This is a genomic window from Providencia sp. UF-224 (genome assembly GCF_058245955.1).
In genome coordinates this window covers 57,672-173,014 of the sequence record NZ_JBSICC010000009.1, presented here as the reverse complement: position 1 = coordinate 173,014, position 115,343 = coordinate 57,672, and the positions used below count along the sequence as shown (strand labels likewise).

The 115,343-nt window shown below is 42.5% G+C and carries 98 protein-coding genes (2 of these 98 cut by a window edge); 45 read left to right on the top strand and 53 right to left on the bottom strand.

What is annotated here, in order from left to right; genetic code table 11:
• Positions 1 to 374: the 3' portion of a fumarate hydratase gene (locus AC4IFO_RS11200; protein WP_490734356.1), read on the top strand. It extends 1,273 nt beyond the left edge of the window; the window shows 374 of its 1,647 coding nt (coding positions 1,274-1,647); its start codon lies beyond the left edge, outside the window; the stop codon is at positions 372 to 374.
• 114 nt (positions 375 to 488) lie between these two features.
• Here AC4IFO_RS11200 and AC4IFO_RS11195 read toward each other — a convergent pair whose 3' ends face one another.
• From AC4IFO_RS11195 to AC4IFO_RS11170, 6 genes are all read right to left on the bottom strand, one after another.
• Positions 489 to 1,454, bottom strand: coding sequence for a fimbrial protein (locus AC4IFO_RS11195; protein WP_490734354.1), 966 nt, complete (start codon positions 1,452 to 1,454; stop codon positions 489 to 491).
• Between the two features lie 13 nt (positions 1,455 to 1,467).
• Positions 1,468 to 2,019, bottom strand: a complete 552-nt coding sequence (locus tag AC4IFO_RS11190; RefSeq protein ID WP_490734352.1) for a fimbrial protein — start codon at positions 2,017 to 2,019, stop codon at positions 1,468 to 1,470.
• Between the two features lie 10 nt (positions 2,020 to 2,029).
• The gene (locus AC4IFO_RS11185) at positions 2,030 to 2,758 is read right to left on the bottom strand and encodes a fimbrial biogenesis chaperone (RefSeq protein WP_490734350.1); all 729 of its coding nucleotides are present in this window, start codon (positions 2,756 to 2,758) and stop codon (positions 2,030 to 2,032) included.
• Between the two features lie 10 nt (positions 2,759 to 2,768).
• On the bottom strand, positions 2,769 to 5,264 hold the full coding sequence (locus AC4IFO_RS11180) for a fimbria/pilus outer membrane usher protein (RefSeq protein WP_490734348.1): 2,496 nt from the start codon (positions 5,262 to 5,264) through the stop codon (positions 2,769 to 2,771).
• An 82-nt stretch (positions 5,265 to 5,346) separates the two neighbouring features.
• On the bottom strand, positions 5,347 to 5,904 hold the full coding sequence (locus AC4IFO_RS11175; RefSeq protein ID WP_490734345.1) for a fimbrial protein: 558 nt from the start codon (positions 5,902 to 5,904) through the stop codon (positions 5,347 to 5,349).
• A gap of 204 nt (positions 5,905 to 6,108) precedes the next feature.
• Positions 6,109 to 6,345 (bottom strand): helix-turn-helix domain-containing protein, encoded by a 237-nt coding sequence (locus AC4IFO_RS11170; protein ID WP_490734343.1) that lies wholly within the window; start codon positions 6,343 to 6,345, stop codon positions 6,109 to 6,111.
• Positions 6,346 to 7,633: 1,288 nt separating this feature from the next.
• Between AC4IFO_RS11170 and AC4IFO_RS11165 the strand changes: the two genes are divergently transcribed.
• The 9 genes from AC4IFO_RS11165 (at position 7,634) to AC4IFO_RS11125 (ending at position 16,583) form a co-directional block, all read left to right on the top strand.
• Positions 7,634 to 8,626 carry a nitrilase family protein gene (locus AC4IFO_RS11165; RefSeq protein WP_490734341.1) on the top strand — a complete coding sequence of 331 codons (993 nt, stop codon included), beginning with the start codon at positions 7,634 to 7,636 and terminating at the stop codon, positions 8,624 to 8,626.
• Between the two features lie 88 nt (positions 8,627 to 8,714).
• On the top strand, positions 8,715 to 9,590 hold the full coding sequence (locus AC4IFO_RS11160; protein ID WP_490734339.1) for a LysR family transcriptional regulator: 876 nt from the start codon (positions 8,715 to 8,717) through the stop codon (positions 9,588 to 9,590).
• Positions 9,591 to 9,687: 97 nt separating this feature from the next.
• Entirely contained in the window at positions 9,688 to 10,686 is a 999-nt protein-coding gene (locus tag AC4IFO_RS11155) for a 3-oxoacyl-[acyl-carrier-protein] synthase III C-terminal domain-containing protein (protein ID WP_490734337.1), read from the top strand.
• Entirely contained in the window at positions 10,683 to 11,684 is a 1,002-nt protein-coding gene (locus AC4IFO_RS11150; protein ID WP_490734335.1) for an NAD-dependent epimerase/dehydratase family protein, read from the top strand. Before AC4IFO_RS11155 ends, AC4IFO_RS11150 begins: the two co-directional genes overlap by 4 nt.
• Positions 11,684 to 12,487: an MBL fold metallo-hydrolase gene (locus AC4IFO_RS11145; RefSeq protein WP_490734333.1), complete on the top strand. Its 804-nt coding sequence runs from the start codon at positions 11,684 to 11,686 to the stop codon at positions 12,485 to 12,487. The genes AC4IFO_RS11150 and AC4IFO_RS11145 overlap by 1 nt, the downstream gene beginning before the upstream one ends.
• An 8-nt stretch (positions 12,488 to 12,495) precedes the next feature.
• Positions 12,496 to 13,761, top strand: coding sequence for a F390 synthetase-related protein (locus tag AC4IFO_RS11140; RefSeq protein ID WP_490734395.1), 1,266 nt, complete (start codon positions 12,496 to 12,498; stop codon positions 13,759 to 13,761).
• Entirely contained in the window at positions 13,758 to 14,369 is a 612-nt protein-coding gene (locus AC4IFO_RS11135; RefSeq protein ID WP_490734331.1) for a phosphatase PAP2 family protein, read from the top strand. Before AC4IFO_RS11140 ends, AC4IFO_RS11135 begins: the two co-directional genes overlap by 4 nt.
• The gene (locus AC4IFO_RS11130; RefSeq protein ID WP_490734329.1) at positions 14,366 to 15,490 is read left to right on the top strand and encodes a sterol desaturase family protein; all 1,125 of its coding nucleotides are present in this window, start codon (positions 14,366 to 14,368) and stop codon (positions 15,488 to 15,490) included. The genes AC4IFO_RS11135 and AC4IFO_RS11130 overlap by 4 nt, the downstream gene beginning before the upstream one ends.
• Positions 15,480 to 16,583 (top strand): fatty acid desaturase family protein, encoded by a 1,104-nt coding sequence (locus tag AC4IFO_RS11125; protein WP_490734327.1) that lies wholly within the window; start codon positions 15,480 to 15,482, stop codon positions 16,581 to 16,583. The genes AC4IFO_RS11130 and AC4IFO_RS11125 overlap by 11 nt, the downstream gene beginning before the upstream one ends.
• A 39-nt stretch (positions 16,584 to 16,622) precedes the next feature.
• On the opposite strand, the gene AC4IFO_RS11120 is transcribed toward AC4IFO_RS11125, so the two are convergent.
• Positions 16,623 to 17,939 carry a polysaccharide deacetylase family protein gene (locus tag AC4IFO_RS11120; protein WP_490734325.1) on the bottom strand — a complete coding sequence of 439 codons (1,317 nt, stop codon included), beginning with the start codon at positions 17,937 to 17,939 and terminating at the stop codon, positions 16,623 to 16,625.
• A 342-nt stretch (positions 17,940 to 18,281) separates the two neighbouring features.
• Between AC4IFO_RS11120 and AC4IFO_RS11115 the strand changes: the two genes are divergently transcribed.
• The 3 genes from AC4IFO_RS11115 to AC4IFO_RS11105 all read left to right on the top strand — a co-directional run bounded on the left by AC4IFO_RS11115 (position 18,282) and on the right by AC4IFO_RS11105 (position 21,791).
• The gene (locus AC4IFO_RS11115) at positions 18,282 to 19,394 is read left to right on the top strand and encodes a mandelate racemase/muconate lactonizing enzyme family protein (RefSeq protein ID WP_206083414.1); all 1,113 of its coding nucleotides are present in this window, start codon (positions 18,282 to 18,284) and stop codon (positions 19,392 to 19,394) included.
• Positions 19,395 to 19,586: 192 nt separating this feature from the next.
• Positions 19,587 to 20,897, top strand: coding sequence for an MFS transporter (locus AC4IFO_RS11110; protein WP_490734323.1), 1,311 nt, complete (start codon positions 19,587 to 19,589; stop codon positions 20,895 to 20,897).
• A gap of 159 nt (positions 20,898 to 21,056) precedes the next feature.
• Complete coding sequence (locus tag AC4IFO_RS11105; RefSeq protein ID WP_490734321.1) at positions 21,057 to 21,791, top strand: Crp/Fnr family transcriptional regulator; 735 nt, start codon at positions 21,057 to 21,059, stop codon at positions 21,789 to 21,791.
• Here AC4IFO_RS11105 and exuR read toward each other — a convergent pair whose 3' ends face one another.
• Positions 21,792 to 22,553 (bottom strand): transcriptional regulator ExuR, encoded by a 762-nt coding sequence (exuR, locus tag AC4IFO_RS11100; RefSeq protein ID WP_490734319.1) that lies wholly within the window; start codon positions 22,551 to 22,553, stop codon positions 21,792 to 21,794.
• 239 nt (positions 22,554 to 22,792) lie between these two features.
• On the opposite strand from exuR, the gene AC4IFO_RS11095 reads away from it, so the two are divergent.
• On the top strand, positions 22,793 to 24,286 hold the full coding sequence (locus AC4IFO_RS11095) for a UxaA family hydrolase (protein WP_490734317.1): 1,494 nt from the start codon (positions 22,793 to 22,795) through the stop codon (positions 24,284 to 24,286).
• 202 nt (positions 24,287 to 24,488) lie between these two features.
• On the opposite strand, the gene araD is transcribed toward AC4IFO_RS11095, so the two are convergent.
• A complete protein-coding gene (araD, locus tag AC4IFO_RS11090) occupies positions 24,489 to 25,187 on the bottom strand; it encodes an L-ribulose-5-phosphate 4-epimerase (protein WP_490734315.1) in 699 nt (232 codons plus the stop codon).
• A 454-nt stretch (positions 25,188 to 25,641) separates the two neighbouring features.
• Here araD and AC4IFO_RS11085 point away from each other — a divergent pair, with 454 nt between their 5' ends.
• From AC4IFO_RS11085 to AC4IFO_RS11055, 7 genes are all read left to right on the top strand, one after another.
• Positions 25,642 to 26,454 (top strand): DeoR/GlpR family DNA-binding transcription regulator, encoded by an 813-nt coding sequence (locus tag AC4IFO_RS11085; RefSeq protein WP_219244720.1) that lies wholly within the window; start codon positions 25,642 to 25,644, stop codon positions 26,452 to 26,454.
• A gap of 213 nt (positions 26,455 to 26,667) precedes the next feature.
• Positions 26,668 to 27,660: a substrate-binding domain-containing protein gene (locus tag AC4IFO_RS11080; RefSeq protein ID WP_219249519.1), complete on the top strand. Its 993-nt coding sequence runs from the start codon at positions 26,668 to 26,670 to the stop codon at positions 27,658 to 27,660.
• A gap of 157 nt (positions 27,661 to 27,817) precedes the next feature.
• Entirely contained in the window at positions 27,818 to 29,335 is a 1,518-nt protein-coding gene (locus AC4IFO_RS11075) for a sugar ABC transporter ATP-binding protein (RefSeq protein ID WP_273826821.1), read from the top strand.
• The gene (locus AC4IFO_RS11070) at positions 29,328 to 30,317 is read left to right on the top strand and encodes an ABC transporter permease (RefSeq protein ID WP_490734312.1); all 990 of its coding nucleotides are present in this window, start codon (positions 29,328 to 29,330) and stop codon (positions 30,315 to 30,317) included. Before AC4IFO_RS11075 ends, AC4IFO_RS11070 begins: the two co-directional genes overlap by 8 nt.
• Before the next feature lie 13 nt (positions 30,318 to 30,330).
• Positions 30,331 to 31,365 carry an ABC transporter permease gene (locus AC4IFO_RS11065; protein WP_219244722.1) on the top strand — a complete coding sequence of 345 codons (1,035 nt, stop codon included), beginning with the start codon at positions 30,331 to 30,333 and terminating at the stop codon, positions 31,363 to 31,365.
• A gap of 19 nt (positions 31,366 to 31,384) precedes the next feature.
• Complete coding sequence (locus AC4IFO_RS11060) at positions 31,385 to 32,248, top strand: L-ribulose-5-phosphate 3-epimerase (protein ID WP_047756407.1); 864 nt, start codon at positions 31,385 to 31,387, stop codon at positions 32,246 to 32,248.
• A gap of 11 nt (positions 32,249 to 32,259) precedes the next feature.
• Positions 32,260 to 33,732, top strand: a complete 1,473-nt coding sequence (locus AC4IFO_RS11055) for an FGGY-family carbohydrate kinase (RefSeq protein ID WP_490734309.1) — start codon at positions 32,260 to 32,262, stop codon at positions 33,730 to 33,732.
• Positions 33,733 to 33,780: 48 nt separating this feature from the next.
• On the opposite strand, the gene AC4IFO_RS11050 is transcribed toward AC4IFO_RS11055, so the two are convergent.
• Positions 33,781 to 35,124, bottom strand: coding sequence for a phosphoethanolamine transferase (locus AC4IFO_RS11050; RefSeq protein ID WP_490734307.1), 1,344 nt, complete (start codon positions 35,122 to 35,124; stop codon positions 33,781 to 33,783).
• 514 nt (positions 35,125 to 35,638) lie between these two features.
• Here AC4IFO_RS11050 and AC4IFO_RS11045 point away from each other — a divergent pair.
• From AC4IFO_RS11045 to AC4IFO_RS11030, 4 genes are read left to right on the top strand one after another with little or no spacing between them, the layout of a single operon-like run.
• A complete protein-coding gene (locus tag AC4IFO_RS11045; RefSeq protein WP_490734305.1) occupies positions 35,639 to 36,391 on the top strand; it encodes a sugar phosphate isomerase/epimerase family protein in 753 nt (250 codons plus the stop codon).
• Between the two features lie 3 nt (positions 36,392 to 36,394).
• Complete coding sequence (locus AC4IFO_RS11040; protein ID WP_490734303.1) at positions 36,395 to 37,378, top strand: sugar kinase; 984 nt, start codon at positions 36,395 to 36,397, stop codon at positions 37,376 to 37,378.
• A 13-nt stretch (positions 37,379 to 37,391) separates the two neighbouring features.
• Positions 37,392 to 38,672, top strand: coding sequence for an MFS transporter (locus AC4IFO_RS11035; protein ID WP_490734301.1), 1,281 nt, complete (start codon positions 37,392 to 37,394; stop codon positions 38,670 to 38,672).
• Positions 38,673 to 38,684: 12 nt separating this feature from the next.
• Positions 38,685 to 39,665: an NAD(P)-dependent oxidoreductase gene (locus AC4IFO_RS11030; protein WP_490734299.1), complete on the top strand. Its 981-nt coding sequence runs from the start codon at positions 38,685 to 38,687 to the stop codon at positions 39,663 to 39,665.
• 58 nt (positions 39,666 to 39,723) lie between these two features.
• Here the strand turns inward: AC4IFO_RS11030 and AC4IFO_RS11025 are convergent, their stop codons facing one another.
• Both AC4IFO_RS11025 and dsdC read right to left on the bottom strand, forming a co-directional pair.
• On the bottom strand, positions 39,724 to 40,746 hold the full coding sequence (locus tag AC4IFO_RS11025; protein ID WP_490734297.1) for a LacI family DNA-binding transcriptional regulator: 1,023 nt from the start codon (positions 40,744 to 40,746) through the stop codon (positions 39,724 to 39,726).
• 80 nt (positions 40,747 to 40,826) lie between these two features.
• On the bottom strand, positions 40,827 to 41,780 hold the full coding sequence (gene dsdC / locus AC4IFO_RS11020; protein WP_490734295.1) for a DNA-binding transcriptional regulator DsdC: 954 nt from the start codon (positions 41,778 to 41,780) through the stop codon (positions 40,827 to 40,829).
• A gap of 209 nt (positions 41,781 to 41,989) precedes the next feature.
• Between dsdC and dsdX the strand changes: the two genes are divergently transcribed.
• The 5 genes from dsdX to AC4IFO_RS10995 all read left to right on the top strand — a co-directional run bounded on the left by dsdX (position 41,990) and on the right by AC4IFO_RS10995 (position 49,470).
• Positions 41,990 to 43,327, top strand: coding sequence for a D-serine transporter DsdX (dsdX, locus tag AC4IFO_RS11015; RefSeq protein WP_490734293.1), 1,338 nt, complete (start codon positions 41,990 to 41,992; stop codon positions 43,325 to 43,327).
• A gap of 12 nt (positions 43,328 to 43,339) precedes the next feature.
• Complete coding sequence (gene dsdA, locus AC4IFO_RS11010; protein ID WP_490734291.1) at positions 43,340 to 44,674, top strand: D-serine ammonia-lyase; 1,335 nt, start codon at positions 43,340 to 43,342, stop codon at positions 44,672 to 44,674.
• A gap of 1,080 nt (positions 44,675 to 45,754) precedes the next feature.
• Positions 45,755 to 47,173 carry an NAD(P)/FAD-dependent oxidoreductase gene (locus AC4IFO_RS11005; RefSeq protein ID WP_490734289.1) on the top strand — a complete coding sequence of 473 codons (1,419 nt, stop codon included), beginning with the start codon at positions 45,755 to 45,757 and terminating at the stop codon, positions 47,171 to 47,173.
• A 124-nt stretch (positions 47,174 to 47,297) separates the two neighbouring features.
• The gene (locus tag AC4IFO_RS11000; RefSeq protein WP_206083380.1) at positions 47,298 to 47,798 is read left to right on the top strand and encodes a RidA family protein; all 501 of its coding nucleotides are present in this window, start codon (positions 47,298 to 47,300) and stop codon (positions 47,796 to 47,798) included.
• Positions 47,799 to 48,009: 211 nt separating this feature from the next.
• The gene (locus AC4IFO_RS10995; protein WP_490734286.1) at positions 48,010 to 49,470 is read left to right on the top strand and encodes a hypothetical protein; all 1,461 of its coding nucleotides are present in this window, start codon (positions 48,010 to 48,012) and stop codon (positions 49,468 to 49,470) included.
• Positions 49,471 to 49,536: 66 nt separating this feature from the next.
• Here the strand turns inward: AC4IFO_RS10995 and AC4IFO_RS10990 are convergent, their stop codons facing one another.
• The 14 genes from AC4IFO_RS10990 to AC4IFO_RS10925 form a co-directional block, all read right to left on the bottom strand.
• On the bottom strand, positions 49,537 to 50,295 hold the full coding sequence (locus AC4IFO_RS10990) for an iron ABC transporter ATP-binding protein (RefSeq protein ID WP_490734284.1): 759 nt from the start codon (positions 50,293 to 50,295) through the stop codon (positions 49,537 to 49,539).
• 1 nt (position 50,296) lies between these two features.
• Complete coding sequence (locus tag AC4IFO_RS10985; RefSeq protein ID WP_219244741.1) at positions 50,297 to 51,286, bottom strand: iron chelate uptake ABC transporter family permease subunit; 990 nt, start codon at positions 51,284 to 51,286, stop codon at positions 50,297 to 50,299.
• Positions 51,273 to 52,235 carry an ABC transporter permease gene (locus AC4IFO_RS10980; RefSeq protein ID WP_219244742.1) on the bottom strand — a complete coding sequence of 321 codons (963 nt, stop codon included), beginning with the start codon at positions 52,233 to 52,235 and terminating at the stop codon, positions 51,273 to 51,275. The genes AC4IFO_RS10985 and AC4IFO_RS10980 overlap by 14 nt, the downstream gene beginning before the upstream one ends.
• 3 nt (positions 52,236 to 52,238) lie before the next feature.
• Positions 52,239 to 53,207, bottom strand: a complete 969-nt coding sequence (locus AC4IFO_RS10975; RefSeq protein WP_490734281.1) for a siderophore ABC transporter substrate-binding protein — start codon at positions 53,205 to 53,207, stop codon at positions 52,239 to 52,241.
• 356 nt (positions 53,208 to 53,563) lie between these two features.
• On the bottom strand, positions 53,564 to 53,836 hold the full coding sequence (locus tag AC4IFO_RS10970) for a helix-turn-helix domain-containing protein (RefSeq protein WP_219244744.1): 273 nt from the start codon (positions 53,834 to 53,836) through the stop codon (positions 53,564 to 53,566).
• A gap of 14 nt (positions 53,837 to 53,850) precedes the next feature.
• A complete protein-coding gene (locus AC4IFO_RS10965; RefSeq protein ID WP_490734278.1) occupies positions 53,851 to 54,678 on the bottom strand; it encodes an MrpH family fimbial adhesin in 828 nt (275 codons plus the stop codon).
• Between the two features lie 17 nt (positions 54,679 to 54,695).
• Entirely contained in the window at positions 54,696 to 55,226 is a 531-nt protein-coding gene (locus tag AC4IFO_RS10960; protein WP_490734276.1) for a fimbrial protein, read from the bottom strand.
• Positions 55,226 to 55,714 (bottom strand): fimbrial protein, encoded by a 489-nt coding sequence (locus AC4IFO_RS10955; protein WP_490734274.1) that lies wholly within the window; start codon positions 55,712 to 55,714, stop codon positions 55,226 to 55,228. Before AC4IFO_RS10955 ends, AC4IFO_RS10960 begins: the two co-directional genes overlap by 1 nt.
• Before the next feature lie 11 nt (positions 55,715 to 55,725).
• Complete coding sequence (locus AC4IFO_RS10950; protein WP_490734272.1) at positions 55,726 to 56,277, bottom strand: fimbrial protein; 552 nt, start codon at positions 56,275 to 56,277, stop codon at positions 55,726 to 55,728.
• Positions 56,270 to 56,851, bottom strand: coding sequence for a fimbrial protein (locus AC4IFO_RS10945; protein ID WP_490734270.1), 582 nt, complete (start codon positions 56,849 to 56,851; stop codon positions 56,270 to 56,272). The genes AC4IFO_RS10950 and AC4IFO_RS10945 overlap by 8 nt, the downstream gene beginning before the upstream one ends.
• 16 nt (positions 56,852 to 56,867) lie before the next feature.
• Positions 56,868 to 57,617: a fimbria/pilus periplasmic chaperone gene (locus AC4IFO_RS10940; protein WP_490734268.1), complete on the bottom strand. Its 750-nt coding sequence runs from the start codon at positions 57,615 to 57,617 to the stop codon at positions 56,868 to 56,870.
• A 33-nt stretch (positions 57,618 to 57,650) separates the two neighbouring features.
• Positions 57,651 to 60,341: an outer membrane usher protein gene (locus tag AC4IFO_RS10935; RefSeq protein WP_490734266.1), complete on the bottom strand. Its 2,691-nt coding sequence runs from the start codon at positions 60,339 to 60,341 to the stop codon at positions 57,651 to 57,653.
• A gap of 20 nt (positions 60,342 to 60,361) precedes the next feature.
• Positions 60,362 to 60,913, bottom strand: a complete 552-nt coding sequence (locus AC4IFO_RS10930) for a fimbrial protein (RefSeq protein ID WP_490734264.1) — start codon at positions 60,911 to 60,913, stop codon at positions 60,362 to 60,364.
• A 97-nt stretch (positions 60,914 to 61,010) separates the two neighbouring features.
• Positions 61,011 to 61,538, bottom strand: a complete 528-nt coding sequence (locus AC4IFO_RS10925) for a fimbrial protein (protein WP_490734262.1) — start codon at positions 61,536 to 61,538, stop codon at positions 61,011 to 61,013.
• Between the two features lie 1,314 nt (positions 61,539 to 62,852).
• Here AC4IFO_RS10925 and AC4IFO_RS10920 point away from each other — a divergent pair.
• Both AC4IFO_RS10920 and AC4IFO_RS10915 read left to right on the top strand, forming a co-directional pair.
• On the top strand, positions 62,853 to 63,509 hold the full coding sequence (locus tag AC4IFO_RS10920) for a 3-oxoacid CoA-transferase subunit A (protein ID WP_490734260.1): 657 nt from the start codon (positions 62,853 to 62,855) through the stop codon (positions 63,507 to 63,509).
• Positions 63,509 to 64,156, top strand: a complete 648-nt coding sequence (locus AC4IFO_RS10915; protein WP_490734258.1) for a 3-oxoacid CoA-transferase subunit B — start codon at positions 63,509 to 63,511, stop codon at positions 64,154 to 64,156. The genes AC4IFO_RS10920 and AC4IFO_RS10915 overlap by 1 nt, the downstream gene beginning before the upstream one ends.
• Before the next feature lie 64 nt (positions 64,157 to 64,220).
• Here AC4IFO_RS10915 and AC4IFO_RS10910 read toward each other — a convergent pair whose 3' ends face one another.
• The 6 genes from AC4IFO_RS10910 to AC4IFO_RS10885 are packed head-to-tail and all read right to left on the bottom strand — an operon-like array spanning position 64,221 to position 70,493.
• Entirely contained in the window at positions 64,221 to 65,477 is a 1,257-nt protein-coding gene (locus AC4IFO_RS10910; RefSeq protein ID WP_490734256.1) for an amino acid deaminase, read from the bottom strand.
• A gap of 22 nt (positions 65,478 to 65,499) precedes the next feature.
• On the bottom strand, positions 65,500 to 66,951 hold the full coding sequence (locus AC4IFO_RS10905; RefSeq protein ID WP_490734254.1) for a sodium:solute symporter family protein: 1,452 nt from the start codon (positions 66,949 to 66,951) through the stop codon (positions 65,500 to 65,502).
• Positions 66,952 to 66,975: 24 nt separating this feature from the next.
• Positions 66,976 to 67,371: a RidA family protein gene (locus AC4IFO_RS10900; protein ID WP_206083793.1), complete on the bottom strand. Its 396-nt coding sequence runs from the start codon at positions 67,369 to 67,371 to the stop codon at positions 66,976 to 66,978.
• 12 nt (positions 67,372 to 67,383) lie between these two features.
• Positions 67,384 to 68,820, bottom strand: coding sequence for an N-acyl-D-amino-acid deacylase family protein (locus AC4IFO_RS10895; protein ID WP_490734252.1), 1,437 nt, complete (start codon positions 68,818 to 68,820; stop codon positions 67,384 to 67,386).
• A gap of 18 nt (positions 68,821 to 68,838) precedes the next feature.
• The gene (locus AC4IFO_RS10890; RefSeq protein WP_490734250.1) at positions 68,839 to 69,465 is read right to left on the bottom strand and encodes a 2-dehydro-3-deoxy-6-phosphogalactonate aldolase; all 627 of its coding nucleotides are present in this window, start codon (positions 69,463 to 69,465) and stop codon (positions 68,839 to 68,841) included.
• 32 nt (positions 69,466 to 69,497) lie between these two features.
• Entirely contained in the window at positions 69,498 to 70,493 is a 996-nt protein-coding gene (locus AC4IFO_RS10885) for a 2-dehydro-3-deoxygalactonokinase (RefSeq protein WP_490734248.1), read from the bottom strand.
• A gap of 252 nt (positions 70,494 to 70,745) precedes the next feature.
• Here AC4IFO_RS10885 and AC4IFO_RS10880 point away from each other — a divergent pair, with 252 nt between their 5' ends.
• Entirely contained in the window at positions 70,746 to 71,528 is a 783-nt protein-coding gene (locus tag AC4IFO_RS10880) for an IclR family transcriptional regulator (protein ID WP_225820483.1), read from the top strand.
• 120 nt (positions 71,529 to 71,648) lie between these two features.
• Here AC4IFO_RS10880 and narI read toward each other — a convergent pair whose 3' ends face one another.
• The 5 genes from narI to AC4IFO_RS10855 all read right to left on the bottom strand — a co-directional run bounded on the left by narI (position 71,649) and on the right by AC4IFO_RS10855 (position 79,811).
• On the bottom strand, positions 71,649 to 72,326 hold the full coding sequence (gene narI / locus AC4IFO_RS10875; RefSeq protein ID WP_206083360.1) for a respiratory nitrate reductase subunit gamma: 678 nt from the start codon (positions 72,324 to 72,326) through the stop codon (positions 71,649 to 71,651).
• The gene (narJ, locus tag AC4IFO_RS10870; protein WP_490734245.1) at positions 72,323 to 73,045 is read right to left on the bottom strand and encodes a nitrate reductase molybdenum cofactor assembly chaperone; all 723 of its coding nucleotides are present in this window, start codon (positions 73,043 to 73,045) and stop codon (positions 72,323 to 72,325) included. Before narJ ends, narI begins: the two co-directional genes overlap by 4 nt.
• A complete protein-coding gene (gene narH / locus AC4IFO_RS10865) occupies positions 73,042 to 74,583 on the bottom strand; it encodes a nitrate reductase subunit beta (RefSeq protein ID WP_490734243.1) in 1,542 nt (513 codons plus the stop codon). The genes narJ and narH overlap by 4 nt, the downstream gene beginning before the upstream one ends.
• On the bottom strand, positions 74,583 to 78,344 hold the full coding sequence (locus AC4IFO_RS10860; protein WP_490734241.1) for a nitrate reductase subunit alpha: 3,762 nt from the start codon (positions 78,342 to 78,344) through the stop codon (positions 74,583 to 74,585). The genes narH and AC4IFO_RS10860 overlap by 1 nt, the downstream gene beginning before the upstream one ends.
• A 69-nt stretch (positions 78,345 to 78,413) precedes the next feature.
• Positions 78,414 to 79,811: a NarK family nitrate/nitrite MFS transporter gene (locus tag AC4IFO_RS10855; RefSeq protein ID WP_490734239.1), complete on the bottom strand. Its 1,398-nt coding sequence runs from the start codon at positions 79,809 to 79,811 to the stop codon at positions 78,414 to 78,416.
• 334 nt (positions 79,812 to 80,145) lie between these two features.
• Between AC4IFO_RS10855 and narX the strand changes: the two genes are divergently transcribed.
• On the top strand, positions 80,146 to 81,873 hold the full coding sequence (narX, locus tag AC4IFO_RS10850; RefSeq protein ID WP_490734237.1) for a nitrate/nitrite two-component system sensor histidine kinase NarX: 1,728 nt from the start codon (positions 80,146 to 80,148) through the stop codon (positions 81,871 to 81,873).
• Positions 81,874 to 81,894: 21 nt separating this feature from the next.
• Entirely contained in the window at positions 81,895 to 82,551 is a 657-nt protein-coding gene (narL, locus tag AC4IFO_RS10845) for a two-component system response regulator NarL (RefSeq protein ID WP_273838406.1), read from the top strand.
• 12 nt (positions 82,552 to 82,563) lie between these two features.
• Here the strand turns inward: narL and AC4IFO_RS10840 are convergent, their stop codons facing one another.
• The 7 genes from AC4IFO_RS10840 to AC4IFO_RS10810 all read right to left on the bottom strand — a co-directional run bounded on the left by AC4IFO_RS10840 (position 82,564) and on the right by AC4IFO_RS10810 (position 91,503).
• On the bottom strand, positions 82,564 to 83,718 hold the full coding sequence (locus tag AC4IFO_RS10840) for a CdaR family transcriptional regulator (protein WP_490734235.1): 1,155 nt from the start codon (positions 83,716 to 83,718) through the stop codon (positions 82,564 to 82,566).
• Between the two features lie 14 nt (positions 83,719 to 83,732).
• Complete coding sequence (locus AC4IFO_RS10835) at positions 83,733 to 84,896, bottom strand: glycerate kinase (protein WP_490734233.1); 1,164 nt, start codon at positions 84,894 to 84,896, stop codon at positions 83,733 to 83,735.
• Positions 84,897 to 84,929: 33 nt separating this feature from the next.
• On the bottom strand, positions 84,930 to 86,270 hold the full coding sequence (locus AC4IFO_RS10830) for an MFS transporter (RefSeq protein ID WP_490734231.1): 1,341 nt from the start codon (positions 86,268 to 86,270) through the stop codon (positions 84,930 to 84,932).
• Between the two features lie 121 nt (positions 86,271 to 86,391).
• On the bottom strand, positions 86,392 to 87,576 hold the full coding sequence (locus tag AC4IFO_RS10825; protein WP_490734229.1) for a thiolase family protein: 1,185 nt from the start codon (positions 87,574 to 87,576) through the stop codon (positions 86,392 to 86,394).
• Positions 87,577 to 87,585: 9 nt separating this feature from the next.
• Entirely contained in the window at positions 87,586 to 88,323 is a 738-nt protein-coding gene (fabG, locus tag AC4IFO_RS10820) for a 3-oxoacyl-ACP reductase FabG (protein ID WP_206083349.1), read from the bottom strand.
• 26 nt (positions 88,324 to 88,349) lie between these two features.
• Positions 88,350 to 89,918, bottom strand: coding sequence for an acyl CoA:acetate/3-ketoacid CoA transferase (locus AC4IFO_RS10815; RefSeq protein ID WP_490734227.1), 1,569 nt, complete (start codon positions 89,916 to 89,918; stop codon positions 88,350 to 88,352).
• A 67-nt stretch (positions 89,919 to 89,985) separates the two neighbouring features.
• Positions 89,986 to 91,503: a class I adenylate-forming enzyme family protein gene (locus AC4IFO_RS10810; RefSeq protein WP_490734225.1), complete on the bottom strand. Its 1,518-nt coding sequence runs from the start codon at positions 91,501 to 91,503 to the stop codon at positions 89,986 to 89,988.
• Positions 91,504 to 91,985: 482 nt separating this feature from the next.
• Here AC4IFO_RS10810 and yghU point away from each other — a divergent pair, with 482 nt between their 5' ends.
• A complete protein-coding gene (yghU, locus tag AC4IFO_RS10805; protein ID WP_490734223.1) occupies positions 91,986 to 92,825 on the top strand; it encodes a glutathione-dependent disulfide-bond oxidoreductase in 840 nt (279 codons plus the stop codon).
• Between the two features lie 45 nt (positions 92,826 to 92,870).
• Here the strand turns inward: yghU and AC4IFO_RS10800 are convergent, their stop codons facing one another.
• The 3 genes from AC4IFO_RS10800 to AC4IFO_RS10790 form a co-directional block, all read right to left on the bottom strand.
• A complete protein-coding gene (locus AC4IFO_RS10800) occupies positions 92,871 to 94,529 on the bottom strand; it encodes an ABC transporter permease (protein WP_490734221.1) in 1,659 nt (552 codons plus the stop codon).
• A 64-nt stretch (positions 94,530 to 94,593) separates the two neighbouring features.
• Positions 94,594 to 95,526 (bottom strand): ABC transporter substrate-binding protein, encoded by a 933-nt coding sequence (locus AC4IFO_RS10795; protein ID WP_490734392.1) that lies wholly within the window; start codon positions 95,524 to 95,526, stop codon positions 94,594 to 94,596.
• 62 nt (positions 95,527 to 95,588) lie between these two features.
• Positions 95,589 to 96,326 (bottom strand): ABC transporter ATP-binding protein, encoded by a 738-nt coding sequence (locus AC4IFO_RS10790; RefSeq protein WP_490734390.1) that lies wholly within the window; start codon positions 96,324 to 96,326, stop codon positions 95,589 to 95,591.
• Between the two features lie 240 nt (positions 96,327 to 96,566).
• Between AC4IFO_RS10790 and AC4IFO_RS10785 the strand changes: the two genes are divergently transcribed.
• The 4 genes from AC4IFO_RS10785 to AC4IFO_RS10770 all read left to right on the top strand — a co-directional run bounded on the left by AC4IFO_RS10785 (position 96,567) and on the right by AC4IFO_RS10770 (position 100,148).
• Positions 96,567 to 97,295, top strand: coding sequence for a hypothetical protein (locus AC4IFO_RS10785; RefSeq protein ID WP_490734219.1), 729 nt, complete (start codon positions 96,567 to 96,569; stop codon positions 97,293 to 97,295).
• A 276-nt stretch (positions 97,296 to 97,571) separates the two neighbouring features.
• Positions 97,572 to 98,570, top strand: a complete 999-nt coding sequence (locus tag AC4IFO_RS10780) for a methionine ABC transporter ATP-binding protein (protein WP_490734217.1) — start codon at positions 97,572 to 97,574, stop codon at positions 98,568 to 98,570.
• Positions 98,571 to 98,572: 2 nt separating this feature from the next.
• Entirely contained in the window at positions 98,573 to 99,259 is a 687-nt protein-coding gene (locus AC4IFO_RS10775) for a methionine ABC transporter permease (RefSeq protein ID WP_219244780.1), read from the top strand.
• A gap of 64 nt (positions 99,260 to 99,323) precedes the next feature.
• Positions 99,324 to 100,148 carry a MetQ/NlpA family ABC transporter substrate-binding protein gene (locus AC4IFO_RS10770; protein ID WP_490734215.1) on the top strand — a complete coding sequence of 275 codons (825 nt, stop codon included), beginning with the start codon at positions 99,324 to 99,326 and terminating at the stop codon, positions 100,146 to 100,148.
• A 72-nt stretch (positions 100,149 to 100,220) separates the two neighbouring features.
• Here the strand turns inward: AC4IFO_RS10770 and pgtA are convergent, their stop codons facing one another.
• From pgtA to AC4IFO_RS10755, 3 genes are read right to left on the bottom strand one after another with little or no spacing between them, the layout of a single operon-like run.
• Positions 100,221 to 101,468, bottom strand: a complete 1,248-nt coding sequence (pgtA, locus tag AC4IFO_RS10765) for a two-component system response regulator PgtA (protein WP_490734213.1) — start codon at positions 101,466 to 101,468, stop codon at positions 100,221 to 100,223.
• Positions 101,461 to 103,467, bottom strand: a complete 2,007-nt coding sequence (pgtB, locus tag AC4IFO_RS10760) for a two-component system sensor histidine kinase PgtB (protein ID WP_490734211.1) — start codon at positions 103,465 to 103,467, stop codon at positions 101,461 to 101,463. Before pgtB ends, pgtA begins: the two co-directional genes overlap by 8 nt.
• Positions 103,464 to 104,702, bottom strand: a complete 1,239-nt coding sequence (locus tag AC4IFO_RS10755) for an ABC transporter substrate-binding protein (RefSeq protein WP_490734388.1) — start codon at positions 104,700 to 104,702, stop codon at positions 103,464 to 103,466. Before AC4IFO_RS10755 ends, pgtB begins: the two co-directional genes overlap by 4 nt.
• 525 nt (positions 104,703 to 105,227) lie before the next feature.
• Between AC4IFO_RS10755 and pgtP the strand changes: the two genes are divergently transcribed.
• Complete coding sequence (gene pgtP / locus AC4IFO_RS10750) at positions 105,228 to 106,607, top strand: phosphoglycerate transporter PgtP (protein WP_490734209.1); 1,380 nt, start codon at positions 105,228 to 105,230, stop codon at positions 106,605 to 106,607.
• A gap of 56 nt (positions 106,608 to 106,663) precedes the next feature.
• Here the strand turns inward: pgtP and olsF are convergent, their stop codons facing one another.
• Together olsF and AC4IFO_RS10740 are read right to left on the bottom strand one after the other, a co-directional pair.
• The gene (gene olsF, locus AC4IFO_RS10745) at positions 106,664 to 108,364 is read right to left on the bottom strand and encodes a bifunctional ornithine lipid synthase OlsF (protein ID WP_490734386.1); all 1,701 of its coding nucleotides are present in this window, start codon (positions 108,362 to 108,364) and stop codon (positions 106,664 to 106,666) included.
• 97 nt (positions 108,365 to 108,461) lie between these two features.
• Positions 108,462 to 109,193 (bottom strand): SDR family oxidoreductase, encoded by a 732-nt coding sequence (locus AC4IFO_RS10740; RefSeq protein ID WP_490734207.1) that lies wholly within the window; start codon positions 109,191 to 109,193, stop codon positions 108,462 to 108,464.
• Between the two features lie 109 nt (positions 109,194 to 109,302).
• Between AC4IFO_RS10740 and AC4IFO_RS10735 the strand changes: the two genes are divergently transcribed.
• Together AC4IFO_RS10735 and fdhF are read left to right on the top strand one after the other, a co-directional pair.
• Complete coding sequence (locus AC4IFO_RS10735) at positions 109,303 to 110,124, top strand: LysR family transcriptional regulator (RefSeq protein ID WP_273803486.1); 822 nt, start codon at positions 109,303 to 109,305, stop codon at positions 110,122 to 110,124.
• Positions 110,125 to 110,309: 185 nt separating this feature from the next.
• Positions 110,310 to 112,457, top strand: a complete 2,148-nt coding sequence (gene fdhF / locus AC4IFO_RS10730; protein ID WP_273803485.1) for a formate dehydrogenase subunit alpha — start codon at positions 110,310 to 110,312, stop codon at positions 112,455 to 112,457.
• A gap of 282 nt (positions 112,458 to 112,739) precedes the next feature.
• On the opposite strand, the gene AC4IFO_RS10725 is transcribed toward fdhF, so the two are convergent.
• Positions 112,740 to 114,356: a sigma 54-interacting transcriptional regulator gene (locus tag AC4IFO_RS10725; RefSeq protein ID WP_490734204.1), complete on the bottom strand. Its 1,617-nt coding sequence runs from the start codon at positions 114,354 to 114,356 to the stop codon at positions 112,740 to 112,742.
• Positions 114,357 to 114,757: 401 nt separating this feature from the next.
• On the opposite strand from AC4IFO_RS10725, the gene hydN reads away from it, so the two are divergent.
• Together hydN and hypA are read left to right on the top strand one after the other, a co-directional pair.
• A complete protein-coding gene (gene hydN / locus AC4IFO_RS10720; RefSeq protein ID WP_490734202.1) occupies positions 114,758 to 115,306 on the top strand; it encodes an electron transport protein HydN in 549 nt (182 codons plus the stop codon).
• A gap of 10 nt (positions 115,307 to 115,316) precedes the next feature.
• Positions 115,317 to 115,343: the beginning of a hydrogenase maturation nickel metallochaperone HypA gene (gene hypA / locus AC4IFO_RS10715; protein ID WP_219244791.1), read on the top strand. Its footprint extends 315 nt past the window's final position; 27 of the gene's 342 nt are visible here — the first part of the coding sequence; its start codon is at positions 115,317 to 115,319; its stop codon lies off the right edge, out of view.

The following is a 115,343-nucleotide window of genomic DNA, read 5'->3' as shown; positions in this document are numbered from 1 at the left end:
CCAAGAAGCCTGAAGATATGGTATCTGGCTCGTTAGGCCCAACAACGGGTAACCGTATGGACCCTTACGTTGATCTATTCCAATCCCACGGCGGTAGCATGATAATGCTCGCTAAAGGGAACCGTACTCAAGCAGTGACCGACGCGTGTAAAAAACACGGTGGTTTCTATTTAGGGAGCATCGGGGGCTCGGCGGCAATTTTAGCACAAGAGTATGTTAAGAGTTTGAATTGTTTAGAATATCCAGAATTGGGTATGGAAGCGATTTGGAAAATGGAAGTTGAAGGCCTACCTGCCTTTATCCTTGTTGATGACAAAGGAAATAATTTCTTTGAACAAGTTCAGAATACAAACTGCCAAAAGTGTGTAAAATAGACTCGTCGCACTATGCCAACGGAATGCGCTAACCTCGGTTAGCTTGTGTCGTCAATAAGTAGTGTAAGTAAAAGAGCAGGCAATATGCCTGCTCTTTTTTATTCACCAGTTTTATCAATAATAGTTAATTCGAACAATTGTTGAGGCATTAAAGCCACCCGTTTTTACTGAGCCTGTTTTCTTCACTGTTGCACTGTAATCACGCGTTACTGATGTACTTCCTTGCGGTAAACTACCGAAAAACTGGAAGTAATTAAACTTCATATTATTACTTTTATCGTCTTTGATCGTCAGGTTCATACCATTTTTTAAATCAATCGCATACTCACCATTTAATGGATCCGTTGTTTCAAAATTGATATTCATTGAGAAATTATCCAAGCAGCCTCTTTTTACAGCTTGAATTTGAAAGTCTTTTTTAAATTCTTTGCCTTGGTTAAGATCTGTGATCATCAATTGACCAAAGTCTATTTGTTGAGATTCAGGGAAAACCTTGATGTCCGCACCGCATTTTAAAAAGCGGATCCCTTGAAGCCCTGAAATAGAGTAACGTAGGTTTTTAGCTCCTGGCGTGGTATTAATCCCCCCGCTCCCATCAAATTGGAAAACGGTAAATTGATTATCGCCCAAATAGTTACCCGAAGGTGGAACCACCCCTGTCACTTTAATGTATAAATTAAACGTCACAGTCACGGTCACATTTTGCTTACCGCTAATCGGGGGCGTGCCTAAATTTACTTTTTGCTGGTTGCGTTCAAGTTGTTCACCTTGATAATTCGCACCAAGTAGCAAGCCAGTCCCTAATTTTTGTGACGTCGGGTTAAAATACATATGAACAACGTCCACCATATTTCCCAATACGTTATCGCAATATACTGTTACGGTCATCGGGTCTGATTGCCAAATAATGGTTCCTGCTGGGGTATCCGCGGGTATAGCAAGTTGCCCAACTGGAACAGGAGGTTTAATCACAACTCCCGTCCCCTTTTCAACGCAATCTAATGCAAAAGTCTTTGGGCTGATAAAAATAAATAAGAATAAAAAGTAGAACCCATACTGCTTAATAAATTTGTGTATCATGGTTTATACACCTTTATATATAGGTAATATTTAAGGTAATTTGCGTTTTAATATTACCCACGGTTAATTCACTTCTTGCACGATAACTTTCCAACATGGAGTAGATCACAATCTGTTGATTATCATCGAAATAAACGGGGTAGTTACGGTACTCACCATTCGGTATCGTATTGCCTTGTTTATCCAATAAGCGAATGCCATAACCATTTAAAATCGTTTTTCCACCAAATAAATTACGATCTGTGCTCGCCGTTGGTTCTGAAATAAACATGATCCTAACGACAGGATCGCGGTCATCACGATCGCGTTTTGGGAAAATACAGTCATCAAATTTCAGTTTGATCTCATGTTTAGGGCTTCTATCCCCGATCTCATTGAAATAATTAAGAGAAATTGGCCCCAATTCAATATTTTGATCAATCGAGGAAAGCGTGATTTTACAAGGCAAAGCTACTACGTTGCCGGTAAAATTGAGATCGCCTCGCATCATGCTACTGTCTGCATATGCATGACTCCCAAGCAGGGATAGCATGAAAAAACCGATTGAAAAGCAACAATTTCTCATTTCTAAAATCCTATTGGTTTTCTTTTGATAGCTGGCATATCGATGCAGCGCACTGATAAGTCAACATTTTCATTCCGCCGTAGTCATCCATATATCCGGCGTAAAGCTGGCTAAAACTGGCACTTGGTACAGAAACGCTTTCTTTTGATAATGGCGCTACCATGACACTCTCAAAACCTGGAAAGTTATTCTTATTGTTGTTACTTAAATAACCCAATGTAACGTAGTATTTCGTTGGGTTTTCAATCAATAACTGACCGCCAGAATGCGTAAACTTCAACTCTTTCGCCCACACTTTATCGCTGTTATTTTCAATTTGAGCTGGGCGATAAAACATTTTTAAACGGCTCTGAATCGCAATTTGCACCACATTTTCTTTATCTGAAACAGGGGGTATTTCACGTACATTTAGGTAAAACAACGATTCTCTGTCTTGGGGCAGTGCATCAATCCCTTCAGTTTTAATGATTTTAATTTGATTTTTTGCATTCGGCTCAACACGTTGCATTGGGGGCAGAACGGTAAAAGGTTCTGAAACCTTGTTCCCCTTAGCATCTTCCATCCATGATTGCGCTAAATACGGCATGGTTTTACTTTGGTTATTAATCACTAAGCTAATGGATTTATCTTTGCCCGGAAAAATAATACGGGTGCGGTCAATATTGATTGCTGCAGTGGCAACTTGTATGCCGCCAAAGATTAATGAAAGCCCGAGGGCAACTACATACTTTTTACTCATACATCATTCCTTATTGGCAAGGGATCAAGACTTTACCTTGATTTTTTTCAGTCATATTCGGTAAGTTCAAGCGACATTGATTTGCACCACTTGCCCACTTAACAATGTAGTTTTCATCTGGATCCACCCCAGTCAAATAAACAACACCACTGTCCGCGATAATGCCGACCTCCCTACCGGTATTCACTTCGATGACACTCGTTCCCAGAGGGGGATAATTACCATTACTCAAACGAATTACAGCTAAAATACGTTTTCCTTGGTTCGCTTTTATTTTTTGGTAACCAATTGAACCTTCCGTTAACGTTTTCCCTATAATGTTGTCATTCACATCAACATCATCAGGCAGCGTATTCATATCAATGTACACATCTGAATTTGAAAAACTGTTCAGGCTTGTTGCCACACCAATACCGAAGCGGTTAGTGACAGATTCACCATTATCAATCGAAATACCCGCAACGTTATCGCTATCAATCATGACGCGCGGTTCATTATTTGTGCCGTTGCGGTGAATCGCAGCGCCATATTTAGTGGCTGTCATAGAGCCATACCAGCTACCACCAAATGCACGATAATTATTCACATTTTCCGTTGCATTAACGTTTAATACGCCATACGCAGATGAACGTTGATAGCTACCACTAATATTGGGTTCTGCACGGCCAAGCTCATGCTGATCCCCCCCTACACGCATACTCCAGTAATTATTTTGCTCATTCGGGCTGTAATAGGCGACGGATTGCCCGAAGTTATGGTCGTTATCTGCATATTGGGCGTCATAGCTTACTGACCCGCCATTTTCTAATGGAATTGAGAATGACAGATAAATTTGGTTGTCATCTGTTTCTTCGTATTTAATTTTATTGAGAGACAATGTCCCTGAGATATTTTTAAGCCGCCCAACACTAAACAATTTACTCAGGCTCATGCCAAAGTTGGTTGTCGACTCGCTATTCCAAAACTGGTGGTGAGAAGCATTAAAGTAAACCGTTAAATCCAATGGGCTGATGTACTGGTTAAAAGAGGCGGTATACACGTTCTTATCACGTCTAAAATCAAGAATCCCATTGGCAGCATCAATATATTGCGGCATGGTTAAGAATTCTTTTTCAGAGAATTTATAGCCCGCAAAAGTAACTTGTGAATTCGTGGATTCGAAACGTTTCGAATAATTCAGACGATAACTGTTCCCTGAATAAGAACCAAAATGATCTAAATCTGCATGGGTACGTGTAATATCCAGCGATATTGCCCCAAACACATTCATATTTTGCCCAATTCCCAGGTTGACGGCTTGATAATTATTATTGTCGACAGTGGCAATTAACCCGCCAAAAATGGAGGTATTGCCAAATAACCCATAAGATAATTCACCCGCAATAAACCGTGGTTCGACTTTCTGAGAACGCCCAAACGGGTCCGACTGCCCCATCGTTAATTTATAAAGGAGCTGACCTTGGCGTGTTAAAAATGGCAACGAGGCCGCCGTTACTTGGTAAGTCGTTTTTGAGCCATCTTCTTCCTCGATGGTAACGTCTAACGTACCTTGCACCGCCTCTGTAATATCTTGAATATTAAAGGGACCCGGTGCCACTTTAGCTTGTTTAATCACACGCCCATTTTGGGAAATAATCACCATCGCATTAGTTTTGGCAATCCCTGTCACCTGTGGTGCATAACCACGTAATGAGGGAGGAAGCATGCGATTATCACTAAATAATGATGCCCCAATAAAACGGAAACTATCAAACAAATCTGTTTTTAAATAAGATTCACCAAATAAAACTTTAGCGCCCATTTCAGGTAATGCGCGAAATGCATAAAGCTGAGTCCAATCAAACCGCTCATTTGTTTTTCCTTGAGAACGATTGTATTGATACTGATAATCCGCACGGAAACGCCAAGCCCCTAAGTTCACGCCTGCCGTACCATTACTGCTACCACTGAACGTTTCACTGGTATTTTTAGGAGAGGTGTAATTTAAAAACAGGTTGTAGTCGAGAAATGCGCCTGCAATTCCATTTTCCCATTGGGATGGTGGAACCCAGTACGGATCGTCATATTCTAACCAAGCTTGAGGAATAGAAAATAAGATATTCTGATTCTCTTTATCGAATCGATAGTGAATATCTAATTTTTTAGATAGTTCAACACACTGGTTATTATTATTTTGCAGAAATTCTTCCTGAACTTTCTTTTTTAATGCAAAAAGCGTGACCATCTCTGGCGTAACACAGAGTGTTGAATTATCTTTACTCTCTTCAATAAATTTAATTAAATGTTGACCCGCTAATTTTCTACCATTCAGTGTAATATCGGTAAGATATTCGCCTGCAGGGATAAAATCAGGATTTGAAAACTGACTTAAATCAATATTATCTCTGTCCTTTGCATCAATAATATTCATATTAAATTCGACTGCATTGGTCATTCCTGAAAAAGAGAATGCCAAAACAATAGAAAATAATATTTTATTCATTTTAAACTGAGGCAATAAAGACATGGTATTCCCTGTCAAAAAGATAAAAAATCAAAATAAAAGGGGAAATAACAGGCAATAATATGCCTGTTATTTAAGGTGTAGATTAGAGGTAATTTAAAGCGTAAGTCGCTTGAGAAATAATGCTACCAGTTTCTACTTTGTTACCATTTGCTTCTACACGTGCACTGAATGCTAATTTATTAGGGCCGTCAGCTAATGGCATTTCAACGCTTGTATCACCAACTTTCATTGTTGCGCCATCAGCATTAATCAAACGAACACCAACACCTTTAGAAGTACCTGTGTTTGCTAACAGTTCTTTTGCAGTTGTATCTGGCGTACCTGTGAAAGTCACTTTAACTTTGCTAACTGCTGGGAAAATAACTGTGTCTGAAGCATCTTTAACTTCACCTAAATCACAGTTTTCTAATTGGATATTATATTGAACGCTTTGGCTAAATTTATTACCCGTTTCTAATACTTTATTAGCAACTTGGCCGAGGTCAACGTTAATTGTACCATCACCTGGAAGTGTGCAAGGTGCATTGATAACTTTACCAGTAAAGTTGATAACACCACTACCTTGGTCTACAGGTGCTGCATGTGCAATACCAAATGAAGACGCGATAATTGTAGCTAATGCAATTTTAGTTAATTTCATTTATATTTTCCTATAAAAAGACGACAGATGTACCAATCACTTAATAATTAATATAATTATTAAGTTGATATTTTTTGCTGATAATGTAATAAAAACAGCCATTCTATTATTTAAAATAAATAGCTATTTAATTTTTTATTTCATTTATTATATTAATGAATTGATTTTTACATTGGTAATTAGATTATTCTTAATAGTTTTATTTTAAATATTTTCTTTACTTAAGAATACATCATCAATAAAAAAGCAAACCATTTCTGTTTCTAGTGCATTAGCTAGAACATGTAAATTTTCGATATTAATATTGCACTCGCCTCTTTCATAACGAGAGATCTGTTGCTGACTCACTCCAACAAGATTCGCGAGTTCAATACCTGAAAGCCCTAAATGCTTTCTTCTTTTCCTTATTTCTCTACCTACGATACGATTTACATTTATCATCAACTATAGCCCAAAAAAAACGTAAAATGTTAAACGGCTAAACTATATAACAGATCAAAAACCTTTAGCATATCAAAATTTATCTTTCCGAATGAAAATTAAAATATAGCTAATCAATGAAAACACGAAATTTGAGTTAATTATAATTTTCAAGATATAAAAGTAAAACTGTTTCTAACGATCAATAAAATAGATTAAAGTCAACCAAACCTATCAAAATTAAAGCAATTCAGTTTTAATTAGTTAATAACTCAAAACCATCAAATTAAATTGTAATTTAAATTATTATCGACAGCATGGAATAATAACTAACTGTTTGATTCATTTTAAATAAACCTATATTACCACTATTGATGGTAATATAGATAAATGGCAATCTATTTATATTTAACGCAATTAGCTTCCAATTATTTATTATCTATTATTGAGGTATTGATTAATAAGCATTTTTACAAAAAATATGCGTAAATTAATTTTTTATTTACATTATTTTATTATATACCAAAAAAACCACTTAGAATGGTTTTTTCGTTTTTAAGAGTTACTCATAAGGTAGGTATAAGAATTTTTATTAACACATTAAACGAGTGCGATATATATGAAATTGATATCAGAACCAGCAAACTAACTTAAAATGTGTAAAAATAGCATATTATCGTCTTTTTAGATGGCAATGTTAACGATATCATTAAATAGGCAACTTATATCAAAATTAGTCACGCAGAGAAATTAATATATCCCTTAAATAACATACAGTTATATTTGTTACTAAATGTAACGATTGCATAAATATTATTAATGAAATTAAGAAAAAAATAATTCTTAACAAAAATAAAACACAATAATTATGTAAAGATAATACAAATCACGTGTAAAATAGTTACTTATACTTACGTTTAGACCAATTTGCAGGTAAAAACACTCCCCTCAATAGAACATAAGACTCACCTGTCCCTTTCAGTTTAGCGGAGATTTAAGTATTCAATCGCGCAAATACAACGTTCTTTTTCGGCCTATTATGCTATTTTGAGGTTTTTTAGTTAAAAAATTAAGTATTAATCAATAGGTTACTTTTTTCACCCTTCGATTATATAAGAAGATTTCACCTATTAAGAGGTTTTTTTTCGAAGAATATAATGCATCTCAACTTTTTTTTTATCTGAAATCATCAATTGCAGTCCATTTTTTCTCTGAAACACACTTTGATAACCAATGGTTATTGAAAAGAAAAATAACTCATTATTTTTTATCTAAGCAACATGTTCTTATTTCTCCTAACTAAGGAGATATGATGAAAACACAACCATTACTTCGTGTTGCCACAGTACAATTCCAACATAAGGCGGGAGATAAAAATAGTAACCTAGCCTGCATCCACCACTTCATTACCAAAGCTGCGCAGCAGAATGTAAAAATACTCGTCTTACCCGAAATGTGTATTACGGGATATTGGCATGTCCCTAAACTTCCTGCAGAAGAAGTCTATCAGCTCAGCGAAACCTTACACGATAGCCCCTCATTAACACCTATTCGCCAACGTGCCACTGAATTAGACATGATTATCGGGGTTGGGTTAATCGAAAAAGGGTTAGATGGTAAATGCTATAATACTTGGGTGGCTTGCATGCCTGATGGGCAGTTACATGCTCATAGAAAGCTGCACGCTTTTGAACACCCAGTCATTCACAGTGGCGATAGTTACACTGTATTTGATACTTCTTGGGGTGTAAAAGTCGGCATATTGATTTGTTGGGATAATAATTTAATTGAGAATCCACGAGCTACCGCATTGCTTGGTGCAGATATCATTCTGGCTCCCCATCAAACTGGCGGAACAAACTCCAGTAGCCCACATGGTATGAAACGAATACCTCTAAATTTATGGGAAAACAGGCAACGAGATCCTCAAGCGTTAATTGATGCTTTTCAAGGGGAAAATGGTCGTAACTGGTTATTACGTTGGCTACCATCTCGAGCTCATGATAACGGTGTTTTTTATGTGTTTAGTAATGGTGTTGGTCGAGATGATGATGAGATTCGAACCGGAAATGCCATGATAATTGACCCTTATGGTCGAGTTATACAAGAAACAGCTGCAATTGAAGATGATATCATCGTCGCTGATTTAGACCTTAGCTTGCTCCCTGATTCCAATGGGCGACGCTGGCTAAGGGGGCGGCGCCCTGAACTCTACCAGATACTAAACACCGCTCTGGGTTACGAAACAGATATTCATCAGGTTCGTTTCGCATCTCAATCAACCCCTTTTATCAAAAAATAGATTAGACGCCAGTGAAATAGTGAATGCTATAGTGATTTATTCATTGTATAGATACTATAGCGTTTATCATTTTATGTAAGAGGTAAACATGGATACTCGACTTTTACGTGCCTTTATCGCCCTTGCAAAAACGAAAAACTACCGAGAAGCCTCAATCCATTTATGCATTAGTCAGCCTGCCTTGACTAAGCAAATTAAGCTGTTAGAAAATCAATTAGATTTAAGGTTATTTGAACGAGGACGCCATGGTGCAGAGCTCACGGAGCAAGGCCTAGCCTTATTACCGAGTGCAAAACACGTTTTAAATGATGTGGAGGAGTTACTAAACCAAGCCTCATCGCTCAATGAAAAGCCCCCTCAGGTTCTAAATGTCGGCTTTGGTATTTCGACTTTTCAAGAAGCCTCTCTATTTGTTGCCCACTTACGCGAGAAACTCCCAAATGTTTCCATTGTGTTGGACGACATGCCCTCACACTCGATGCGAGAAAAGCTAAAAGAACATCAACTTGATATCGCTTTTGCCCGTCATGACAGCCAATCTACAACCGAAAATCTGTTTAGCCTGCCTTTAAAAAATGAGGTACTCGCTCTCGCGATTTCGAATGACTATCCAAAAAATCATTCCATTCAGGATTATTTAACGCAATATCCACTACTCATGTTACGTGCAGAACGTGGCCTTGGTCTTTATCAACAAATTCAACATTACCTACAATCAGAAGACTTACATATCACGCCCTTACAAGAAGCAAGGGATATTCAGACACTCATTGCGCTGGTTGCCGCAAAAGTCGGTGTAAGTCTGGTCCCTTACAGCGCAAAATATATTTCGCAAGAGGGTGTCCACTTTATACCTCTCCACCACAGCGAGGCCGCAAAGTGGCAAATAGATGTCGTTTGGCATACTTCATTACCGAAGGCATGGCAAAGCACTTTTCGCAATTTGATTCATAAAAAACCATGAATCACTAGTTATAAGAATAACTCCGTAATTCCTATATATTAAATAAATGAACTCTGATATTTATTGTTGTTATCTTGGTTAGATAGGCACTTTATATATGTCCGGCAACAGGTCAATTGCTCCACTTAAAATCATCGCTTCTGGCGTTGCTTTGCCTGAAAATAAAATTTACTCCTCAATGCTCGATGAAAAACTCAATAAAACAAAAGGCTTTGTGGAGAAACATTCAGGTATCGAATATCGCTATCATGCAAACCATACTGACTCACAGGCGCAACTTGCGGCGCAAGCCATTGAAAATGCATTACAGCAAAATGGGTTGTTACCACAAAGTATTGATATGCTAATTAACGCCTCTGCGATCCCTGTTCAAGCATTGCCTTGTTCTGCGGCTCATGTCCTTGAACAATCAAATTTAAATGATGGCATTGCTTGTTTTGATATCAATTCAAGTTGCATTAGCTTTATTACAGCGCTGCAAGTGGCTGCGGGTATGCTAGCGACCAGTCAATACCAGCGCATTGCCATCGTCTCTGCGGATATCGCTTCTCGCGGGATTGACTGGCAGGATAAAGAATCATCCCTCATTTTTGGTGATGGCGCAGCATGTGTGATCGTTGAAAAAGGCGATGGTACCAGTGGTATTCTCTCCTACACTCACACTACGCATGTCGAGGGGATTGATTTTTGCGAAATTCGTGCAGGCGGAACACGGAGAAACCCGCGCTCGGGAATGACAGAAGATGATTTTCTGTTCCACATGCAAGGTAAAAAACTTTTCCGCATGGCGTCTGCCTTAATTGAAGAATTTATGCAGCGCGTCTTCACCGAGTCAAACTTACAACTCGAACAAATTGATACAGTCGTACCTCACCAAGCCAGTCATTTATCGCTAGAGCATATGCGCCAACGTGTTGGGGTCACGCCAGATCAACTCATTGATATTTATCGCCATCGCGGTAACCAAGTTGCTGCCTCGATTCCATCGGCACTGCACGAGGCGATTATCACAGGCCGTTTTTATGAAAAACAAAATGTGATGCTGATTGGCACTGCCGCAGGGTTAGCCCTGTGCGCTATGGTGTTAGTACCATGAGGGTTCTCGTCACAGGCGCCACGAGTGGCCTTGGCAGAAACGCGAGTGAGTACTTACTGGGGAGAGGTTGTGACGTCGTCGCTTGTGGCCGAAATCCGCAAGCGGGAGAGCAACTAATCAACTTGGGTGCTGAATTTATCCCTTGTGAACTGGCGGAACTTTCTTTGCAACAGGCCAAAGAGATGATGGCTGGCTGTGATGCTATTTGGCACTGTGCCGCACTCTCTTCGCCATGGGGAAAACGCCAAGACTTTGAAAATATTAACCTTCATGCGACGCGGATATTGGCCACCGCGGCTGGGGAGCTAGGAATAACGCGCTTTATCCATATTTCGACCCCTGCCATTTATTTTAATTTCAGTCATCAACGTGATATTGCAGAAACCACCCAAAACACTCGTTTCGCCAACCAATATGCGAAAACAAAATATTTGGCAGAAACTGCGATTCAACAATGTGTTAAGCAATACCCTAACACACGCTATACCCTGTTACGACCGCGCGGATTATTTGGTCCCCATGACCGAGTGTTACTCCCAAGGTTACTGGCTCAAATTAAATCTCGTCATGGTAAGTTAGTACTTCCTAACGGGGGAAATAACCATTTTGACTTAACCTATGTGGGGAATGTGGTTCACAGTATGCAGCTTGCTACCCATAAAGAAGGGCTACTAAGTGGTGCCGTATATAATATTACCAACCAGCAACCACAAGCACTGAAAAACACGTTGCAACAGCTCTTCCATGAGCTTCAACTCGAGTGTGAAATTCGTTCCGCGCCTTACCCGCTATTATATGGCATTGCTATGTTGCTAGAGGGCATTGGGCATCTCACTGGTAAAGAGCCTCTTCTCACCCGTTATAGCCTTGGTGCCGCTTATTTCACTATGACCCTTGATAACCAAAAAGCCCAACAAGAATTAGGTTATTACCCGTTATATTCCATGGAACAAGGAATTCATTTAACCGCTAACTGGCTAAAACAGCAGGAGAATTGATGCTAACCATTCACCAATATGAAGTCGGGTATTGCACGCATCCTGGCTGTGTCGCCCTTAAAGGTGCCAGTTTTAAATCCTGCAAATTCCCTGCTCGAGCATGGTTAATCGAAGATGAACAGCAACGCTGGTTATTTGATACGGGGTATGCCACCCATTTTTATGACCATACACGCAAAGGCATCATGCGGTTATACCGCACGGTAACCCCCGTTTATTTCGACAGCAAAGATGCGCTCATCAACCAACTCGCAAACGACGGCCTTAAACCCAAAGACATTCATGGTGTGATTTTATCCCATTTCCACGGTGACCATATCGCAGGGCTGCGGGACTTCCCTGAGATGCCAATTATTTGTTCCGGTGATGGTTGGGCCAAAACACGCCCGTTAACAGGTTTTGCTGCCCTCAAAAATGCCTTTGTTAGCGGCTTATTACCCGATGATTTTGAACAACGCACCGTATTTTATGAAGGTTTTGAACGTGTTGCCCTACCCAGCGAATTACAAATACTGGGTGAAGGTTATGCTGTGAATAAGTCAAAAAGCTTATTGATCGTACCGCTACCCGGCCATGCGGCAGGCCATATTGGCCTGTGCGTATTAACGGATGCGGGATGGGTACTACTTGCAGGGGATGCAGCATGGTCACCCACCAATTACCGTGAATTACGTGGCCCGATGGCTATTGCTAATATCATCATGGATGACAAACAAGCCTATTATGAAACGCTGAACAAATTGCATGAAATTGATAAGCAAAACATTGTTATTCAGCTTTGCCATGAGGGTGATTTACAGTGATTTTGTCGATGCTCTGGCACTATTGGCGAGCACGCCGTTTGTCATTCAAAAATCGTGCAGATTTAGAGGATTACCAACAAAATCGCTTGGCTCAATTCAAACGCAAAACGCTGGCAAAAAGCCCTTATTTTCGTGCCTATATCGACCGCCCCCTACATGAATTCCCCATCATGAATAAACCCATCATGATGGAAAATTTTGACCAAATGAACACCGCTGGCTTATCAAGCCAAACACTTCTCGAATGTGCACAAAAAAGTGAGCAATCCCGAGATTTTGCGCCGAAAGTGGGCCGTTATAGCGTTGGGTTGTCCTCTGGCACATCGGGGCGGCGCGGCGTATTTGTGGTGAGTCCACAGGAGCAAAATATTTGGTCTGGCAGTATGTTAGCGAAAATGCTCCCCAATGGCTTATTCCACGGTGAGCGGGTAGCCCTCTTTCTTCGCGCCAACAATAATTTATATGAAAGCGTGAATAACCGCTGGATATCCTTACGGTTTTACGACCTTTTTGCCGATTTTCAACAGCAATTAGCCGCCCTTGAAGCCTATCAGCCCTCGATTATTGTCGCGCCTGCGCAAGTGTTGTGTGCCATTGCCGATGCCATTATCCACCAGCAAATCCAACTAACCACCCATAAAGTGATTTCAGTGGCGGAAGTCCTTGAGCAACAGGACAAAGAGAAGCTTAAGCGCTGTTTTTCACAAGTGGGTGAAGTATACCAAGCCACAGAAGGCTTTTTAGGTTGTACCTGCTCACACGGCACGTTGCACTTAAATGAGTCATTCCTGCATATTGAACCAAATTGGCTAGATGAAACGCGATTTTCGCCGATAATCACCGATTTTACTCGCCAAACACAACCCATTGTGCGTTATCAACTTGATGATGTGTTGGTGATCAAGCAAGCTCCCTGCCCTTGTGGCTCCCCAGAGCTTGCCATTGAACGTATTGAAGGCCGCTGTGATGATTTACTTCAACTTCTTGATCAACAAGGTAATATAATCACCATTTTTGCCGACCCTTGTGCAAGAGTCATTGTGAATCATTTGCCCCTCACCGCTGATTTTCGGCTTACCCAACAAGGTCATCACCTGTGCTTACAAGCCGAGTGCAGCGAAGAAGAACTTGCACATTGTCATCAACAACTTGAAAGCTACTTAGCCAATCAACAAGTGGATATTCAACAGTTACATTGGGAATTATTAGCCGAACCCATTGAGCAATCACTTTCCATCAAAAAACGCCGAATTACCCGCAAGGAACCCCAATGACAAGCAACGTCTTATTCATTCGCTTAATCTATTGTTTGATTGGCTGGGGAACTGTTGGCATTGTGTACAACTACACGGGGCAAATTGTTGAGAATGCCAATTTTTTAACCCCAAGCGCCATTGATAACGCCGTGCAATTTTCCCCGAATGCGGTGTGGTTTTATCTGTCGTTCTTTTTATTTATTCCACTCGGCTATTTTTGCAGCCCGATTGAGCGTGCCCGTTTATTAATGTTCGCCATGCAATTATGCGCATTGGTTTCAGGCGCAGTTTATTTGCTGTACCCCACCACAATGCTGTATCACGAATATGATTTAACGACATTTTCTGGTCATGCATTATCTGCATTAATCGATATCGACAGCCCACAAAATTTATTACCTTCTCTACATGTCTCATTGACTCTTGTAGTGCTGAATGCATTATGGTCAGTAAAATATAAATTCCGCACACTGTTTTATTGTTTATGGGCCACCGCCATTTGTGTGTCCGTATTGGTGCTAAAACGCCACTTATTTATTGATGTTGTCACTGGAGCAGTAACGGCTTGTTGCGCACTGTGGGTTGTCCACGCCGCAAAATACCGCTTAGAGAGAAAACGCTCATGAATGAATTAACCTTTCCCATTATTTTTATGTTAGCGATCGTTGTCGCAGAAGGCTTAGTGATCGCCAAAACACAAAAGGGCACAGTAAGCTGGCAAGAATTGGTTTTTAACCTGAACTCTGGCCATATTATGTTGTGGTTATTTAGAGGGTTAGAGATTTTTTGCTATGGGTTTGTGGTCACTCACTACTCGTTCAATCTTGTCGAAAGCTGGCCAACAGCGTTAGTCTGGATTTTTACCATTTTAGCATGGGACTTTGGCTTCTACTGGCTGCATCGATTGCACCACACCTACCGAGTATTGTGGGCGGTGCATGTTGTTCACCATCAAGGGGAACATTATAACCTGTCATTAGGGGTGCGAAATTCTTGGTATTCATCCCTCACATCAATCCCTTTCTTTATGTTATTGGCGTTAATGGGGATCCCGCTAGAGGTTTTTCTCACCGTCTCCATTTTGCACTATACCATCCAGTTTTTTAACCACAGTGCTCTGATCCCGCGTTTAGGCTGGCTAGAAAAATTTATGGTAACGCCACAGCACCACCGTGTTCACCATGTGAAAGAAGGGCACTATTCCAATCGTAACTTTGCGGGAAGCTTTATTTTTTGGGATAAACTGTTCGGCACGTTTGCCAAACTCCCTGAAACTGAACATCATTTTGGTATTAAAGGGGCTCCGGCCTCTGAAAACCCGTTTATTGACAGCAACTTACCTTTCTGGCGGATTATAAAACGTACCAGTCAGCCGGCACAAAAACCGACACCGCTATTTCGTGTAAATCAAGTAGCCTTAGTAATGGGGACGCTTCTCTTATTTACGCTGGTTATCGGTTATGTCTACCTTTATGGCTATGGCTACCAAGGTACGACACTGCAACAGGTGGTTTTATTTGTGCTGTTAGCCTTAGGAACCGTGGCATTATCGGGGATTTCTGATGGGCGAAAATCAGGGCTGATGAGCTGGTTTTTTATCGCCTGCTTATTGCTGATTTGCGTGGTATTTATTTGGCAATGGACGACACCATTCTGGGTCATTTTTACCAGCGCATTATGGCTACATAGCTTATTGATGCTAATTGGAATTGGCCGAAAACCAATAGCGGTGGCGAATGTCGCTTAAGCCGCTTAGGCCTCTCAGTTACCAGCACCGCCATGATCAAGACTTCCAAAAAGCCTTGAACAAGGCGGCTAAACAATATTTGCATGATAATGCCGATCACCGCTTTGCTGACGGACGTTTTTATGCCAAAAGCGCCGTATTGGTATTATGTTGTTTAGGCAGCTATTTTGCAGCATTGTTCCTCAATACACCGTGGGCCTTTTTTGTTTTTTATCCCAGTTTTATCTGCTTCGCCTTATTATTGGCGATTAATTTAGTGCACGACGCCTCGCACAATGCAATTTTTAAACACGCCAAAGCCAATTACTGGCTCAACTTTTGGGTCACCATCCCCCTTGGCTTAGACCCTGAATGTTGGCGCGTGCGGCATATTATTTTTCACCATGCTCACACCAATATTCGCCATTACGACTTGGATATTGAAGAGAATTTTGTCTTACGCCAAACCCCTTACCAGCGCTGGTATCCCTTTATGCGAGCCCAGCACCTGTATTGGCCATTGATTGCAGCAATGACATTCCCTGCACTCATTTGGTTTTTTGATTGGATGGATAGGTTTCATTTTACCCGCGTAGCCCCCCATATGCGTCATCAAGGGCAACAAGGTATATTGGCGTTTATCATGGCAAAACTGTTGCATTTGGTGATAGCCATTGTGATCCCCGCCATGATTTTGCACGATATCAGCCTCGGCACGCTGCTCTTGACCTACATACTCAGCCAAATGTTTGCATCATTAATATTTGTTGTATTGATACTTGGTACCCATTGGGCAAAAGCCACTTTTTATACCCCACCCAAAGAAGGCAACATGCCCCATGGCTTTTATACCCACACATTTTCAACCACTTATGACTGGCAAACGACACCACGTTGGTTAACCTATTGGCTTGGTGGGCTAAACCTTCACCTGACTCACCACTTATTTCCCAACTGGAATCATCGTCATTACCCTGCTCTGGCTAAAATTATTGAGCAAACGGCGAAGCAATTTTCGATGGATTACCACTGCATTAGTGCCAAAGAGTTGTTTGTCTATCAACAACGTTTTTTAAAAGAGATGGGATCAGGCAAACAGGCAGATGAGCATTGAGTTTTCGTTTTGAAAACCCAATGCGTCAAGAAGAGCTGGCTACTTATCAACAATAATATTTTGGTTCACAACGCTTTGCTCGCTGTTACCCACCATTTGGGCAAATTTATCCAGTGGGTCGGTACGAAACGCATATAAGCGTTTTAAGGCAAATGGGTTATCCCCTAATTTCACTTTTCCTTGGATCGTCGTCACCGCGATATGTAACCCTGCCTCTTTCGCGGCTTCCATCGCCGATGCGTTATAGCCACCAAACGGGTAAGCTAAGTAACGTTGATCCGGCTCGAAGTGACTCAAAATCTTCATCGATCGTTTAAAATCCAACATGATCGTGTGTTCTTTGCGGCTAAATAAAATAGGCGAGTTGTGGTTGTCTAAACGGTGTAAAAAATGCGTATGAGACTGGATATTAAAAACATCTTGGCTATTTTTAATCTCTTGCTTGCTCATAAATTGCAACGAGTCTGCCGACCATTTTTGTGGTTGCGTTTTAATCCGTGAGGAAATCACAAATAGTGCCGCTTGCTGCTGGTTCTGCCTTAAAATGGGCAGCGCATAGCGGTAAACCGATTTCAAACCATCATCAAAAGTGAGTACCACGGCTTTACCCGGCAGATTGGCCGTTTTATTCAAATAATCTTCCACATCTTCTAGAGACAATGTTTGGTAACCCGCCTCTTTAAGGTAATTCATTTGCTCACTGAATGCCTCAACGGATGTCGTCGTCGAGGTATTGCGGAAGTTTTTATTTTCGCTATCTTGCAAAATATGGTGGTAGGTTAAGATAGGAATGCCTTTATCCAACGCCACATCCTGTAATCGAATGTACCCCAAACGATCCCCAAGGCGAATGGTTAGCCATGCAGTTTTCTCCCCTGTTTTATCTGTTTTAATCATTCGAGCCAAAACAGGGTAGCGCAAGTTATCCCATAAAGAGGCAATTTGCGGACTATTGCTGTCGGTTGTACGGTAAACAGGGGTTTTTTGATGGGTGATCAAATAATCATAAATCGGGTTCTGCAAATCATTCAATCGGTCCACTTCTGGCACGTAGCGAGGCTTTTTGTTGGTAAAAGATGAGGTTTTCACAAAAGCATAATCATTGCCAAATTGCATTGCACAGTAATCCCCTGCGGGGGAATAAGCGTAAAAACCGTGATCTGCATTTAGCTCAGCAACTGCTCGCATTTCACCTGCAATTGGTGAAAAGATAATTTCTGACGCTTTGGTCTGCACTAATTTTGGCGGGATATCGGCAAGTTTCCAATCATCGGTGCTGTTTATCTCGGTCGCCAACGATTGCGAAATTGAATTTACCAGTAACACGCAAAACAGTAAAAAAAATCGTTTACACATTTGTCATCCATCATCCGCTGAGTTTTACCGCGATTATTCTAAACCTACTCAATAATTAACCCTATAGCTTGATAAAAATTTTTATTTTTAATTAAAATCAATAAATTAGCCTTGCTATTATTAACTCCTCAAACTTTTCCCTTTCAAATTAAATGCGTCAACTTAAGTTGTTATACCAATTTGAGTATTTATTTATGAGTTATCATACAAAATAAAGAGATCTAGCTCATATTTATTATTAAAAAACGGTACATCGGCACAATCTGTAAATCATTTGACAGTTAATTCCAATTCTCACTGCTAGATTGGCTCTCAGTCACTTTTCAACACCTGGGAATAGCAATGAAAATAAAAGAAATTAGCACCTTTATCATGCACGTACCGGTCACCAATGACCTGATCGGCGATTCAACCCATAGTATTACTCACTGGGGAATGCCGGGTGTAATGATTAAAACAGAGTGCGGTTTAGTGGGTTATGGCCACACTGGCACGCACGCAGACATTACAACAGACCGTTTAATTACCACCATCATTGAAGATGTATTTGGCCCTATGTTACTGGGTGAAGACCCGAACGAAGTGCGTTATTTGCACCGTAAACTCACTCGTAGCTCCACCAATATTTGGGTGGGACGTGGAGGGTTAATGCAAATGGCAATCTCCGCCATTGATATCGCACTGTGGGATTTAAAAGCCAAAGCGGCGCAGCAGCCTCTGTGGCAATTATTTGGTGGTTCAAAGCACAATAAAGTGAATGCGTATAACACCGACTGCGGTTGGTTAGTGCGCAGCCAAGATGACCTTGTTGATGACTGTAAAAAAATGATCTTCGAAGAAGGCTTTAAAGCCATCAAAATGAAGATTGGTAAACCCGACCCACGGGAAGATTTACAACGTATCGAAGCCGTTCGCAACGCAATCGGCGACGATATTGACTTAATGGTTGATGCGAATGGTAAATGGGATATCAGCATCGCTAAACAATATGGCCACCGTTTGAATGATTTCAATATCAAATGGTTTGAAGAACCACTGTGGCACGATGATGTGGCGAGCCATAAGCAATTAGCGGCTTATATGGATACGCCAATCGCTTTAGGTGAGTTACTGTATCACAATGATTCATTTAAAGAATTTGTACTTGCTGGCGCAGTTGACTACTTACAACCGGATGCAACCCGTTGTGGTGGCTTAACCGCAGTGTGGGAAATTGCCGACCTCGGTATGGCATTTAACCTGCCAGTCACACCGCACCATGGCGATATGATGCAGGCACAATTGCATCTCGTAATGGCGCATCCTGCCTGTTCATTATTGGAATTTATTCCATGGACACTGGACTGCTTTGTTGACCCAGTGGAAGTGGTTGACGGTGTGTACAGCACCCCAACCGCACCGGGCGCAGGCACAACGTTAAAACCAGAAGCATTAGCAAAATTTAACGTGAAATAATAAAAAATCCCTTTCCTGATATTTTAATTATTCACAGCAAGGGAAAGGGAAATAAATAACAAGAATTATTCATTTAAATTACCTATTTAATAGCTCTATACTCTACTCTGCTGATTTTTCAGTGGTGGGCTAAACACGTAATAAAAATGAATAGATAACATCATTACCTTATAAAAAATACTGGGGTGAACCATGTCCACCAATATTGACCACTTATCATCAGCAACCAGCAAAGCGATACGAAAAATAATACCGATGGTGGTATTAATGTTCATATTAGCTTACTTGGACCGCTCGAATATTGGCTTTGCTAAACAAGAATTTCAGCTAACAACAGGGTTAAGCGACGCCGCTTATGCATTCGGCGCAGGGATTTTCTTTATCGGTTACGCATTATTTGAAGTGCCGAGTAATATCTTGTTATACCGCATTGGTGCGCGCGTTTGGCTATCGCGCATCATGGTCACATGGGGGTTAATCTCTGCGGCGATGATGTTTGCCCATGATGAAACTACCTTTATTGTCTTACGCTTTTTACTCGGTGTCAGTGAAGCCGGCTTCTTCCCTGGGGTTATTTTATATTTAACCTTCTGGTTCCCACAAAACATCCGTGCGCGAGTCACAGGCTACTTCCTGTTTGGTGCACCACTCGCATTTATTATTGGCGGACCATTATCAGGTTCATTGCTGGCCCTAGAAGGTTCATTCTTTGCCTTTGGGTTATATGGCTGGCAGTTAATGTTCGTTGTGGAAGGTTTATTAGCTTCCATCGTCGGGATTTGGGTATTCTTCTACCTTGATGATCGCCCGGAAAAAGCCAAATGGCTAACGGATGACGAGAAAAATGCCCTTGCTGCGAAACTTGCATTAGAAGAAGACGCGAAAAAAGGTCACAGCCCGAAAGGTGCGCTGAGTGCCCTGCTAGATATGCGCGTTCTGTATCTGTGCTTGATTTGGTTCACCGTTCAAGTATGTGGATACGGTATTTATTTCTTCTTACCAACACAAATCGCGACATTATTAGGTAGTAAAGTAGGTGTGTTAGTCGGCTTTGTAACCGCAATTCCACCACTGTGTGCCGCTATCGCAGTTTACTATGTACCACGTATTTCTGAGCGCTTAAAAGAGCGCCGTAAAGTCGCTGCCATTACCTTTATGTTAGGGGCTGCGGGGATTGCAGTATCAGGCTTATTCGATAGCATTCCAGTGATTGCCATCATTGCACTGTGTGTGGCAGCCGCGGGTCACTTAGCGATGCAACCTCTGTACTGGAGCTTCCCGTCAGCTTATTTAGGCGGAACGGCGGCTGCATCGGGTATCGCTTTAATTAACTCAGTGGGCAACTTAGGCGGTTTTGTCGCACCAAACTTAAGAGTCTGGGCAGAAACCACCTTTGAATCCGCGCGAGCTGGCTTGTATTTCATTGCCTTAGTTGCCTTTATCGGCGGCCTGTTAATCCTTACATTGAAAAAACTCGGCATCGAAAAGAAATTTGAAGACTAATTTCGTTTGATGTGAAACCTTCCCGAGTCATCATTGATGACCCGGGATTTTCTATTTTTAGATCAAACCCATTGAATTACCTGTTGCTGTTGTTCATGATTGAACATAACCCTACCTAATGCCATGATAAGGCTTATGACTCATGCAGGGAGCATTCAAATGAACATTGCTGTACAAAACAGTCAGTTGGTTATGACGCATGCTGAAGTGCTAGACGTTTTACAAACCAATAGCTGGTTCAGTAACTTACCCGATTATTTGAGTAGCGCTCTGATGGAGTGCGCCACGCTGCGTTTTTATCATGACAGTGAAATGGTTCACTACCAAGGTGACCCCGCTCGCGGGTTGTATGCCGTCATCCAAGGTTCAGTAAAGGTCAGTTCTATCTCCACTGACGGGCGTGAATGCGTGTTTCGTTACCTTTCCCCCGGTAACTGGTTTGGCGAAATTGCCATGCTGGATAAATCAGCACGCACTCACGATGCAAAAGCCATTAGCCCAACAATCTTGCTGACCATTTCCCCAAAAGATCTTTCTCAGATCTTGGAAAAATACCCGGTTTTCTATCAGTTTTTAAATATTCTGCTCTGTAAAGTGATCCGCAATGCATTCACGATTATCAATGACAGCGCCCTGCTTTCGGTTTCTGCAAGGCTGGCAAAACGCCTTTTAAGTTTAGCGGAAGGCTATGGAGAGCCCCATGAAAAAGGCACTCAGTTGAGTTTATACCTCACTCAAGATGACCTTGCGACGATTATTAATACCACTCGCCAAACCATCAATAAGCGATTGGTAGCATGGGAAAAATTAGGCTGGATTGATGCAAAATACGGGAAAATTGTCTTAGTAAACCTTCCCGCATTAAAGCAAATTTCAGAGGATGATGAAGACTAGCTAGTCCTTTTGGTCAACCGGTGGGCTATCCGCAAAGAAATAACGATCCATCGTAAATTCGAAGTCATCACTGGTGGCGTTAAACAACATTTTTTTGGTGTTTTCTAAGTGCTGCCACATGGCTTGCCTTGCGCCTTTTGGGTCACGACGGGCTAATGCCTGTAAGATTTGGTCGTGCTCATCACACCAGCTTTCAATCGAGCGGTTATCGATGTGCTCATGAAGTTTTAACCAATATGGGTTACGCAACCGTTGGCTCCACATTTGTTCGACAATCACTACCATCGCGCTGTTATGAGTTGAAGCCGCAATTTGCATGTGAAATGCCAGATCCCACGCCGAGTCACGAAAACGGTCTTCTTTGCGTGCATTCTTTTGAATTTCAAGAAGTTTTAAAATATCTTCTTTGGTGGCTTGAGTCGCGGCAAACTCCGCGATGTGGCTTTCGATCAACTGCCTCGCTTGCAATAATTCAAACGGCCCACAGCGGCTAAACTCTAAGCCACCCTCAGTATTGACAGAGTTATTAGACCGATTGCTGATAACATGTATACCAGAGCCTTTCCGAACATCCACATAGCCTTCCACTTCTAACATAATAATGGCTTCGCGGATCACAGTGCGGCTGACATTCATTTCGTCTGCCAATAGCCTCTCTGCGGGGAGTTTAGTGCCAACAGGGTATTCATCATTTTCAATACGTTCTTTAACCAGTGCGGCTACTTGCTGGTACAGGCGCGGTTCGCTCTCAGCTGAGCTCATGATTTTCTCCTTTTGCAGTATGGCCTAACTTGGCAATGCTTTTATGACTTTAGTATAACGAAATTACCCAATGATGGGGAAGCAAGAATATGAGCCAGAAATAATTTTATCAAAAAATTGGTATAACACCTTTTAAAGATATAAACCAGATCGTATAATGCATGAAAATTAGGCAGAAAAATTGAAAATAATCACCCAACTGATCTTTTCAGTCCGATGCACCGCTCAGGGAGCAAAACATGCAAAAAGAAATTATAAAAATACATACTCATGACAATGTCGCCGTCACACTAATCGATAGGTTAGCTGGGGATACATTCACCATTGAAGATCAATCAATTACCTTAAAACAAGATGTGAGCCGTGGCCATAAGATTGCCTTAACCACCATTGAAACAGGCAAAAATGTCATGAAATATGGGGCGCCAATAGGCCACGCCACCGTCGATATTAGCATTGGGGAGCATGTACATACCCATAATACCGCGACCAATCTTAGCGCATTAAATGACTATGAATATCACCCTGAGCATAATGCGATTTCGGCAACCGTAGCGGATCCTGACGTTCAACTCTATCGCCGTGCCAATGGTGAGGTGGCGATTCGTAATGAGATCTGGGTGATCCCAACAGTGGGTTGTGTCAACGCCCTCGCCCGTAAAATGATCGAGCGGTTCCAAAAACAAAATAGCAATGCCGATGATATTGATGGCATGTATTTATACAACCATACCTTAGGTTGCTCCCAATTAGGGGATGATCACTTAACTACCCGCACCATTTTGCAAGATATGGTAAAGCACCCGAATGCAGGGGGCGTATTAGTGATTGGACTTGGTTGCGAAAACAACCAAGTTGCTGCCTTTAAAGAAACTCTCGGTGAATTTGATGCAGATCGCGTTAAGTTTATGGTGTGCCAACAATTAGAAGATGAAATTGAAGCAGGCGTTGAGCATCTTAACGAACTTTATCAAGTTGTTAGGCAAGATAAACGCGTTGCAGGCAAACTCAGTGAAGTGAAATTTGGCCTCGAATGTGGTGGCTCCGATGGATTATCGGGGATCACCGCAAACCCATTATTAGGCTGTTTTTCTGACTTTTTGGTGAGCCATAATGGGACGACGGTATTAACCGAAGTGCCTGAAATGTTTGGTGCAGAACAAATTTTGATGAACCATTGCCATGACGAAAATACCTTCGAAAAAACCGTCGAGATGATCAACGACTTCAAACAATATTTTATCGCCCATGATCAGCCAATTTATGAAAACCCATCACCGGGTAATAAAGCAGGTGGCATTTCGACCCTTGAAGAAAAATCCCTTGGTTGTACGCAAAAAGCGGGCACCAGCCAAGTCATGGACGTCTTAAAATACGGTGAGCGCCTGACAACATCAGGGTTTAATTTATTGAGCGCACCAGGTAACGATGCGATTGCAACCAGTGCGTTAGGTGCAGCTGGCTGCCATATGGTGTTATTTACCACAGGCCGTGGGACGCCGTATGGCGGTTTCGTACCCACCTTAAAAATTGCAACAAACAATGAGTTGGCCGCTAAAAAGCCCCACTGGATTGACTTTAACGCAGGCGCACTGTTAAACGGCAAATCCATGAACCAATTACTGGATGATTTTATTTCGCACGTCGTCAAAATCGTCAATGGCGAACAAACCAAAAATGAAATCAATGATTTTCGTGAATTAGCGATTTTTAAAATGGGCGTCACGCTTTAATTTCAAACGCATCCCTATTGTTTTGTTATTTTGAAGTAATAGGGATTTTTTAATCCACTTTTTTAATATAACCATTCGATACCAAGGTCACGATTTTTAAATTATAAACATCGTGTATAATTGTTATTATAAAATAAAATAGCCACATAAAATATTTATTTGTGGCTATTATCATTGTGTTTAAATATGAATTATTGAAAATTTACTTTTGACCATAATACGCATTTTTGCCGTGCTTACGTAAATAATGCTTATCTAACAGTTCTTGTTGCATTGCCCCTACCGCAGGCTGTAATTGGCGAGTAAATAAATTCATATAGGCAATTTCTTCCAGAACGACCGCATTATGCACGGCGTTGTCAGGGCTCGTTCCCCATGCAAAAGGGCCGTGGCTATTGACTAATACCGCAGGAACATCTTTTGCTGTAATGCCTTTTTCTTTAAAGGTTTCAATGATGACATTGCCCGTTTCCCTTTCATAGTCACCGGCAATTTCACTTTCTGTCATTAAACGCGTACACGGAATTTCACCATAAAAATAGTCAGCGTGTGTGGTGCCTAACGCCCTTAATGGTTGCCCTGCTTGCGCCCAAATGGTTGCGTGGCGCGAGTGAGTATGCACAATGCCACCGATTTCAGGAAATGCCTTGTAAAGGGCTAAATGGGTGTCTGTATCAGAAGAGGGACGGTATTTCCCTTCCACCACTTTCCCCGTTTCTAATGAAACGACGACCATGTCTTCTGCCTGCATAGTTTCATAGTCCACACCCGACGGCTTAATCACCATCAGACCCGCTTCACGGTCAATCCCACTGACGTTACCCCATGTGAACGTCACTAAGTTGTGTTTTGGTAAAGCAAGGTTCGCTTCAAAGACGTGTTGTTTGAGTTTTTCTAACATAATGATCCCCTAGCTATAAAATTTGCTTAAATATCAACAACAAAAATTTATTCTCTGGGTATGTTTTGTGTGTTGATAACCTGTCTCTACCTATTAAGGTAAACAGATTTTGCTGATTTAAAAAGCAGTCACATTTACAAACTCGCAACAATTCAGGCTAACTCAGTCACACTCGGGCATATTTAGTCATCTTTAGTCAATTCTAGCGTGTGGTAAAGTGACCGAGTTAGACCAATCTTTTTTGCTTCCTATGAATAACGCGGAAAGATAAGGCAAATAACGAGATTTAAATCACATATTGAATGCAACAAAACCAACTAAATTTCAAATATAGCCAATTCAGATCACTTTAAAATGCTTTGTTTTTTTCAAAAAGGGATTACTTGAATCCAGTCACGACAAAAAAAAAGTAACGCAGGCAGAATAAATATCGTGGAAAGAATAGGAGCTAAAAATGTTACAAGCCGAACGCCATAAATTAATTTGTTCCCATGTTGTGCAAAATGGTTCGGCGTTAGTGCGTGAATTAGCTCAGTTATGCTTAGTTTCCCAAGAAACGATCCGTCGCGATTTAACGGTGTTAGAACGCGAAAATCGTATCATTCGTAGCTTCGGTGGTGCTGTCGCCATTGACCAAGAAGAAATGCCGATGGTCAACGTAATGCCATCCTCGGTCAAACTCAGTCAAATGGTTGATGGTGCAGAGTCTTTTCGCAAAAGAACCGAAGAGCACCCTGATGCGAAAATGAAAATTTCCAAAGCTGCGCTGAAATTTATCCAGCCCGGCGACTGTATTATGTTAGATAACAGCAGTACATGCTGGTTTCTGGCAAGGCAAATTCCAGACATCGATATTACGGTGGTCACGAATTCCGTCAAAATTATCCAAGCATTAGCGTGCCGCGACCGAGTTCGTGTTATTGGGATTGGCGGCGAATATTCAGAACGCCATGATGACTTCCATGGCCCGATTGCAGAAAGCATTATTCGTAGCTTCCAAATTAAAACCTTATTTTTATCATGCCAAGGTTTTAATATTGAAAATGGTATTCGTGATGGTAGCGAAATAAACTCAAAACTAAAAAACATTATGTTGCAGGTCTCTGAAAATACCGTTTTGCTCGCGGATAACAGTAAGCTTGGAAAATATGCATTTAGCCAAGTTTGTACATTCGATGATATTAACGTACTCATTACCAATAAGCTGAATGATACTAATTTTCAAACGCAATTTCCAAATTTGAATATTATCGAGTGCGATAAGTAATTTATTAAAATATAAAAAGTCCGTAACCGTGATGTAAGTAAAATAATAATCGTTAATTTATTTTCTGTATTAAAAAAGTGCAGGGATATTATGTATCCATAATTCCTAAGCACCTAATTATAGGCATACCTAAATTCGATAATACCATTGACCCTACGTTGATGAGATAGCCGATTTTAGTATCCATCTACACTAAGGAATACAACTATGAACATGAAGAAGCTAGTTTTACCTTGTTTAATGAGCGTTGCACTGTTTTCAAATGTTGCGATGGCTGAATCTCAAAAAGCACAAAAACCATTTACCATGGGCGTTGTGGTGAAAGTCGGTGGTATTCCTTGGTTTAACGTGATGGAACAAGGGATTACCGAAGAAGGTAAAAAACTCGGTGTGAATGCATTCCAAGTTGGTCCAACAACAGCTGACCCTGCGGAACAAGTTCGTGCAATTGAAGATTTAATCGCGAAAAAAGTGGATGTGATCGGTGTCGTGCCAAACGATGCTAAAGTGCTTGAGCCAGTACTGAAACGTGCGCAAGAAGCGGGTATCAAAGTTATCACCCACGAATCACCAAACCAAACTAACGCAGACTGGGACTTCGAATTACTCGACACCCAAAGCATGGGTGCTAACCATATGAGAGATATGGCGGCCTGTATGGGTGAAGAAGGTAAATACGCCATGTTTGTTGGTAGCTTAACCGTTCCTCTGGTAAATGAGTGGGCAGATGCCGCTATCGCTTACCAAAAAGCTAACTACCCGAAAATGCAAATGGTCGATGACCGTTTCGGCGTCGCTGAATCCGTTGATGACTCAATGCGTACCGCTAATGACCTGTTATCTAAACATAAAGACCTAAAAGGCATCATGTCATTCGGTTCACAAGGCCCTATCGGTGCGGGTCGCGCTATCGATAAACGCCGTAAAAATGCGGAAACTTGCGTATTCGGTACTTTCACCCCAGGCCAAGGTATCAAATTACTGGAAAAAGGCGCAATTGATGGCGGCTATATTTCCAATCCAAAAGTGGCAGGACAAGTTTTCGTTCAAGTTGCAACTGCAATGATGAATGGCGAAGAGATCAAAGATGGCGTTTCAATCGGTGATATGGGTGAAATTAAAGTCAGTGGTAACACCATTTTAAGTGATAACCCAGTCAACTTGAATATTGAGAACACCAAAAAACTGGTTGAAGTCGGCCTGTAATTACTTGCTGTAAAATGTCATATAAAACAAAAAAATAAGATTTACCCAGATTTTAAATTTTCTGTTTTCAAATCGTTCGAGTTGCCCCCAATAGCGCGGCAGCTCGAACGCTGAAGAACAAGCCAACACCAATTTATTTGCAGTAGGAATTGTACTTATGACAACCACCTCAAAAGCTGACAAATCCGATCCACTCATTACCTTGCGCGACCTTTCCAAAAGCTTTGGCGGCCACCGCGCGCTACGCAATATCGATTTGACGCTCAACAAAGGTGAAGTGCACTGCTTAGCGGGCACGAATGGGTGCGGGAAGAGCACACTGATCAAAACCATTAGTGGTGTCTATGCCCCTGATGACGGTAGTAAAATTGAGATTGACGGCAAAAGCTATAACCGTTTAACGCCAGACAAAGCGCGTGAATTAGGCGTGCAAGTTATCTACCAAGACTTATCGTTATTTCCGAACTTAACCGTTGCGGAAAATATCGCTTTTGAGCTGAATCTCAAAGGCTATTTTGGCTGGTTTCGTAAAAAACAACTGCGTGAGAAAGCGTTAGAAATCCTAAACGAGCTGTCTTTTACCATCAATCCAGATACTCCCGTGCAGTTTTTACCTATTGCCCAGCGCCAGCAAGTAGCAATTTGCCGAGCATTAGTCGCAGACGCACGTCTAGTGATTATGGATGAACCAACGGCGTCATTAACCCGTACCGAAGTAAACCAGCTTTTATCTACTGTTAACTATTTAAAAGATAAAGGTATTACAGTCGTATTTGTTAGCCACCGTTTGGAAGAAGTGAAAGAAATTTCAGACCGCATTACGGTTATCCGTGATGGGCAAAAAATTGGCACATGGCCAGCTGAGGGCCTTACTACTCGTAAAATTACTGAACTCATGACGGGTTTAGACATCGTCCATGAGCGTAAGCCACCAAATAATGCCGAAGACCGCCGTTCAGTGTTAGAGCTGAAAAACTTAAGCCGTGCGGGGCAATATAGCGATGTGTCACTGAACTTAAAACGCGGTGAAGTACTGGGTTTATGTGGGTTGTTAGGTTCTGGCCGTACTGAGCTCGCCTTATCATTGTTTGGGATCACCCACCCAGATAGCGGTGAAATGAACATTGAAGGCAAGCCCGTTAAGTTAAAAAATAATACCGACGCGATTAAACACGGTATTGGTTATGTCTCTGAAGACCGCCTGACATTAGGCGCGATTTTGCAACAATCCATCGCGGACAATATGGTGATTTCAATTCTGGATCGCCTCAAAACTCCACTGCATTTAATCGATGAAAAACAGTGCCAAGACATTGTGCAAGAGTGGATTGCCGACTTAGACATCAAAGTCACTGACCCGAATAACGCCCTCTCAACGCTATCTGGCGGTAATCAACAAAAAGTGGTACTGGCGAAATGGATTTTAACACGCCCTAAAGTGTTGATTCTCGATTCGCCAACTGTTGGGGTCGATATTGGTGCAAAAGACAGTATTTATAAACTGATCCACCGTTTATCCGGTGTCGGAATTTCCATTTTGTTAATTACCGATGAAGCCTCCGAAGCTTATTACAACTGCGACCGAATTTTACATATGAAACAAGGCTCTATCGTCAAAGAAATTGTGACGGATTCCATCAATGAGCAGCAATTGGAGGAAATCATCAATGGCTAATTGGCAAAAACTTCGCCCCCAATCTGTTGAAGGTTGGTTAACGTGGGTCATCTTGATTATGGTGGTTTTCTTCACCACTATGAGCCCGCAATTTTTGACGATCCAAAATTTACTCGACCTGAGTGAAAGCTATGCAGTCACCGGTATCTTTGCTTTAGGGTTATTTGTTGTTCTAGTCACGGGCGGGATTGATATTTCCTTTGCTGCGGTGGCCTCCGTCGTTCAATACGTCATTGCTACGTGGCTGCTGCAAGGCTTTATTGCCAGCCCCGCATTAAGCATCACGCTGGCGATTATCATCGGGATCACTTTCGGCTTAATCAACGCGATTTTGATTTACTCGCTGAATGTGGTGTCGATCATTATCACTATCAGTATGCAATCTCTACTATTCGGTATGTTGATGTGGCTAACCAACGGGCACAGCATTTATGACTTGCCTGATTGGTGGGTCGACCCTGTGACTATCTTACCTTTCGAAGTAGACGGGGAATATTACCAAATTGGCTTGCCACTGATTGTCATGTTGGGGATCGCCTGTTTAACGTGGATTTTAATGAACAAAACCCATATTGGCCGCCAACTTTATGCAGTAGGAGGTAGCCAAGAATCAGCATCTCGTATCGGTATTCGGGTATGGGTCATCTACCTGTTTGCGTACGGTTATCTCGGTGCAATGGCAGCCATTGGTGGCATGTTGCAGACCTACCGTATGAGCGAAGTCGTGCCAAGTGCCCTCGTTGGTGGTGAGTTAGATGTGCTCGCAGCGGCTGTATTAGGTGGCGCTAGCTTATCGGGTGGGCGCGGAAGCGTTATCGGTACGCTGATGGGGGTATTCCTCATCGGTATCTTGAAAAACGGCCTTAACCTGATTGGTGTCTCAAACTACTTCGTCAATATCGTCATCGGTATGGTTATCCTCATTGCGATTTGTATTACCCATTATAAGAAACGCAAAGAGACGGACGTAGGTTTTGTTTAACAGGAATATCACCATGAAAAAACAAGCTTTTTTTAAAATTGATGGCTCTGTTATCGGACTGCTTTCAATCTTTGTACTGGCTATCGCGGCCTTCAGTATCGCTATGCCGGGGCACTTTTTCACTCAAAATACTTTTTTGAGTATTACCTTCCAGCTCCCTGAGTTGGGCTTACTGACATTTGCCATGTTCGTGCCTATGTTAAGCGGTGGGTTGAACCTTGCGATCATCAGTACTGCCAACTTAACAGGGTTATTTATGGCGTGGGTGTTCATTAATTACCTCCCCGTCGATGCAGGTACTGGCACGCAGATTATGTGGCTGGTGATTGCATTAGTGGGCGCGACCGTGATTGCCGTGATCATCGGTAGCTTAACGGGGTTAATGATTTCCCATATCGGTGCCCACCCTATCCTTGTGACCTTAGGGACAATGACCATCATCAGCGGTATTGGCGTATATCTAACCAAAGGCGCAGCGCTCAGTGGGATGCCACCGATTGTACGCGCTATCGGTTCTGATACCGTCTTTGGTGTACCGATTGCCATGATTATCTTTATTGTCACCGCTATTTTATTGGCGCTGTTTTTAGGTTGCACCCGCTTAGGCAAAAATATCTACATGAGCGGCAGCAACATCAACGCAACATGGTTCAGTGGCATTCGAACTGATCGTGTAATGATTGCGATTTACACCATTTCAAGCCTGCTGTGTGTGCTGGCAGGGCTGATTATGATGGCGCGCTTTAACTCGGCGCGTATGGGATACGGTGATTCTTATTTATTACTGACCATCCTTGCCATCGTATTAGGCGGAACTAACCCATTCGGGGGAGTTGGTAAGGTGAGCCGTGTGTTCTGTGCGCTCTTGGTTTTGCAGGTGATTGCAACGGGTTTAAGCCTGCTCGGTATCAGCTTGCACTTTAACCTTGCGGTTTGGGGTATCACCTTAATCTTGGCGTTAGCGTTCAAATTCTTCAAAGAAAAATGGAGCGCCAAACGTGCTATGACCCGTAACCAAAAACTCAATAAAGCATCGTCACAAAGTTAAATTTTTCAGGGAGATTATTATGCGCAAGCATCCGATTGGAATTTACGAAAAAGCCTTACCGAAAAACAGCAGCTGGTTAGAAAAGTTAGCTATAGCCAAAGCCGCGGGATTTGATTTTGTTGAAATGTCAGTGGATGAAACTGACGAGCGCCTTGCCCGATTAGACTGGAGCCAAGCAGAACGCTTAGCGCTCGTCAAAGCCATGCAAGATACTGGCGTTCGCATCCCAAGCATGTGTTTGTCTGGTCATCGCCGCTTCCCGTTTGGTAGCCACGATGAAGCCACTCGCTTAATGGCATATACCTTAATGGAAAAAGCCATCAAACTGGCTCAAGACTTAGGTATCCGTACTATCCAGTTGGCTGGATACGATGTGTATTATGAAGAACAAGATGCCCAAACCATTGCAAATTTTGAAAAAGGTATGCAGTGGGTGAGTGAAATCGCCGCCGCTTCCCAAGTGATGTGTGCGGTGGAAATCATGGATACGCCATTTATGAACTCCATTAGCAAATGGCAAGCATTGTCCGACAAGATTCGCTCGCCATGGTTCAGCGTTTACCCTGATGTTGGCAATCTAACGGCTTGGGGCAATGATGTGGAGCAAGAATTCACAAAAGGTATTGAACATGTTGCTGCTATTCATTTAAAAGATACTTATGCCGTTACAGACACCTGCAAAGGGCAATTTCGTGATGTGCCATTTGGTGAAGGCTGCGTCGACTTTGTGAATTTATTCAAGCTATTAAAACGCCTAAATTACCGTGGTACTTTCTTAATTGAAATGTGGACGGAAAAAGCGGATGAGCCACTCGTCGAAATTATTAAAGCACGTCAGTGGATGGAAGATAAAATGCAGCAAGCGGGTTGGAACAACGCGTAAAGGAGCCCAAAATGAGCACATTTTTTATGGGTGTTGACCTCGGCGGAACCGTCATTAAAGCGGGGATCTACACGCCTGAAGGCCAAGAAATTACCGTTGCTGAGCACCCGTTTCCAACAGAAAGCCCAGAGGCGGGCTTCAGCGAACGGAATATGGACGAACTATGGCAAGCCGCTTGCCATGTTATCCGTGATGCCATCAAAAATAGCCGTTTAAATGCATCCCAAATTGCAGGGGTCAGCTTTTCCTCACACGGAAAAGGCCTGTATTTACTGGATAAACACGGCAAGCCTGTTCGCAAAGGGATTGTGTCCTCAGATTCACGGGCTCAAGCCATTGTCGATGCATGGCATCAAAATGGTACCGCAGACAACGCTTATCCGCTGAGCTTACAGCAGTTGTGGGCTTCCCACCCTGTCGCATTATTGCGTTGGTTAAAAGAAAACGAGCCCGATAACTACCGTGATACAGGCCATGTTTTGATGGTGCACGACTATATTCGTTACCGCCTAACAGACCAAATCGCTTGCGAAGAAACCAATATTTCAGGCAGCCAGCTGTTTAACCAAATCCAATCGAGTTATGACCCTAAACTTTGCCAACTTTTTGGCATTGATGAGGTGAATGATAAGCTTGCTCCTGTTATCAATTCCGCAGAACTTGCAGGGACGGTGACACGTCAAGCCGCTGAAGAATCCGGTCTTGTGGAAGGAACCCCCGTATTTGGTGGCTTCTTTGATGTGGTTGGTGCGGCATTAGCATCTGGTGTCAGTCAAAAAGACAAACTCAGCGCCGTTGCAGGGACATGGACGATTTCCACCCGTGTTTTCGACGAAATTGTTCCCTCAGACTACCCGTATGTTTGGAGTAAATACTGTATTCCAGGCACCTATTTTGTCCACGAAGGCAGCCCAACATCAGCCAGTAATTTAGCGTGGTTTACCCGCCATTTCTTCAACCAACGGTTGCAAGACTATGACGTGCTGAACCATTGCGTAGCTGAAGGGGCAACACGGAAAAATGACATATTATTTTTCCCATGGCTGTACGGCTCGAACTACCACAGTAACTTGCATGGCGGGTTATTAGGGCTGAGCTCACACCATACCGACGCTGATATTGTGTATGCCATTTATCAAGGTATCGTGTTCTCGCATTTACTGCACCAAGACCGCATTGTGGGCCTTGATAATGCCACTGAGTCCATCCGTTTTACGGGAGGGCCAACACAATCACCACTGTGGATGCAGATGTTCTGTGATGCGAGCAACTTGCCGCTAGATGTCGTGAACGTGCAGCAATCAGGCTGCCAAGCTGCGGCACTGTGTGCTGCGGTGGGAACAGGGTATTATTCAGGTTTTGATGCGGCGATTGCCGCGAGTACGCCAAAAATCACCACATACCAACCTAATGCGCTAGGTCACCAGCAATTACGTGATAAATTCGCCCGTTTTAAAGCTGTGGCGGATGCATTAATTCGGTAATTAAACATAAAGGCAGCACTCAATGCCAGTGCTGCCTTTTTTGTTCCATTAATCCGCAATAATTTTTGTGTGAAGGGTTGCAGGGGAAAGTACCGTATCCTGCGGTAAACTGTCATATTTCACAAATTCATCTCGTGGGAAAACAAACACATCGATGTTTTTTTCAGGTGTGATGGTGTCCGCGACAATACTTTTTGCTGGCGATGTCAGGTTCGTTTCAACCCCTAGCCAAGACGCAAAGTAATCAAATAAATTCCACTCACTTAATGTTTCATCACGGAATTCACGCTGTGTATCGTCCGAATTCATCACTACTAATGGAATTTGATACGCCCCTTTCACCAGTTGTCCGTGGCGGAGATACAAGTTGCCCTCTTTAATGAAGCCTTTATATTCTGCCTCCAAAGCCGCAACGTGTTGCTTATTCGCTTTCACTAAGCCTTGCCCATGGTCAGCAAAGTACAAAATAGAGAATGGGTTTTCGCCATTTTTATTGTTTTCTTGCAAAATGTTATACACATCACCAATAAAATCATCACTGAGTTTTATCCCTGATACATAACAATTCACCAGACTGCCCCATCCAGTATCAAACTGCTCAGGGTTGATGTTGTAATTCTCTTTGATAAGCCCACATGCACCTTTTGGCCAGCCATCATGATGCGGCCCCCACATATGCACAAAAATGACTTTTTCTTTATCTGACGGGTTATTTAACGCGGCTTTAAAGGCAGGCAGCATTTTGAAGTCATTAGTCAGCTTATTGACACTGTCATCAACCGTGAACTTCTCTTGCACAAACAAGTTGTCAAACCCAGCTTTGCTATCCCTTACTGGTAAAAAATAATTGGCTTTTAAAAAGTAATTTGTGAAGCCGATTTCATCGTCCCCAAAGCTACCGTTATTACCAATATAATAGGTTTCATAGCCCGCTTGGTTGGCAAGGTCGACAATGGAATTATTGTTGTAATACGGCTTTTCGTGGTGCTCAGTGATAGTACTCAGATCATTTTTAGCTAATGCACGCGTCAGTGTTGGCACGGTATTCGACGCAGCGCTGATAAAGTGGTTAAAAAAACGGCCATTGACTGAAGACAAAAACGGCGTGTTTTCTAATGGATAACCATAGGTGTGCATATAGTTTTTATTAGTACTTTCCCCGATGATGACGACTTTTATCTTATATTTGTCCGCATTCTTTTTGGTAATTTGAATATCCGTTTTGGTATTCACGCCATAACAAAGGTCGGCGTTGGATTTTGCTGCTTGTATGAGTTCAGGCGTACATGCTTTGGTATACACCCCTGCATTTTCGCTGGTATTCGCCTGTGCCCATGAAACTGTGGTCAGTAACAGCGTGCTGTAGAGTGCGGTGGTATTGATTAATTTCATCTCCAGACCCTTCATTTTTATCGTTTATTTTTTCTATACTGGTGAAGCAAACCGATAAAATTTTTTGCATAGCTTTTTCATAACACTTTTCCATCACTCTATTACCATGACGTTATGCACCAAAATTTCACCGCTTAATTAATATATTGAAATAATATTTCATTTAAAGTGTTAGGTTGAGAAATTGGGATGCAAGTACCAATAAAAAATATCTAAAATGGAAGAGAAAAAGAGCTTATTTATATTACCACCGACTTTAACCACCTTTTAATTTTCTTATTAAACAGTTAATTACTGATTTATAACCGCCCCCTATTAGCCACTCTTTTCGCTTGCATTCATTACATGAAGAGTTGTGATGGAGATCGGTAATTCAGCGTTTACCAAGCACGGATTAGTGATATAGCTCCGATTTTCCATTTTCCTCGCTAGAAACCAAAATGGAACCGATTCCATAATAAGTTATTCGCAGTGGCAATAGGGTTCATCCCCGCCAAGAAGACAGAGGAAAGTCATGAGCAAAGAGATTATTGTCGTCACCGCCGCCTACGGCGCACAAACCGTAAAACAACTTGGCGGCCAACACGCTTTATTTGATGCTATTCAAGGAGCAAACGCTGATGGCATCGAGATCCGCCAAGAGTTATTACAGCCTAACGATAACCTTGATAATATCGCTAACGGGCTACAAACAAGGCAACTTAGCGCGGTCTATTCTGTGCCAGATACCTTATTTCAGCATCATGCACCGATTGAAATCTCAACACTCCAGCGTTATTTCGACGATGCTAAAAAATTAAACGCCCGTTTTCTTAAACTCTCGTTAGGTGATCTACCAGAACATTATGATTTAACGGACGTTATCAACCTACTCAAGCATTATTCTACCCAACTAGTTATCGAAAATGACCAAACTGAGGTTGGTGGGCACATTGCACCACTCAAACGCTTTTTTGCGGATGTCGTAGAAAAAGAGCTGCCAATTAAAATGGCATTCGATATGGCCAATTGGCACTGGCTCGGTGAAGATCCTGTCGTTGCCGCACAGCACTTTGCCCCTTTAGTCGCTTATATCCACGTAAAAGCCTGTCAGTTACGTGCAGATAATAAACGTATTGCTGTTGCTCTTGATGATAGCGACGGGTCATGGAAAGCCGTCTTAAACTTACTTCCTAGTAACGTTCCCCGCGGGATTGAATTCCCGCTTGAGGGTGATGACCTACGTGCGGTAACCGAACACTATGTTTCTCTGTTAAAGGAGATTTAATTCATGAAAAATCAATTAGATGTTGTAACTCTCGGCGAAGCCATGATGATGTTTGTGGCGACAAATACGGGCGAGCTCCATGAGGTTGAAAGCTTTGTTAGCCGTGCCGCAGGCGCAGAGCTGAATGTGGCGATAGGCCTTTCCCGTATCGGCTTAAAAAGTGGTTGGGTAAGCCGCCTTGGCAATGACTCTTTTGGGCGTTTTATCCAAAGTACATTAGATAAAGAACACGTTGATCATCAATGTGTTAAATTCGATGGAGATTACCCAACGGGGTTTCAGCTCAAATCTAAAGTTGAAAATGGAACCGATCCCAAAGTGGAGTATTTCCGCAAGGGTTCAGCGGCAAGCCATTTAGATCTCACTGATTTCAATGAAGATTATTTTTCATCTGCTCGCCACTTGCATTTAAGCGGTGTCGCCGCAGCGCTTTCTGCCACCAGCTATCAATTATCGCTATATGCAGCAAAATGGATGCGAAATGCGGGGAAAACATTATCTTTTGACCCTAACTTACGTCCATCATTATGGCGCAGTGAAAATGAAATGGTGGCGCAATTAAATCAGTTAGCCTTTCACGCCAATTGGGTTTTGCCGGGCTTAAAAGAAGGGAAAATTCTCACCGGTTTTGACCAACCCGAAGCCATTGCCGATTTTTACCTCTCTCAAGGGGTAGAAGCCGTTGTCATCAAAACGGGTGAGCAAGGCGCTTATTATAAAACATCGAATAATCAGCAAGGTACCGTCCCTGCTTACTTAGTCAAAAATGTGGTGGATACCGTGGGCGCAGGCGATGGCTTTGCCGTTGGGGTTATCAGCGCGCTTCTTGAAGGGTTATCTTTACCTCAAGCCGTCGAAAGAGGAAACTTTATCGGTGCAAGGGCTATCCAAGTGATTGGTGATAGTGAAGGCTTACCGACGAAAGCACAGTTACAGCAAGAAATGATGGCATTTTCCCCCTCAACTACCGCAGACGCTGCGTGCTAAGAAGGAATAGATTATGACAACCAGAGCTCCTGCGATGTCACGTTGGTGGCGCATTATGCCAATCGTGTTTATCACTTACAGCCTTGCTTACCTCGACCGCGCTAACTATAGCTTTGCCGCTGCCGCAGGGATCAACGCCGACTTAGGGATCACCAAGGGGATGTCCTCCCTGCTCGGCTCCTTATTTTTCTTAGGGTATTTTTTCTTCCAAATCCCCGGGGCTATCTACGCGGAAAAACGCAGTGTCCGCAAACTAATTTTTGCCTGCATTTTCTTATGGGGAATATTTGCCAGCTTAACGGGGATGGTCAGCAATATCCCGATGTTGGTGATTATCCGCTTCAGTTTAGGGGTTGTTGAAGCCGCGGTTATGCCCGCGATGCTTATCTACATCAGTAACTGGTTCACCCAATCCGAACGGTCACGTGCCAATACCTTTTTAATTTTAGGTAACCCCGTGACAGTGTTATGGATGTCAGTGTTATCGGGTTACTTAATTCAAGCCTTTGGCTGGCGTGAAATGTTTATTATTGAAGGGGTTCCCGCGGTTCTATGGGCCTTCTTCTGGTGGCGAACAGCCCGTGATAAACCAAGCCAAGTCAATTGGTTAAGTCAGCAAGAAAAAGCTGATTTAGACAAAATCCTCAGTGATGAACAGAAAAATATCAAACCGGTACGCAATTACCGCGAGGCATTCAAATCCCGTAACGTTGTATTGTTGTGCGCTCAATATTTCTGTTGGAGCATCGGGGTTTATGGTTTTGTGCTATGGCTACCTTCAATTATTCGCGGTGCATCAAACTTAGGCATGGTGGAAACAGGCTGGCTCTCTTCGGTGCCATATCTTGCCGCCACGTTAGCGATGATTTTGGTATCATGGGCTTCAGACCGTATGCATAACCGTAAATTATTTGTCTGGCCAATGCTCTTAATTGGCGCAGTGTGCTTCCTTGGCTCTTACATGCTAGGCAATTCAAATTTCTGGTTATCCTATACCTTACTGGTGATTGCAGGTGCCGCCATGTACGCACCTTATGGCCCATTCTTTGCGATTATTCCTGAGATGCTACCGAAAAACGTCGCAGGGGGCGCAATGGCTCTGATCAATAGCATGGGTGCCTTGGGGTCATTCTTCGGTTCATGGTTTGTCGGTTACCTCAATGGTGCTACAGGCAGCCCAAGCGCTTCCTATATGTTTATGGGTCTGGCATTGTTAGCCTCAGTGTTCTTTACGCTAATTGTGAAACCCAACCAAGAACCGAGCAGCGGTTCTGCTATCGCCAAACACGCTTAATAAGGGGCAACCATGAAAAAGAATGTTATTTTGTATAAAACAATCCCCGATACGCAACTTGCTCGCTTACAGCAGCAATTTAATGTCACTGTTTTTGATGAAATTACGGACGAAAACAGGGCAAGCTTCCAACAAGCGCTAAGTACCGCAGAGGGTATTATTGGTGCAAGCTACCCGATTACGGCAACAGAGCTCGCCCTTGCACCACAGCTAAAAGCGGCATCAACCATTTCGGTAGGTGTTGACCAGTTTGACATTGACGCAATGAATGCGCGGAAAATTGCCTTGATGCACACCCCCAATGTGCTCACAGAAACCACCGCAGACACCATTTTCACCTTAGTACTTTGCAGTGCCCGCCGCATTATCGAAATGGCGGAAATGGTGAAAAACGGTCAATGGACTAAAAGCATTGGCGAAAGTGATTACGGCAGTAACGTGAATGGCAAAACCATCGGGATTTTAGGTATGGGCCGCATTGGCTATGCAGTCGCGAAACGAGCCAATGCAGGTTTTGGCATGCCCGTTCTCTACTACAGTAACCACGAACATGCAGAGGCAGAAGCCAAACTCAATGCCCGACGCTGTGATTTAGACACCTTACTAAAAGAGTCTGATTTTGTTTGTGTCGTGGTGCCATTACTGCCATCCACTGAAAAACTGATCGGTAAAGCCGAACTGGCGAAAATGAAACCGAGTGCGTTTTTAATCAATGGTTCTCGTGGGAAAATTATTGATGAAGCGGCGCTAATAACCGCATTAGAAAATGGCACGATCCGCGGCGCAGGCTTAGATGTGTTTGAAGTTGAACCACTCCCTGCGGACTCTAAACTGCTCACCTTACCGAATGTTGTTGCCCTACCCCACATCGGTTCTGCCACCCACGAAACGCGCTATGCCATGGTGGAGTGTGCAGTCGATAACTTAATTGCCGCGCTAAATGGTAACCTTAGCGAAAATTGCGCTAATTTAAGCGCGATACAAACACACTAGTTTCTATCGACAATACAAAAGAGGGGCGCTGCTATGCCCCTCTTTGTTCAATTCTATCCTACAGCGTGGTTGAATTTCTCACGACTAACTCCCCATGGAACAGGTACTGTGTTGGGGCTTTTTCAGGGTTTTCCAGCTTTTCTAATAAACACTCAACGGCTTTGTGCCCCATTTCAGCGGTGGGTTGTGAAACAGAGGTGATCCCTTGCCCAGCAAAGGCTGCCCATTCGAGATTATCAAAACTGAGAAAACCAATATCCGCCCCCCAACGTAGCCCTTGTTGGTTCATCACATAAGCAAGCTGCAAGGTTAACACACCATTTGCCGCCACAATCGCTTTGCGCATACCGCGGTGAGATGTACAAAAATTAGCAACGATGGAGTCTAATTGCGCGGGGTCTGGTAAGGTAATTTGGTGAAACTCACCTTTGACTTGGCCTTGCTGGTTCAGTAAACGTTGGAAGGTTTGCAGACGTTCTTTACGCGCACTGTTATATTCAATGGGTTCAGTCACAAAGCAAATCGCCTCAAACCCTTGCTCTATCAAGTGGTTAAATGCCATTTCAGCCGATGCGGGGTTATCTAAACCAACCATATCACACGGGAAATCCTCAATTTTTCTATCGAGCAAAACGAAAGGTAGAGTGGTTTGCTTCAGCACATCAATAAATTGTGCATTCACCCCCGCAGAGTTGATAATTAACCCATCGACGCGATAGCCCTTTAATAACTGAATAAATTGGCATTCCAGTTCAATGCTATTGTTTGCATTGCACACCACCGTCATAAACCCTTGTTTGATGGACTCTGACTCGACGCCTTTGAGCACTTCCACCGAAAATGGGTTACCGATATCGGCAATAATCAACCCTATCAACCCTGTACGGCCATGCTTTAAGCTACGCGCCATTTGGTTCGGGCGATAATTCAGTTCTTGGATTGCGGCTTCAATACGTTGGCGCATGTTATCTGACAGCAAATGGAATTCACCGTTTAAATAACGTGAGATACTGGTTTTCCCTGCCTGTGCTTTGGCAGCCACATCTTTAATTGTTGCTACTTTTTGAGTTTTCGGTGCCATCGCGCGCGTTTTTTCCATCTGCTGAAAAGAAAGGCTAATGCCTTATCTTACTCGAATTAACAGCAATTTACTTGCCATATTCATCTAACTTGCTGTTTTAGCCACTGAATAAAAATATCGGCTTTGGGGTTACGTTTTTCATTTAACATCGCAAAATAATGGCGCTGTTGGCACTTGAGTGCAATATCCCCAAAAGGCATCACCAGCTCTTGGCGCTTAATGCGTTTTTCAACCAATTGTTTACGCCCCATCGCCACACCTGCGTGGTTCATAGCTGCCACAATTGCCAAATCTGAGCGATCAAAACACAGGTTCCGACGGTGCGGAAATAACGATAACTTGTAGTGTTCGCTCCACGCTTTCCATTCATCATAGTCGGAGTTACTGCTCCAAGCCTGCCTGTCATGCAACAAGGTACAGTTTTTGAGTTGGTGAATATTGTCCATCAAATCGTGCTGTTTGGCATATTGTGGGCTGCATACAGGTACAATAGATTCAGGCATTAAATCTTCGCAATATAAGTTAGGCCGCGTAATATCATCGTAATAAATCGCGACATCAATACCATAACCACGGAAATTAACGTCATCATTTCCCGTCAATAAATTGAGCTGAATGGAGGGATATTGGTTAGTAAAATCCGCAATTTTGGGGATAAGCCAACACTGGGCAATAGAAGGCCGTGAATACACCGTTAATTCCCCTGAAATTTCTTGGTTTTTAATGTCTAAAATTTCTTGGTTGATATCATCCAAATTTTTACGCAATGCCCAATAAATTCGCTCGCCGTCAGCAGTTAACTCTATACGCCGATGAAAACGCTCAAATAATTTAAACCCTAACTCCTCTTCAAGAGTATTGATTCGGTGGCTGACGGCGCTGGGCGTTAACGCCAATTCTTGGGATGCAAGGGCAAAAGAGCGATGACGAGCCGCCGCTTCAAAAGTATGTAAGCGGGAGAGCTGATGGCTCGATAACCGTTTATGCCATTGAATAAAGCCTGATTGCTCAAAGGGATTATGATTAGGTGACATCGAACCTCCTAGGTCAGTCCTATATTTTTTCAGAATAACGCGTTTAACATGAATTGATATGATGCAAACCGGTAAATCACTCTTTTTTATGACCAACATCACGCCATTGAGTTAATTTAATTCACCTAAGACTTAAGTTTCATCGTTTGTCACCCCTGCGTATTTATTATCCAATAGAGGCACAACAACAAAATGATTAGGGGTAGGATATGGACTCTACAATGTGGATGCTCGGCACGCTGGTTATTAGTATCTTGCTGATCATCGTTTCGATTATTAAATTTAAGTTTCACCCTTTTTTAGCACTTTTACTCGCCAGCTTCTTTGTCGGTATCTCCATGAAAATGAACCCATTAGAAATGGTAAATGCCATTGAAAATGGGATTGGCGGTACACTCGGTTTCCTCGCTGCCATTATCGGGCTGGGGACTATCCTCGGAAAAATGATGGAAATCTCGGGGGCAGCGGAACGCATCGGTGTCACCTTACAAAAAAGCCGCTGGTTAACCCCCGATGTCACGATGGTGTTAATCGGTTTAATTTGCGGTATCACCCTGTTTGTTGAAGTCGGTGTGGTGTTATTGATCCCACTGGCGTTTTCTATTGCCAAAAGAACCAATACATCGTTATTAAAACTCGCTATTCCACTGTGTACCGCCCTGATGGCGGTGCATTGCATCGTTCCACCACACCCTGCAGCGCTGTTTGTCACCAATGAATTAGGGGCAGATATTGGCACGGTGATTGTTGCTGGACTTGCAGTGGGGCTTGTGGCTTCGTTAGTGGGTGGACCATTATTCCTAAAATTCTTAGGTGAGCGCTTACCGTTCAAAACCGTACCAGAGGCATTTTCGGACCTCGAAGTGCGTGACGAAAAAGATTTACCCTCTTTAGGTGCTACATTATTTACCGTTTTACTGCCAATTATTCTCATGTTGATCAAAACAGCCGCTGATTTAAACATGAGCAAAGACAATCAGTTATATACCTTATTACAGTTTATTGGTAACCCAATTACCGCCATGTTTATTGCCGCGTTTGTCGCGTATTACATGCTGGGTATTCGCCGTAACATGGGCATGAGTGTATTACTCAGTAAAACCGAAGAAAGCTTTAGCTCTATTGCCAATATCCTACTGATTATTGGTGCGGGTGGTGCATTTAACGGTATCTTAAAAGGTAGTGGACTGAGTGATTCCCTTGCGCTGGTGCTGTCTGGTATCGACATGCACCCAATCTTACTGGCATGGTTAGTCGCGATTATTCTGCACGCAGCAGTCGGCTCTGCCACCGTTGCTATGATGGGTGCCACCGCCATTGTGGCACCGTTAATGCCAATGTACCCACATATCAGCCCAGAAATTATGACATTAGCCATTGGTTCTGGTGCGATTGGTTGTACTATCGTCACAGACTCTCTGTTCTGGCTGGTTAAACAATATTGTAATGCCACCTTGGCTGAAACATTCCGTTTTTACAGTGTCGCCACCCTTATCGCATCCCTTGTTGCGCTGGCAGGCACCTTTGCACTTTCATTTGTGATTTAAAAGAGAGTAATTATGACTCAGATAAACGTGAATAAGTTAATTGCTGACTACCCTTTAGTTCAGGACTTAATCAATTTAAAACACGTGGCGTGGTTTAACCCTAATGCCACCACCACAGAAGCGGGTTTACCTTATGTGGGATTAACCCTTGAGAATGTTCAAGATGCCGAAGCGCGTTTAAACCGTTTTGCACAGTACTTGATGAAAGCGTTCCCAGAAACGCAAGCTACTCAAGGGATTATCGAATCCGACGTGGTGGCAATCCCCAATATGCAAACCGCACTCGAAGCCCGTTACCAAACGCCAATCACCGGGAAAATGTTATTAAAGAAAGACAGCCACTTGCCAATTTCAGGCTCGATCAAAGCGCGTGGGGGGATTTATGAAGTGCTCACCCACGCCGAAAAACTGGCACTTGAGGCAGGGTTGTTATCCATTGATGATAATTATGAGGCTCTATTTTCCGATAAATTCCGTCAATTCTTTAGCCAATACAGCATCGCGGTAGGCTCAACGGGTAACTTAGGGATGTCTATCGGCATCATGAGTGCCAAGTTAGGCTTTAGCGTCAGCGTGCATATGTCTGCGGATGCGCGCCAGTGGAAGAAAGACAAACTACGCTCACACGGCGTGAATGTCGTTGAATATGAACAAGATTACAGCATTGCCGTTGAACAAGGCCGCAAAGAAGCAGAACAAGACCCGAACTGTTTCTTTATTGATGATGAAAACTCCACGACCTTGTTTTTAGGCTATGCCGTCGCGGGATTGCGTCTGAAAAAACAATTTGCAGAACAAGGTGTTATTGTTGATAAAGACCATCCGCTGTTTGTCTACCTGCCTTGCGGCGTAGGCGGTGGCCCTGGTGGGGTTGCCTTTGGATTAAAACTGGCGTTTGGCGATGCAGTGCACTGCCTGTTTGCAGAACCAACGCATTCACCGTGTATGCTTTTGGGCGTCCACACTGGGTTACACGATGGTATCTCCGTTCAAGAAATTGGTATTGATAATATCACTGCCGCAGATGGACTTGCTGTAGGCCGAGCCTCTGGTTTTGTCGGTCGTGCGATGGAGCGGTTAATCGACGGGTACTACACCCTTGATGACCCAGAAATGTATAACCTGTTAGGGTTACTCAACCAAACAGAAGCCATCAAACTAGAACCGTCAGCCCTTGCGGGTATGACAGGTTGCGTGCATGTCACACAAAACACCGATTACCAGCAATCTAAAGCACTCGGTGCGCAGCAGATGGCAAATGCCACACACCTTGTTTGGGCAACGGGCGGCGGCATGGTACCGAGTGACGAAATGGAAAAATATTTAGCACAAGCCAAACTGAGTTAATCACGCTTCCCCCTTCAAAGCGTTGGAGGGGGTTTTCATCAATTACTGCCCTGGTAGTGGGACTAAATCACTTTCAATATAACGCCTTACCAGCGTAGCTAATGCTAATAAGCAAAACTCACAATTATCCTCCAACAGGTTCGGGCCGAGGATTATGCTAATTTTTTCGCTCAAATTCCCACGGGAAATGAATATATCGCTAATAATTGACCTCAGTACGGTGTATATCCACTAATAAAGTAAAATAACTGAATAATATACACCCTATTATTAGATGGCTATTTAACAATCTATTTTATAGGTAATTAAAATATCAGAATTTTTATTGTGAACTATATCTCAAAAATATAATTAATTTAGGGATCGATTAATTACACTTACTGAAACAATTTGATTTTTAATTTTTCTCTGCTCCCTCTACCCCCATAATTCTGATATATCTAATTGCCTAATTAAATAAACATTCTATTGGGTATATTTATTTATCACCCTAAAATAAATAATTTAAAAATGATTTAGCATCATTAACCTTAATTAATATAGGTTATTATAATCAAACAAATAAATCATTAAAAATGTTAATTTTCAATGTGATGTGAAAAATAAAAAATCAAATCATGCTTTTAATGTATTAACCTCAGAAAGATAAAGTTTGTTGTTTAATTCACCGTTAGTTGAACGAAATAAAAACAAATTTTAACAAAAAGATTATTTTTATATTATCCAGCCCCTTGTTCAACTTAACTCATATTTAGCATTTTCTTCTGAAATTCATTATTCTCACTTTTCATTAATGCAGTACAGAAAAAAAACACTTAAGTAAAATAACAAACTTTACACCCGTACACTTTTAATGACACTTACATTTCAAAATTATTAATTAGCTAATAAATAAAATAGAGAAATCTTCGACAAACCCTTTACAGCACTGACCACACCAATTTACGTTCACATTCATTTCATCGACTTTTATTAACAAATGCTACCCCCACTTAACAATTTCAAAATATATGATAAGATCATCATCTCAATTTGAAATTATTTACTATATAAAAAACAAGATTGTTATTGAGGTTATAGATGAAAATCTCGAGAAGAAAGCTATTATTAGGGGTTGGTGCTGCTGGTGTTCTGGCAGGGGGTGCAACAGTCGTTCCGATGATCCGTCGTGAAGGCCGTTTCGAATCTACACCATCGCGCGTACCAGCTGTTGCTGGCACTGAAGGCAAATTACCTGAGTCTGCAGATGCAGTCATCATCGGTGCTGGCCTTCAAGGGATCATGACAGCAATTAACCTTGCTGAAAAAGGTCTGAATGTTGTTATCTGTGAAAAAGGCGTTGTCGGCGGTGAGCAATCAGGCCGTGCATACAGCCAAATCATCAGCTATAAAACCTCACCAGCGATTTTCCCTTTACACCACTACGGAAAAATCCAATGGCTCGGTATGAACGAAAAAATCGGTGCTGATACTAGCTACCGCGTTCAAGGCCGTGTTGAAGTTCCTTCAAGCGAAGAAGATTTAGAAGTTTCAAGAGCTTGGATCAAAGCTGCGTCTGAAAACCCAGGTTTCGATACCCCATTACGTACCCGTATGATCGAAGGTACTGAACTGGCAAATCGTCTGGTTGACGCTCAAACTCCATGGAAAATCGGTGGATTTGAAGAAGATTCAGGTAGCCTTGACCCAGAAACCGTTACCCCTGCAATGGCGAACTATGCAAAATCAATCGGTATCCGTATCTATACCAATTGTGCAGTACGTGGCATTGAAACAGCAGGCGGTAAAATTTCTGATGTTGTGACTGAAAAAGGTGCTATCAAAACCTCTCGTGTCGTTCTGACTGGTGGTATTTGGTCTCGTCTGTTTATGGGCAACTTAGGTGTTGATGTTCCAACGCTGAACGTTTACCTGTCACAACAACGTATTTCAGGCGTTCCGGGTGCACCAAAAGGTAACGTCCACTTACCTAACGGTATTCACTTCCGTGAACAAGCTGATGGTACCTACGCGGTTGCACCACGTATCTTTACCAGTTCTGTCGTTAAAGACAGCTTCCTGTTAGGCCCAAGATTCCTGCACGTATTAGGTGGCGGCGAATTACCATTAGAATTCTCTCTGGGTAAAGACTTATTTAACTCCTTCATGATGTCGACATCTTGGAACTTAGATGAGAAAACACCATTTGAAGAGTTCCGTACGGCAACCAATACACCAAACAATGAGCACTTAGACGGCGTTCTGGAAAGACTGAGAAACGAATTCCCAGTATTTAAAGAGTCTAAAGTGGTTGAGCGTTGGGGCGGTACCGTTGCACCGACAGATGATGAAATTCCAATTATTTCAACAGTCGAGCAGTACCCAGGTTTAGTCATCAATACCGCAACAGGTTGGGGTATGACTGAAAGTCCTGCGTCTGGTCGCTTAACGGCTGAATTGTTAATGGGCGAAACACCATTTATCGACCCAACGCCGTACAAACTTTCTCGTTTTAACTAATAAACGAAAAAGTCGCGTTTTTTTTTACTGGGATCTCTCTGTCAATGGAATTAGACTAAACTAAAATTTAGTCTTAAGTGAAACCGATAGATCCCGTTTACTTTGATAATGTTAAGGAGTTTACATGCGCTATAAAACTTTATTGCTTTCTCTGCCTTTAATTTTAGGTGTAGCGAGTGCGAATGCAGCTGAAGATGTTAAACGCGTTCCAGTGAAAGGATTCCCTATCTCTGAATCAGTAGAAATCAGCGCGGGCAACCTTATTTTCCTAAGCGGAAAAGTACCTTCTAAAATCTCTGCAGATGCAAAAGAAGGCGTTTTAGAGTCTTACGGTAATACCGAAGCACAAACTATCAACGTGTTAAAACAAATCCAAGCTAACCTCGAAGGTATGGGTTTGACCATGAACGACGTTGTTAAAATGCAAGTATTCTTAGTTGGTGGTGAAGAAACTCAAGGTACTATGGACTTTGCTGGCTTTATGGCTGGTTACAACAAGTTCTATGAGTCTGAGAAAGTCACTAATCTGCCAGCTCGTTCAACTTTCCAAGTCGCTAAACTGGCTAACCCAGCTTGGAGAGTGGAAATTGAAGTGACAGCGGTTCGTCCTGCTGCAAAAAAATAAGTTATTCTAGCGAATAGCAAATCGATAATGGGGCATAGCAATATGCCTCGTTATATTTTCCCCCTCGCCCTTCCCTCGCAACACTTTTTCATTGTCTTTCACAGACTGTCATTATGATTTCCGCTATTTTATTGTTTTAATAAAACCGTGTTATGCTTCGATGACTAATAAGCATGTCAAAAAACATAAAAAGTCCCAGTAAAGGCGCAATATGATTAAAGAATCTCTCAAGATCCACGGAAAAAAACAGTTTGAAATCAAACAAAAGGTTTTATTTCCACGCAAATCTAAAGAGATCCGCTATCAAGTTGAAACGTTTTTCTTTTTACCCTCATCATTACAAGTCAACCCCGACTTATATGTTCCCTCTAGCCTTCAGCGTAGCCTCAAAAACTATATTCGTCTCAGCCCACCGACGGTAAAACTCTCAGCCTTACCTGAGGAAAATGGGGAGTTAAACGAATTAAAGCGTTGGTTGGAACAGTGTGACCCGTTAAATCCGCCTTCTCTAGACGAATATGAAAATAAGCTGAAGCGCTATGCACTCACCATTAAGAGAACGGTACGTATTAATGTCAAAATGGTGAGCCAAAACCCACAAAGGCAAAGCGCGGAATACCTAACAGATCTCATGACCGATATTGGGAAATGCCTCAATGCGTACCGTGCATTACTCCCCCTCGCGACGAAAGTAGAGGAAGCCATTCACTCCAATGCTTTTTCTTATTGCGATGAGTTTATGACTTACTACACCATTAATTACTTACGTGATTTATTGGCTGATAAGCAGATACCACTTCGCGAAGAAATACGCCATTTTTGGTACCAAGAAATGCGCTATTTAAAGAAAAACTATCCCGACTGTTTTCCAAGTGACGAAACGGATGTAGAACTAGTGACCTATCGGCGCAATTTATTGAAAAAATATATTAATCGCTATCTCTATTTAGAAATTCGTCATAAGCGCGGTTTACCACTGCTCCTGCACTCTATTTATGGTATTGCGGCTGCAATCTCGATGATTTTTGCCACCCTGATTGCATTCCTTTGGCAGGGAAAATATGGTGCGCTAAGTGCTAACCTCTTTTTAGCGATGGTCATTGGTTATATTTTCAAAGATAGGCTAAAAGAAATTGGCCGAGAACAACTGTATCGTCTATTTCAAAAATGGATCCCTGATCGCCAGCTACGTATTTACCGTGAAGGTGTAAAGGCTCCAGTGGGGATATGCAAAGAGTCGTTTCGGTTTATCAGTGAAGGTATGCTTTCCCCCGATATTCGTGAGATGCGCCAACAGTCCCACTGGGTGAATTTAGTGAATGTGCAGCGTATGGAAGATATTTTGTATTATCGCAAGGACGTACTGCTGCATAACCGCCAAACGGTATTTGAAAAGAACCAATCTTCGATAGCAGACATTACCCGTTTTAATATTTCTGATTTTTTAAAATACATTGATATTAGCTATGAAGAATTAACGGTGAATGATGAAGAACCCGCCATGATAGGTGAAAAGGTCTATCACATTTATTTATGCCGCCGCGTGACAATGGATAAAAAGACCTACAATGAGCTAGCGCGCTTAGTCGTTAATGCTGACGGAATTAAACGCTTGGAAGTGCTTCAGTCGTTAGATTTGCTGAATATAGAAGAAGATATTGACGTTCTATAGCTAACAATTTCACAAATATGAAACTCTCCCCGTCAACTAACGGGGAGAGTTTCTGAATTAGTGATATCAATAATACAACGCGATGAACTGATTATCCACCTGCTTAATCTCAACTGGCGTATCAAAAATATCCTCAATAATTTCGGATTTCATGATCTCTTCGGGTTTGCCATGATAAGACAATCGTCCGTTTCTGAGTGCCACAATGTAGTCTGAGTAAACAGAGGCAAAGTTGATATCGTGGATCACTAAAATAATGGTTTTCCCCAGCTCATCCGCAGCGCGGCGCAATAACTTCATCATGATCACGGCGTGCTTCATATCGAGGTTATTTAAGGGCTCATCCAGCAGCACATATTCGGTATCTTGGCACAAAACCATTGCGACATAAGCGCGTTGACGTTGCCCACCTGACAATTCATCTAAATAACGGTGGCGTAAATCAGATAAATTCAGGAAAGACAGTGATTCGTCAATTTTCTGTTTATCTTCAAGGTTTAAACGCCCTTTAGTATAGGGATAGCGTCCAAAACCAACTAGCTCTTCCACCGTTAAACGGCTCGCAAACTGATTTTCTTGGCGCAGAACCGATAAACATTTGGCTAACTTATCACTTGGCGTTGTCGAAACATCTAGTTCATTGACCTTAACATAGCCACCTTCATCAGGCGTTAATAAGCGCCCAATAATCGACAATAAGGTTGATTTTCCCGCACCATTAGGCCCGATAATCGAGGTGATACCGCTATTTTTGATCGTTGTTGTGACGTTATCTAAGACTTTAGTATCCTGATAACTTTTCGATATCTGACTAATTTCAATCATACTAAAACCTTCTTAACACCATGTAAATAAAGAATATTCCGCCAACAAACTCAATAACAACAGACAACGTTCCCGCCATATTTAAGCCATATTCAAGGACGAGTTGCCCGCCAATCAGCGCGATAACACCTAATAAGAAAGAAACAGGTAATAAATAGCGGTGTTGGCTGCTACCACTAATAAAGTAAGCAAGGTTTGCCACCATCAACCCTAAGAAGGTTAAAGGCCCAACCAAGGCGGTTGAAATAGCCACTAAGATGGAGATCAGCAGTAAAATAACGGTAACTTGCTGGCGGTAATTAATCCCTAGATTCACGGCATTGGCTTGCCCTAATGCCAAAACATCAAAGCAGTAACGCATCCGCCATAAGAGAACGCCAACCACAACGGTAATCAGCAAGGTAAAGAAAATAAGCTCGGGCGTACCTCGAGTGAACGTCGCAAACATGCGGCTTTGTAAAATGGAAAACTCATTTGGGTCCATTAAACGCTGGAGTAACGTTGCCACGCTGCGAAATAAGGTGCCTAAAATAATACCAACCATCAATACAAGGTTGATATTCATTTTTACAGAGACAAATAACCAGCGATAAAGTAGAACCGAAAACAGCACGAGCAACGTCGATTCCAACAGGAATTTACCAATATTTAACAGCCATGAAGCGGGGAAGCTATCGGTATAAAAAATAAAGATGGTTTGCAACAAGACAAACAGAGCTTCAAGCCCCATGATTGACGGCGTCAGTATTTTATTATTTGCGATAGTTTGGAACAGTACCGTCGATACCCCCGCGGCAAATGCCACAACAATCATGGTCAGCACAATATAGCCACGATGCGGCAGAATATACGCAAGGTTATTGCCTAGGTTGATTGTCATATAAAGCACAATGGATAGCAGCGATAAGGCCAGTAATACCCATATTCTTTGCAGTGGCGTTAACCCTTTTTTAGGTTTTGCTAACGCAATTGCGGAATTAACTTTTTGCATAACGTTGTTGCTTCAACAGTAAATATAAGAAAATAACCGCCCCAACTACCCCTAAAATCACACTTGCTGGGATTTCAAATGGATAGCGGATTAAACGCCCAATAATGTCGCACAGTAAGACTAAACCACCGCCCGCAATACATATCCATGGGATGGTTTTGCGAATGTTATCCCCCATCACTAAGCTCACAAGATTTGGAATAATTAAACCAAGGAAAGGTAACGCGCCCACTACGACAACCACCACTCCGCTAATCAGAGCAATAATGGATAAACCGATGGTCATGACTTTACGGTAATTGAGGCCTACGTTAATGGAAAATTCACGCCCCATACCTGCAACGGTAAAGCTATCGGCAATCCAGCAGGCAATTAACGTTAGAATGCCCACCAGCCACAATAATTCGTAGCGGCCTTGAATGATGCTTGAAAAGTCACCGCTCATCCATGCGCCAAGGGACTGGAGTAAATCAAAAGAATAGGCAGTGAAAATAGTGAGCGCACTGATAACCGCACCTAACATGATCCCCACTAATGGCACTATCAACGCGGATTTTAAAATGACACGGCGCAATAACATCATAAACAGCATCGTACCAACTAAGGCAAATCCGCTGGCAACCACCATTTTTGTCATGATACTGGCAGCTGGAAACAAGATCATCACGGCCAATAAACCTAAACTGGCAGACTGTGTGGTACCCGCAAGAGAAGGCTCAACAAAGCGGTTTTGGGTGAGTAATTGCATGATAAGCCCTGCAACGCTCATGGCACTGCCGGCTAGAATTAAGGAGACGGTTCGAGGAATTCGGCTAATAAAAAAGATGTCTTGCATCTCTGGGTCGGTAAAAAGCGAAACGGGTGACACGTCACCCGCTCCTACAAACAAGCTTAATACCGCTAAAACCAATAACGCGATAATTCCACAAAAAAGATAAAGCGTTTTCATTGGTTATTTTGCTTGGCTCTTCTCTAGTGCAGTATTGATATCATCCATTAATTTGGAATAGGTTTGGATACCGCCTGCGATGTATACCGCGGTTGGGTCAAGGTAAGTAATTTGGCCTTTCTCCCAAGCGGCTGTTTTTCTCACTAATGCGTTATCAAGAACTTCCGCAGCAGGTTGCGCATCTGCTTTGCCAATCGCGCTATCGCGGTCAATCACAAACAGCCACTCTGGGTTTAATTTTACCAGTAATTCAGCATTGACGATGTTGCCGTGGCGACCCGTGTTTTCTTCAAAGACATACGCAGGCTCGAAACCTAACACGTCAAAAATAAAGCCAAAACGTGAACCTGGGCCGTAGGCTGAAATCTTACCGCCACTGACTAAAATCACCATTGCTTTACCCGCAGTCGGCGCTTTAGTTTTGATGCCATCAATTTTGGTATTGAAATCGGCAATCAATTTTTTTGCTTCTTCTTCTTTACCAAACAGGGCGCCAAGCTCGTTAGTGCGCTCAGTTAAGCTGCCGATAAAGTTTTTGTTGTCGATATCTAAAGAAATTGTTGGTGCAACGCCGCTCAGTTTGTCGTACGCGTCACGGGCGCGGCTGCCACCTAAAATCAGGTCAGGTTTTGCATTACTTAATGTTTCATAAGCGGGTTCAAACAGGGTTCCGCCATTAACATATTCAGAGCCACTGTATTTGGTTAAAAATTCAGGAAAGCGGACGTTGGTTTGTGGAACACCTGCCACAGGCGCACCTAGTGCATCCATGATATCCAATGTTTCCATGTTCATCACAATCACTTTCTGTGGATGGCGAGGAATTTCAGTTTTGCCTTGCACATGTTCAATCGTAATGGTTTGTTTCTCTGCCGCTTGGGTTGTCTCTGGCGTTTCTTTTGTGTTATCACAACCCGCTAAAACTAAAGCAGATAACAAGGCAAGGCCTGAAACTAATGATTTTGCGAACATCTCATTTCCTCCATCCATCTATAAAAGTGCTGACGATAAAATATCAACGTCTCGAAGAGGAGGTATCTTACACGTTATTAAGCGCTAATGATATTAGTTTGCATTTGCATTTGCCAAAAAGGTGTTTGAACGCACAAAATCACCAATTCAATGAACGGAGGGCCAATAAAGATAAGGATATTTATGGAATTATTCGAAAGGAAACTATTGAAATAATGGATATTCACTGCCCTGCTGTCGGGCAAAAATAAATAGGCTGAGTCTTCAACTACACTTGCTTTCTGACGGGTTAATTACAACGAACGACAGAAACTATAATCCCAGCCTATTTATCATTAATAGCAATTTAAACCTCATTAATGAATATCATCTAGCTGCCCATTTTCGGTGAGCTGCGAGCTGATATCTTCTAGGAACCAATCAATCGGTGTTCCCATCAAAAATGAAAGCTTAAATAGATGGAATAGGTCAATTTTGATCTTCCCTCTTTCATAACGAGAGATTTGTTGTTGGCTGACACCTAATAGTTGAGCCAATTGAAAGCCAGTATAACCCAGCTCTCTGCGTTTCTCTAAGATCCTTTGACCGACCATATAATGGATTTTTTCACTACCGTTTTCTGAATACATATTTTCACCATTTATTAAGGTACAGTTAGAATAAGGGCGGCACCACCTCTAAAAGCTCCGGGTTGAACGCGCCCATTAGTGCCTAGTTTTGCTTTAAGTTGTATAGTATTTGTCGCCCCCCCGGGTACATATAAACTATAACCATTTTCACCAGGTGTATTGTAATCCCCTAAAGTCAAATTAGCATATAAGCTACCATCACTACGTAGGTTTTCTCGGCTATTTGTCCCTGAAACCCCTGTAGCAATCACCAATACACTCATCGGTAGGTTACAGTAGACACTAACGGTCACCTCTCTAGTTTGCCCTGCTAACTCTGCTTCGCTAATTGAACCAAAGCTGAGGTCTGGAATATTATCATTGATTTTACAAGCCCCTACTGGTGGTGGCGCAATACCACATAAAGAACCCGGTATCATATAACCGCCAGCATTTACTGAGGTCCCTTGAGTTGGCTGGAAAAATAATCCAACACACTCTTGGTTTGAGTTCAATGCATCACCGTCGTGACGTGTTTGGTTTCTAAAAGGTAAAGCATGCACCCTTAAAAAGGCATTTCTGACATCATTCATTGTTGCCAGTCCTGTCACATTCACTGCTTGAAATGTTGATACTCCTGGAGTTCCGGAAGCAGTATGCTTATGATTAATCGTGACATAGCAAGTAGGATAATTACACCTATAAGGAGTATTCGGTGGATATTCATCCCAACGCGCAATTTCAAAGGTGTACGTTGCGTGAGCTGATGTCCCATCCGATTCTGTTATATAAGAAAAAATTGCCGCTGATGCAGATGATGAAAATATGACTGCACCGAATAACACTGATAAAAACACTTTCATAGTAATTCACAGCCTTATTATTCATAATCGAGTTTAAATGTTGCCACCGCACTGTAAGGCCCAACCTTAATTGACTTATTTGCAATCGCGTCTGGCTCACCTTTTAAATAAGCGTAAAAACGTAATTGGTTTGATCCGTCTTGTAAGGTAATTTTGGCGCCCTTATCTTCCATTTTTAGTGGCGATTTGTCTGCACTTTGTAAACCAACGGCAAACCCTGAAGCTACACTACCTGTTGATAATGCGAGAAAACCTGGTAGTGCAATGCTTTGAGTTCCCGAAAAGGTCACTTCTACCCATTTGCCAATACTGGTGTCGCAATCAGCCAATTTAATCACGAATTCTTTACTCTGGGTTTCTCCGTATGCGTAGAAGTTTTTTTCTGGTGTATCAAAAAAATCCATCACAATACTTTCATCCCCAGGTAAAATCGTACAAGGTTCTTCCACTAAGTTACCTGTAATTCTTAAATTATCTGGTATTGCTAACGCAGCACTGGCATTAACAAGCAAAGCACCAGCGAATGTGACCGTAATTAGCTTATTCATTATTGGTACTCCGCGAGTAATGTCCCTATTGCGCTAAAACTACCCTCAGGCAATGTCACACCCAGTTTTTTCACAGGAACAACCTCCAAAATAGGTGGTTGCCCATAAGTAATTTTAATTGGCTTATTCAGTTCAAAACCTTGGCCATTTTGCATAATACGCATACCAAGATTGGGAATATTGGTTCTCAATGCTGAATCATCAAATGATGATTTATCTCCTTTAATCGTCAGCATTAAATCCCACCCCTTTAGATTGTCATCACACTTAAGCTCATAATTAATGGGTTTTGTAAAATTAATGCCATCAACCTTATGTAACCCAATGTCTTTATATTCAATCAAGTGGACTTTATCTTCAAATACCGTGCATGGTGGTGGAATAAGCAACGTTCCTGTGAATTCAACATTATCAGCAGCAAACGCTATACTGACTGGAAATGTACATAAGCTAAATATCAGAGGAAAACTTTTCATTTTTTTATGCATTGTCCATTTCCTCACTGATAATCAAGTTTAATCGTAACACCAGCTTGAAAAGGGCCACCGATGTTCAATACTGTCGACATATCACGAACAGGCATAGCGTGAAATTGCGGTGCATTCGGGTACACAAACTTCACTTCTTGGTTTAATCGTAAGCGATTTCCGTTATACGAAAATCCAACACCTAAGCCAGGAATATTCGTTTTCACCGCGCGGGTTGGATCAAAATTCGCAGGATCCCCCACTAATGTCATTTTCATTTGTTCCGTCGGTCTTTTATCGCACACAATGTTGTAATTAATCGGTTTACTGTATGTTACGCCATCGATGCGGGTACTCATGACTTCCTCAAAATCTACCTTAATCACGTTGTCGCCATTAATTTTACAAGGCGGTGGTCCAAGCACATACCCTGTTATTGGCACAATCACCATACCTGGAGTTGCACGTGTATTCGCTAGAGGCTTTGTGCGTGATTGAGGTAAATCTGCATACGACACCGATGTCAAAAGCATTCCAGCGAGGCATGATGTCAACAAATACCGCGGCTTATTAAAATCAATCATAATCCACCTTAAAGTCCATTACCGCGCTGAAGCTTCCTTCCGTGAGCTTTTCCGGTGTTCTCACTGGTGTGACAAAATATTGAAGAGAGCCTTGAGGCGCATCGAGAAACTGAGGCCGTCCTTGGCTACCTAGTCGAATGTCTTCTCCTTGTGCATCAGTCACTTCCAAAGCTAGACCTGATACGCCTTTAACACTTAACATTCCTGGGTAGTATTTATTGGATACCGCAACAAAAGAGACAGAGACAACTGGCTGGATAGCATCCCATGTTGGAGTATCAGTTCTGACATCCGTCAATCGACTTTGAGTCCTAATACAATTACGGAACTCTAATTCGAAAGAAACTGGCTCAGCTCTATCACCCGGTTTACGCAGCGAAGAAGAAGGGATCTCCCCCAGAGACACTTCTTGGCGCATTGACTTCGTCACATCCATCGTACAAGGTGCTTCTGTCATCATGCCATTGACTGTCAATGTTCCATGTAAACCATCTATATCAAAAGAGTCAGCTCCAGCTGTAAATACAGGTGCTAAACTAAATACGATAGCGTTAAACAGGAGAGTCCTTTTCATGTGCTAAGCTCCGTTATTAATTTGTCGCTGATTCAACTTTGCATGAGGTACCAGCACAGCTAAACGTCAATTTTGGTCGGCCGCCGTAGTCGTTGATATACGTTAGAACAGGTTTTGCTCCCATCGCACTGGCACTGCCTTTAAGCATCCCACTGGCTTTCGGTGATACCATGAGCGGCTCAAATTGACCGACTGTATCGCCACCAACTCTTGAGCTTGCATCCACAATAGTGACAAAATAAGCAGTTGGATTAGTCACCTCATAGGCATCACCCTTACGTGTTAAAGTGATCTTTTCTTGCCATGGATTTTCTAAATCAGTACGAGTTGCATATAACGCTTTTGGTCGATAAAACAGTTTAATACGTGTTTGTAGAGCAATTTGTAGAACATTTGGCTCTGTACTGCGAGGTGGAATCTCACGCAGGTTAAAATAGTAAACACTCTCTCTATCCTGTGGTAATCGAGCAACGTCAGGAAGAGATTGAATTTTAACTTGGCTACTTTCGCCTGCCTCTACACGTTGTACTGGTGGTAAAACCGTTAATGGTGACTCAATTTTGTTACCATCAACATCTTCAAGCCAACCTTGTGCAAGATAAGGCAAATCCTTGTTTTCATTTTTAATATTTAAACTGATGGTTTTATCACCACCATTAAAAACAACACGTGTTCTGTCCAATGCAATAGCGGCTAAAGCTTGGCCACACAAGACAGCTGACAACGTAAGTGTTGTTGTAATAAAAGCAATCTTTTTAATATTCATAATTACCAACTCTTTAAAAATCAAATAACTCGGTTACTCAAATAAATCAATATTTTGAACAAGCTCTGGTGGCTTTAATAACCAACGTTGACTAGGCTCTACTCCCTGTTGAATCGGGGCTGGAGCTACCCGTTTAGCAGGTTGTCCGACCGGTACGCTTTTCGCTGGAACAAAACCAGTTGCTGCACTCGGATTATTTGTACATGGCAGTAATAGTGAGTTGAAATCAGCAGTTTCAATATTTTCAGGCACTTGTACCTGACACTGAACACTACCATCCCAATACACATCTAAAACTTCATTCGCTTTCACACCTGAGAGATAAATAGAGCCATTATCGGTAACGATTCCCATCTCTCTATTTTTCTCATTTTTTACTGTTGCACCAAACGGAGGATGGCTTCCATCTGCTAACGCCAATCTCACCATGGTTTTTAAACCAGCTAACACTTCAAACTCACGATAAGCAACCGCACCTTCTGTGAGAGTGGCTTGTTGAATCGTTCTTATCGCCTCAACATTATCAGGCAGTTTATTAACATCAATTTTGGTACTTGTACGGTAATAATCACTCACATCTGCAACAACTGCTTTCCCAAAGCGGTTCGTTCTGGTTGTTGGACCAAAACCTTGTACAGGTACATCAACAGCATCTTCCGTACTTACCATGATACGGCTTCCACCTGGGGAGTTGATGCGATGCAATGCTGCTCCGTAACCTGTTACTGTCGCACCACCTTGCAAAGAGAATGCTGCGGATGATGTGTCTCCATTGATATAACTGGTACTCGCTGTCAGACTTGCCATATCTGCATCACGGTTATAGTATGCATCAACAGTTCCACGACCACGGGTACTCACCCCTGAGCCCACTCGGTAGCTACTTTTATCATCAATACGGTCGTAGTAACTGACGGTATGTGAGTTACCATCTCTCGAAACATAGTTACTGTAGTTGACAGTCGCTGCATCCGCCCAAGGCATAGACAGGTTCATATACATACCGTCATCATTTTTACTATTATCAAACTTGTTGCGGAACGCGGATAAACTTAAGTTGATGTTTTTAAAACGGCCAATATCAAAATATTTCGCAATAGAAAGGTTGTAGCGTTTCGCCGCTGGTCGACTCCAATAAGTTTCATGGCTATAGTTGAGGTATGCCGTTAAATCTGCCGTCGTAAAGTATTTATTAAACGTAATGGTATACAGCTCTTTACTATTATCGAACGTAACACCTCTATAACGGCGGTCTAAGTATTGGTTCATACTCATAAAGTCGCGTTCAGAGAATCGATACCCAGCGAACGTTACCTGGCTGTCATACTCTTCGAAACGTTTTGAATAGCTCAGTCGATATGAAGCCCCAGAATAAATTTTGTCTTCCGTTTTCAGTTTTGCTCGTGATTCAGTGACATCAAAAGAAATTGCACCAAAAGCCAGCAAATCTCGACCAATACCTAGTGATAAGGCGTTATAGTCGCCTGCACCAAGTGCACCACCAAATAATGACCAACCATTGGAAACTCCCCAACTGAATTCACCCGTGACAAACCCTTGCCCTTCAGTTTTGTGATCCATATTGTTGGGACGACCACCCGCGATTTTAAATAACACTGAGCCAGGTCGAGTCAAATACGGTATTGAGGCCGTATTCATTTGGAATTCTTGTACAGAACCATCTTGTTCTTCTACACGAACATCAAGTTTGCCGCTAACCGCATCACTTAAATCTTGAATACGAAAAGGCCCTGGAGCAACTTGAGTTTCATACAGCACTCGTCCTTGCTGTGATACAGTCACTTTCGCATTTGTTTTTGCCACCCCAGTGACTTCAGGAGCGTATCCACGTAGATTTGGTGGCAGCATCCTTTCATCAGAAATTAAGCTAGCCCCCATATAACGGAAAGAATCAAACAATCCGGAACGCAAAAATTGCTCACCCATTGTTAGCTTTGCGTTAAGTTCTTTTACCGCTCTATAAGCGTAATATTGGCTCCAATCCCAATTTTTATCCGTAGATTGCCCATTAATGCGATTATAACTTGCTTGCCAATCGGCACGGACACGCCATGCACCTAGGTTAAAACCTGTTGTCCCATTACCTGTCAACGAGTGTGAGTTAGCAGAATCGGTCGGTCTTTTAACGTTAGCATTCAAGTTATAGTCAAAAATTAGGGCTGGTACCCCTTCATCCCATCGAGATGGAGGATCCCAGTTGTCAGAAGTAAATTCGACATACGCTTGTGGGACAGTAATAGAAATTGTTTCTTTTGGTAAAGAGCCATTTACTGTCATTCCAGGGATGCTTTCTATATTTAAGCATTGTCCGTTATGAGTAAATTCAACATTCTTTTTCCATTCACTACGTAATGAAATATGATCAACAATTTCTGGTGTTAAGCATGGTTCAGTCATACTTTCATCACCAGCAATTGGCATATACTCAACGTCGTAAATATCCGCAAGATCACGGTTATTTAAATTGATCTTAAATGGGTATTTCCCCGGCATCACATATCCAGCGCGAGAGAATTCACTTAAGGAAATATTGCTTTTATCCTGAAGGTCTAAAATATCAGTGTTAAACTCAATACTATCATTATTCGCATTAGCGAAATTAATATGAGCAATCGCAAAAAACACCATAGTAGCAACAGGTGTCAAAAAATAGCTTACTGAGTTATTAGATACTTTATTTTTACTTTTTAATGACAGAGCCATAATAGTCCCTTAGTAATAACTCAGTAATAATCCATCTTGAAACGGATAGTGGTCTGATAATTCCCTGGTTTTAAACGTTTATTATTAGATACAACACGAACGTTATAATTTAGCGTGTTCGAGCCAACTTTAATCGGTAAGTCAGGCATCGCTTTACCAGGTATTGCAACATTTCCATTAGAATCAGTGATTTTTACTGATAATCCATTTGCATGTCCGAAAACATCAAAATTGCGGCCATCAGTTGGACCATCAAATGTAATATTGAAAAATTGCCAATTAGGTTTTCCAGGAGTTGCCGGTGTTAAGACACAATTGATAAGACGGATAGAAAAGTCACGAGTCGGGCTTTCTCTATCTTGTATTATCTGACTAATAGGCACAGTAGTTATACTAACTGATTGATCTCGACTATCTGCATCGATTGCACAAGGGGTTTCAATAATTGACCCACCCATGCTTACTCTTCCATCTATAGGTCCCGACGCTCGAGAAATTTGATTTTGCGCACTAACAGTTGGGGCAAATATTATCCCTGAAAGCACCATGACAATTATGCCAAAGTGATTCATAGTGACTCCATTTCAGCTTAATGGTTAGTTTTGACTTAATAATTAGTTTCAACTCATTAAAATTAGTGCCCATACATCCTTGTACGGGCGATACCAATTACTGGTAGCTTAGAGCAAATGTTGCAATTGCATCGAAGTCACCTGGTACAGCTGCATTAGCTGCATCACCTTGCAGGTAAGCAGAGAAACGCAGTGTGTTATTACCAGCAACTAACATTTGGTCAGCTGATTTGTCACCCAGTTTGATTTGGTTGCCACCACGGTCAGTAATCACGATAGCTGCGTTTTTAGCAGTACCATTGATTGCTAATGAACCCGCTTTGATTGCGCTTGGAGCACCAGTGAAAGTTGTGTTTACAGATTTCAGAGTTGTGATATCACAACCTTCCAGTTCGATATCAAAGTTACGTGGAACACTTGATTTACCTGCGTTTAACAGGACAGTTGAGATAGCGCCGATTTGTACTGCTTTTGCGCCACTTAAGTCAGTGTCTTTGATAGAACATGGTGCATCAATGATGCTACCTTGGAATGTTACAGTACCTGTTCCTTGGTTTGCAGAAGCAGAGCCAGCAGCAACAGCCAGACCAAAACCTAATACTAAAGCAAGTTTATTTAATTTCATTTTATACATTTCCATTAGATAAAAAGACAACACAAATTAAAATAACGAGTTATTATTAATCTGATTATTTTAATTTTTTCTTAAACTATGTTTGGTTAGTAAACATTAAGGATTGATACTATAACCTTTCCTATTTATCAAACTCCGTCAATAAACCAGATAATTAAATAGTGTATCAATGCGGAGCCATTATTATATCTCAATTTAATTATGTCAAATCACAGCAATAATTAAACTCTCATTACGTAAGTTAGTGAATTATATATAATAACCCCAAAAACCTTATCGACAAATACTCTATTACAGGATAAACAGACAAATAAACCTCAATACAAATGCTATATTTTCAATAAAAAACCACAAAATAACATCATTCAATAATAATAAAGTTTTTTATACTCATAAAACGGGTTTCTATTAGTGAAAAAAAATGAATTTAAAGATTTTATATTTCAAGATTAAGTACAATTAATTAAAAAAATATTAACCCATTTATTTATTTAATAAGAAATATCTCAATTTATATATTTAAACAATGTCATAATATTTCTTATTTTACTTTTTGTTACATATCAACGGAATAAAAAAATAAAATAAACATATAAATTACAGTGAGTTAAAATAAAAACAACTCTAAAAAAAGGAATGATGGCTTAGATACAATAACGGCTACCAATAACTAATCACAAACAGAAATATATTGTAAAAACAAAACAAAAACACAATAAACCATCAAAGAAAACACATGATAATAATCAATAAGAGTATAACAAAATAGCAAAAGTTATTTCAAAACTTTTCATTTAATGTTTTTTTGTAATTTTCTATATTAAAAATAAAGTACATGCCACACTTAATTTATAAAAGATCGTTTTGTAAAAATACACATGACAATGAAAAATCAGTATACTTAAGGTATGTAAAATTATATTACCGCTCTTTCTTTCTTATTATTAATGAAAAACACCTATTTAGGGTAGTGATTATTAAATGGAATTCACTAATTACACTATTGAAATATCCAGCATGATTATCACCCCTACAACTAGGAGAATTTACTTAATTATAAAGATTCAATTGTTCATTATCATCCTCATATTAATGGCTATTAACTTCAAGTCATCTTTTTAAGTTCACCCTCCCCCCCTTGATTTAGGTCAAAGCAATTCACTACCTGTATAATAAACACCTAATACATATACTGAATTTATCAATGAATAACTACAAAATATCAAAACCTGCCAGCATCTGTGTAGGTAGGAACTGAAATACCTCCAGTATCTTAAAGTACCTTTCTTGATATGGAAGTAGCGAATGAAACACAAAATCATCGAAAAGAACGCCATAATGGACTATTTAACTGATGGTATCAGTGTCATGTATGGCGGCTTTATGGGACAAGGCTGCCCTCCCTCTCTTGTTTCACTTATCTTAGAGTCTGGTATAAAAAACCTAACACTTATCGGTAGTGATTCCAGTTTGCCCAATACGGGGATTGCACGCTTAATCGAAGCAAAACGAGTTAAACGAATTATTTGCTCTCATATAGGGCTATTACCAGAAGCAGCGAAGCAAATTCGTTCTGGAGAACTGATGGCAGAGTTTATTCCACAGGGCACCTTAATAGAGCGTATTCGCTGTGGCGGAGCTGGCTTAGGCGGTTTTTTAACGCCAACAGGTGTTGGAACACTCGTTGCAAAAGGAAAACAGCACTTTAAAATTGAAGATAAAGACTATCTACTTGAACTTCCCTTACGAGCAGATTTAGCCATCATTCATGCTGATAAAGGTGATAAAGCAGGTAACCTTTCATACCACTTAGCTTCTCGCAATTTCAATCCCCTCATCGCGTTAGCAGCGAATACTGTTTTAGCTGAGGTCAAGCAACTGGTGAATGTGGGTGAGCTTCATCCTGACTCGATTATGACCCCTGGCCTATTAGTCACAGGCTTATTCCAAGGAGAACAATAATGGAGATAAAAAACCGAATTGCTCGCCGAGTAGCACGAGAACTTCATGATGGAGATGTTGTTAACCTTGGTGCCGGGATACCTACACTTGTCCTGCAATATCTTCCCCATAATGTTGATGTTTTATTTCACTCTGAAAATGGCATTCTTGGTCTTTGTTATGACGACTCTACCATTTTATATCCTGATTTAAGTAACGCGGTTGGACAGCCTTGTTCCATTATTAAAGGTGGGATGACCTTTGATAGTGCATTTTCCTTTGCCTTAATTCGAGGAGGGCACCTTGACGCATGTATACTAGGCGGCCTTGAAGTCGACCAACAGGGTAATTTTGCCAATTGGATGATCCCAGAAAAAATGAAGCCGGGTATGGGAGGTGCAATGGATCTTGTCGTAGGAACGAAAAATGTGATTGTTGCAATGGAGCATTGTACTAACGCTGGTAAAGCGAAAATTGTACGCCAATGTCAATTCCCCCTGACCGCCGAAAAATGTGTTACCACAATTGTCACTGAGTTAGCTGTTTTTCGCTTTATTGATGGACAGCTGACTTTAGTTGAACATGCAGCAGATACAGATATTGAAACCATCAAAGCCTGTACTGAAGCTGAATTTGTGGTTGCTGATGGGTTACAAAAAAGACCTTAGTGCAATGATTAAAAAATCAGCCACTTAAAATGTGGCTGATTTTAATTCATTGGAAAAATATCGTTTAGAAATATGTAGGCATCTCTTCTAGCACTGTGTATTCATCATCAATCAGATAAATGACTTTCCACTTATCGAAAGTAATACAAGGATGCGAAGTCCCAAAGACTAAGATGTCTCCTACTTGAAAACGGCAACTTTCATCAAAAGATAAAATGGCATGTTGATCCATTAAACCTGTTGTATTTGCGTTCCCTCGTTGAAAAGAAAGCCGTTTACTATCACGATAGTGTGCTATCGGTTGGGGCAACCCAGCATCAAATGCGACGTCTCTTTTACCAAAATTAACAATTGCCCGTCCTTTTTCAGGAACTGACTGCACTAATGCAACAATTTCCATTGCAGGCATCAAGTCCCCCTCTGACTGGCAAGCGATACTGTCCCTCGCTTTGAGGGCTTGTTGAGCCTCATCATAAATGCCATGGTCATGTGTAATATAACAACCAGGGCGAATAACAAAACGAAAAGGCTTTGAAAAGGTAAAATCAGCCACTTTTTTACTCACAAGGTCATACCAAACAGAACCCGCCCCTGTGAGTAGTACCTCATCCTGACACCTATCAAACGCCCCCAAGCTATCGAGTTTTTGGCTCGTCACTAAAATTCGCTGTAAGAATTGCTGTACCTCATTAATGTCTTTTTCTGCATCATCGCTATGAATAACACCTTCATAAAATTCAATTCCAGCAATGACTAAAGAGGGTAATGCTTTTAATTCTTCAGCTAGCAACAGAGCCTCACCTTCTGTGCGGCAACCACAACGCCCACCATTCACCCCCAGCTCAATCAAAATATTCAATCTTTGGTTTTCGCGGGAAAAAACCTCGGCAAGTTGTTTCGCATTTTCAATACTATCTACACAACAATACAAATTAGCCTGATGGAGTTTAACCAGCTCCGCAAGTAACTTAATATTGGTTTTACCAACAACCTGATTAGCAATAACGATATTCTTAATACCTGATTCAATTGCCACTTTTGCTTGATAAACCGTTCCAACACTTAAGCCCCAAGCGCCGTGTTCGATTTGGCGTTTAAAAATCGTAGGGGTCATCGTCGTTTTACCGTGGGGTGATAACGACACATTGGCAGTATTCGCATAAGATTGCATCCATGCAATATTATTCTCTAACTCACGCTGTTTCACGACAACAGCGGGTAAACACACATCTTCGTGAAGAATATTTATTGGCAAATTCTCTGAATTAGGCAACTTCGTCGACTTATGCTTTATCGCTTCGAGAAAATTATGTTTAGTCATTTGCATCTCTCAATTTGAAAATTTATTTACTTTTCGCAGTGTTTTCTCTTTCGTGAGTAATGTTTTCTAAAACTTCTTCACGGCTGAGTTTATTTTTTGGTGTCACTAAGGTCACAACCACCGCACAAACCAAGCTAATCAATAATGCAGGGATTACTGGGTTACCTAATTTTGCTGACCATTCTGGTGATAAGATAATCGTTAACGATGTTGAACTTCCTGCTACCAGCGCTGCAATACAACCTTGCCAGTTAAAGCGATGCCAGAATTTACCTAATAACACCGTGACGCAGAGACCTGACATAATCATTGAAATCATTTTAGTGATATAGCCAATAATGTCATTTGAGGTTAATGCGAATACCAGTGCAAGCAAGATAACGCCAAGTAAGAAGATCCGAGATAAGTTAATGGCTTTCTCTGGTGGAGGCATTTTCCCTGTCACCATCGTATAGATATCACGTAAGATTATTGAAACACCTGCGATGGCATCTGAACTACCTGATGACATATTGGCGGACATACCTGCAATCAATACTACCATTGCCAGTACATGCGGTAATGCATTGGTCGCATATAAGAATGCAAAGCTGCTATTTTCTAGATTAGGCTCCATCACATGAGTTGCCATACCGATAATGGCAGGCAAGAACGAGAACCCCATATACAAGACGCCAGTAATAATGAATGATTGACGAATCGCTTTTGTCGATGCCGCTGAATAAATACGCTGGCGATATGAAGGGGTCGCCAATACACCGATGCCAATCACGATAGCCAGTGAGATTGCAGGTAGCATACCAAGCTTACCAATCCCAAAAACAGTAAACGCTTTCGGATCTGTATTTTGCACCACAACATCCCATCCACCTACATAGCTCACTGAGGCAACTGCAAGAATAATAAACCCAAGGAATAAGACGATAGATTGTAAGGTATCAATCCATGACACGGCTTTATAACCGCCAATACCTACATAAAATACAAACCCAACAGCAATAATGATCTTCGCAACCGTGATATCAATGTCTGCAGCCCATGCCAAGTATAAACCGCCACCAAGAATGTGCGCACCTAACCAACCAATTGATGCTAAGAAAATTAATATCGCAACTAGGTTTTTAACTAAGCGGCTCCCACCTGTGTAGTAACAAATTTCCTCACTCATTGTCATAAAGCGATAGTTTCTCACGGGCGCAAATAACCACGCGGTGAGTAAGATCCCCGTCGCTCCACCGATACCATATAACATACCGGCCCAACCATTCGAATAACCGAAACTCACCGCACCAATACTAGACCCTGTTCCCACCATCGTTCCGACAGTCGACCCTAAGGTGAGTAACATCGGTAATTTTCGGCCACCAAGAATGAAGTCTTCACCCGTCTTTTGATGCCTCGTCACATACCATCCAATGAACATCATGACGAACGCATACAGTAAAAACCACATTAAGAAATTATTATGTTCCATAATAGCCCCCTATCGTCTCAGCGATTAAGATTTGAACTTGCTGTTAAAGCAGGTGATGTCCACTTCAACCATGCAATCAACCACAAGGTCTGCGACAAAACAGACTCTTGCTGGTGGATGCTCCGCAAAGAATTGCTGAAACACTTTATTAAAGGACTGAAAGTATCGAGCATCACTCAAAACTACTTTCATATGCACAATATCTTGGCGCTCAAATCCCGCGTCCTTCATGATGTTTAAACAGTTTTCGATAGCCAGTTTTGATTGTGCAATGATGCCGCCATCAATCACTTCGCCATCAACCATCGGTGTTTGCCCTGATACATATAACCAGCCGTCAGCCAGCACAGCTTTTGAAAAAGGTAATGATTGCCCACCAGTCCCTTTTGAACCTTCAACGCCAAATCGTTTAATCATTATTATTTCTCTCTTTTATTTATTTCTTTCTAAGAATTTACCTGCTCTATCCCCAGTCATTTCTTTTGCGGTATAGGTCAGAACACCATTAACAAAAACATATTCAATGCCATCTGCTTTCTGCTTTGGATCTTGGAACGTCGAGGTTTCATTGATTTTTATTGGGTCAAATAAGACGATATCTGCAAAAAAGTTTTCTTGGATAAGCCCTCTATCCTTCAACGAAAAACGCTGAGCCGACATGCCCGTCATTTTGTAAATCGCGGTGGTCATTGGGAACAGTTTTTCATCACGACTGTAGTGGCTAATAACGCGTGGAAAGGTGCCCCATAAACGTGGGTGTGGATTAGGGTCACGAGGTAAGCCATCGGAACCCACCATGCTGCTTGGGTGCTGCAATACGCGGCGAACATCGTCTTCATGCATTTGAAAATAAATAGCCCCCGCAGGAACAATTTTTTCCGCCACTTGGTAAATATCGATATTCCACATCGCAGCGATATCTTTCAGTGTTTTACCTGCAACATCAGGGAATGGCGTTGACCAAGTCACTAAAATGTCATAATCCTCAGTGACTTGAGTGATATCTAAATTGGAAGAGCCCGCTCTATAAGGGTAACAATCACAATTAATATCTTGCATTGCTTGATATTTTTCGATTAGCGCAAGAGTCTCTTTAGTGCGTCCCCAGTTTTTCGCCCCAGCACACTTGTGGTGAGAAATTTGCACCGGAACTTTTGCATGACGGCCAATATGAAAAGCTTCATGCATTGCATCAATGATTCCGTCATATTCGGTGCGCATGTGCGTAGTGTAAATGCCCTGATGCTCTGCCAATAATTCAGCCAGCTCACAGATTTCTTCTGTGGATGAATTGATGGCATTACCGTAAGACAGCCCTGTGCTTAACCCTAAAGCCCCCTCGTTTAACGCAGATTCTAAAACTTGTTTCATCTGCTCGATATTGCTCTGGGTCGCAGGTTTTAATAAATCCGAAACACAGTTATTTCTTAATGTGGTATGGCCAATCAATGTCGCCACATTGACGGTTGGCGCGATTTCATTAATTTTTTGTTTATAACTGGCTAAATCGGAGAAATTAAATTCATTTAATTCTCCCAGCAAATTAATTGGGTCAGGTACTTCATTTTTTAACGTAGCGCATGCTGCACTAATTCCACAGTTACCAACAATAATGGTGGTAACACCCTGTGATGTTTTTTCAATATATTCAGGTTTATCTATGACAATTAAATCATCATGTGTATGAACATCAATAAACCCTGGAGATAAAATCAATCCTGTACAATCAATTATTTTTTCAGATTCTTCGTTAATATTTTCAGCGATTTTAATAATGCGGTCATCTTTTATTGCCACATCGCTGATAAATTCACTTTTCCCACTGCCATCAATAACAGTGGCATTTTTAAAAACATAATCGAATTTCATTTTAATATCTCTTTTAACTTAATAATTTTGATTTTTAAATGCGATATATGCAGATATAAATGCTTTCGCGTTTTCTCTGGTTTTCTCTGGTGTTTGGCCTACTCGGTAAAGGTCATTCCCAAGCCCTGCGCCATAACAGCCAATGCTTAGGTACTCGTGTAAGTTTTGTGGCGTCACGCCACCAACGGCATAAATAGCTATCTCTTTAGGGATCACTGACATCAGTGACTTAACGTAGTTAACTCCTAGCGGTGCGGTTGGAAATATTTTTAAGTTACAGGCACCTGCATCAATCGCTGTAAATGCCTCAGTGGCTGTTGCACAACCTGGGTATATTTCCATCTTGTTTGCTAAAGATGATTTGATCACCGAAACATTAATATTCGGCGTAACAATAATCTTTGCGTTCATTGCCGCTAATTTTTCAACATTTTGTTGATTCAAGACGGTTCCTGCGCCTATTTTTAATTGGTTTCCATAATGTTGAATAGCCAATGGAATACTTTTTTCCCATTCAGGGGAATTCAATGGAATTTCTATATATTTAAAACCTTCCTCAGCCAATATTGAAACATGATCTAAAACTTCTTCGGGTTTAATTCCACGCAATATTGCAATTAAAGGAATTTCATTTTCAAGATTCATACAATCACCTAATAACAAATTATTAAAAATGTTTATCTATATTCTGTGAGGTTTAATATTGAAATTGCTCCTAACCCAGAATATGGCTGTTCCTTTTTATCTTTTAATACGCTGATTTCACCCGTGAAATAGCTATCGTTTTTAATTAATAATTGAAGCGCATTCGCTAAGATAGGTTTTCCACTAATCACAATTTTTATATCGTTAGTCACACATAAGGCTTGGCTGTTTTTTATCGCAAGCAAATCTGATGCTAAAATCGCGCCTAATAAAAAACTCGATTTTTGGTCAAGTGTGGCCTCAGTGAAAAGGTCTAATAATCTGACTGAAAAACAACTTCTCGCGATCCCCACTTGCTGGCTTAATGTGGCGCCTTTAAGTAAATATTCATCGTCAATTTGCTCAGCAAACTGGTGCTCTAATGAGCTGGCGAGTATCGTTTGATGCGTCAGCGTATCGAAGATTTCGCCGGCCATCGTGGTTGCCAGTGCAATCACATTTTTATTGTCATCAATGCGAACAAACTTTGAATGCGAACCTGGTAAGATAACCAACGAAGCACCTAAATCTGGCTGCTGCGCTAAGATACCGAAGATCTCAGCTTCTTCACCACGCATTACATCCATACTTTCAATGGAATCAAACGTTAACTCCGTGGTTTGATTTTTAATTCCTGGTATAAAAATAATGGGTTTTTCGCTAATTTCGCTTATCACACACGCGCTAACCTTTTGTGCGAGCTGTTTCATCGAAACAGGCGTGACTTCATGGGGCAAATGGCATAACCCAATTTCTGAAGTAATCATACCCGACGCGACTAAGCGATAATTTGCCCTTTCTTCATCACTAAATTTTGCCAAAAGCTGTGCCAAAAGCGTTTTTATTGATTGAATTAAACGCGCATTACTTCCATTTTTCGCACAATCCCGAATCCCGACTTCCGCGCTCAGCTCCCCCACAACCGTATTGTTTCGCCATGCTCTCACGCGGGTATTTGTTGTCCCTGTATCAATGGTCACTATCAACATATTTATCCCTTTAAAATAATGGAACGCTGTTCCTTTTTAAACAACATACATTAAAATATAGGAATGTCGTTCCGTTTTTATGCAAATGACGATCGAGATCACAATCAATAACGTAAAGGCAAGATTTATCAATTAATTACAAATCACCTGTTTTTACGCACAAAAATGGTGAGTGTAAGGAGAAAATGGAACGACGTTTAATTCACATGAAATTATGCGTACAATGACCCCAGCGCATGTAAGGAGCCAACAATGACGAAAGACAGCCAAGCAAACTCATCAAACATCGATAGAGTACTGACCATCCTTGAAGAAATAAGTAATCATTCCGATGGAATTTCATTGGCAGAATTGGTGAAAAACACAGGGATCGCCAAAACAACGGCGTTTCGGATATTAGAGACGTTAAAAGAACGCCAATATGTCAGCATCGATCACCTTACAGAGCGTTACAACCTTGATTTAAAAAGCCTTGAACTTGGAATTAAAGGCTTAATGAATGTTAATTTAGTTGAAGTTTCAATCCCTTACTTAAAAACACTATCGAGCTCAACATTCGAAACCTGCTTTTTAGGTGTCTATAACAGCGGGCATGTGGTGTACCTGTATAAAAGTGAAGGCACCCTATCGATTCAAACAACTGCAAAATTAGGGGCAAGGCTACCCGCCTACTGCACAGGGATTGGGAAAGCGCTTTTAGCGTTCCAGCCTTTGGAAGAAATTGATGAGGTTCTAGATAAACCGCTAGTAAAATTCACGGAAAAAACCGTTGTCGATAGAATGAAGCTGTATGAATTGTTGGCCGATATTCGTTTGAAAGGCTTTTCTTTAGATGATGAAGAAAACGAAGAAGGGCTAACATGTGTTGCAAGGCCAATATTTAACTATACTGGGAATATTGTTGGGGCTATCAGCGTTGCAGGCCCGACACACCGTATGTTGCCCAAAATAGACAGGGTCAATGATGAACTTGCCCATGTTTGTTTGCTTATTTCTCGCCGCCTTGGCTATATCGAACCCGCCGTCAGCAAATAAACACAAAAAAACCCCATCTAACATGTTAGATGGGGTGCCAAAATAGCCATATTTGTTGTTTACACAAGAATCAATTACACAAGAGCAATGTACTGGCTCACTTCCCTGTGAAACCCGAACTTAGTGGCGATTTCTCACCAACTGATACCGACGACTTAGGTATTCGATAGGTGCACTCCAAATGTGCACTAAACGGCAGAATGGGAAGAGTAAAAATATCGTCATCCCCAACACGATGTGTAACTTGAACACGATGCCAACGCCTTCAAGATAATTCGATGCGCCCCAATGGAATGTCACCACAGACTGTGCCCATCCCACTAATTTCAACATTTCGCTGCCATCCATATGCTGCGCAGAGAATGGAATAGTGAGTAACCCTAAACAGACTTGCACCACCAGCAACACCATAATCATGATGTCACCAAAGGACGATGTGGCGCGAATACGTGGGTTAGTCAGTCGGCGTTTCAATAACATCGCGCCACCAATTAACATCATCACCCCCGCGGAACCGCCCCCAATCATCGCCATCAACTGCTTGATATGCATTGGTAGGAAAGATTCATACATCCAATGTGGTGTTAACATCCCCAGAAAATGGCCGACAAAAATGCCAATAATCCCCAAATGGAATAAATTGGATGCCAGACGCATATTCTTTTTATCTAACATTTGGCTCGAACCCGCACGCCACGTGTATTGGCCATAGTCATAGCGCAGCCAACTGCCGACAATAAACACGGTGCCCGCAATATATGGGTAGATGTCGAAGAAGAATTGATTGAGAAAATTCATTTTTGCACTCCTACATGGCTGCTTGTGCCGAGATCCAAGTATTGTGGCGTGACGGCATTGGCAAAACGGTGTTGATGTGCGGTGACTTCTCCACCGCAGGTTTTCTCATCCGCAAAAAACTTCACTTGTTCCTCTTCCCACACCGCATCAAGGGCTTGAGGCGTGTCATCCCGCGCTTCTGATGCCACTTTTTCGCTAAGTTGCTCAGTGGCAATTTCGCTATTGGATAACTCAAGCAATATCTCAAACAAGCTCGCAAAGCGGCTTTCACGCTGTTTTAATCGTTCCCCTAATAACGCTAAGATTGGCGCGATATCGTGTAAGCCCCCCACCGTTTCTTGTGGTGGTAAAACAGTGAGATACTCCAAGTAAATGGGCAAATGGTCGGGCAGCTCTTTGCAATCGATTTGCAAGCCATGTTGCTGGTACTGCCCCATTAAATCGACCATCGCTTGGCCGCGGTCGCGGGATTCCCCATGAACATGTTCGAATAACAGCAACGATGTCGCGCGTCCTCTATCAAACAGCTCACAATATTGCGCCTGCATATCCAGCAAGTTTTCATTGAGGTATTCACGCACAAACATCATCAATTGAACTGCGCGAGTCACGGGTAATTCATCCGCCTGCTCTAACGCCTCGATTAACTCATCACGGTGCTGCCAAAGCGCCTCTGAAGGGTACTCTAACAACCGAGAAATCACTCTTAACGTCATCATAGTGTGTTCTCCTGCGCCGTTTTTGGTGTTACATCAATGGCATCAATACGTCTGCTATTAAACAGGTTGGTTTTGCTATCGCTACCATGGCAGCCATCGCCAAAACTAAAGCCACAAGCTTTGGCTTCTGGGAACGCTTCACGCGCTAATTCACGGTGGCTGGATGGGATCACAAAACGGTCTTCATAGTTAGCAATTGCTAAGTAACGGTACATTTCTTGTGCTTGTGCTTCGGTTAACCCCACTTGCTCTAACGCACTGGTATCACACTGGTTTTCTACGGTTTCAGCACGTTTATAATGGCGCATCGCTAGCATGCGTTTTAGTGCTAACAGCACAGGTTCCGTATCCCCAGCGGTTAATAAATTGGCGAGGTACTGCACTGGAATACGCAAGCTTTCCACATCAGGCAATACGCCATTGTTTGCCAATAAACCCGAATCAGCGACAGATTGAATAGGTGACAAAGGTGGTACATACCACACCATCGGTAATGTGCGATATTCAGGGTGCAGCGGCAGCGCTAACTTCCATTCCATCGCCATTTTATACACTGGTGATTTCTGGGCAGCATCGATCACACTTAATGGGATCCCCTGTTTTTGCGCCTCTTCAATCACTTTAGGGTCGTGTGGATCAAGGAATACATCGAGCTGGCTTTGGTACAGATCTGTTTCTTTTTCCACACTCGCCGCCGATTCAATTTTATCGGCGTCATACAACAACACACCTAAATAACGAATACGCCCAACACAGGTTTCCGAGCAAACTGTTGGCATGCCAGATTCAATCCGTGGGTAACAGAAAATACATTTTTCTGACTTACCGCTTTTCCAGTTAAAGTAGATTTTTTTGTACGGGCAGCCTGTTAAGCACATACGCCATCCACGGCATTTATCTTGGTCAATCAGGACGATACCGTCTTCAGAGCGTTTGTAAATCGCACCACTTGGGCACGTTGCGACACACGCAGGGTTCAAACAATGTTCACACAGGCGTGGTAAATACATCATGAATGTATTTTCAAACTGGCCGTACATCTCTTTTTGGATGTGCTCAAAGTTTTTATCTGCGGCACGCTTCGCAAATTCGCCGCCGAGGTCATCTTCCCAGTTAGGCCCCATTTTCACGTTGCTCATCCGTTCGCCAGTGATCAACGACCGTGGGCGCGCAGTTGGCACATGTTTGCCTTCTTTGGCATTTTTTAAATGACCATAGTCATAATTAAATGGCTCATAATAATCATCCAAAGCAGGTACATCAGGGTTAGCAAAGATTTTAGACAGTACGCCGACTTTGTTCCCCATGCGTGGAACTAGCTTGCCTTTAATGGTGCGGATCCAGCCGCCTTTCCATTTATCCTGATCTTCCCAGTGATGGGGATAGCCGATACCTGGTTTGGTCTCGACGTTATTAAACCATGCGTATTCAACCCCTTCGCGACTGGTCCAAACATTTTTACAGGTCACTGAGCATGTGTGGCAACCAATACATTTATCAAGGTTTAGCACCATGCCGACTTGAGAACGAATTTTCATTATGCTTTCTCCTTTCCGCTCAGGGTCTGCTGATAGGCATCGTTTTCCCCATCCAGCCAGTCGACCTGTTTCATTTTGCGAACAACCACAAACTCATCACGGTTAGAACCCACGGTTCCGTAGTAATTGAAGCTATAAGCCAGATGGGCGTAACCACCAATCATATGGGTCGGTTTCGGGCAAACACGCGTTACGGAGTTATGGATCCCCCCACGTTGCGCCGTAATTTCTGACCCCGGCAAATTGATCAACCGCTCTTGCGCGTGGTACATCATGATCATGCCATCAGGGATCCGCTGACTGACGATCGCTTTTGCCGTCAATGCCCCATTGCTGTTAAACGCTTCAACCCAATCGTTATCTTCAATACCTAACTCGCGGGCATCGTCCTCACTGAGCCAAACCACAGGGCCACCACGACCGAGCGTCAACATCAATAAGTTGTCACTATAAGTGGAGTGAATCCCCCATTTTTGGTGTGGTGTCAGGAAATTCAGCGCTTTTTCAGGGTAACCGTTGGATTTTTTACCCATTAATGGCTGAGCTGCACGCGTATCGATTGGCGGGCGATATACCACTAGGCTTTCACCGAAAGCACGCATCCATTCATGGTCTTGATATAACTGCTGACGGCCACTGAGAGTGCGCCATGGGATCATCTCGTGAACGTTGGTATAACAAGCGTTGTAAGAGACATGTTCATCTTCTAACCCTGACCATGTTGGGCTGGAAATGATCTTACGCGGTTGTGCCACAATATCGCGGAAGCGAATTTTCTCATCTTCTTTGTAGCGTGCTAAATGCGTATGGTCACGCCCTGTAACCTTACTTAATGCATCCCACGCTTTCACGGCCACTTGCCCATTCGTTTCAGGGGCTAAGGTTAAAATCACCTCGGCAGCATCAATGGCGGTGTCAATTTTAGGGCGCCCCGCATTAGCCCCTTCTGGCTGGGTTTTGTTCAGTTTTTTCAGGAAATCAATTTCATCTTGTGTATTCCAACTAATACCTTTCCCGCCATTCCCTAATTTGTCCATTAATGGGCCAAGGGAGGTAAAACGCGCGTAAGTATTGGGGTAGTCACGTTCAACACAAATAATGTGCGGTGCCGTTTTTCCGGGGATCAGGTCACATTCACCTTTTTTCCAATCTCTCACATCAAAAGGTTGCGCCATTTCGGCTTTACTATCGTGCTGGATAGGCAGTGTGACGACATCGGTTTCTTTGCCTAAGTGACCGACACTGACGTCGGAGAAAGCTTTGGCAATACCTTTGTAGATTTCCCAGTCACTTTTCGACTCCCAAGCAGGGTCGACTGCGGCTGACAATGGGTGAATAAACGGATGCATATCCGAGGTATTCATATCGTCTTTTTCATACCAAGTGGCTGTCGGTAAAATAACGTCTGAGAACAGGCAGGTGCTCGACATTCTGAAATCGAGAGTCACTACTAAGTCCACTTTCCCTTGTGCCGCTGTATCTTGCCATTCCACCTCTTCCGGTTTCACGCCACCTTGTTGACCTAAGTCTTTGCCTTGAATACCATTTTCAGTACCCAGCAAATATTTCAATAAATATTCATGGCCTTTCCCTGCGGAACCCAATAAGTTTGAGCGCCAAATAAACAGGTTACGTGGGAAGTTTTGCGGGTCATCTGGCTGTTCTGCTGCAAAACGAATATTACCGTCTTTCAATTGCTTAACCGTGTAATCCACTGGGGAAAGCCCCGCGTCTTGTGCCTGTTTAGCAATATTAATTGGGTTAACACTTAACTGCGGTGCTGATGGCAACCACCCCATTCTTTCGGCGCGCACGTTCATGTCCACTAAGCTGCCGCTAAATGCTTTTTTATCCGCTAAAGGTGAAAGTAACTCTTCCGTCCCTACGGTTTCATAACGCCATTGGCTAGAGTGGTTATAGAAGAACGATGTGCTGTTCATGTGACGTGGTGGGCGCTGCCAATCGAGGCCAAAAGCCAGTGGCATCCAACCTGTTTGTGGACGCAATTTTTCTTGCCCAACATAGTGTGACCAACCGCCGCCACTTTGACCCACGCAGCCGCAGAAAATCAGCATGTTGATAATGGCGCGATAAGTCATGTCCATGTGGTACCAGTGGTTGATACCCGCCCCGACAATTACCATGGCGCGACCGTGCGTTTTCTCTGCGGTATCCGCAAATTCACGGGCGATACGAATGATATCTTGGCGGCTCACCCCAGTGACTTTTTCAGCCCATGCAGGGGAATACGCTTTCATATCATCGTAATCAACAGCACAGTTTTCATCACCGAAACCACGGTCAATGCCGTAGTTAGCGAGCATCAAATCATACACGCTAGTAACCAGTGACTCGCTGCCATCAGCAAGCTGAATACGTTTCGCAGGTAATTTATGCAGTAAGACGTCTTTCAGTTCAACACTTTGGAAATGCTCGCTTTCTAAGCCACCAAAGTATGGGAAACCAACCTCAACAAATTCATCGTGCGAGTCCGCAAGGCTAAGCTGCATTTTGACCTCATGCGCATCTTGCCCTGCACGCGGTTCTAAGTTCCATTTTTGGCTGTCATCCCAACGGAATCCCATCGAACCTTGAGGCGCACACAGTGCCCCAGTTTCTTCATCAATCGCGATAGTTTTCCATTCGGCATTTTTCTCTTCGCCTAAAGAATCAACCAAATCCGAAGCGCGCAGCATGCGACCAGCAACATAAGCACCATTTTCGTGTTTATCGAGCATCACCAACATCGGCATATCGGTATAGGTGCGAACATATTCACGGAAATATTCCGCTTCACGTTTGACGTGGAACTCATTGAGGATGACATGCCCCATCGCCATCGCCATCGCACTGTCTGTCCCTTGTTTTGGGTTCAGCCAATGGTCACAGAATTTGGTGATTTCTGCGTAATCTGGCGTGACAGCAACCGTTTTTGTCCCTTTGTAGCGGACTTCAGCAAAGAAGTGGGCATCTGGCGTACGGGTTTGCGGGACGTTCGAGCCCCAAGCAATAATGTAGGATGAGTTATACCAGTCCGCGGATTCAGGCACGTCCGTTTGCTCGCCCCACGTCATTGGGGATGCAGGCGGTAAGTCGCAATACCAATCGTAGAAGCTCAGACAAGCCCCACCGATGAGGGATAAATAACGGGCGCCTGATGCATAAGACACCATCGACATCGCTGGGATTGGTGAAAAGCCAACAATGCGGTCAGGGCCAAATTCTTTAATCGTCGCCACGTTAGCGGCTGCAATTAACTCGTTCACTTCCTGCCAACTGGAGCGCACAAAACCACCGCGGCCACGGGCTTGTTTGTAACTCTGTGCTTTTTCTGGGTCGCTAATGATGGATAACCACGCCGCAACAGGGTCTTGGTGCTCCGCTTTTGCATCGCGCCATAATTTCAGTAAACGCTTGCGCATCATCGGGTATTTCACGCGGTTTGCGCTGTATAAATACCATGAATAACTGGCACCTCGCGGGCAACCACGTGGTTCGTGGTCAGGTAAATCTGGGCGAGTACGTGGGTAGTCAGTTTGTTGTGTTTCCCACGTCACAAGGCCATTTTTGACGTAAATTTTCCAGCTACATGAACCGGTGCAGTTAACGCCGTGGGTAGAACGCACGACTTTATCGTGCTGCCAGCGGCTGCGGTAACCATCTTCCCAATCACGATTCACATTGAGCTCTTGCCCATGGCCGCCTGCGAAAGTATCACCCAGCTGCTTAAAATAACGAAATCTGTCTAAAAATTTGCTCATTCGGATTGCCTCCAAAGAGACGGCGACCGCCGCCGTACATTGCTTAAAAAGGGTTTTTATTACTTGTTATTATTTGTGGGTACGCCCGTAGACTAGCCACGTGATAAACACACAAGAGAGATAAAACACAAAGAACACTTTCATGGCATCAGCGGGCGAACCCGTCAGGGTTAAAGACGTCCCAAAGGCTTTTGGAATGAAAAAGCCACCAATTGCACCAATGGCAGAGATAAACCCAAGCGCTGCCGCACTTTCTGTTACTGCTTCTTTTTGCGCTTCTTGCTCTGAAGCGCCTCTTAATAAGGCTTTGTCCATGGTTAATTTACGGAAAACCACCGCAATCATTTGGAATGTGGAACCACTGCCTAACCCTGCCGTTAAGAACAGCACCATAAACACGCCATAAAATGCGCCGAAGGAGCCGCCTTGGCCGTTTTCTGGCAAGGTGAAGAACAGTAAGCCTGAGAAAATGGCCATGGCGATAAAATTCAAAAAAGTGACTTTGACGCCGCCAAAGCGGTCAGACAGCATGCCACCGAGTGGGCGTGCTAATGCGCCAAGGAATGGGCCGAAGAAGGCAAATTTCAAGATAACGATATCGGGGAACTGGGTTTTTGACAGCATGGCAAAACCCGCAGAAAAGCCGATAAATGAACCAAATGTTGAGAGGTATAACAGGCTTAAAATCCACAAATGTCCCCGTTTCAAAACAGGAAGTTGCTGTTTTAAAGACGCTTTATTTGCTGCCAAATCGTTCATACCAAACCACGCCATCACTGTAAAAAACAGTAAGAATGGCACCCAAACCCACGCTGCATTTTCCAGCCACAACACTGAGCCATCAGGCTGAACCGCCCCGGTTCCCCCTGCAAAAGCAAACACGCCTACGCCGACAATAAACGGTGCAACTAGCTGCATCACGCTAACGCCTAGGTTTCCTAGGCCACCATTTAAGCCCAGTGCGCCACCTTGGCGAGCTTTAGGGAAAAAGAAACTGATATTCGCCATACTTGATGCAAAGTTTGCTCCCGCAAAACCACAAAGCAGGGAAATAATCACAAACACTTGGTATGGCGTTGTTGGGTCTTGAATCGCATAGCCCAGCCAAATACACGGAATAATCAGAAATACGGTGCTAATTGCCGTCCAACGGCGACCACCAAAGATAGGAATAACAAAAGAATAAGGCACCCGTAATAATGCGCCTGAAACGGAAGGAAGTGCGGTTAATAGAAATAATTGGTCAGTGGTAAAATTAAAACCCACTTTATTTAAATTAACGGCAACCGCGCTAAATAACATCCATACACAGAATGCGAGCAACAAACACGGAATTGAAATCCACAAATTGCGCTTAGCAATTCGCTGGCCCGTTTGCTGCCAAAATTGGCTTTCTTCAGGGCGCCAATCCTGAATAACCCCTTTTGCCTGCGTAGCAGTATGATTAATACTCTCTCGTTGAGACATAACTCACCCCGATAAATACGATTTTCTGAACGCAGTGTGTGGCGAATAAGCCTCCATGAAGCTGATCTAAATCAAGGGAGATTTAAATCAAATTTGCCATGAAACTCAGACCGTCCACCAGAGGAGTATTAGGGGTATTTTCATTTAATCATTTGAATATAAAGAAATAATATCATTCATTAAAAACATTTATTGATGAGATTTTTAGCAAAAATACTCAGTGAGATATTAGGGAGTAATACCGAAGTGGCATATTCAATTTTGTCGAATAGAGGAACAATAATAGCGTTATAAAAAATAGTGAATAATGATGTAATGGAATTAAGGATTATGTATGCCAACTGCGAACCGTCGATTTTCAATCATTAACCAAGTTATTGGCTTAATGTTATTGATTGCCGTACTCGGTATTATTGGCATGACAATTTCCAACCAAATGATTATTAGCGTGCAAGGGAACGCTCACGCAATAAATAAATCAGGGTCACTAAGAATGCAAAGTTATCATTTGCTTTCATTAACGCCACTCAGTACCTATTCGGATGTTTATCTGAATGAACTTGAACGTGATTTATTAAGCCCTGAATTAACTCAGGTAGTCGAAATTGAGGATTTAACTCACCTATTTAGCGAGCTTCACCAATATTGGTTAAGTGATTTAAGGCCTGCACTAGCAAGAGCCTCTTCCCCAAATGATGCACGCTTTGAAGTCATCAATTTTGTTAATAAAATCGATGAGCTAGTAAAAAGTATCGACGAAAAAACAGAACGTAAAATGACCTATGTCGCCATGACGCAAATGGTATTTATCGGCCTCGTTTCCCTATTATTACTCTTCACCATTTGCCATTTTAGGAAGAAAATTTATTACCCTTGGCTAAAACTGTTAAATATGGTGAATGCGATCAGTCATCGGGATTTTAGCCAACGTTACCCGACGTATAAAAAACACGATGAGCTTAGCGTCCTTGGACAAACATTAAACCAAATGTCTGACGAATTAGCACAAAGTTACCACCAACTAGAATCTCGCGTCGAAGAAAAAACGGCAGACTTACAGAATAAAAACAAAGTATTGCTGTACTTGTATCAATCAAATCGTATCTTGCATTCTATTGACCCATTAGCGGTACGACTGGAAAAAGTACTGGTGGAGCTGCAAAACCTGACACCGCTTAAAAATATCAGCTTGCGGCTATATGAAGAAAATAACGATACCTATTTTCATGACATCCACTGTGGTGAATTTCCAGCCCCTGAAACTGTGGAACATCCGGCAGTGTTATCGTGGGATATCTCCGATAATTTACACCGCTATGGGGCTATTCTCGCCGAAATACCAATAGATAAGCCTTTATCTGATGAACAAAATAATTTAGTGCTGATGTTGGTCAAACAAATCACCGGCATGTTAGCAATGGCACACCAATTAGAGCAGCAACAACAATTGCTAATTATGGATGAACGCTCGGCAATCGCCAGAGAACTTCATGACTCTATTGCCCAATCGCTATCATGTTTAAAAATGCAAATTAGTTATCTGCAAATGCAACCTGAATCATTGCCCAATAAACAACAAGATTTACTCAATGAAATGCGCAATGAAATTAATTTGGCATATAGCCAATTACGTGAATTATTAACTACCTTTAGGTTAAAACTCACTGAACCGGGTTTATTGCCCTCTTTGGAAAGTACTATCAGTGAATTTAGTCAACGTGTTGGCTTTGAAATAAACTTAAATTACCAACTGCCCGCAAAAAGTATTTCACCGCACCAATCTATTCATATCATACAAATAATCCGAGAAGCCTTGAGCAATATTCTCAAGCACGCCAATGCAAATTGGTCGCAAGTTTCATTATTCGAAAATTCAGGTGTCATCACCGTCACCATTGAAGATAATGGTGAAGGCATTCAACCTCAGCCCACAAAAAATAACCATTATGGGCTGATTATCATGAGGGAAAGGGCTCTAAGCTTAAACGGGGAGTACCAAATTGCACCTCGCGTTCAGGGGGGAACGACCGTCAGTGTCACATTCCCACTCGCTGTGGCTTAATTAAATTGGAGTTACGTGTTGATGGAAAGCAAAAATATCACGACTGGGCAATCCACTATTTTACTCATTGATGATCATCCTATGCTGCGTAATGGCGTTAAACAGCTAATCAGCTTAGAACCGACCTTGCAGGTGATAGGGGAAGCTGATAACGGCGAAACAGGCATTAGACTCGCCGAAGAATATGACCCCGATTTAATCCTATTAGATTTAAATATGCCGGGAATGAACGGGTTTGAAGTTCTCAGTAATTTACGCAGCCGCGAACTTTCTGGCCGCATTATTTTATTCACCGTCTCTAACTATGGTGAAGATTTAATTAATGCGCTAAAACACGGTGCTGATGGCTATTTATTAAAGGATATGGAACCCGAAAAACTGATTATTGCATTGAAAGAAGCCGCCAGCGGTAAAATGGTAGTCAGCCCAACATTAGCCTCTGTTTTGGCCGAATCATTAAGAGATAACCGCGCATCGACGGATCATAATTTAACGGCACTCACCCCAAGAGAAACCCATATATTGGATTTAATCTCACAGGGTTTATCCAATAAGCAAATTGCCAATAAATTAACTATTACAGAAAGTACCGTTAAAGTGCATGTGAAGCATTTGCTGAAAAAACTCAATTTAAAATCGCGCGTTGAAGCCGCAATTTGGGTTTTACAGCAAAAGTAACCTATCGACTTATTAGGTTAATGCATCTAACCATGGCTGCTGTTTTGGATAACGCCGACGGTAGCCATGCATTGCCACGGACAATTGAATTAAATCGGTGAATTTTGTCGGGTCGAGCCCCGTTTGCTTTTTAATTTGTTGTAACCGATAACTTAGCGTGTTGCGGTGAATACCCAGCTGCAAAGCGGTATTCCCAATCTCACCATTTTGCGATAAAAACAACTCCAACGTTTCCAACAAACTTTCCCCTGAATCATGCAATAAAATTTTATTGCAAATATCCAAAAAGAAATTAAATAAGTAACTGTTTTCTAACTCATTAAATAAACAAAATGAGGCCATTTCTTTAAATAAGAAAACCTGTTTTTCAGGGACAGTTTGGCGACCAACATCAATCACTGAGCGCGCAAAATGCACTGCATCACGCACATGTTCTTCACTATCTGCTTGCACACCAACGCCAATATAATACTGGCTCAATTGGCTATCTAAAATAAAGTGTAAGTTAGGGATAAACGACTCATTTTGATAGTGTTTTGAGGGAAATAACATCAACACTTCACGGCTGTTGAGTAGCAGGACATCACTTTTTTCCATCGCCGATAATTCGGTAATAATGGTATCTAGAATTTCGGGGCGATACTGAATGGCTTCAATATTAATAATCACAGGGATAGTCGGTAGCGAAAACGAAAAACCGGAATTATGCAGCTTTAATAACGCACTTCGCCCCTGAATGGGTGTGTTGCTTTCAATAAATTGAACAAATAACATATCCCGCAAACGGTGCTGCCAATTGATACTGCGGCGTTCAATTTCTTGCTTAATCAATAGCTCTGCGGTGAGAATGGCTAGCTCTGCATAACGCTGAATAACTACAGGGTCGCCGCTAACACCAATCACTAACTCCACTTTATCTGCCACGATAATCGGGTGGTTAATCCCCGGTGCAACATTGGAATATGCGCGTGCTTCATTTTCATTGTAAATTGTGATCCGTTTGCCGCAGCGGATCACCTCCACTGCGGCTTCATGAGTTTCACCAATACGTTTTTTTTCACCTGAGGCGATAATCACGCCCTGACTGTTAATCACATTGACGTTGTGATGGATGATCCCCATAGCACGCGTGACAATATCATTGGCTAATTTTTCAGTCAGTAGCATGTTACCGCCTCATCTTATTGTTTTACAAACTTCTTTTGGCTTGATAATACCGTTCTTAGCAAGTTTTCAGCGGTATCCGCCAAGTAGCGTTCTCCGTTAACCATCGCTTGCTCTAAAGACACAGGGCCTGGGCACAGTGACCACATCGCGGTGATGCCGTGTTGGTACAAAATTCGGCTATCTTCACTGTATCCACCGCATAAAGCGATTGTCGGCACGCCATAGCGACTCGCCATACGGGCAACACCGACAGGGGCTTTACCATTGGCACTTTGACTGTCCATTCGCCCTTCTCCAACCACCACTAAATCGGCTTGTTGGATGTAGGCCTCTGCCCCCAATAACCCCAAAACAAGGTCGATACCTTTTTCGAGCTTGGCATCCACGAACCAACGTAGCCCAGCACCTAAGCCCCCTGCCGCCCCACTCCCTGCCTCGGCAGAGACGTCTTTCCCTAGGGTATTCGACATTAATTGAGCATAGTGCGCCATACCCGCTTCCAGCTGGTCGAGCATTGCACTATCAGCACCTTTTTGTGGACCATAGATATACGTTGCCCCATTTTTACCCAGCAACGGGTTTTCTACATCACAAGATACGTTAAATTCAACGGCCGCCGCACGGGGATCAAATTTATCCAACCCAATTTTTGTGATATTAATGAGATCCTCACCATTTATTGGTGAGCTCATTAATTGATTGTTTTTATCGTAAAATTGAGCGCCTAGTGCTTGGGCAAAACCCGCCCCGCCATCGTTTGTTGCACTTCCGCCAATGCCAATAATAATGCGGTTGCACCCCAAATCGAGGGCGTATTTAACCATCTCCCCCAAACCGTATGTCGAGGCTTTTTCGGCATGGCGAAATTCAGGTTTGACGAGCTCTAAACCGCTGCTTTGAGCCATTTCAATAAAGGCGGTTTTTCCTTCCAATACTAACAACCGCGCATCAACTTTGCTGCCATAGGGCCCAGTACACGTCAATATGTAAGGCGTTACACCAGATAAAACCGGACTATGCTCCAGTGACTCCAACAGGCCTTCTCCGCCATCAGATATGGGCAATAATGTCATATCCAAATCGGAGGATACACGCTTGAAACCCTCAGCAACGGCTTGGCATGCAAGCTGTGCTGAGCAACTTCCTTTAAAGGAATCAAGTGCGATAACAATTTTCATGTAGACTTTCCTATTGTAAATGGCGATGTTGCGTTATTTCGCTTGTACCGATGCTGGCGTTTCTACCTTTTCACTATTGCTCATGCCGTTAGTGTTCACCTTTGAAGCGATAAGTGTGCCAATAACCAACAGACCAACACCAAACCATAATCCAGAGGTAGCTGTACCCGTGTAATCTTCAAAGAACCCTAAAATAAATGGCCCCAAGAAACCGCCAAACAACCCTAAACAGTTCAGTAATGCCAAACTTCCTGCCAGCATACTACCACTCATATAAGTCGGTGGGAGCGAGAAAATGATGGACTGCACCACGAAAAACATAAAGGCGGTTAAGCAAAAGCCAATTAACCCAACGACTGGCCCACCCAAAGCGCCGATAACTAAGCCAACAGCCATCACCGCATACCCTGAAACTAAGATGCGGGATGAGCGACGTGGCGTATTGGCTTTTCTAGCCACAAAAATACCGCCAATAGCTGCTGAAATCCAAGGAATTGCCGTTAATAAACCAATTTGAATTGGCGTTAATTTGCCGTATTCACCAATGATAGTCGGTAAGAAATAACTCAAGCCGTATACTGAGAATTGGTGAGTAAAATAAATCGCAACAATCATCATAAATGCTTTGTTTTTAAACGCGGCTTTTAATGAGAATTTGTTATTGCTGACGCTGATACTATTTTGGTCTTGTTCGTGCTTATATTTAATATAATTCCGATCGTCTTCATCTAACCATTTTGCGTCTTCAGGTTTATTCGGTAAAACAAACCAAACAACAAACGCGAGAATAACCGCAGGTAAGCCTTCAATCACAAACATCCACTGCCAACCATGGAAGCCTAATAAGCCATCCATACTTAACAATAAACCACTTAATGGGGCACCAATAATATTGGCAAGGCACACACCTAATAAGAATAACCCCGTCGCTTTAGCCCGTTCCTCTTGGCTAAACCAGTAAGTCATATACAGGATCACCCCAGGATATAAACCCGCTTCTGCCGCCCCTAATAATAAACGCAGAATATAGAAAGACGTTGGCCCTGTGACAAATGCCATTGCAGCAGATAAGAGTCCCCACGTGATCATGATCCGCGTGATCCAAAAACGCGCACCGACTTTTTCCATGATCAGGTTGCTTGGGATCTCAAGAATTGAATAAGTCAGGAAAAATAACCCCGCACCAATCCCGAATGCAGTTGCAGATAATCCGAGGTCAATCGACATGGCATGCTTCGCCATCCCAATATTGGTACGGTCAATAAAGCTAATAATATAAGCCAAAATCAATAGCGGCATCAGGTTGCGATATATCTTTGCGTTGGTCTTTTTACCCTGTGCCGCATAATCTAACTTTGCATTTGTAGAAAACATAGATAAGATCCTCATGTTGCAGTGAAACAGGTTTGGTGCTTCATAACGTTACCAATACCTGTTGTTATTACCTCAGCAACAGCCCGACGCCCCACGTCGGGCTTTTTGCTTGCAGTATTTCTTATTCTCTTTCGAACAACATTGATATCCCTTGACCACCACCGATACACATCGTCACTAACCCTGTAGCAACCTGACGGCGTTCCATTTCGTACATTAATTTAACCGGTAAAATTGCCCCACTCGCCCCAACTGGGTGGCCTAAAGCAATCGCCCCGCCATTCACATTGACCCGTAAACTATCTAATGACAAATCATTCATAACAGCTATCGCTTGAGCAGCAAAAGCTTCATTTAACTCAATCAAATCAATGTCTTTGACATCCATCTTCAATTTTTCCATCAAGCGGCGTGTCGCGGGTGCAGGACCAAACCCCATAATCGCAGCTTCACAGCCCGCAACTGCCCAATCCACCACTTTCATTCGTGGTTTCAAACCGCGTTTTTCGGCCTCTTCGCGGCGCATCATCACCAATGCCGCTGCACCATCATTGATCCCTGAAGAGTTCGCTGCGGTAATCACACCATCGGCTTTAAATGCGGGGCGCAATTTCGCCAATTTTTCTCTTGGTGTGTCCCGAGGGTGTTCATCCGTATCAAAAATACGCGTTCCTTTGCGCCCTTCTTGAATTTCCATCGGCAGAATTTCATCTTTAAAATAGCCAGCTTCGATAGCTTTCAATGCTTTTTGCTGGCTATCCCATGCAAAGTCATCCATTTCTTCGCGGGAAATATTAAATTGCTCCGCAACATTTTCCGCCGTCATTCCGTTGTGATACGGGCCTTCAGGCCAAGTTAAAATCGACGTCAACCCATCTTCTAAAACATCATTGCCCATACGGTAGCCATAACGCGCTTTACGCAAGTAGTACGGCAGCATGGTCATATTTTCGGTTCCGCATGCCACAACCACATCCGACTGCCCTGTCTGCAACAACATCATGCCATCTGCCAGCGCTTGTAGCCCCGATCCACACTGGCGGTTAACGGAATAAGCCGTTGTTTCTTTTGGTAAACCTGCACGTAATTGGCAAATCCGTGCAATAAAACCGCTTTCTGCGATTTGCCCCACGTTTCCGACGATCACTTCATCCACATCTTCTGGCGCGATCCCTGCACGTTTTACAGCTTCGCGGATCACTTCAGCCCCTAAATCGTGTTGGTGCGTGTTCGCAAAACTGCCACCCATGGTACCGATCGCTGTTCTTACACCGCTAACAATCACAATATCATTTGCGTTTTTCATTCTGTTCTCCTACAGCACCATGCCGCCGCCAACGTTAATCACTTCGCCATTGATATAGCGCGCTTTATCTGACGCCAAGAACGCCACACATTGCCCAACGTCTCGTGGATCACCCGCAAAACCTGCTGGGATTTTGCTGATCATGATGTCCCATACTTTTTCAGGCACACCACGGGTCATATCGGTATCAATAAACCCGGGACAGATAGCATTGACGGTGACACCTTTACGTGCCAATTCGCGGCAAGCGGTTTTCGTTAAACCGATAACACCGGCTTTTGAAGCAGCATAGTTAGCTTGCCCCACATTCCCTAACCAGCTCGCTGAAGAGATATTCACAATACGGCCGCTACCTTGCTCGCGCATCAGTTTGGCCGCTTCTTGCATGCAGTTAAACGTACCTTTCAAGTTAATGTCGATAACCTTATCCCAGTCATCGTCACTTAGTTTATGCAGCATGCCATCACGGTTGATCCCTGCGTTATTCACAATCACATCAATGGCGCCAAAGTGTTCTTTAGCTTGGGAAAACAGCGCGTTGACTTGTTCGCGTTTGGAAATATCACACGGGATAAACACGGCTTCAAAACCTTGATCCTGTAACTGTTTTGCACTTTCTTCGCCAGAGGACATGGCGAGGTCAGAAATCACGACTTTGGCGCCTTCTTCTGCCAGCACCTGTGCGATAGCAAAACCAATACCTCTTGCAGAACCTGTGACGATGGCAACTTTGTCTTTGACTAACATAAATAAATCCTTCTTTAATATTGAAACTATAAATACGAAACCAGACCAAAAGGGGCTTCTTCAAATAATGAAGACGACATCACTTTTAAATCAGGGGAGATTTCTGGCACAAAATCCATATGGGCAAGAATGTCGCGCTCAAGGTCAATACCCGGGGCGATTTCAACCAACACAGGCACTTTCCCACCCAAGGTAAATACCGCGCGCTCCGTGACAAAATGCATGGTTTGGTTAATCTGGCGTGCCACATCTGCGTTCCAAGAAACCTGCCTAACGTTGTCTACCAATTTACGAATATCCCCTTCACGGATAATCTTTAACTGCCCATTTTCACAGCGAATATCTAACCCTTTTGCAGTAAATGTTGAGCAAAAAACCACGTGACGCGCATTCTGCGTGATATCAATAAACCCACCCGCTCCCGGGCAGATATTGCCAAGTAAAGTGGCATTCACATGGCCGTTGGCATCCATTTCCCCAGCCCCCATATAGGTGATATCTACCCCCGCCCCGTTGTAGTACAGCATTTGGTCTTGGTGGCTGATCATCGCGGAAAGGTTGCGCCCAATACCAAAATCAATCCCACCCGCTTGAACGCCGCCCCAAATGCCCGATTCCACTGTGATATCAACGCGCTTGGTGGCCTCTTCTTCTTGAATAATTGAACCGATGACATCATTCGGGATCCCTGTCCCTAAATTAATCACACAGTTTTCAGTGAGGTAACGGCAAGCGATACGCCCAATCAACTTACGAATATCGAGCGGCAATGGTGTGGTTTGCTGTACAGGCGTGCGGATGTCACCGCACAGTGTTGGGTCAAAGAACCAACTTGAAGACTGGCGGTGGTCTTCTTCTGGGTTATCGCAAATCACGATGTGGTCAATAAAACTGGCAGGAACAGTAACGCGTTTCGGGTGCAAAGTGCCCTCTTCCACGCAATACTTCACTTGAGCAATCACTTTCCCACCGAAGCGTTTTGCCGCTAACACTGCGTGCAACACTTCCAACGACATCGCTTCTTCGTCGGTGGTCAAATTGCCTTTACTGTCTGCATGCGTTCCGCGGATCACCACAACATCCAGTGGAATTTCGGGGTACCACAACCAATCTTCCCCTTTGAAATTCACTTTTTCGACTAACGGTGGCAATGCTAATGTTTTCGCATTCATGCGACCGCCTTCGAGGTCAGGGTCAATAAATGTCCCTAAACCGACTTTGGATAAACGACCGGGAAGGCCCGCCGCCATCGCACCATATAAATGCACCATTTGGCCTTGTGGTAAGCAGTAGGCCTCAACTTCATTGTCATTAATCATCTGCATCCAGCGCGGTGCTAACCCCCAATGAGAGCCAATAATGCGCTTCACCATACCTTGGTGAGCAAAATGTTGATTACCGCGAATACGGTTACATTGCCCCGCAGCATGCACTAGCGTTAATTGTTTCGGTGAACCTTCAGATAAAAAACGCTGTTCAATGGCAGACAAAATAGATTCTGCTGCGCTGGTTAATGTCATTCCCACAGTACAAATCGTATCGCCATCATTAATTAATTCAGCGGCTTCTTGTTTAGAGATAAACTTATTATTCATGATAAAACCTACCTAAAGGCTAATATTTCATAGCCCTTTATTTGATGAATTAAAAACGAATTAGCTGTTAGCTATTTAAAGAGTAATATCGTTGTTTTAAATCTTTCTTACTTATTTTCCCATTCCATGTTCTTGGGAAATTACGGGTAAACATAATTTTCACAGGAACTTTATAATTCGGCACTCGTTCTTTTAGCCATTCCATAATTTCTTTACTGGTTAAGCAAACTTGGCTTTCTGGAATAATAAACGCAATAGGTTCTTCACCATAAATAGGGCTTTCGATTGGGATCACGGCGACTTCATTCACACCCGGGTAATTAGAAATGAGATCTTCCACTTCAATGGAATAAATTTTTTCACCGCCTCGGTTGATCATATCTTTAATTCTATCTTGAATATAAAGAAAACCATCATCATCCAGATAACCGATATCTCCAGTAAAAAACCATCCATCCTGAAATGAGGTGGTATTCGCTGGGCTATCAGGCCAATAACGTTGGATCACAACATCTCCTTTAACCCAGATATTTCCCGTTTTATTGGCTGATTTCTCTTCACCTTTTTCGCTTCTAATCGCTACTTTTAACCCCGGAACAGGTGTACCTGAACTGGCTTTTTTCGGACTATTTCGGATATCGTCTAAATATACCGTTGCAGGGGATGACGTTTCTGTTAAACCATATATCGAATGAATTGATGTTTTCGAAAAAATATATGAAAGCTCTTTAATAGTCCCTTCATTTAAATGACCTGCACCACAGGCAATCATTTTTAATGAATTAAATCTCTCTAAATTAATACTCTTATTTTCTTTTATTTTTTGAATTAATAAAATAAAGACTGTTGGTGAGCCATGTAAAAAAGTAATTTTTTCTTTTGCGATAGTAGAAATCATCTCTTTAGCATTAAATTTTTTATGCAGGAAAATCGTTCCACCAATATGAATAAATAAAGCCAAAATAGCAGACAGCCCAGTAATATGGTAAATCGGAACTGCTAATATTGTTTTATCATTTTCAGTCAGTTTTAACGTTTGTTGGTAAGCGCTAATGGCTGACAATATATTTTTATGCGTAATGACCGCGCCTTTTGGTGCGCCCGTTGTGCCTGAGGTGAAAATAATGACGGCGGGGTCTTCTTCATTCACCTGATTAACAAACGCCATTTCGTCTGCCAGTGTTAATGTTTTCCACTGGGAAAGGCTCACACCTTTTGTACTTAATGCGCCCAACCACGGCTGATAGCTATCATCCCAAAAAATAGCATCCGCATTAATTCGTGCAAGGTGTTCTTTACCTTCAAATTCCTTCATTTTGGTGCTTAATGGAATAACCTGAATCCCCAGCCCTACCGCTGCATAAAATAACTGGCAGAACTCAATGGTATTTCCCCAACCCAAAATAATACGGTCGCCTTTTTGTAATTGCAGGGTCGATGTTAGCCAAAACATCGTTTGGTTGACCTTCACCAATAACTGGCGATAACTCCAATTTTGCTCTTCAAAAACAATGGCCACAGCATCAGGCTGTGTATTTGCCCTGTTTAGTAGGCTTTGATAAATATTTGAATTTGACGCAAGCATGGGCACACTCCAACCAACGGATATCTCTTATTGGTATTCAATGTATAAAATGCCCCTTATGAAATTAGTGCCAATGTTCACATATTGTTCACATCCTTTTTTGAATTGGGTTAGTTATTTGCACAATCTATTTGTTAAATATTTTTTGCTTAAGTGCCATATAAATGTGCCAATTTAATTGCCACGATAAATATTTACCTTTAGTTACCAGCCTAACGTTTAAGATATAAATACTTAAGGGCAATTCTTTACTTAACGATTGTGCGTATTAACAACCCCCATTACCACTCCAAGCCGATTTTATGCAAAGAGAAAATTTCACGCTGTCTAAGTGTGGGTTTCATGCACTCTGTGCGGTTCACACCCTGAACACAGCAAAAGTCGATAAAAAAGGTGGCGAATTGATGGCAGGTTGCTACAGTGGAAGCGTTAATAATGGGATTATTGAAGCAAATCCTTCGACACGATTAAGGAGATAATCAATGGCAGATACACCGTATATTCCACCCAAAGTATGGCAATGGCAGCAAGGTAATGGCGGCAAGTTTGCCAATATTAACCGCCCTGTTTCTGGTGCAACACACGAAAAAGAACTCCCGATTGGTAAGCACCCACTACAGCTCTATTCACTTGGCACACCTAACGGCCAAAAAGTGACGATTATGCTTGAGGAGCTGTTAGCGTTAGGCATTCAAGAAGCGGAGTATGATGCTTGGTTGATTAACATTGGCGAAGGTGACCAGTTTGGGTCTGGCTTTGTGGATATCAACCCGAACTCGAAAATCCCGGCATTGGTCGACAGAAGCGGTAAAGACCCCATTCGCGTATTCGAGTCAGGTTCGATTCTCACTTATTTAGCCGAAAAATTTTCTGTCTTTTTACCGACGACCCAACCTGAACGCGCCGAAACATTATCGTGGTTATTTTGGCAGATGGGCTCAGCTCCCTTTGCAGGCGGCGGCTTCGGGCATTTTTACGCCTACGCCCCTGAAAAATACGAATACCCAATCAACCGATTTGCCATGGAAACTAAGCGCCAGCTTGATGTGTTGGACAAACGCTTAGCAGACAATAAATACATAGCAGGGGATAATTACACTATCGCCGATATCGCCATTTGGCCGTGGTATGGTGCTTTAGTCAAAGGCTGGCTGTATGACGCCGCTGAGTTTTTATCGGTGCATGAGTACAAAAATGTCATTCGCTGGGCAGATGAAGTGTATGCACGCCCTGCGGTACAACGCGGTCGCCGCGTCAATCGCCTACAAGGCGACCCCGCACAGCAAGTGCGCGAACGCCACGACGCAAGTGATATAAGCTAGTCAATATCATCAAGGTGGCATATTGCCACCTTGAGTTCTTCCGCATTATTCTCTGCTATAACGCCCCTGCACCCATTGTGCGCACAGCATTAAGCTTAAACTGATCAACACAGCAATGCAGGCCATCGCCATGCCGCTGCCGATGGAGCCTTGCTCAAACTGCCGCCAGACAAAGATAGATACCGTCTGCATCCCTGCGGGGGCGAGTAACAGTGACGAAACGAGTTCACGCGATGCCACCGCGAACACTAACATCATCGCTGCCAGTAAACTGGGTAAAACCAATGGGAACAGTACCAAACGTAATGTCGTTATTGCAGATGCGCCGTGTACTCGCGCGGCATCCGCTAAACTGCCACCAATTTGAGTGAGCGCTGCGCTGCAATAGCGAACAGGGTATGGCAACAACAAACAACTGTAGGCAAGCAGTAAAATACCCCAAGTATGGTATGGCGTAACAGGCCAAAATGGCTGGTTCCACGCTAAAATCATCCCTACCGCAATCACAATCCCCGGAATGGAAATAGGTAATAAAGACAAGGCATCAATGATAACGGCTCCACGGATACGTTGAGAGACCACCAGCCACGCAGATAAAAAACCTAACACGCCCGTCAATATTGCTGTTGCACCCGCTAAAGACACACTGGTGAATAACGCCCCTAGCGCTTCAGCTTGGGCGTCAACCAAGCCAGAAAAATGCCTTAGCGTTAAATTATCCCACGCTAAACCGCCTGAAACCGTCGATGAAAATGCCGTACCAAACATGGCCAGTAACGGCATCCCAACGGCTAAAAAGCTCACCACCGCAAATACCCCGGCAACAGGCCAACGCCATACCCCTAGGGTACGTGTCACCAACGCTGCGGCTTTCCCTGTCGTCGTTGCCACATTTTTCCCCGAAACAATCGATCGTTGCAAGGTATAAGCAAAAATTGCCACACTCGCCAAAATCAATGATAACGACGCTGCACCGGGCAAATCAATCGGCCAATCCGCTAAACGCTGTTCAATATCGGTTGTGAGTACGCGGATCCCATTCGGCGCACCGATGGCAGCAGGAATGCCATATTCTTCAATCGCTAAGGTAAACACGAGCAATAACCCTGCCGCTATTGAGGGCAATGATAACGGAAGGGTCACACGGAAAAAGGCCTGCCAAGGTGGCGCGCCATGCACCCTCGCCACGTCAGCAAGGCGGTTACCATTCGCTGCCATACTACGTGAGACCGCAAAATACAGCACTGGAAATAAATTCAGCGCCATAATCCCCATCATTCCCCCTAAGGAAAATATTGCGCTGCCTGGGCTAACCCCAAATAGCTGTTGGGAATACCCATTTGGCTGCAATGTCAGCATCCATGATAAACCCGCAATATAAGGTGGGATCAAAAATGGGATCAGAAAAAGTAAGTCCCAAACCTTGGCAAATGGGAGGTTAAATAAGCCACGTAAAGCCCCCAAGGGGATCGCTATCACAGCACTGATGATTGCAACGCCGACGCCGAGCAATAATGTATTTTGTAATAGTTCAGGGAGTTCTGGCTCATTGAGCAGATGAATAATCGGTTCAAACGGTTGGGAAAACAGCCCTTGCCCTAATTGTGGAAACAGCGCCTGTAACACAATAAAACACAGTGGAATAACCACTAAAATGACTAGCGCAATTACCACCATTAAAGGGAGAAAACGAATTTTTATCATTAGAAACAACACTCCTGCTGGGTAAGAGACCTACCCAGCGGTTTGCTAATTATTATCGAGAAAACTAACGGAACAAGGCGCTTAAACGCGAGAGAACATCGCTACGCTCAGCGCTGTCTGTTGTGGCTTCTGGCAATAATGTCAGTGTTGAGAAATCAGGGCGTTTCCCCGCAATATCTGCGCGGGCAGGCATCAGCCATGCATTGGCAACAATTTCCTGACCTTCAGGTGATAATACATAGTCAATAAACGCTTTCGCTTCATCAGGCTGTTTACTGCTTTTTAAAATCATCATTGGGCGCGGAGCTATTGCGGTGCCACTACTTGGGAAAATGACCTCAATGGATTCACCATTGGCGATGCTGCCATAAGCCACGTAATCCACCGCGCCAAATACGGCGGCTTTAGCCCCTTGTAAGACTGGGGTTAATGCTTGAGCATTTGGCCCCGATATCACCATACCGTTGGCTTTTAAATCAGCAAAAAGCGCCCACACCGCCTCTTTTTGGGCATTCTGTAATCCTAAAACTAAATCCAACGATGCCCCTGATAATGCAGGGTCTGGCATCGTCACCTTATCTTTAAATGCAGGCTGCGCTAAATCTTGCCAATCTGTTGGTTTTGGCGTGCCGCTTTTGCTGTTCCACACAATACCGAGGGCTGAAATCCCTTGGGCGACATAATAAGGCGTTTTAAAACGCGCAGGAACTTGTTGTGCATTTGGGCTTTCATAAGGCAACAACCAGCCTTTTTGTTGTAAATCAACCGCGGTATCCCATGAGGCGGAAATCAACACATCCGCTCGTGGATTAGCCTGTTCAGCCTCAAGCCTTGCCATCACTTTACCCGTTGTGGCTTGGAATACATCCACTTTCGTGCCCGTTTGTTTTTCAAACCCTGCGGCCAGTTGCTTAGCCATCGCACCAGGCCCTGCGGTATAGACGGTAATGGCTTGAGTTGAAACAGAAAATAGTGCGCAGGAAAGGCCAAGGCTCATGGTAATACCCTTTAATGAAAAAACGTGTTTTGCGGTTAACTTTTGCATGGAATTTTCTCTCTTCATAAGGTCGTCAAACGGTCAATTTTGCCATTTCGCATATGGGCGATTTGGTGTGCTAACGTATTGGCTTCAGCGGGATCGTGAGTGACATACACCGCAGTAATTTCCAGTGTTCTCAGTAATTGCGCCATTTCCTCACAAAGGGATTGGCGCAGTGCAATATCGAGGTTGGAAAGGGGTTCATCGAATAACAAAATTTCAGGTTCTGCGATAATGGCCCGAGCGAGTGCGACCCGCTGTTGCTGCCCACCGGACAAATCCGCAGGTTTTCGTTTGGCAAAATCTATTAACCCAACACGCTCAAGGGCTTGGGTCACGCGAGCTTCAATCTGTTGCCCTGCAACGCCCCGCATTCTCAAGGGAAACGCGACATTCTGCGCAACAGTCATGTGCGGCCATAAAGCATAATCTTGGAATACCATGCCGAGGTTGCGTTTCTCTGGAGGAACGAGGTGGTGAGGACTTGCGACGATATTGCCCGCAAATTGGATAGTGCCATCAGTGGGTTGCAATAAGCCCGCTAACAGTTTGAGCAAGGTACTTTTACCGCAGCCAGATGGCCCCAGCAGCGCTAAAACCGTGCCTTTTTCTACCGTTAAGTCGATGCCATTAAGGACATACTGTTGTGAAAAAGCCTGTGATAAATTTTGTATTTCGATCATGGGTAAGTCACCCGCCGTTTGCCTGAAAGGCAAAATAGCCGAGCACTCACTCGATGAAGAGAGAGCATGTTGCATCATCTTGGTATCCTCTTTGGGACTTAATCGTTGCCGATGATGCTACGGGGGTAATACGTCAGTTTGATGAAGATTTTATTACTAAATAATTTCAATTAAAATATTTATTATAAATAACTATTCAATGAAAAACATATCCATATGTAATATTAAGCTGAGTTTAATATACTGAAATAGTGTTTTTTCTCATCAACCAATATGTTAATTTAAATTAAACTTTTATGAAAAATGAGAGAGCCCATGTTAAGAATAAAACAAATCATTAAATTACTATCTGAAATGTCATCATTTAAACCTTATAACTACAAAACTAAATCAGATAGAAAAATAAATAAAATCAACATATTACTCATAAAATCATTAATTACTCTGTTTATATTTCTCATTGCATCCATTATTTTATATAAAAACTTTAATATTTTTAATTCTAAATCAGTATTATACTTCATCTATAGTACATACGTAATATTCAATATATTTGGTATCATTATTTTATTTATACCAACAATACAGCTTTATTTATTTTTACGCAGCTGGAAAAAAGAAATGGCCAATGAGTTCATTTGTGAAATTGACCATGATGAAGAAAATGCAAAAAAACTTATGATTTATCAGAAAGAAGAACTCCTATATACAACTTATTGGCTTCAACAAAAAATTGATAGGTTGAACTCAAGAGTTAGCCAATTTTTTGGTGAAAAAACCGCTATTTTGTCCTTTTTAGCGCTATGTTATTCTGCTGTAAATGCATCAATTGGTTTTGGTAAGCTCAGCGAAATAATGACGAACGGCCAACTTACTACTGATAAATCCAATATTGTTATCTTATTTGGTCTAGCTTTTTTATTGGGTCTCTCACTAGGGGCTATTATGTTAAAAAAAGTCGCGGATCATCACTTATACCTAAAAGAGGTTGTTGAACTAGCAATTCGTCTAAAAAAAGAAAGTAGTAACCTCGCATCAAAATAAGCTCAATACCTCGCTACCCAGAGTATGAAATAGGCTTTATTTATTCGGTTTATTTCATACTAGCCCCTATCCTTTATTTACTTCCTTGACTAAAAATAAAATAAGTCATTAATAATCAATGCATTAAATAAAATTTAATCCGTTAGTTTTTTTTCATCTAACTCATCCCTATCTTTTATTTGACATTCATCACATTTCTAATTACTTTAGCGGTATATACGTCTAGATATCCATTTTTGGATCTATGATATAACCAATTCATCCAAGGGGATCAGCGTGATAACACTCAAGAATGTCAGCAAGATCTACAGCCGCAATAAAAAACAGACCGTGGCGGTTGATAACATCAACCTCAATATTGCCGCTGGGGACATTTTTGGCATCATCGGTTATAGCGGTGCGGGCAAAAGTAGCCTCATCCGTTTGCTAAATCGGTTGGAAGACACCACCAGCGGTGAAGTGATTGTTGGGCAACATAATATTACTCACAGTGATGAGAAAGCGGTTTTGAAAATACGCCAATCTATTGGCATGATTTTTCAGCACTTTAATTTGCTGTGGTCACGAACAGTGCGGGAAAACATTGAATTTCCATTACAAATTTCAGGGTTCGATAAAAAGAAACGCAAGGCACGCGTTGATGAGTTAATGGCATTGGTTGAGCTAACCGATAAAGCTGATGAATACCCATCCATGCTCAGTGGTGGGCAAAAACAACGGGTGGGTATTGCACGCGCCCTTGCCAACAACCCTGATGTTTTATTGTGTGACGAAGCAACGTCTGCGTTAGACCCAAAAACGACGCAAACTATTTTGCAATTACTAGCGCGTATTAACCGCGAGTTGAACATCACCATCGTGTTAATTACTCACGAAATGCAGGTCGTCAAGAGTATCTGCAATAAAGTGGCGGTCATTGATAAAGGCAGTATTGTTGAGGAAGGATTGGTTAGCAAAGTATTTCATAACCCACAACATGCAATTACACGACAGTTTTTATCACAAAGTGAGATTGCCGCAGATAACCAAGAAGACTTAAAGGCAATATTGACTGATGGCCCGATTATTCGCGTCGTTTTAGATGAAGAAAAGCAAAGTCACTATTTACTGTATGACTTAATTTCGCAATTTAATGAGCCGATAAAATTGGTAAAAGGCGCATTTAACCAAGGAGCTGGCTTTTTATATCTGCAATTTCTGCCTGAAACTGAAAAATTAACGGATGCCGTTGCGTATCTTAAAAATAAAAGAAATATCGTTGTTGAGGTGATTTAGTCATGGATGAAATACAGCGTTGGGTTAGTGGCTATTTACCCTATTTAAAATTACATGTTTTGGGCATTGAAACCCTCAATACGTTATATATGACATTAGTCTCTGGTGCGTTATCTGGCATCTTTGGGATTTTAATTGGTACCTTTTTATTTTTAACTGCGCAAGAGGGTAAAAAAGAAAATATCGCGGTTTACCGTACGCTTTCTTTTATTGTGAATATCTTCCGTGCTGTGCCGTTTATTATTTTAATCATTTTATTATTCCCTGTGACCAAATGGATCGTCGGCACTATTTTAGGGGTTAATGCTGCGCTTCCCGCCTTGGTGATTTCAGCAAGCGCTTTCTATGCAAGGTTAGTGGAAATTGCCTTACGAGAGGTAGATAAAGGAGTTATCGAAGCCAGCCAATCCATGGGGGCAAAACTACACACTTTGATTTTTAATGTGTTGATACCCGAATCGTCCCCTGCCTTGATTTCCGGTCTAACCGTTACGCTGATTTCATTAGTGGGTGGTACTGCTGTTGCTGGCGCGATTGGTGCAGGTGGGTTAGGAAATCTGGCCTATTTAGAAGGTTTCCAACGCAGCCATATGGATGTCGTTTGGGTCGCTACATTAGTGATTTTAGCCATTGTTTTATGTATTCAAGTTATAGGAGACACCCTAGTTCGGTGGATTGATAAACGTTAATAACATCAACCTAGGCCAACAAATTATTAATTTTATCTACACTCAGCTAATTAGGAATAACAATATGAAATTATCATTACTAACGCGTTTCGGGGCATTATTAATTACCAGTTTAGCACTCACTGCTTGCCAACCAGACCAACAAGAAAAAAGTAATAAACTAACGATTGGCGCGTCTTCAACACCCCATGCGGAAATATTAGAATTCGTCAAACCACAGCTCGAAAAAGACGGGATTAATTTAGATATCCGCGTGTTTAATGATTACATTATTCCGAACCAAGCACTGGCAGACAAAGAACTGGATGCAAACTTTTTCCAGCATGTGCCATATTTAAATAAAACATTAGCAGACCACCCTGATTGGAAACTCGTGTCTGTTGGGGCTGTGCATATGCACCCGTACCGCTTTTTCTCGCAAAAACACAAAAGCCTGCAAGATTTACCCAATGGAGCAAAAGTACTGAGCAGTAATAATATTTCCCAACATGGTCATATTCTAAAACTGTACCAAGATGAAGGTTTAATTAAGTTACGCAATGGTATTGACCCTGATGATGCAACCATTGACGATATTGTTGAAAACCCACGTAATTTACAGTTTTTATTTACCTATGATGCGCCATTAATGCCGCAAATTTATAAAAATGGCGAGGCTGATGTCGCCTCAATTGATAGCCATTTTGCGATTAATGCAGGTTTGGATTTAACGAAAGACGTCATTTACAGTGAACCTGCGGCTAACAGCAAATTTGCTAACGTGGTGGTGACACGTGAAGAGAACCAAAATGACCCGCGAATTACAAAACTGATGGCTGCACTGAAAAGTGATGAAACGAAGAAATTTATTTTAGATAATTATAAGGGTGAGGCAGTACCCGTTCCTTAAGCCATTTATCAAATAACTGCTTGAATTTAGGTGTTGAATGGAAATATCGATTCAACACCTTTTTTGTTCTGACTAAGTTCGGTAGTGGTGCTTATCCAAGCCGTATTTTTTCATGCGCAAATACAATTTTTTCCGTGGCATTTGCAGGTATTCCGACACGTCATTAATTCGCCCCTGATGAATGTTGAGCGCTTCGGTAATAATTTGTCGTTCATAATTTTCAATTTGCTGATCTAATGCAGTAGGTACAACGGATGCCAAAAGTGGATTCGCAGTTTCCCCCATTGGCATAATACCAACCGCATATAGTTCAGCGGCATTTGCCAACTCACCCACATTACCAGGCCAATGACGGCGCGTTAGTTTTTTAATAAAGGCGTCATCAAGTACAGGGAAATGTAAATTCAACCGAGTACACGCCAGTTCAAGGTAATGCTCAAATAGCGGCGCAATATCGGCTTTTCTTTGTAATAATGGTAGGCAATTAATTTGTGTCATTGAAAAACAATAATAGAGCTCAGCTATCAGTTTTTGCTGTTTGGTTAACTGGATTAATGGCGTTTCTGAAATACCAATTAAGCGAAATTGACGATGCTCTTGCTGAAGATGCTGAGCTAAAAAACGTTGTTGAGTCAATGGCATCAATTCAATGTTTTTAATAACTAAAGTGCCATCTGCAACTTCACCCAACCACATATCTAAAGGTGTCTCTTGCTCATTCAATAAGGTTTTGATCACCAAAGGTGAGCTTCGATTAGTACTTATCTGGTGCAGATAACGGGACAAATAAACCCGTCCAGTTCCTAATTCCCCATGAAAGAACACCGCGGCGTGCGTTTCGGCTAACCCTTGTAATTGTTGATGAGTTTGCTGCGTCCACTCACTTTGTCCCACAAAATTGAGAGTCAGTTGTTTTTGCCCCCAACGCCGTTGAGTAACCCGTTGTTTACGTGCCATCAGGGCATTTTCGACTTCCAACAACAAATATTCAGGGTTAATCGGCTTTTGAATGAAATCCCATGCGCCTAATTTAACCGCTTCAACCGCCATCGGTACATCACCGTGGCCTGTGATCAGTAAAACAGGTAAATGTTTATCTTTTTCAAGGAATAGGCTCATTAGCTCAATCCCTGAACAATTGGGCATACAGACATCGCTCAAAACGATGCCACACCAGTCTCGATGAACAAGGTCTTTTGCCGCTAATGGATCATCACAACTGAATACGCGATAACCAGCCTGCTCAAGCAACAGGCAATAAGCTTCAAGCACATCTTTGTCGTCATCTATGAGTAAAATATCGTTATTATCATCAAGCATGTTCTTGTACCTTCTTAAAACTTAAAATGACACACCCATTACGGCTAAGCGTCGAAGCAATTCGCATTTCTCCGCCTAATTGCTGCATAATCGAATAACTGATGGATAACCCCATTCCTAGGCCAATTTCTTTGCTGGTGGTAAATGGCTTCATTAATGAATCAGCCAACGCGAGAGGCCATCCCTCACCGTTATCACTGATATACAAGACTAAATCATCATCCAATTCGCTGTAATCAATCGTAATTGCAGCATGATTTGGACTGGCATCCAATGCATTCACTAACAAGTTCACTAAAACTTGTGAAATACCAATTTCATCCCCCAGCACCAATGGAATTTTTTCAGGGAGATATAATGCCGCCTCACGGGTTTTGCGCTGCAATAATAAAATATCCCACGCACTTTTTAGGCTTATAATTAAATCAATAGGTTGTAAGACCTCTTGACGATCTCGTTTACGAGCAAATTGACGCAATGAACGAATAATCCCGTCCATTCTCGTAATTAATGACTCCGACTTATTAAGCGAAGCAATAACACCGGCATTATCTTCCCGTTGCAGCGCTTTTTTCGCCATATACACATGCATGGATAGTGCATTTAATGGTTGATTAATTTCGTGTGCCAATGAGGTCATGGTCTGCCCAACGACGGCTAATTTTGCAGTTTGGATCAGCTCATCTTGCGTGGTTCTTAAGTTCTGCTCAATGACTTTTCTATCGCTAATCTCTTGCTCTAGTTGATATTTTTGCTGATTGATTTGATCGAGCGTCCGTTGCAGCAACATCGCAATACGCCCTAATTCATCACGCCCTTCCACTGGAATTTGCGTGGTTAGATCCCCAAGGCTAATTTTCACAACAGCTTGGTTTAGCAAATTAAAACGTTTAACGAGGCGCGAACGGATCACAAAGTAGTTAAATAATACCGCCAGTAATAAAGCTAATGAGGCGGTAATAATAATCACCGTCCCACTAAGTGACATAATGTCCGATAAATGATGGTTTAAAGTCTGTAGCTGCGAATGGCTGTTACCTAATTGCAAATCAAGTTGGCTACGAAAGCGCCCCAGAATTCGGTCTTTTTCTGTTGTCATCTCTGCTAACGCAGCTTTTGCACTTTGGTAATTTTGCAACGCTGACGCCATTTTGCTTTCAGATAAGCCAATATCGAGAAGTTCATCGATAGTTTGGTAGAGTGTCACAGTGCTTGGATACTGGTTTAATGCTCCTTCACTCCCTGCAATATTGCTTTTTAAGTAGTGTAAATACCTAATATAGCTATCATTTTCTTCTTTTGTACCTTGCGGAGTATTATCTTGTGTGCTTTTGAGTCGGTTGACCAATACGTTGACAATCTGATCTTCTAAGCGTGCCAAGGTATAAATTAATTGCAGCTCGCTTTGTACACTACGCAACCGGCTCTGCAAGGCTTTCGCTTGGTTTGGTTCTTGCTCAAACTTATCTAATAAAGACCCTTGCTGTAAGCTAATATCTTGCGATAACGATGTCAGTTCCGTATTGAAGTCATCATGCAGCCAACTAATACGCGCTGATAACGTATTCACTTTTTCATTGGCTAAAAATAGCGTGTAGAGCGCTTTATCAAGTTGAGAAAGTAAGTTTTGGCTTTCAGAAATGATTTCTGCAATCTGCTGATGATCACGCCCAGTTAAATTTTGATTGATTCCATCAATTTTACTCAAATGGTCGGTAATTTGATTGCGCAGTTGCAGCCGAGTGCCAGTATTGGGCGCTTTTAGAAATTCATTGAGTTCTTCAACTAACGTATTTAATTGCCCATCAATTAAAAATGAAGATTGAATACGTGGAAAATAATCACCCAAAGCATAACGAATTTGCTGGTTTTGCTCGTGCCATGCATACAAACTTGCTCCGCTGACAACTAATGTCATAAAGGTAACCGCAATAAATGCACTGCGCAAAATTCCGCTTAAGCTAAATAGGCCTAAATAATGAATAATCCAGCGCTTCATTTGACCGTTTCCAAATAGGCAATTGCACGACGTTGCTGTTCCTGAAAGAATCGCTGCCAGCGCATATACTCCACTTCAGCCTTGCTGCTATCCTCAAAGCGAGAGTAATATTCTGGATCACGGCTTTCTGCCTCAGAGACTGGCACCGCAGTCAATAACGCACGCGCTTCAGGTAATGGCTTTTTCAACTGAGATTCCGCCATATACACCGCACGCCATGCATCTTTAGATTCCATCAAACGATAAGTAATCGCATAATCAAATAATTGCTGAACTAAGCGTTGACGTTTTAAGACTAAATGTTCATCTAACAGTTTTGGTTGATTTAACAGCTGACTCTGCTGCGCCTTACGTGGGTCACTGTCTGGCAATGGTGTTACTGGGTATTTTCCTGTATTGCTATCCGCCAAGATTTTTTGCCCCTGCTCACTGAGCAAAAAGTTGATAAATTGCTGGGCTTTTTCCTGATGCAAACTATAGCGAGTGATGGCAATAAAAGTCGGTAATGTCACTGAGTCAGGCAAATAATGAAACTCAAGGTCAGGTTCCCCGAGCAGTAAGTTAGCATAGTTATCGATAATAGGTGCCGCTCCCCCTAATCCCGTTTTAATTTTATCTGCTACGCCAAAACTGCGCGATGACACGGTCGCTAAATTCCCCGAGACATTGAGTAAGATCCGCCACCCTTCATCCCATCCCCGCTGTTGTAACAACGATTCAATCATAAGGTGGTAAGTATCTGAGCGCGATGGGCTACTTATCAATAACATGCCTTGATAACGGCTATCGGTTAGCTCGTTCCATGTTTTCGGGATCGGTAATTGGTTTTCTGCCATCCAATGGCGGTTAGCAAAAATGCCATAGCCAGAAAATGCCACCGCAGCCACGGTGCCTTTTAATGATGCGGGTACTAGGCTCTGTGAAATATTTGGAGGATCTTGCAATGTCGCTAGACGGTCATGTTGTTGTAAATGCTGCATTAACATTGGGGAAGAGGTCAAAACCAAATCCACATTTTCCATTACCTGAGTATCAAGTAAGCGTTCTAAAGAGGCACTTGTTCGGTTAATGGTGCGAATGGGTATTGAATCTGGTAAGGCATTCCAGCTCTCCATAATATGGATAGTGGCTTCAGGGGAGAGCGTTGTAGCAATCACCAGTTCGTCATTTTGCAGAGCAGCTAAACGACTCGAGAAAGTTAACCCTATGATAGGTATTAGCAATATTAAAAACATCACCTTAAGTCGAATTATTTTTTTCTGCATACGATGATCCTAAGCCCTGTGAGTAGATGTGATTTACATCAAGAAAGTAACAATCTTTTTATTTTGGCGAAAAAAGTGTTTGAGACATTTTTCACTCTTTTATCTTTATTTTTTATTTCTTTGAAATAATTAAAAAAAATCAAATATCATTTATGTGAATTATTGGGATGCTTAAATATCCTGAAATACGACTGAAAGAGGAATAGAAACCAATAATTAAATAAAACAATAGTGATAAGTTTATCGCGTTTTCTTTCATTGTCCCCCTAATTAGCTCATTAATGTAACCGCCACCACATTCTGAATAAAAATAAAGTAAGTCAATTATATTCATGGGTCAAATTGACCCTTACCTTTCTAAAATTGAGTCAAATTTGACTCAAATACATGATATTGAGATATTTTTTAAAGAAGAACATGATGAGCAGGTCAACAATAAAAAACGACAAAAATTCAAAAAAATAATTTTTTAATATTATTAACACAGGTGAATTTATGCTGTCATTTTTAAAACCCGCTACGGCAAAAAATAGTGTTGCATCCAAAGACGTGTCCGCAACATATAAACGTTATCGTGTTCAAGCACTACTCAGTGTATTTCTAGGTTATTTAGCTTATTATATTGTTCGTAATAATTTCACTCTATCCACCCCCTATTTAAAAGAAAATTTAGATTTAACCACAACGCAAATTGGTATGTTAAGCAGCTGCATGTTAATTGCTTATGGTATCAGTAAAGGCGTTATGAGCAGTTTAGCTGATAAAGCTAGCCCAAAAGCCTTTATGGCATTTGGTTTGATCCTCTGTGCCATCGTTAACTTTGGCATGGGTTTTAGTAACGCTTTTTGGTTATTTGCTGGCTTTGTTGTTCTCAATGGTTTATTCCAAGGAATGGGAGTAGGCCCTTCATTCATTACCATTGCCAATTGGTTCCCGCGCAAAGAACGAGGTCGTATCGGTGCTTTTTGGAATATTTCCCATAATGTCGGTGGTGGTATCGTCGCACCGATAGTTGGTGCTGCCTTTGCTGTACTAGGTACAGAGCATTGGCAAAGTGCCAGTTATATGGTGCCTGCTGTTATCGCTATCCTATTTGCTGCCGTAGTCTTAATCTTAGGCAAAGGAACCCCAGTTCAAGAAGGTTTGCCTGCCCTTGATAAAATGATGCCTGAAGAGCAAGTCCTCCTCACCAGCGAACAGAAAGACAAATCACCAGAGAATATGAGTGCCTTCCAAATTTTCTGTACTTATGTACTGAAAAATAAAAATGCATGGTATATCTCGTTCGTGGATGTGTTCGTTTATATGGTGCGCTTTGGGGTGATCAGCTGGTTACCAATTTACTTGCTCACAGAGAAAAACTTCTCTAAAGACCAAATGAGTGTGGCTTTCTTATTCTTCGAATGGGCCGCAATTCCTTCCACCTTATTAGCGGGTTGGTTAACAGATAAACTGTTTAAAGGCCGCAGAATGCCATTAGCTATTATGTGTATGGTATTGATTTTCTTCTGCTTGATTGGTTATTGGCAAAGCCAATCCCTTGCGCTAGTGACTTTCTTCGCGGCAATTGTTGGTTGCTTAATTTACGTGCCTCAGTTCTTAGCTTCAGTACAAACGATGGAAATTGTACCGAGTTTTGCGGTTGGTTCAGCGGTAGGTTTACGCGGGTTCCTAAGCTATATTTTAGGCGCAACGTTAGGAACAAGTTTGTTCGGTTTCATTGTTGACCGTATGGGCTGGCACGCAGGCTTCTATTTACTGTTAGGTGGTATTGTTTGCTGCATCATCTTCTGTATCCTGTCCCACTTTGGTGCATTAGAATTAGAGCGCAATCGCCAAGATGCTCTACGTCCTACTCAGTTAGCAAATGCATAAACCTTAGCCTATTCATCGTGCGTCATAAATAAGTACGCACGATGAATGCCTCAAATTTACAGATGTACCCCAACATACCGTTGATAACGTGTTGGTTTTAGCTTGGTTAAATCCACCAGCACCAAACCATCGATACAATCATTGAATGATGGGTCTGTACCAAAATCCATAAATTGCACGCCACCGGGCTCACACAGCTCGGTGTATTGCTTATAAAGCGTCGGAATAGAACATCCGATGTTATTTAATAAACTTTTGAGTTTCACCAAGTCTTCTTGGTAATTATCACCGGCGAATTGCGCCAACACCTGCGGTAGAGAGGCTGGATAGGGTTTGTGGGATTGCACCATTGACTGTTCAGCAGAAAAATATAAGCGGTAAAACGTGATCAATAAATCACGCGCCGCAATCGGCATCGCGCCCGAAATGGAGACGGGGCCAAATAAATAACGGTATTGGGGGTATTTCGCTAAATAGGCCCCAATGCCTAACCACAGATAATCCAGCCCGCGTTTTCCCCAATATTTCGGTTGAATAAAACTGCGACCTAACTCAATACCTTGAGCAAGAATGGGAAGCATCCCTTCGTCATAGTGGAATAAACTCGCGCTGTAGATCCCCGCTAACCCTTTGGTTTCAATTTGCTTTTCTGTAGGAATAAAACGATAAGCACCAACGATATCGAGCTCATCTTCATCCCACAACACTAAGTGATAATAATCGTCATCATAGCTATCTAAATCACGGCGCTTGCCTGAACCTTCCCCTACCGCACGAAACGAAATCTCACGTAGCCGTCCTAATTCACGCAATATGGGCGAGCGGACTTCTTGATGGCGTTGATAAAGGTAAATGGCTTTGCCATCTGGTGATGTGCCCAAACGCTCACAAGCTGCCAAGGCTTTTTTCAGTTCAAGTCGGTCTTCAGGTAAAGCAATTGCCGCTTCACTGGTAAACAGCCCCTCTTTGCCCTTTCCTAATAAATAAACGTGGCGGCGAAAACGTTCTGCTAACTCGTGGGCTTTGGTGTGGCCATCATACCAATGACTAAAAGGAATGCGCCCCCCAATACAAATTTTGAGTTTTTTGCCCCGCTGTTTGAACATTTCCCTGACCAACATCAACGTGGACAATGGCTTGTAAATCAATGAGGCAAAATAGAATAAATGGCTATTTCGCCCCTGAATATGGATAGGCACAATCGCGGCGCGTGCTTTTGCTGCTAGGCGTAAAAAACCCGTGCGCCAGTGATTATCGCGAATGCCTTTACTACTGAGCCGCGAAACTTCCCCCGCAGGAAATACGATCAATGCCCCGCGGTTGTCCAAGTGCTGTTGCATGGCTTCCACTTGCTGGCGATTGGTGCGGTTGCTGATATTATCGACGGCAATAAACAGGCTTTTTAATGGTTCAATATAGTTAAGAAACTGGTTTGCAACGATTTTCACATCAGGGCGTACGGTTGCCACGGTGCGTAATAACGCTAGCCCATCTAACGAGCCTATTGGGTGATTTGCCACCAAAACAACAGGACCTTCTGCGGGGATATTTTCTAAATCACCATCAATTAATTCACAGCGAATATTGAAATGCTCAATAACTTGTTCGATAAGATCCAACCCTTTCAAATGGGGGTAATCTTGGGCAAATTGGCTAAATTCTTTTTCGAAAAGAAGGCGTTTTAATACACTGCGCTTCCATGCAGGTGGGGCTTGATGTGGGTATATATCGTGGAGTAAGGCATCGACACTAAACATCATGTTATCTCCATCCGAACTGAGTTACTGCGAACTTAAGTCAGATGCGTGACAACATGATGGCGGTTTTATGACAAAATGATGAAGCGATAGAAAACTAAGCCTGTTGGCGAGTCGCCGCTAAGACAATTTCACGGATACACACCGATTGTGGCTGTTGATAAGCGAAACGAATAGTATTGGCAACATCCTCCGCTGACAGCACAAGGCCCCCCATCTCTTTTTTCCACTCTTGGTAGCCTGATTTAATCCCTTCATCCGTCGTGTGGCTAAGTAATTCTGTTTCAACCGCCCCTGGTGCAATGGTGATCACACGAACATTATGCGGGGCAAGCTCTTCGCGTAAATTTTCAGAAATGCCGTGAACAGCAAATTTAGTGCCCACATACGCCACATGGTTTGGAAAGGTTTTTCGCCCTGCGACTGAACTGATATTAATGATAGTGCCACTTTTACGTGCCACCATGCCATCTGCAACCGCATGAACGCCATTCAACACGCCTTTAATATTCACATCCACCATAGTATCCCATTGGTTAGGGTCTTGATTTGTGATGTCACCTAAAAGCATAACGCCCGCGTTATTTATTAGGCCATCAACCGGGCCAAACTGCGCCTCTGCTTCTTTAATGGCATTCACAAAGGCGGTTCTATCCGTAACATCTATAGACTTACATAACGTGTTAGGTAAATTTAATGCCAACATTGGTTCAATGCGCCGTGCCAGCAATAAAAGTGCATGCCCTTCATTAGACAGAATTTTTGCCGTGGCAAGGCCAATGCCTGAACTCGCACCAGTAATGACCACTAATGATTTTACGTTTTGCATATTGCATCCCATATAAATTTAATTGATATCTAAAACCATGGGCAGACTATATTTCATCCGAAAGTTACATTAAAATGGTTTATTCTTCTCACAGACATCAAAAAAATCTATGGATTATCGTCAACTTCACGCCTTTATCGCCGTTTTCGAAGAACGCAATATCACCACGGCTGCGCGGCGGTTATTCCTCACGCAACCTGCGCTCTCAGCGACGATCAAAACGCTGGAAGATAGCTTAGGCACCCAGCTGTTTAAGCGCCTACCAAGAGGTGTTGATGTCACTGAAGATGCACGAATTTTATACCCGCACGCACAACGCATGGTAGCTGAACTAGACACTCTAGCAAGCAGCTTTAAACGCGAAAAAAATCGCCAGCCTCTGCAAATTGGCATTGAAGAGGATATCGCTAACCAGCATGTTTGTGCTTTCTTAAAACAGATTCAAGACCCTGATTTTCATTTATTAATTGCCTTGGAGTCGGGCTGTAAAGGAGATATCCGCCTTGCTTGCGAAGAAATGCGCTGTGAGGATGAGCTGTTTATTCCACTCGCGAGTGAGCCATTTGTTTTAGCGATGTCACCAGAGCACCCGCTCACCAGTAAAAAGACCATGACATCCGCTGATTTACACGGATTGTGTTGGGTTATGTGCCCTGAGCTTGCTTGGCACCAGCGTTTTTTACCGATTTACGGCGCGACAGCAAATTCCCCCTCCGCCCATGCCAGCACCTTTTCCCTCGCGCTTGGTCTGGTAGCGCTCAACTTAGGCGTGGCAATCGTGCCGCAATCCCTTGCCAGTGAACACGCAAACATCGTTTCCCGCCCTTTACCTGTCCATGCACTGTCACGGCGTATCGGCGTGTGTTATGCCATCCAATCATTGTCGTCCCCTGCGGTAGAGCAGCTTATCAACCATTTAACTCGTCAATAGCCGTCGACATTTTTGACGATCACGCTGTTTGCCAAACGGCACAACACAGCTTTGGTCACATCAAAAACAATAAATTCAATCAGTTAGATATCGATAAATTTACCTTAAAAATTGGCATAAACCCTGCATTAGCTTAAGTGTTAAGGCGGCAATGACCGCTACATAAAAACACAGGAGCAATGTTGATGGAAAAAGTCATCACCGTCTGCCCGTATTGCGCCTCAGGCTGTAAAATATACCTGAAGGTGGAGAACGGGAAGATCATCGGCGCAGAGGGCGCAAATGGTCACACCAATGAAGGGGAGCTCTGCCTAAAAGGTTATTATGGCTGGGACTTCATTCACGATACGAAAATATTAACGCCTCGCTTAAAAAATCCGATGATCCGTCGTGAGCGTGGTGGCAAACTCGAAGTTGTTTCATGGGAAGAAGCGATTGAATTTGCCAGTTCTCGGTTACTGGCAATTAAAGAAAAATATGGCCCTAAAGCCATCATGACGACCGGCTCATCCCGTGGCCCGGGTAATGAAGCCAACTTTGTGATGCAAAAATTTGTTCGTGCGGCAGTCGGTAGCAATAATATCGACTGCTGCGCACGTGTCTGACACGGCCCTTCGGTTGCAGGTCTGCAGCGTTCGGTCGGTAATGGCGCCATGAGCAACTCAATTGTCGAAATTGAGGATACCAAATGCATTTTTGTCTTCGGTTACAATGCCGCAGACTCACACCCTATTGTCGCTCGCCGAATTTTAAAAGCGAAAGAAAAAGGGGCTCAAATTATTGTTTGCGATCCGCGTTATATTGAAACTGCGCGCATTGCAGATATTCACTTACCTTTGAAAAATGGGTCAAACATTGCGTTACTGAATGCATTTGCCCACGTGATCATCGAAGAAAACTTGTATGACAAAGCGTTTATTGATGCACATACTGAGAAATTCGAAGAGTATCGCACCTTAGTCGCGCCTTATACCCCTGAATCAGTGGAAGAAACCACGGGTATCAAAGCAGAAGACATTCGCAAAACGGCCCGCATGTATGCCAAAGCAGAAAGCGCGACGATTTTGTGGGGCATGGGTGTCACCCAGTTCTATCAAGGTGTTGAAACCGTTCAATCCCTCACTAGCCTTGCGCTACTTACAGGGAATTTAGGTAAGCCGCATGTTGGCGTTGGCCCTGTTCGGGGTCAAAACAACGTACAAGGCGCCTGCGATATGGGCGCACTGCCAAATACCCTGCCCGGCTACCAGTATGTGTCGGATACCGCTGCACTGGAAAAATTTGCTCAATTCTGGGGCATTGAAAGTATGCCAGCAGAGAACGGTATTCCCCTGAGCGAAGTACCACACTTTATTGATGAAGGTGTGTTAAAAGCTCACTATGTGATGGGGGAAGACCCGCTACAAACGGAGCCTGACCTTGCCACTATCCGCCGTACTTTCGATAAGCTCGAGTTGTTGATTGTCCAAGATATCTTTATGACCAAAACCGCGTCCATTGCCGACGTGATTTTCCCTGCCACGTCTTGGGGGGAACATGAAGGTGTGTACACCGCCGCTGACCGTGGTTTCCAACGCTTCTATAAAGCGGTCGAGCCTGTCGGTGACGTGAAAACAGACTGGGAAATCATTAGCTTAATGTCAACGGCCATGGGTTACCCAATGCACTACAACAACACCAAAGAAATTTGGGATGAGTTACGTGAATTGTGCCCGATTTACTATGGCGCGACCTATGAAAAAATGGCGGACTTAGCCTATATTCAATGGCCGTGTAAGACATTAGACAGCCCCGGCACGGAATATTTGTACGAAGGTGGTCAATTCGACACGCCAAATGGCAAAGGGCAATTCTTTACCTGCGATTGGCGCCCACCGATTGACCAAGTTAGCGCGGATTATCCGATGGTGTTAGCAACAGTGCGCGAAGTGGGTCACTACTCTTGCCGCTCAATGACGGGTAACTGCAAAGCCTTGGCAGCATTAGCGGATGAGCCCGGTTTTGTGCAAATCAATACCGCAGATGCAAAAGCGTTGGGGATTAAAGACCAAGAGCTGGTTTGGGTGGCATCACGGCAAGGTAAAGTTATTACCCGAGCCAATATCAGTGACAGACCTAATAAAGGCGCGGTATACATGACTTATCAGTGGTGGATTGGTGCCTGTAATGAGCTCGTGGCAGAAAACCTCAGCCCAATCACCAAAACCCCTGAATATAAGTACTGTGCAGTACGGGTTGAGCCTATTGCGGACCAACAAAAAGCCGAGTATTTCGTTGTTCAGGAATACACAGGGATTAAACGTCGGTTACGTGAGGCGGCAGAAGGCCTTTAATTTGCGTTAAATAACCAATTAAGCCAATGGTTTCAATCAAACCATTGGCTTTTTTATTTGATTAACTAATAATGTGTATATTAATAAAATATTGATAATTTGTTATTCAGTCTGATTTCAAAAAAATTAAATGATATTTGAATAAATTTAATCTCAGTCGCGCTCTTCAAATATAAATAATAATTAATTTCATTAAGACAATTATTATTTATTTTCATATTACTATCCATTATATGAAAATAACGATAATCAGCCTGATAAATATAATCAAAAAATAAAAAATCAGAATAAATCCTGAACCGAGATCCCTAACCGCTGCATACGTGATAATAATGTGGTGCGTTTTAACCCTAAGCGCGTTGCAGCCCCCCTCGCCCCAGCAACCACACCGTTTGTCGCTCGTAGCGCCGCAATAATTCTATCCCGTTCTTCGTCATCGCTTTCGGGGGCTGCGGTTTGCATGCGTTTTTCTATGGCGCTGGGCTTTTCAAAGGCATTTTTAAGGCGTGAAGGCTTTGGGATATTGAGTTCATGCAGTTGTAAATTCAAGGTATTTCCACGAGTTAAAATCACTGCCCGCTCAATGACATTTTCCAACTCACGGACATTACCCGGCCATGGATACAACGATAGCTGTGCCAGTGCGTCACGGGGAATACACTCAATTTTACGGTTCATACGCTGCGCAATTTTTTGCGTAAAATGGGTGGCAAGTAGTGGAATATCTTCAGGCCTTTCACGTAGCGGCGGGATAATAATCGGGAACACATTCAGCCGATAATACAGATCCTCACGGAACTCACGCTCATCCGTCATGCCCTTTAAGTCACGGTTCGTTGCCGCAATCAGCCGTACATCCACAGGAATAACTTTGTTGCCACCGATACGTTCTATTTCACGCTCTTGTAGCACACGGAGTAATTTTGGTTGTAATTCCAATGGCATATCGCCGATTTCATCTAAAAATAGCGTGCTTTTATCCGCCATTTCAAAACGGCCGATGTGCGTAGTGGTTGCCCCAGTAAACGCGCCTTTATCGTGACCAAATAAGTCACTTTCCAACAAACCAGACGGAATAGCCGCACAGTTCATCTTAATAATTGCGCGACGATGTCGGTCACTTAACCGGTGAATGGCACGGGCGATTAACTCTTTACCTGTTCCCGTTTCCCCTAAAATCAATACGGTACTGTCGCTGCGCGCCACCAAATCCACTTGGTCGAGCACATTACGCATAGCTGCACTTTGAAAAATGATTTCGCTAAAACTTTCATTGCCGTGAATTTGCTCATTGAGCCAGAGGTTTTCATTTTTCAAACTGTCTTTTAAGCGAGTAATTTCACCGTACGCCGCCGCATTATCCACCGCAATAGCAAAACGCGCCGCAATCTGTTTGAGTAAATTGCAGTTATCATCGGTAAAAATGCGGGTATCTTCGTGGGATAAGACTAAAACGCCAAGGGGTTTGTGGTTAAATGCCAACGGTAATAAAAACGTCTCTGTCATTCCTTGGGCACATAGGTGCTGGTATAGCGGGTCTTGGGTTGATTGGTCAAGGGTCAAGCGCATAGACTGATTACTTTCAAGCACTTGCGTTAAATCAGGGTGTAATTCATTTAAGTGGTATTGGCTCTTTTCAACGGGTTTTCCGCGGCGGTGATGACTTGAATAACAAAGGTATACCGCCGAGCTATAATTATCACACAGGGCAATACTAATTTGGCGAATACCAAAAAAGCGGTAAATTTCTCGGGAAACTTCGGCAACTAATCCATCCATTTCTAAATGTGATAAAACGGAATTAGTAATATCTACCAGTATTCGATATTGGTCGCGTTCATGGCGTATACGTTCATTACTTTCAGTGATCCCCACAAATACCCCATTCTTTTTAATCATTTCCTTGAGATGTTATAAACACTCAAACTAATGGCCATTGATATAATTAAACATCAATACGACACCAAATAAGATTATTGTAATGACTCTAAAGAAAAATAATATCATTGTCTGATTTAACTTTGATCCAATCCCCTATTTTTACCCTGTAAATTAAATTGTAATATATATAATTATATAACGAATCAATATTAAGCTTCGTCATTATTGTCGAAAGCGTGTCGAATATATTTTCCGTCTATGAATAAAGCCCTCCACTATTTATTAATTTACTGATTTAACTGAATTTAATTATTCCATCAATTTGGCACGATCCATGCTTATACCTGAGTATCTAAATTGAAAACAAGTACATCGGAACGTTGAATGTATTGTCATCATCTATTATTCAGGAGAGTAGGATGAACCGTTTCATCATTGCAGATCCCAAAAAATGCATTGGCTGCCATACTTGCGAAGTCGCGTGTGTGGTATCCCACCAAGAACAAGAAACGGGGATCGCCACTGTCGTCAAAGATGAATTTTTCCCACGAATTCATGTATTAAAAGGTTATACCGTCAGTACGGCCGTAGTGTGCCGCCAATGTGAAGATGCCCCGTGTGCCAATGTGTGCCCGAATGGTGCGATCAGCCGTAAAGATGATTTTGTCTATGTTGACCAATCAAAATGTATTGGTTGTAAAACCTGCGTTATCGCCTGCCCTTACGGCACCATGGAAGTCATCAGCCGACAAGTCGACCAGCAAGTCACTGCTCTCAATACCATCCCACAATATCGCGCTGAAGCCCATAAATGCGACTTATGCCATACCCGCGAAGGAGGTCCTGCTTGTGTGGAAGTGTGCCCAACGGAGGCGTTGATGGTTGTCGATAGAAACCGTATGGATGAAATCATTAAAGAGCGCCGACGCCGTGCTGCCTTTGAAATTCCGCCGGATATCCTGCTGTAAGGAGCGTGCTATGCATGAAGTTGCATTATGCCAAAAT

Coding starts and splice junctions, on each gene's coding strand:
- AC4IFO_RS10895 (WP_490734252.1), bottom strand. CDS start 68,820: ATGAAATTCGATTATGTTTTTAAAAATGCCACTGTTATTGATGGCAGT.
- AC4IFO_RS10980 (WP_219244742.1), bottom strand. CDS start 52,235: ATGAAAACGCTTTATCTTTTTTGTGGAATTATCGCGTTATTGGTTTTA.
- AC4IFO_RS10795 (WP_490734392.1), bottom strand. CDS start 95,526: ATGAGCCTTGGCCTTTCCTGCGCACTATTTTCTGTTTCAACTCAAGCC.
- AC4IFO_RS11140 (WP_490734395.1), top strand. CDS start 12,496: ATGCTCTGGCACTATTGGCGAGCACGCCGTTTGTCATTCAAAAATCGT.
- narJ (WP_490734245.1), bottom strand. CDS start 73,045: ATGATGACGTTAAGAGTGATTTCTCGGTTGTTAGAGTACCCTTCAGAG.
- AC4IFO_RS10965 (WP_490734278.1), bottom strand. CDS start 54,678: ATGAAAGTGTTTTTATCAGTGTTATTCGGTGCAGTCATATTTTCATCA.
- AC4IFO_RS10945 (WP_490734270.1), bottom strand. CDS start 56,851: ATGAAAAGGACTCTCCTGTTTAACGCTATCGTATTTAGTTTAGCACCT.
- AC4IFO_RS11035 (WP_490734301.1), top strand. CDS start 37,392: ATGACAACCAGAGCTCCTGCGATGTCACGTTGGTGGCGCATTATGCCA.
- hydN (WP_490734202.1), top strand. CDS start 114,758: ATGAACCGTTTCATCATTGCAGATCCCAAAAAATGCATTGGCTGCCAT.
- fabG (WP_206083349.1), bottom strand. CDS start 88,323: ATGTTAGTCAAAGACAAAGTTGCCATCGTCACAGGTTCTGCAAGAGGT.
- AC4IFO_RS11075 (WP_273826821.1), top strand. CDS start 27,818: ATGACAACCACCTCAAAAGCTGACAAATCCGATCCACTCATTACCTTG.
- AC4IFO_RS11190 (WP_490734352.1), bottom strand. CDS start 2,019: ATGAGAAATTGTTGCTTTTCAATCGGTTTTTTCATGCTATCCCTGCTT.
- pgtP (WP_490734209.1), top strand. CDS start 105,228: ATGCTGTCATTTTTAAAACCCGCTACGGCAAAAAATAGTGTTGCATCC.
- AC4IFO_RS11000 (WP_206083380.1), top strand. CDS start 47,298: ATGCGCTATAAAACTTTATTGCTTTCTCTGCCTTTAATTTTAGGTGTA.
- AC4IFO_RS11060 (WP_047756407.1), top strand. CDS start 31,385: ATGCGCAAGCATCCGATTGGAATTTACGAAAAAGCCTTACCGAAAAAC.
- AC4IFO_RS10910 (WP_490734256.1), bottom strand. CDS start 65,477: ATGACTAAACATAATTTTCTCGAAGCGATAAAGCATAAGTCGACGAAG.
- AC4IFO_RS11160 (WP_490734339.1), top strand. CDS start 8,715: ATGGATACTCGACTTTTACGTGCCTTTATCGCCCTTGCAAAAACGAAA.
- AC4IFO_RS10885 (WP_490734248.1), bottom strand. CDS start 70,493: ATGTTGATAGTGACCATTGATACAGGGACAACAAATACCCGCGTGAGA.
- AC4IFO_RS11005 (WP_490734289.1), top strand. CDS start 45,755: ATGAAAATCTCGAGAAGAAAGCTATTATTAGGGGTTGGTGCTGCTGGT.
- AC4IFO_RS10975 (WP_490734281.1), bottom strand. CDS start 53,207: ATGTTCGCAAAATCATTAGTTTCAGGCCTTGCCTTGTTATCTGCTTTA.
- AC4IFO_RS10935 (WP_490734266.1), bottom strand. CDS start 60,341: ATGGCTCTGTCATTAAAAAGTAAAAATAAAGTATCTAATAACTCAGTA.
- dsdX (WP_490734293.1), top strand. CDS start 41,990: ATGGACTCTACAATGTGGATGCTCGGCACGCTGGTTATTAGTATCTTG.
- exuR (WP_490734319.1), bottom strand. CDS start 22,553: ATGAGCTCAGCTGAGAGCGAACCGCGCCTGTACCAGCAAGTAGCCGCA.
- AC4IFO_RS10970 (WP_219244744.1), bottom strand. CDS start 53,836: ATGTATTCAGAAAACGGTAGTGAAAAAATCCATTATATGGTCGGTCAA.
- AC4IFO_RS10835 (WP_490734233.1), bottom strand. CDS start 84,896: ATGAAAATTGTTATCGCACTTGATTCCTTTAAAGGAAGTTGCTCAGCA.
- AC4IFO_RS11165 (WP_490734341.1), top strand. CDS start 7,634: ATGATGAAAACACAACCATTACTTCGTGTTGCCACAGTACAATTCCAA.
- AC4IFO_RS10775 (WP_219244780.1), top strand. CDS start 98,573: ATGGATGAAATACAGCGTTGGGTTAGTGGCTATTTACCCTATTTAAAA.
- dsdA (WP_490734291.1), top strand. CDS start 43,340: ATGACTCAGATAAACGTGAATAAGTTAATTGCTGACTACCCTTTAGTT.
- narL (WP_273838406.1), top strand. CDS start 81,895: ATGGAAAGCAAAAATATCACGACTGGGCAATCCACTATTTTACTCATT.
- AC4IFO_RS10735 (WP_273803486.1), top strand. CDS start 109,303: ATGGATTATCGTCAACTTCACGCCTTTATCGCCGTTTTCGAAGAACGC.
- AC4IFO_RS10955 (WP_490734274.1), bottom strand. CDS start 55,714: ATGCATAAAAAAATGAAAAGTTTTCCTCTGATATTTAGCTTATGTACA.
- AC4IFO_RS11135 (WP_490734331.1), top strand. CDS start 13,758: ATGACAAGCAACGTCTTATTCATTCGCTTAATCTATTGTTTGATTGGC.
- AC4IFO_RS10930 (WP_490734264.1), bottom strand. CDS start 60,913: ATGAATCACTTTGGCATAATTGTCATGGTGCTTTCAGGGATAATATTT.
- AC4IFO_RS11115 (WP_206083414.1), top strand. CDS start 18,282: ATGAAAATAAAAGAAATTAGCACCTTTATCATGCACGTACCGGTCACC.
- AC4IFO_RS10790 (WP_490734390.1), bottom strand. CDS start 96,326: ATGCAACATGCTCTCTCTTCATCGAGTGAGTGCTCGGCTATTTTGCCT.
- AC4IFO_RS11185 (WP_490734350.1), bottom strand. CDS start 2,758: ATGAGTAAAAAGTATGTAGTTGCCCTCGGGCTTTCATTAATCTTTGGC.
- araD (WP_490734315.1), bottom strand. CDS start 25,187: ATGTTAGAAAAACTCAAACAACACGTCTTTGAAGCGAACCTTGCTTTA.
- AC4IFO_RS11130 (WP_490734329.1), top strand. CDS start 14,366: ATGAATGAATTAACCTTTCCCATTATTTTTATGTTAGCGATCGTTGTC.
- AC4IFO_RS10740 (WP_490734207.1), bottom strand. CDS start 109,193: ATGCAAAACGTAAAATCATTAGTGGTCATTACTGGTGCGAGTTCAGGC.
- AC4IFO_RS11195 (WP_490734354.1), bottom strand. CDS start 1,454: ATGATACACAAATTTATTAAGCAGTATGGGTTCTACTTTTTATTCTTA.
- AC4IFO_RS11175 (WP_490734345.1), bottom strand. CDS start 5,904: ATGAAATTAACTAAAATTGCATTAGCTACAATTATCGCGTCTTCATTT.
- pgtA (WP_490734213.1), bottom strand. CDS start 101,468: ATGCTTGATGATAATAACGATATTTTACTCATAGATGACGACAAAGAT.
- AC4IFO_RS11095 (WP_490734317.1), top strand. CDS start 22,793: ATGCAAAAAGAAATTATAAAAATACATACTCATGACAATGTCGCCGTC.
- AC4IFO_RS11025 (WP_490734297.1), bottom strand. CDS start 40,746: ATGGCACCGAAAACTCAAAAAGTAGCAACAATTAAAGATGTGGCTGCC.
- AC4IFO_RS10880 (WP_225820483.1), top strand. CDS start 70,746: ATGACGAAAGACAGCCAAGCAAACTCATCAAACATCGATAGAGTACTG.
- AC4IFO_RS11040 (WP_490734303.1), top strand. CDS start 36,395: ATGAAAAATCAATTAGATGTTGTAACTCTCGGCGAAGCCATGATGATG.
- olsF (WP_490734386.1), bottom strand. CDS start 108,364: ATGTTTAGTGTCGATGCCTTACTCCACGATATATACCCACATCAAGCC.
- AC4IFO_RS11125 (WP_490734327.1), top strand. CDS start 15,480: ATGTCGCTTAAGCCGCTTAGGCCTCTCAGTTACCAGCACCGCCATGAT.
- AC4IFO_RS10985 (WP_219244741.1), bottom strand. CDS start 51,286: ATGCAAAAAGTTAATTCCGCAATTGCGTTAGCAAAACCTAAAAAAGGG.
- AC4IFO_RS10830 (WP_490734231.1), bottom strand. CDS start 86,270: ATGTTTTCTACAAATGCAAAGTTAGATTATGCGGCACAGGGTAAAAAG.
- AC4IFO_RS10890 (WP_490734250.1), bottom strand. CDS start 69,465: ATGAATCTTGAAAATGAAATTCCTTTAATTGCAATATTGCGTGGAATT.
- AC4IFO_RS11145 (WP_490734333.1), top strand. CDS start 11,684: ATGCTAACCATTCACCAATATGAAGTCGGGTATTGCACGCATCCTGGC.
- dsdC (WP_490734295.1), bottom strand. CDS start 41,780: ATGTCACCTAATCATAATCCCTTTGAGCAATCAGGCTTTATTCAATGG.
- AC4IFO_RS10995 (WP_490734286.1), top strand. CDS start 48,010: ATGATTAAAGAATCTCTCAAGATCCACGGAAAAAAACAGTTTGAAATC.
- AC4IFO_RS11065 (WP_219244722.1), top strand. CDS start 30,331: ATGAAAAAACAAGCTTTTTTTAAAATTGATGGCTCTGTTATCGGACTG.
- AC4IFO_RS10755 (WP_490734388.1), bottom strand. CDS start 104,702: ATGTTTTTAATATTGCTAATACCTATCATAGGGTTAACTTTCTCGAGT.
- AC4IFO_RS10905 (WP_490734254.1), bottom strand. CDS start 66,951: ATGGAACATAATAATTTCTTAATGTGGTTTTTACTGTATGCGTTCGTC.
- AC4IFO_RS11080 (WP_219249519.1), top strand. CDS start 26,668: ATGAAGAAGCTAGTTTTACCTTGTTTAATGAGCGTTGCACTGTTTTCA.
- AC4IFO_RS10770 (WP_490734215.1), top strand. CDS start 99,324: ATGAAATTATCATTACTAACGCGTTTCGGGGCATTATTAATTACCAGT.
- AC4IFO_RS11150 (WP_490734335.1), top strand. CDS start 10,683: ATGAGGGTTCTCGTCACAGGCGCCACGAGTGGCCTTGGCAGAAACGCG.
- narI (WP_206083360.1), bottom strand. CDS start 72,326: ATGAATTTTCTCAATCAATTCTTCTTCGACATCTACCCATATATTGCG.
- AC4IFO_RS10840 (WP_490734235.1), bottom strand. CDS start 83,718: ATGCTACTGACTGAAAAATTAGCCAATGATATTGTCACGCGTGCTATG.
- AC4IFO_RS11120 (WP_490734325.1), bottom strand. CDS start 17,939: ATGTGTAAACGATTTTTTTTACTGTTTTGCGTGTTACTGGTAAATTCA.
- yghU (WP_490734223.1), top strand. CDS start 91,986: ATGGCAGATACACCGTATATTCCACCCAAAGTATGGCAATGGCAGCAA.
- AC4IFO_RS11110 (WP_490734323.1), top strand. CDS start 19,587: ATGTCCACCAATATTGACCACTTATCATCAGCAACCAGCAAAGCGATA.
- AC4IFO_RS10860 (WP_490734241.1), bottom strand. CDS start 78,344: ATGAGCAAATTTTTAGACAGATTTCGTTATTTTAAGCAGCTGGGTGAT.
- AC4IFO_RS11085 (WP_219244720.1), top strand. CDS start 25,642: ATGTTACAAGCCGAACGCCATAAATTAATTTGTTCCCATGTTGTGCAA.
- AC4IFO_RS10950 (WP_490734272.1), bottom strand. CDS start 56,277: ATGATTGATTTTAATAAGCCGCGGTATTTGTTGACATCATGCCTCGCT.
- AC4IFO_RS11045 (WP_490734305.1), top strand. CDS start 35,639: ATGAGCAAAGAGATTATTGTCGTCACCGCCGCCTACGGCGCACAAACC.
- AC4IFO_RS10915 (WP_490734258.1), top strand. CDS start 63,509: ATGGAGATAAAAAACCGAATTGCTCGCCGAGTAGCACGAGAACTTCAT.
- AC4IFO_RS10810 (WP_490734225.1), bottom strand. CDS start 91,503: ATGCTTGCGTCAAATTCAAATATTTATCAAAGCCTACTAAACAGGGCA.
- AC4IFO_RS11180 (WP_490734348.1), bottom strand. CDS start 5,264: ATGTCTTTATTGCCTCAGTTTAAAATGAATAAAATATTATTTTCTATT.
- AC4IFO_RS10855 (WP_490734239.1), bottom strand. CDS start 79,811: ATGTCTCAACGAGAGAGTATTAATCATACTGCTACGCAGGCAAAAGGG.
- AC4IFO_RS10825 (WP_490734229.1), bottom strand. CDS start 87,576: ATGAAAAACGCAAATGATATTGTGATTGTTAGCGGTGTAAGAACAGCG.
- narH (WP_490734243.1), bottom strand. CDS start 74,583: ATGAAAATTCGTTCTCAAGTCGGCATGGTGCTAAACCTTGATAAATGT.
- AC4IFO_RS10920 (WP_490734260.1), top strand. CDS start 62,853: ATGAAACACAAAATCATCGAAAAGAACGCCATAATGGACTATTTAACT.
- pgtB (WP_490734211.1), bottom strand. CDS start 103,467: ATGAAGCGCTGGATTATTCATTATTTAGGCCTATTTAGCTTAAGCGGA.
- AC4IFO_RS11070 (WP_490734312.1), top strand. CDS start 29,328: ATGGCTAATTGGCAAAAACTTCGCCCCCAATCTGTTGAAGGTTGGTTA.
- AC4IFO_RS10925 (WP_490734262.1), bottom strand. CDS start 61,538: ATGAAATTAAATAAACTTGCTTTAGTATTAGGTTTTGGTCTGGCTGTT.
- AC4IFO_RS11050 (WP_490734307.1), bottom strand. CDS start 35,124: ATGAAATTAATCAATACCACCGCACTCTACAGCACGCTGTTACTGACC.
- AC4IFO_RS10940 (WP_490734268.1), bottom strand. CDS start 57,617: ATGAATATTAAAAAGATTGCTTTTATTACAACAACACTTACGTTGTCA.
- AC4IFO_RS10800 (WP_490734221.1), bottom strand. CDS start 94,529: ATGATAAAAATTCGTTTTCTCCCTTTAATGGTGGTAATTGCGCTAGTC.
- AC4IFO_RS10725 (WP_490734204.1), bottom strand. CDS start 114,356: ATGATTAAAAAGAATGGGGTATTTGTGGGGATCACTGAAAGTAATGAA.
- AC4IFO_RS11030 (WP_490734299.1), top strand. CDS start 38,685: ATGAAAAAGAATGTTATTTTGTATAAAACAATCCCCGATACGCAACTT.
- AC4IFO_RS10785 (WP_490734219.1), top strand. CDS start 96,567: ATGTTAAGAATAAAACAAATCATTAAATTACTATCTGAAATGTCATCA.
- AC4IFO_RS11155 (WP_490734337.1), top strand. CDS start 9,688: ATGTCCGGCAACAGGTCAATTGCTCCACTTAAAATCATCGCTTCTGGC.
- AC4IFO_RS10815 (WP_490734227.1), bottom strand. CDS start 89,918: ATGAATAATAAGTTTATCTCTAAACAAGAAGCCGCTGAATTAATTAAT.
- narX (WP_490734237.1), top strand. CDS start 80,146: ATGCCAACTGCGAACCGTCGATTTTCAATCATTAACCAAGTTATTGGC.
- AC4IFO_RS10960 (WP_490734276.1), bottom strand. CDS start 55,226: ATGAATAAGCTAATTACGGTCACATTCGCTGGTGCTTTGCTTGTTAAT.
- AC4IFO_RS11055 (WP_490734309.1), top strand. CDS start 32,260: ATGAGCACATTTTTTATGGGTGTTGACCTCGGCGGAACCGTCATTAAA.
- AC4IFO_RS11105 (WP_490734321.1), top strand. CDS start 21,057: ATGAACATTGCTGTACAAAACAGTCAGTTGGTTATGACGCATGCTGAA.
- AC4IFO_RS10990 (WP_490734284.1), bottom strand. CDS start 50,295: ATGATTGAAATTAGTCAGATATCGAAAAGTTATCAGGATACTAAAGTC.
- AC4IFO_RS11170 (WP_490734343.1), bottom strand. CDS start 6,345: ATGATAAATGTAAATCGTATCGTAGGTAGAGAAATAAGGAAAAGAAGA.